The 115,343-nt window shown below is 40.9% G+C and carries 107 protein-coding genes, 2 tRNA genes and 4 pseudogenes (1 of these 113 running past the window's edge); 55 read left to right on the forward strand and 58 right to left on the reverse strand.

The genetic code is table 11. The features are described from left to right. Positions 1-5: 5 nt before the first annotated feature. The 3 genes from CXF95_RS02765 to nadE all read right to left on the reverse strand — a co-directional run bounded on the left by CXF95_RS02765 (position 6) and on the right by nadE (position 1,936). Complete coding sequence (locus CXF95_RS02765; RefSeq protein ID WP_101197289.1) at positions 6-539, reverse strand: hypothetical protein; 534 nt, start codon at positions 537-539, stop codon at positions 6-8. Positions 540-725: 186 nt separating this feature from the next. After that, the gene (gene glnB / locus CXF95_RS02770) at positions 726-1,064 is read right to left on the reverse strand and encodes a nitrogen regulatory protein P-II (protein ID WP_101197290.1); all 339 of its coding nucleotides are present in this window, start codon (positions 1,062-1,064) and stop codon (positions 726-728) included. Between the two features lie 38 nt (positions 1,065-1,102). Beyond that, positions 1,103-1,936, reverse strand: a complete 834-nt coding sequence (gene nadE, locus CXF95_RS02775) for an ammonia-dependent NAD(+) synthetase (protein ID WP_101197291.1) — start codon at positions 1,934-1,936, stop codon at positions 1,103-1,105. Positions 1,937-2,145: 209 nt separating this feature from the next. Here nadE and CXF95_RS02780 point away from each other — a divergent pair, with 209 nt between their 5' ends. From CXF95_RS02780 to glpQ, 3 genes are all read left to right on the forward strand, one after another. Further along, a complete protein-coding gene (locus tag CXF95_RS02780) occupies positions 2,146-2,688 on the forward strand; it encodes a GspH/FimT family pseudopilin (protein WP_101197292.1) in 543 nt (180 codons plus the stop codon). Positions 2,689-2,965: 277 nt separating this feature from the next. Continuing rightward, positions 2,966-3,349 (forward strand): lactoylglutathione lyase, encoded by a 384-nt coding sequence (gene gloA, locus CXF95_RS02785; RefSeq protein WP_232787608.1) that lies wholly within the window; start codon positions 2,966-2,968, stop codon positions 3,347-3,349. A gap of 10 nt (positions 3,350-3,359) precedes the next feature. Then, entirely contained in the window at positions 3,360-4,337 is a 978-nt protein-coding gene (gene glpQ / locus CXF95_RS02790; protein WP_101197293.1) for a glycerophosphodiester phosphodiesterase, read from the forward strand. Between the two features lie 279 nt (positions 4,338-4,616). Here the strand turns inward: glpQ and CXF95_RS02795 are convergent, their stop codons facing one another. Both CXF95_RS02795 and CXF95_RS02800 read right to left on the reverse strand, forming a co-directional pair. Further along, positions 4,617-4,988 carry a hypothetical protein gene (locus CXF95_RS02795; RefSeq protein WP_101197294.1) on the reverse strand — a complete coding sequence of 124 codons (372 nt, stop codon included), beginning with the start codon at positions 4,986-4,988 and terminating at the stop codon, positions 4,617-4,619. Positions 4,989-5,100: 112 nt separating this feature from the next. Continuing rightward, positions 5,101-6,717, reverse strand: coding sequence for a GMC family oxidoreductase (locus CXF95_RS02800; RefSeq protein WP_101197295.1), 1,617 nt, complete (start codon positions 6,715-6,717; stop codon positions 5,101-5,103). A 351-nt stretch (positions 6,718-7,068) separates the two neighbouring features. On the opposite strand from CXF95_RS02800, the gene CXF95_RS02805 reads away from it, so the two are divergent. After that, positions 7,069-7,695, forward strand: a complete 627-nt coding sequence (locus tag CXF95_RS02805) for a hypothetical protein (protein ID WP_232787609.1) — start codon at positions 7,069-7,071, stop codon at positions 7,693-7,695. Between the two features lie 309 nt (positions 7,696-8,004). Here CXF95_RS02805 and CXF95_RS02810 read toward each other — a convergent pair whose 3' ends face one another. Next, on the reverse strand, positions 8,005-9,423 hold the full coding sequence (locus CXF95_RS02810) for a wax ester/triacylglycerol synthase domain-containing protein (RefSeq protein WP_101197297.1): 1,419 nt from the start codon (positions 9,421-9,423) through the stop codon (positions 8,005-8,007). Between the two features lie 42 nt (positions 9,424-9,465). Continuing rightward, on the reverse strand, positions 9,466-10,116 hold the full coding sequence (locus CXF95_RS02815) for a TetR/AcrR family transcriptional regulator (RefSeq protein WP_101197298.1): 651 nt from the start codon (positions 10,114-10,116) through the stop codon (positions 9,466-9,468). A gap of 144 nt (positions 10,117-10,260) precedes the next feature. Between CXF95_RS02815 and CXF95_RS02820 the strand changes: the two genes are divergently transcribed. Continuing rightward, positions 10,261-11,028, forward strand: coding sequence for a ParA family protein (locus CXF95_RS02820; protein ID WP_101197299.1), 768 nt, complete (start codon positions 10,261-10,263; stop codon positions 11,026-11,028). Between the two features lie 27 nt (positions 11,029-11,055). Here the strand turns inward: CXF95_RS02820 and CXF95_RS02825 are convergent, their stop codons facing one another. Together CXF95_RS02825 and CXF95_RS02830 are read right to left on the reverse strand one after the other, a co-directional pair. Beyond that, complete coding sequence (locus CXF95_RS02825; protein ID WP_232787610.1) at positions 11,056-11,592, reverse strand: CIA30 family protein; 537 nt, start codon at positions 11,590-11,592, stop codon at positions 11,056-11,058. Positions 11,593-11,663: 71 nt separating this feature from the next. Next, entirely contained in the window at positions 11,664-12,881 is a 1,218-nt protein-coding gene (locus tag CXF95_RS02830; protein ID WP_101197300.1) for a DUF445 domain-containing protein, read from the reverse strand. A 270-nt stretch (positions 12,882-13,151) separates the two neighbouring features. Here CXF95_RS02830 and CXF95_RS02835 point away from each other — a divergent pair, with 270 nt between their 5' ends. Next, the gene (locus CXF95_RS02835; protein ID WP_101197301.1) at positions 13,152-14,624 is read left to right on the forward strand and encodes a DUF3336 domain-containing protein; all 1,473 of its coding nucleotides are present in this window, start codon (positions 13,152-13,154) and stop codon (positions 14,622-14,624) included. Between the two features lie 217 nt (positions 14,625-14,841). Here CXF95_RS02835 and ilvD read toward each other — a convergent pair whose 3' ends face one another. Next, positions 14,842-16,521 (reverse strand): dihydroxy-acid dehydratase, encoded by a 1,680-nt coding sequence (gene ilvD / locus CXF95_RS02840; protein ID WP_101197449.1) that lies wholly within the window; start codon positions 16,519-16,521, stop codon positions 14,842-14,844. A 475-nt stretch (positions 16,522-16,996) separates the two neighbouring features. Here ilvD and CXF95_RS02845 point away from each other — a divergent pair. The 4 genes and pseudogenes from CXF95_RS02845 to CXF95_RS02860 all read left to right on the forward strand — a co-directional run. Then, positions 16,997-17,220, forward strand: a pseudogene (locus CXF95_RS02845) (IS5/IS1182 family transposase); the annotation flags it as partial. 361 nt (positions 17,221-17,581) lie between these two features. After that, positions 17,582-18,079 carry a hypothetical protein gene (locus tag CXF95_RS02850; protein ID WP_101197302.1) on the forward strand — a complete coding sequence of 166 codons (498 nt, stop codon included), beginning with the start codon at positions 17,582-17,584 and terminating at the stop codon, positions 18,077-18,079. A 1-nt stretch (position 18,080) separates the two neighbouring features. Beyond that, the gene (locus tag CXF95_RS02855) at positions 18,081-18,278 is read left to right on the forward strand and encodes a helix-turn-helix transcriptional regulator (RefSeq protein WP_101197303.1); all 198 of its coding nucleotides are present in this window, start codon (positions 18,081-18,083) and stop codon (positions 18,276-18,278) included. Between the two features lie 41 nt (positions 18,279-18,319). Further along, complete coding sequence (locus CXF95_RS02860) at positions 18,320-18,616, forward strand: hypothetical protein (RefSeq protein ID WP_101197304.1); 297 nt, start codon at positions 18,320-18,322, stop codon at positions 18,614-18,616. Positions 18,617-19,183: 567 nt separating this feature from the next. On the opposite strand, the gene CXF95_RS02865 is transcribed toward CXF95_RS02860, so the two are convergent. The 7 genes from CXF95_RS02865 to fadR all read right to left on the reverse strand — a co-directional run bounded on the left by CXF95_RS02865 (position 19,184) and on the right by fadR (position 24,161). Continuing rightward, positions 19,184-19,699, reverse strand: a complete 516-nt coding sequence (locus CXF95_RS02865; RefSeq protein WP_232787611.1) for a YceI family protein — start codon at positions 19,697-19,699, stop codon at positions 19,184-19,186. Between the two features lie 53 nt (positions 19,700-19,752). Further along, positions 19,753-20,313: a cytochrome b gene (locus CXF95_RS02870; protein WP_101197306.1), complete on the reverse strand. Its 561-nt coding sequence runs from the start codon at positions 20,311-20,313 to the stop codon at positions 19,753-19,755. A 20-nt stretch (positions 20,314-20,333) separates the two neighbouring features. Then, positions 20,334-20,966 (reverse strand): YceI family protein, encoded by a 633-nt coding sequence (locus tag CXF95_RS02875; RefSeq protein ID WP_101197307.1) that lies wholly within the window; start codon positions 20,964-20,966, stop codon positions 20,334-20,336. A gap of 49 nt (positions 20,967-21,015) precedes the next feature. Continuing rightward, positions 21,016-21,456, reverse strand: coding sequence for a SirB2 family protein (locus CXF95_RS02880; RefSeq protein ID WP_101197308.1), 441 nt, complete (start codon positions 21,454-21,456; stop codon positions 21,016-21,018). 761 nt (positions 21,457-22,217) lie between these two features. After that, the gene (locus CXF95_RS30305) at positions 22,218-22,793 is read right to left on the reverse strand and encodes a hypothetical protein (protein WP_232787612.1); all 576 of its coding nucleotides are present in this window, start codon (positions 22,791-22,793) and stop codon (positions 22,218-22,220) included. A gap of 107 nt (positions 22,794-22,900) precedes the next feature. Then, a complete protein-coding gene (locus CXF95_RS02890) occupies positions 22,901-23,254 on the reverse strand; it encodes a phasin family protein (protein ID WP_101197309.1) in 354 nt (117 codons plus the stop codon). A gap of 196 nt (positions 23,255-23,450) precedes the next feature. After that, the gene (fadR, locus tag CXF95_RS02895) at positions 23,451-24,161 is read right to left on the reverse strand and encodes a fatty acid metabolism transcriptional regulator FadR (protein WP_101197310.1); all 711 of its coding nucleotides are present in this window, start codon (positions 24,159-24,161) and stop codon (positions 23,451-23,453) included. 225 nt (positions 24,162-24,386) lie between these two features. Here fadR and nhaB point away from each other — a divergent pair, with 225 nt between their 5' ends. Then, on the forward strand, positions 24,387-25,970 hold the full coding sequence (gene nhaB / locus CXF95_RS02900) for a sodium/proton antiporter NhaB (protein WP_101197311.1): 1,584 nt from the start codon (positions 24,387-24,389) through the stop codon (positions 25,968-25,970). A 13-nt stretch (positions 25,971-25,983) separates the two neighbouring features. Further along, on the forward strand, positions 25,984-26,502 hold the full coding sequence (gene dsbB / locus CXF95_RS02905) for a disulfide bond formation protein DsbB (protein ID WP_198556480.1): 519 nt from the start codon (positions 25,984-25,986) through the stop codon (positions 26,500-26,502). A gap of 33 nt (positions 26,503-26,535) precedes the next feature. Here dsbB and CXF95_RS02910 read toward each other — a convergent pair whose 3' ends face one another. Both CXF95_RS02910 and CXF95_RS02915 read right to left on the reverse strand, forming a co-directional pair. Then, the gene (locus CXF95_RS02910; RefSeq protein ID WP_232787614.1) at positions 26,536-27,459 is read right to left on the reverse strand and encodes a formate dehydrogenase accessory sulfurtransferase FdhD; all 924 of its coding nucleotides are present in this window, start codon (positions 27,457-27,459) and stop codon (positions 26,536-26,538) included. A 49-nt stretch (positions 27,460-27,508) separates the two neighbouring features. Beyond that, the gene (locus CXF95_RS02915; protein ID WP_101197451.1) at positions 27,509-28,405 is read right to left on the reverse strand and encodes a sulfite exporter TauE/SafE family protein; all 897 of its coding nucleotides are present in this window, start codon (positions 28,403-28,405) and stop codon (positions 27,509-27,511) included. 81 nt (positions 28,406-28,486) lie between these two features. Here CXF95_RS02915 and CXF95_RS02920 point away from each other — a divergent pair, with 81 nt between their 5' ends. Beyond that, positions 28,487-28,987, forward strand: a complete 501-nt coding sequence (locus tag CXF95_RS02920) for a DUF2244 domain-containing protein (protein ID WP_101197313.1) — start codon at positions 28,487-28,489, stop codon at positions 28,985-28,987. A gap of 57 nt (positions 28,988-29,044) precedes the next feature. Here the strand turns inward: CXF95_RS02920 and CXF95_RS02925 are convergent, their stop codons facing one another. Then, positions 29,045-29,674: a hypothetical protein gene (locus CXF95_RS02925; RefSeq protein ID WP_101197314.1), complete on the reverse strand. Its 630-nt coding sequence runs from the start codon at positions 29,672-29,674 to the stop codon at positions 29,045-29,047. A 438-nt stretch (positions 29,675-30,112) separates the two neighbouring features. After that, a complete protein-coding gene (locus CXF95_RS02935) occupies positions 30,113-31,225 on the reverse strand; it encodes a DUF2855 family protein (RefSeq protein WP_101197315.1) in 1,113 nt (370 codons plus the stop codon). Positions 31,226-31,351: 126 nt separating this feature from the next. On the opposite strand from CXF95_RS02935, the gene CXF95_RS02940 reads away from it, so the two are divergent. Next, positions 31,352-32,590, forward strand: coding sequence for a trans-acting enoyl reductase family protein (locus CXF95_RS02940; protein WP_101197316.1), 1,239 nt, complete (start codon positions 31,352-31,354; stop codon positions 32,588-32,590). Between the two features lie 374 nt (positions 32,591-32,964). Here the strand turns inward: CXF95_RS02940 and CXF95_RS02950 are convergent, their stop codons facing one another. After that, positions 32,965-33,384: a hypothetical protein gene (locus CXF95_RS02950; RefSeq protein WP_101197317.1), complete on the reverse strand. Its 420-nt coding sequence runs from the start codon at positions 33,382-33,384 to the stop codon at positions 32,965-32,967. Between the two features lie 896 nt (positions 33,385-34,280). Here CXF95_RS02950 and CXF95_RS02960 point away from each other — a divergent pair. From CXF95_RS02960 to CXF95_RS02970, 3 genes are all read left to right on the forward strand, one after another. Beyond that, positions 34,281-35,612: an MFS transporter gene (locus CXF95_RS02960; protein WP_101197452.1), complete on the forward strand. Its 1,332-nt coding sequence runs from the start codon at positions 34,281-34,283 to the stop codon at positions 35,610-35,612. 249 nt (positions 35,613-35,861) lie between these two features. Further along, positions 35,862-37,640 carry a DUF5666 domain-containing protein gene (locus CXF95_RS02965; protein WP_101197318.1) on the forward strand — a complete coding sequence of 593 codons (1,779 nt, stop codon included), beginning with the start codon at positions 35,862-35,864 and terminating at the stop codon, positions 37,638-37,640. 57 nt (positions 37,641-37,697) lie between these two features. Continuing rightward, entirely contained in the window at positions 37,698-38,204 is a 507-nt protein-coding gene (locus CXF95_RS02970; RefSeq protein ID WP_101197319.1) for a LuxR C-terminal-related transcriptional regulator, read from the forward strand. A gap of 462 nt (positions 38,205-38,666) precedes the next feature. Here the strand turns inward: CXF95_RS02970 and CXF95_RS02980 are convergent, their stop codons facing one another. Both CXF95_RS02980 and CXF95_RS02985 read right to left on the reverse strand, forming a co-directional pair. Then, on the reverse strand, positions 38,667-40,784 hold the full coding sequence (locus CXF95_RS02980; protein ID WP_101197453.1) for a GGDEF and EAL domain-containing protein: 2,118 nt from the start codon (positions 40,782-40,784) through the stop codon (positions 38,667-38,669). A 236-nt stretch (positions 40,785-41,020) separates the two neighbouring features. Further along, positions 41,021-42,061: a mechanosensitive ion channel domain-containing protein gene (locus CXF95_RS02985; RefSeq protein WP_101197321.1), complete on the reverse strand. Its 1,041-nt coding sequence runs from the start codon at positions 42,059-42,061 to the stop codon at positions 41,021-41,023. 273 nt (positions 42,062-42,334) lie between these two features. Here CXF95_RS02985 and CXF95_RS02990 point away from each other — a divergent pair, with 273 nt between their 5' ends. Next, positions 42,335-43,768 carry a hypothetical protein gene (locus CXF95_RS02990; RefSeq protein ID WP_101197322.1) on the forward strand — a complete coding sequence of 478 codons (1,434 nt, stop codon included), beginning with the start codon at positions 42,335-42,337 and terminating at the stop codon, positions 43,766-43,768. A gap of 78 nt (positions 43,769-43,846) precedes the next feature. Here the strand turns inward: CXF95_RS02990 and CXF95_RS31075 are convergent, their stop codons facing one another. From CXF95_RS31075 to CXF95_RS03005, 3 genes are all read right to left on the reverse strand, one after another. Continuing rightward, on the reverse strand, positions 43,847-44,563 hold the full coding sequence (locus tag CXF95_RS31075; protein WP_101197323.1) for a PepSY domain-containing protein: 717 nt from the start codon (positions 44,561-44,563) through the stop codon (positions 43,847-43,849). Further along, complete coding sequence (locus CXF95_RS31080; RefSeq protein ID WP_255418879.1) at positions 44,563-45,345, reverse strand: PepSY domain-containing protein; 783 nt, start codon at positions 45,343-45,345, stop codon at positions 44,563-44,565. The genes CXF95_RS31075 and CXF95_RS31080 overlap by 1 nt, the downstream gene beginning before the upstream one ends. Positions 45,346-45,456: 111 nt before the next feature. Beyond that, on the reverse strand, positions 45,457-45,870 hold the full coding sequence (locus CXF95_RS03005; protein WP_101197324.1) for a LuxR C-terminal-related transcriptional regulator: 414 nt from the start codon (positions 45,868-45,870) through the stop codon (positions 45,457-45,459). Positions 45,871-46,439: 569 nt separating this feature from the next. Between CXF95_RS03005 and CXF95_RS03010 the strand changes: the two genes are divergently transcribed. Next, a complete protein-coding gene (locus CXF95_RS03010) occupies positions 46,440-46,685 on the forward strand; it encodes a hypothetical protein (RefSeq protein ID WP_157828052.1) in 246 nt (81 codons plus the stop codon). A gap of 125 nt (positions 46,686-46,810) precedes the next feature. Here the strand turns inward: CXF95_RS03010 and CXF95_RS03015 are convergent, their stop codons facing one another. The 5 genes from CXF95_RS03015 to CXF95_RS03040 all read right to left on the reverse strand — a co-directional run bounded on the left by CXF95_RS03015 (position 46,811) and on the right by CXF95_RS03040 (position 52,825). Next, entirely contained in the window at positions 46,811-47,008 is a 198-nt protein-coding gene (locus CXF95_RS03015) for a BON domain-containing protein (RefSeq protein ID WP_232787618.1), read from the reverse strand. 1,301 nt (positions 47,009-48,309) lie between these two features. Then, positions 48,310-49,341: a glycosyl hydrolase family 17 protein gene (locus CXF95_RS03020; RefSeq protein ID WP_101197326.1), complete on the reverse strand. Its 1,032-nt coding sequence runs from the start codon at positions 49,339-49,341 to the stop codon at positions 48,310-48,312. A 171-nt stretch (positions 49,342-49,512) separates the two neighbouring features. After that, positions 49,513-49,896 carry a diacylglycerol kinase gene (locus CXF95_RS03025; RefSeq protein ID WP_101197327.1) on the reverse strand — a complete coding sequence of 128 codons (384 nt, stop codon included), beginning with the start codon at positions 49,894-49,896 and terminating at the stop codon, positions 49,513-49,515. Between the two features lie 24 nt (positions 49,897-49,920). Next, entirely contained in the window at positions 49,921-51,612 is a 1,692-nt protein-coding gene (locus CXF95_RS03030) for an outer membrane protein assembly factor (RefSeq protein WP_232787620.1), read from the reverse strand. Between the two features lie 463 nt (positions 51,613-52,075). Then, positions 52,076-52,825, reverse strand: coding sequence for a GntR family transcriptional regulator (locus CXF95_RS03040; RefSeq protein WP_101197457.1), 750 nt, complete (start codon positions 52,823-52,825; stop codon positions 52,076-52,078). A gap of 333 nt (positions 52,826-53,158) precedes the next feature. Here CXF95_RS03040 and CXF95_RS03045 point away from each other — a divergent pair, with 333 nt between their 5' ends. From CXF95_RS03045 to CXF95_RS03065, 5 genes are all read left to right on the forward strand, one after another. Continuing rightward, positions 53,159-55,291: an alpha-xylosidase gene (locus CXF95_RS03045; RefSeq protein ID WP_369809272.1), complete on the forward strand. Its 2,133-nt coding sequence runs from the start codon at positions 53,159-53,161 to the stop codon at positions 55,289-55,291. Then, positions 55,288-55,830 carry a TRAP transporter small permease gene (locus CXF95_RS03050; protein ID WP_101197329.1) on the forward strand — a complete coding sequence of 181 codons (543 nt, stop codon included), beginning with the start codon at positions 55,288-55,290 and terminating at the stop codon, positions 55,828-55,830. The genes CXF95_RS03045 and CXF95_RS03050 overlap by 4 nt, the downstream gene beginning before the upstream one ends. A 1-nt stretch (position 55,831) precedes the next feature. Continuing rightward, positions 55,832-57,118: a TRAP transporter large permease gene (locus tag CXF95_RS03055; RefSeq protein WP_101197330.1), complete on the forward strand. Its 1,287-nt coding sequence runs from the start codon at positions 55,832-55,834 to the stop codon at positions 57,116-57,118. A 252-nt stretch (positions 57,119-57,370) separates the two neighbouring features. After that, the gene (gene dctP, locus CXF95_RS03060; RefSeq protein ID WP_101197331.1) at positions 57,371-58,426 is read left to right on the forward strand and encodes a TRAP transporter substrate-binding protein DctP; all 1,056 of its coding nucleotides are present in this window, start codon (positions 57,371-57,373) and stop codon (positions 58,424-58,426) included. Between the two features lie 244 nt (positions 58,427-58,670). Continuing rightward, on the forward strand, positions 58,671-61,085 hold the full coding sequence (locus CXF95_RS03065) for a TonB-dependent receptor (protein ID WP_101197332.1): 2,415 nt from the start codon (positions 58,671-58,673) through the stop codon (positions 61,083-61,085). 233 nt (positions 61,086-61,318) lie between these two features. Here CXF95_RS03065 and CXF95_RS03070 read toward each other — a convergent pair whose 3' ends face one another. The 11 genes from CXF95_RS03070 to CXF95_RS03120 all read right to left on the reverse strand — a co-directional run bounded on the left by CXF95_RS03070 (position 61,319) and on the right by CXF95_RS03120 (position 74,207). Then, complete coding sequence (locus CXF95_RS03070) at positions 61,319-62,557, reverse strand: cation:proton antiporter (RefSeq protein ID WP_101197333.1); 1,239 nt, start codon at positions 62,555-62,557, stop codon at positions 61,319-61,321. A 153-nt stretch (positions 62,558-62,710) separates the two neighbouring features. Then, positions 62,711-63,946 (reverse strand): NAD-binding protein, encoded by a 1,236-nt coding sequence (locus CXF95_RS03075; protein ID WP_101197334.1) that lies wholly within the window; start codon positions 63,944-63,946, stop codon positions 62,711-62,713. Positions 63,947-64,229: 283 nt separating this feature from the next. Further along, a complete protein-coding gene (locus CXF95_RS03080; protein WP_232787622.1) occupies positions 64,230-64,637 on the reverse strand; it encodes a hypothetical protein in 408 nt (135 codons plus the stop codon). Further along, positions 64,603-65,820: a sulfite oxidase gene (locus CXF95_RS03085; RefSeq protein WP_232787633.1), complete on the reverse strand. Its 1,218-nt coding sequence runs from the start codon at positions 65,818-65,820 to the stop codon at positions 64,603-64,605. Before CXF95_RS03085 ends, CXF95_RS03080 begins: the two co-directional genes overlap by 35 nt. 84 nt (positions 65,821-65,904) lie before the next feature. Then, a complete protein-coding gene (locus CXF95_RS03090; RefSeq protein ID WP_101197337.1) occupies positions 65,905-66,882 on the reverse strand; it encodes a YeiH family protein in 978 nt (325 codons plus the stop codon). A gap of 54 nt (positions 66,883-66,936) precedes the next feature. Next, a complete protein-coding gene (locus CXF95_RS03095) occupies positions 66,937-67,920 on the reverse strand; it encodes a TauD/TfdA family dioxygenase (protein ID WP_101197338.1) in 984 nt (327 codons plus the stop codon). Between the two features lie 14 nt (positions 67,921-67,934). Further along, positions 67,935-68,894 (reverse strand): aldo/keto reductase, encoded by a 960-nt coding sequence (locus CXF95_RS03100; RefSeq protein WP_101197339.1) that lies wholly within the window; start codon positions 68,892-68,894, stop codon positions 67,935-67,937. A 482-nt stretch (positions 68,895-69,376) separates the two neighbouring features. Further along, positions 69,377-69,868 carry a DUF1456 family protein gene (locus CXF95_RS03105; RefSeq protein WP_101197340.1) on the reverse strand — a complete coding sequence of 164 codons (492 nt, stop codon included), beginning with the start codon at positions 69,866-69,868 and terminating at the stop codon, positions 69,377-69,379. A 95-nt stretch (positions 69,869-69,963) separates the two neighbouring features. Continuing rightward, complete coding sequence (locus CXF95_RS03110) at positions 69,964-70,221, reverse strand: hypothetical protein (protein ID WP_101197341.1); 258 nt, start codon at positions 70,219-70,221, stop codon at positions 69,964-69,966. 93 nt (positions 70,222-70,314) lie between these two features. Then, positions 70,315-72,108, reverse strand: a complete 1,794-nt coding sequence (locus CXF95_RS03115; protein ID WP_101197459.1) for a carboxyl transferase domain-containing protein — start codon at positions 72,106-72,108, stop codon at positions 70,315-70,317. Positions 72,109-72,233: 125 nt separating this feature from the next. Further along, entirely contained in the window at positions 72,234-74,207 is a 1,974-nt protein-coding gene (locus CXF95_RS03120; protein ID WP_101197342.1) for a monovalent cation:proton antiporter family protein, read from the reverse strand. 109 nt (positions 74,208-74,316) lie between these two features. On the opposite strand from CXF95_RS03120, the gene CXF95_RS03125 reads away from it, so the two are divergent. After that, complete coding sequence (locus CXF95_RS03125; protein ID WP_101197343.1) at positions 74,317-75,243, forward strand: GGDEF domain-containing protein; 927 nt, start codon at positions 74,317-74,319, stop codon at positions 75,241-75,243. A 130-nt stretch (positions 75,244-75,373) separates the two neighbouring features. Here CXF95_RS03125 and CXF95_RS03130 read toward each other — a convergent pair whose 3' ends face one another. Beyond that, positions 75,374-76,567 (reverse strand): ABC transporter permease, encoded by a 1,194-nt coding sequence (locus CXF95_RS03130; RefSeq protein WP_101197344.1) that lies wholly within the window; start codon positions 76,565-76,567, stop codon positions 75,374-75,376. Positions 76,568-76,605: 38 nt separating this feature from the next. Next, positions 76,606-77,391 (reverse strand): ATP-binding cassette domain-containing protein, encoded by a 786-nt coding sequence (locus tag CXF95_RS03135; RefSeq protein ID WP_101197345.1) that lies wholly within the window; start codon positions 77,389-77,391, stop codon positions 76,606-76,608. Positions 77,392-77,556: 165 nt separating this feature from the next. Between CXF95_RS03135 and CXF95_RS03140 the strand changes: the two genes are divergently transcribed. Then, on the forward strand, positions 77,557-78,264 hold the full coding sequence (locus CXF95_RS03140) for a YIP1 family protein (RefSeq protein WP_101197346.1): 708 nt from the start codon (positions 77,557-77,559) through the stop codon (positions 78,262-78,264). Here CXF95_RS03140 and CXF95_RS03145 read toward each other — a convergent pair. Beyond that, positions 78,247-79,077 carry a DUF3025 domain-containing protein gene (locus CXF95_RS03145; RefSeq protein ID WP_198556481.1) on the reverse strand — a complete coding sequence of 277 codons (831 nt, stop codon included), beginning with the start codon at positions 79,075-79,077 and terminating at the stop codon, positions 78,247-78,249. The two genes, CXF95_RS03140 and CXF95_RS03145, sit on opposite strands and share 18 nt — an antisense overlap. Before the next feature lie 76 nt (positions 79,078-79,153). Here CXF95_RS03145 and CXF95_RS03150 point away from each other — a divergent pair, with 76 nt between their 5' ends. The 3 genes from CXF95_RS03150 (at position 79,154) to CXF95_RS03160 (ending at position 81,860) form a co-directional block, all read left to right on the forward strand. Beyond that, the gene (locus CXF95_RS03150; protein WP_198556482.1) at positions 79,154-80,800 is read left to right on the forward strand and encodes a M28 family metallopeptidase; all 1,647 of its coding nucleotides are present in this window, start codon (positions 79,154-79,156) and stop codon (positions 80,798-80,800) included. A 534-nt stretch (positions 80,801-81,334) separates the two neighbouring features. Then, positions 81,335-81,583, forward strand: coding sequence for a type II toxin-antitoxin system Phd/YefM family antitoxin (locus CXF95_RS03155; protein ID WP_101197348.1), 249 nt, complete (start codon positions 81,335-81,337; stop codon positions 81,581-81,583). Beyond that, a complete protein-coding gene (locus CXF95_RS03160; protein ID WP_101197349.1) occupies positions 81,573-81,860 on the forward strand; it encodes a type II toxin-antitoxin system RelE/ParE family toxin in 288 nt (95 codons plus the stop codon). Before CXF95_RS03155 ends, CXF95_RS03160 begins: the two co-directional genes overlap by 11 nt. Positions 81,861-82,379: 519 nt before the next feature. On the opposite strand, the pseudogene CXF95_RS03165 reads toward CXF95_RS03160, so the two are convergent. The 3 genes and pseudogenes from CXF95_RS03165 to CXF95_RS03175 all read right to left on the reverse strand — a co-directional run. Further along, positions 82,380-82,484 (reverse strand): annotated as a pseudogene (locus CXF95_RS03165) (excalibur calcium-binding domain-containing protein); the annotation flags it as partial. Positions 82,485-82,749: 265 nt separating this feature from the next. Next, positions 82,750-83,046, reverse strand: coding sequence for a HigA family addiction module antitoxin (locus CXF95_RS03170; protein WP_101197351.1), 297 nt, complete (start codon positions 83,044-83,046; stop codon positions 82,750-82,752). After that, positions 83,046-83,323: pseudogene (locus CXF95_RS03175) on the reverse strand (type II toxin-antitoxin system RelE/ParE family toxin). The gene CXF95_RS03170 and the pseudogene CXF95_RS03175 overlap by 1 nt, the downstream one beginning before the upstream one ends. Positions 83,324-84,214: 891 nt before the next feature. Between CXF95_RS03175 and CXF95_RS03180 the strand changes: the two are divergent. Further along, entirely contained in the window at positions 84,215-84,490 is a 276-nt protein-coding gene (locus tag CXF95_RS03180; protein ID WP_101197352.1) for a hypothetical protein, read from the forward strand. A gap of 68 nt (positions 84,491-84,558) precedes the next feature. Here CXF95_RS03180 and CXF95_RS03185 read toward each other — a convergent pair whose 3' ends face one another. Both CXF95_RS03185 and CXF95_RS03190 read right to left on the reverse strand, forming a co-directional pair. Further along, complete coding sequence (locus CXF95_RS03185; protein ID WP_101197353.1) at positions 84,559-84,849, reverse strand: type II toxin-antitoxin system RelE/ParE family toxin; 291 nt, start codon at positions 84,847-84,849, stop codon at positions 84,559-84,561. Further along, positions 84,842-85,084: a type II toxin-antitoxin system ParD family antitoxin gene (locus CXF95_RS03190; protein ID WP_101197354.1), complete on the reverse strand. Its 243-nt coding sequence runs from the start codon at positions 85,082-85,084 to the stop codon at positions 84,842-84,844. Before CXF95_RS03190 ends, CXF95_RS03185 begins: the two co-directional genes overlap by 8 nt. 382 nt (positions 85,085-85,466) lie before the next feature. On the opposite strand from CXF95_RS03190, the gene asnB reads away from it, so the two are divergent. Beyond that, positions 85,467-87,134: an asparagine synthase B gene (gene asnB, locus CXF95_RS03195; protein WP_101197355.1), complete on the forward strand. Its 1,668-nt coding sequence runs from the start codon at positions 85,467-85,469 to the stop codon at positions 87,132-87,134. A 62-nt stretch (positions 87,135-87,196) separates the two neighbouring features. On the opposite strand, the gene CXF95_RS03200 is transcribed toward asnB, so the two are convergent. From CXF95_RS03200 to queE, 3 genes are read right to left on the reverse strand one after another with little or no spacing between them, the layout of a single operon-like run. Then, positions 87,197-88,066 (reverse strand): amino acid ABC transporter substrate-binding protein, encoded by an 870-nt coding sequence (locus CXF95_RS03200; RefSeq protein WP_198556483.1) that lies wholly within the window; start codon positions 88,064-88,066, stop codon positions 87,197-87,199. 3 nt (positions 88,067-88,069) lie between these two features. After that, complete coding sequence (locus CXF95_RS03205) at positions 88,070-88,486, reverse strand: hypothetical protein (protein WP_101197356.1); 417 nt, start codon at positions 88,484-88,486, stop codon at positions 88,070-88,072. A gap of 44 nt (positions 88,487-88,530) precedes the next feature. After that, the gene (queE, locus tag CXF95_RS03210; RefSeq protein ID WP_101197357.1) at positions 88,531-89,205 is read right to left on the reverse strand and encodes a 7-carboxy-7-deazaguanine synthase QueE; all 675 of its coding nucleotides are present in this window, start codon (positions 89,203-89,205) and stop codon (positions 88,531-88,533) included. A gap of 98 nt (positions 89,206-89,303) precedes the next feature. Here queE and queC point away from each other — a divergent pair, with 98 nt between their 5' ends. Continuing rightward, a complete protein-coding gene (gene queC / locus CXF95_RS03215) occupies positions 89,304-89,963 on the forward strand; it encodes a 7-cyano-7-deazaguanine synthase QueC (protein WP_101197358.1) in 660 nt (219 codons plus the stop codon). Between the two features lie 235 nt (positions 89,964-90,198). Here queC and CXF95_RS03220 read toward each other — a convergent pair whose 3' ends face one another. Beyond that, complete coding sequence (locus tag CXF95_RS03220) at positions 90,199-90,927, reverse strand: TetR/AcrR family transcriptional regulator (protein WP_101197359.1); 729 nt, start codon at positions 90,925-90,927, stop codon at positions 90,199-90,201. A 279-nt stretch (positions 90,928-91,206) separates the two neighbouring features. Here CXF95_RS03220 and CXF95_RS03225 point away from each other — a divergent pair, with 279 nt between their 5' ends. Then, positions 91,207-92,718 carry an NAD(P)/FAD-dependent oxidoreductase gene (locus CXF95_RS03225; RefSeq protein WP_101197360.1) on the forward strand — a complete coding sequence of 504 codons (1,512 nt, stop codon included), beginning with the start codon at positions 91,207-91,209 and terminating at the stop codon, positions 92,716-92,718. Positions 92,719-92,897: 179 nt separating this feature from the next. Here CXF95_RS03225 and CXF95_RS03230 read toward each other — a convergent pair whose 3' ends face one another. The 3 genes from CXF95_RS03230 to CXF95_RS03240 all read right to left on the reverse strand — a co-directional run bounded on the left by CXF95_RS03230 (position 92,898) and on the right by CXF95_RS03240 (position 97,585). Continuing rightward, positions 92,898-93,818: a LysR family transcriptional regulator gene (locus CXF95_RS03230; RefSeq protein ID WP_101197361.1), complete on the reverse strand. Its 921-nt coding sequence runs from the start codon at positions 93,816-93,818 to the stop codon at positions 92,898-92,900. 375 nt (positions 93,819-94,193) lie between these two features. Further along, positions 94,194-96,203, reverse strand: a complete 2,010-nt coding sequence (uvrB, locus tag CXF95_RS03235) for an excinuclease ABC subunit UvrB (RefSeq protein WP_101197362.1) — start codon at positions 96,201-96,203, stop codon at positions 94,194-94,196. Between the two features lie 5 nt (positions 96,204-96,208). Continuing rightward, positions 96,209-97,585 carry an MATE family efflux transporter gene (locus CXF95_RS03240; RefSeq protein ID WP_198556484.1) on the reverse strand — a complete coding sequence of 459 codons (1,377 nt, stop codon included), beginning with the start codon at positions 97,583-97,585 and terminating at the stop codon, positions 96,209-96,211. A gap of 979 nt (positions 97,586-98,564) precedes the next feature. Between CXF95_RS03240 and CXF95_RS03245 the strand changes: the two genes are divergently transcribed. From CXF95_RS03245 to CXF95_RS03345, 22 genes and pseudogenes are all read left to right on the forward strand, one after another. Next, positions 98,565-98,641, forward strand: a tRNA-Asn gene (locus CXF95_RS03245). Positions 98,642-98,697: 56 nt separating this feature from the next. Beyond that, positions 98,698-98,774 (forward strand) — tRNA-Asn (locus CXF95_RS03250). 164 nt (positions 98,775-98,938) lie between these two features. Then, positions 98,939-99,520: an electron transport complex subunit RsxA gene (rsxA, locus tag CXF95_RS03255; RefSeq protein ID WP_101197363.1), complete on the forward strand. Its 582-nt coding sequence runs from the start codon at positions 98,939-98,941 to the stop codon at positions 99,518-99,520. Continuing rightward, entirely contained in the window at positions 99,520-100,086 is a 567-nt protein-coding gene (gene rsxB / locus CXF95_RS03260) for an electron transport complex subunit RsxB (RefSeq protein WP_101197364.1), read from the forward strand. Before rsxA ends, rsxB begins: the two co-directional genes overlap by 1 nt. Positions 100,087-100,095: 9 nt before the next feature. Next, positions 100,096-102,294 carry an electron transport complex subunit RsxC gene (gene rsxC, locus CXF95_RS03265; RefSeq protein ID WP_101197365.1) on the forward strand — a complete coding sequence of 733 codons (2,199 nt, stop codon included), beginning with the start codon at positions 100,096-100,098 and terminating at the stop codon, positions 102,292-102,294. Then, the gene (rsxD, locus tag CXF95_RS03270; RefSeq protein WP_101197366.1) at positions 102,291-103,385 is read left to right on the forward strand and encodes an electron transport complex subunit RsxD; all 1,095 of its coding nucleotides are present in this window, start codon (positions 102,291-102,293) and stop codon (positions 103,383-103,385) included. The genes rsxC and rsxD overlap by 4 nt, the downstream gene beginning before the upstream one ends. Then, positions 103,382-104,122 carry an electron transport complex subunit RsxG gene (rsxG, locus tag CXF95_RS03275; protein WP_101197367.1) on the forward strand — a complete coding sequence of 247 codons (741 nt, stop codon included), beginning with the start codon at positions 103,382-103,384 and terminating at the stop codon, positions 104,120-104,122. The genes rsxD and rsxG overlap by 4 nt, the downstream gene beginning before the upstream one ends. Next, the gene (locus tag CXF95_RS03280; protein ID WP_101197368.1) at positions 104,115-104,813 is read left to right on the forward strand and encodes an electron transport complex subunit E; all 699 of its coding nucleotides are present in this window, start codon (positions 104,115-104,117) and stop codon (positions 104,811-104,813) included. The genes rsxG and CXF95_RS03280 overlap by 8 nt, the downstream gene beginning before the upstream one ends. Before the next feature lie 65 nt (positions 104,814-104,878). Continuing rightward, positions 104,879-105,538 (forward strand): endonuclease III, encoded by a 660-nt coding sequence (gene nth, locus CXF95_RS03285; RefSeq protein WP_101197369.1) that lies wholly within the window; start codon positions 104,879-104,881, stop codon positions 105,536-105,538. An 817-nt stretch (positions 105,539-106,355) separates the two neighbouring features. Beyond that, a complete protein-coding gene (locus tag CXF95_RS30315) occupies positions 106,356-106,679 on the forward strand; it encodes a hypothetical protein (protein WP_232787551.1) in 324 nt (107 codons plus the stop codon). Next, the gene (gene tnpB / locus CXF95_RS03295; RefSeq protein WP_101197177.1) at positions 106,676-107,041 is read left to right on the forward strand and encodes an IS66 family insertion sequence element accessory protein TnpB; all 366 of its coding nucleotides are present in this window, start codon (positions 106,676-106,678) and stop codon (positions 107,039-107,041) included. The genes CXF95_RS30315 and tnpB overlap by 4 nt, the downstream gene beginning before the upstream one ends. Positions 107,042-107,076: 35 nt before the next feature. Next, positions 107,077-108,669, forward strand: a complete 1,593-nt coding sequence (locus CXF95_RS03300; protein ID WP_198556450.1) for an IS66 family transposase — start codon at positions 107,077-107,079, stop codon at positions 108,667-108,669. Continuing rightward, positions 108,593-109,063: a hypothetical protein gene (locus CXF95_RS31330; protein ID WP_369809273.1), complete on the forward strand. Its 471-nt coding sequence runs from the start codon at positions 108,593-108,595 to the stop codon at positions 109,061-109,063. The genes CXF95_RS03300 and CXF95_RS31330 overlap by 77 nt, the downstream gene beginning before the upstream one ends. Continuing rightward, the gene (locus CXF95_RS03305) at positions 109,054-110,109 is read left to right on the forward strand and encodes an IS4 family transposase (protein ID WP_369809274.1); all 1,056 of its coding nucleotides are present in this window, start codon (positions 109,054-109,056) and stop codon (positions 110,107-110,109) included. The genes CXF95_RS31330 and CXF95_RS03305 overlap by 10 nt, the downstream gene beginning before the upstream one ends. Before the next feature lie 252 nt (positions 110,110-110,361). Continuing rightward, complete coding sequence (locus CXF95_RS03310; protein WP_101197370.1) at positions 110,362-110,820, forward strand: hypothetical protein; 459 nt, start codon at positions 110,362-110,364, stop codon at positions 110,818-110,820. A gap of 192 nt (positions 110,821-111,012) precedes the next feature. Continuing rightward, positions 111,013-111,881, forward strand: a pseudogene (locus CXF95_RS03315) (MmgE/PrpD family protein); the annotation flags it as partial. Between the two features lie 398 nt (positions 111,882-112,279). Continuing rightward, positions 112,280-112,594: a hypothetical protein gene (locus CXF95_RS03320; protein WP_101197371.1), complete on the forward strand. Its 315-nt coding sequence runs from the start codon at positions 112,280-112,282 to the stop codon at positions 112,592-112,594. Between the two features lie 377 nt (positions 112,595-112,971). After that, the gene (gene xerC / locus CXF95_RS03325) at positions 112,972-113,682 is read left to right on the forward strand and encodes a tyrosine recombinase XerC (RefSeq protein ID WP_157828053.1); all 711 of its coding nucleotides are present in this window, start codon (positions 112,972-112,974) and stop codon (positions 113,680-113,682) included. Positions 113,683-113,699: 17 nt separating this feature from the next. Continuing rightward, positions 113,700-113,954 carry a tyrosine-type recombinase/integrase gene (locus tag CXF95_RS31090; protein WP_255418881.1) on the forward strand — a complete coding sequence of 85 codons (255 nt, stop codon included), beginning with the start codon at positions 113,700-113,702 and terminating at the stop codon, positions 113,952-113,954. A gap of 304 nt (positions 113,955-114,258) precedes the next feature. After that, a complete protein-coding gene (locus CXF95_RS03335) occupies positions 114,259-114,588 on the forward strand; it encodes a hypothetical protein (protein WP_101197374.1) in 330 nt (109 codons plus the stop codon). Beyond that, entirely contained in the window at positions 114,581-114,934 is a 354-nt protein-coding gene (locus CXF95_RS03340) for a HipA N-terminal domain-containing protein (RefSeq protein ID WP_101197375.1), read from the forward strand. Before CXF95_RS03335 ends, CXF95_RS03340 begins: the two co-directional genes overlap by 8 nt. Continuing rightward, positions 114,934-115,343, forward strand: the beginning of a protein-coding gene (locus CXF95_RS03345) for a HipA domain-containing protein (protein ID WP_101197376.1). The gene runs 604 nt beyond the window's last position; only the first 410 of its 1,014 coding nucleotides appear in the window; the start codon lies at positions 114,934-114,936; the stop codon falls past the right edge of the window. Before CXF95_RS03340 ends, CXF95_RS03345 begins: the two co-directional genes overlap by 1 nt.

Genomic DNA, 115,343 nt, shown 5'->3' on the forward strand with positions numbered 1-115,343 from the left:
AGTTATTAAGCTTGGCCACCGCATTTGCCTTCTTTCATGGTTTTGGCTGCTTTTTCGGCTTTATCACCGCCGCATTTGCCTTCACCACATTTGCCTTCTTTCATGGTTTTGGTTGCTTTTTCGGCTTTATCACCGCCGCATTTGCCTTCACCACATTTGCCTTCTTTCATGGTTTTGGCTGCTTTTTCGGCTTTATCACCGCCGCATTTGCCTTCACCACATTTGCCTTCTTTCATGGTTTTGGCTGCTTTTTCGGCTTTATCACCGCCGCATTTGCCTTCACCACATTTGCCTTCTTTCATGGTTTTGGCTGCTTTTTCGGCTTTATCACCGCCACATTTGCCTTCTTCCATGGTTTTAGCCGCTTTTCCGGCTTTATCACCGCCGCATTTGCCTTCTTCGGCACTGAGCATATAGCCAGATTCTAAAGAATGAACGCTAAACGGGTTAGTGTTAGCTTGAACACTAATAGAAGTAAGTGAGCCGATAACAACTGCACCAAGTGCAGTGGCGATTGCTGTTTTTTTAATTTGTTGCATATTAGATTTCCTTTAAAATTATTAGTCTATCAAAAAACGATTATTAAACATTGTAGTCAGGTTTCAGTACATTAGACCTAAGAGCATTAATTATTATTTCAGTTTTTTCCCAAACAAATATCTTTTCGATGAACCACTGTTTTTTCAGATGAATGACCTATTTAAAGTAAAGGGCGCTTTTTTGTATCAAACCGCCTCTTCATTTTCTTCACCGGTACGTATGCGAATAACCCGCTCTACATCAGATACAAATATTTTCCCATCACCTATTTTTCCAGTTTGTGCGGTGTTCATAATAACTTCAATGCAACGCTCCAGTTGTTCATTTGCAACTATCAATTCGATTTTAACTTTAGGTAAAAAATCAACGTTATACTCAGCACCACGATATAATTCTGTATGACCTTTTTGCCGACCAAAACCTTTTACCTCGGTGACAGTCATGCCACTTATACCCACTTCTGACAATGCCTCGCGAACATCATCTAATTTAAACGGTTTAATTATCGCTTCAATTTTTTTCATTTTATGTCTCAATTAGTCTGGCTTATTAATTTAAAAAATCACTGGTCATATATGGTTGGAATGGGGACGCGTTTATGTTGCGTTTTTTCAAAGATAGCGACCAGTTTTTCAGCAATATTGTCTGCTACTACTTTACCCTCTAAAAAATCATCAATTTGGTCATAACTCATTCCGAGAGCCTGTTCATCAGATTTTTGTGGGGCTAACGTTTCTAAATCGGCTGTTGGCGCTTTATAGATAATATTTTGCGGCGCACCTAAAAATTCAGCAACCTGTCTTACTTGGCGTTTATTTAGACCAAATAGAGGAGCAAGATCGCATGCGCCATCCCCATACTTGGTATAAAAACCTGTAATATTTTCTGCTGAATGGTCTGTCCCCAAAACTAACCCGTCTAGTAAACCGGCGACTTGATATTGCGTCACCATGCGGGTACGTGCTTTAACATTACCTTTGACAAAATCGCACTTACTTTCACTACCAGTAAGCAACCCAACAGCATCAAGCGCTAAACGTGTTTGTTGATCAATCGCATCTGCACCTGGTTGGACATTCACTGCAATATGTTGACTTGGCTGAATAAAATCTATTGAGGCTTGGGCGTCAGCCTCATCTGCTTGCACATTGTATGGCAATCTGACAGCAATAAACTGATAGTGTTTTTGATATTCTTGGTTTAGTTGGTTTACGGCAAGTTGAGATAATTTTCCCAAAGTACAAGAATCGACTCCCCCACTTATACCTAAAACTAAAACTGTCATCCCGCTACTAATAAGCTGAGATTTAATAAAATTGACGCGACGCTCAACTTCATAATGAACATCGATTTTAGGTAAAACCCGCATTTGTTCTATCACAGTACTCGTTTGCATTTTTCACCTCAATAATGTCATGCCAATCAAAAAACTCAGCTAGGCTGGTGTTTCCGCCATTATGACTCTCTAGCGTTTATAACTGGAAAGGTAACTTCAGTTTAATATTATCAACATGTGTATGTTAATCCTAACCTTTGATAACTATTTCATACCCTAACATCTCAAAAATAGTTTATCTTGGTACAACAAACATTGGAGTGAATAACATGAAACAGCAAAAAGGTGTCACACTGGTTGAGTTAATGATCACTGTTTCCATTATTGCAATAATCCTGACATTTGTCGGCCCAAGTATTCAAAGCATATTAATAAAAAATCGGGTTGTCGCAGAAATTAACGAAACAAGTTCGTTGATCCAGTATGCCAGACACCATGCAATAGATGAACAAGCACAAGTCGTGGTATGCCCGTCTGCAGATTACTCTATCTGCTCAACAGACTGGAATGATCCCAAAATAGTTTTTATTGATGAAGACGATAACGCTATTCGAGGTGACTCAGAAGAATTACTAGTCACTATAGGTGCCACCTCTTCGACTAGTTTGATGACCAACACAACCGATATCATTAAGTTTACCGGAACAGGTGAAGCCAATGAAACCACTGAAATTTTACTTTGTCATAAAGATGGAGAAGCAGAATATGCTCGCTCTTTGTCTGTTACCTTGCAAGGAAGGGTTAAAATGAGTAACGACAGTGACAGAAATGGCATAAACGAAAATGCTTCAGGTACCGAACTGTCTTGTTAAGCGTCATAGCTAACTTAATTGATAATCCTAGATTCAGATTATGTGTAGCTAATGACTCATGACAACTTAATCCCTCTTCTAGTCCACATCAAGTCCACTCAGCGACATCAATAACCTAGAATGCTCTGCATCAAAGCAAATAAGCTAAATCGAAACTAAAGAACCTATAAAAAACTGCCTTCTTGTCATATTCTGTTCCTATTATTGGCCTACTATGGTCAGATCCTTCACTAATAGACATCAACAACTATTACTCAAAACTAAAAAAGGGATGAATATGCGGTTACTACACACCATGCTGCGGGTCAGCAACCTTCAAAACTCAATTGATTTTTACACCAAGCTTATGGGTATGAAACTGCTAAAACAAAGTGAAAACAAAGAGTACCAATATACTTTGGTCTTTATTGGATATGGTGAAGAGTCCGATACAACTGTGTTGGAGCTAACCTATAACTGGGGCAAAGAACACTACAATATGGGTGATGCCTTTGGTCATATCGCTATCGGAGTCGATGATATCTATGCCATATGTGAATTTATTGAGCAACAAGGTGCAGATGTATACCGTAAGCCGGGTCCAGTAAAAGGCGGCAAATCAGTGATCGCTTTTGTGCGTGATCCCGATGGTTATGCTATCGAATTAATTGAACGTAAATAAAGTGAATATTATGAAATTATATCTATTAGGGCTACTCATGCTCGCCTTTACCGGCCAAGTGATTGCCGCTCAATCTTTAGTCATTGCACACCGAGGAGCCCCAGGTTACTTACCGGAACATACCCTTGAGTCTGTGACTTTAGCCTACGCATTAGGCGCTGACTTTATTGAACAAGATTTGGTAGTAACCAAAGATTCAAAATTAATAGTGTTACATGATATTCACCTTGAAACAGTGACGAATGTAGAGCAAACATTTCCCAGCAGAAAGCGTGAAGATGGACGTTATTATGCTTTGGACTTTACTTTGGCAGAATTGAAAACACTTAACGTCCATGAGCGTCAAGATGCAAACGGCAAACAAGTGTTTCCTAATCGCTATCAGGGCAAGGGCACGTTTCACATTGTCACTTTTGAAGAACAAATTGAATTGATCCAACAACTTAATCGGCAGTTCAATAAAACTACCGGCTTCTATCCAGAAGTAAAATCCCCTGCTTGGCATAAGCAGCAAGGTGTGGATATAAGCCAACTGGTAATGGCCGTTTTACGAAAGCATGAGCTAGACGATGAGGATAAAGCAATTTATGTGCAGTGTTTTGACTTTGCTGAAACTCAGCGGTTACGCAATGATTTAGGCGCGAAAGTAAAACTAATACAACTCATTGGCGAAAATGATTGGCAAGAGTCACCTACCGATTATGACTTTTTAAAGACACCAGCGGGATTAAAAGCAATAGCTAAAGTCGCTCAAGGGATCGGCCCATGGATACCTCAACTCGTCGATCTAAAAACCATGCAGCCTACAGGATTTGTTGAACAGGCACATATTGCTGGCTTAAAAGTGCATCCTTATACTTTTCGCAAAGACGCATTACCAGAAAATATCAATACACAACAAACACTACAACTATTGTTTAAGGATTTAAAAGTGGATGGTTTGTTCACCGATTTTACCGATACTGTGGTGACTTATCTTGCGGAATAATTGACCTTTGCTGGAGGCTGTTGTTGAAAATAGCAACACGCCTAGGTGATCTGAATTTTCTTGGGTAATAATAAGCGTCTCTTTAATTTCTTTACGCTGAAATCTCCGTGACTTTTGAAAAAAAATTGAAATTTATCTTCGCTAACTTTAGCAAGTGTGTGGACATGAGTTTGAACACGGAAAGAAACAGTATAATAAAATCATGACGTAAGTAATCAGGTCTTAAATTAACTTTATGATACTCAAATTTAAGGCCGACTAAAGATGCATATGCCTTACTTAAAATGGCCAGTGATAGACAGTTTTCTGCTTGTTTAGTAGAAGCCAAATCAGCATTATAAATGTTGCCCTTATCAGAGAACCCACTAAGAAAATCATCAATATATTGAGCCAATCGTTTGTAACCACCAACACTTTTATTTGCTGGGGCATTATAAAACCATAAAAATATTGTTTGTTGTCTTTGTTCAGATAAAAAACATCATTAATTTGAGGAACTTCTATTAGCATATAAGCATCACTTTGCCAATTAATATGCAGAGCACTGGGAGTAGAGTTAATATCTGCAGATGAAGATACACCATGGTGAGTTGCACACCTCGTGATCGATAACAATAACAACAAAGTTGCCAGCTTTATCATCCAAGTCATTTCGTAATCCCTTGACTTGCGTTAAACAATGTCTAATAAAAAGATATCGGATTTAACGCAAACTATCTATACAAATAAATTACCTTGTTTATTTCTGTTCAACCGTCGCCCCTTATTGGTGTTCTTGCTTAATCAAATCAGCACAACGTTCTGCAATCATGATAGTGGGGGCGTTAGTATTTCCGCCAACAAGAGTGGGCATTACAGAGGCATCTACCACTCTTAAGCCTTTTATACCTTTTACTTTTAGTTCTGAGTCTACGACAGCCATAACATCGCTTATATCCCCCATTTTACAGGTACCTACTGGGTGATAAATGGTTTCGGCTTTCTTGCGGATAAAAGCTAATATTTGTTCATCCGTTTGCGCTTCAGGGCCAGGACCAATTTCCCAAGACTGATATTTTTCAAAGGATGGTGCTGCCAGAATTTTTCTCGCACGGCGCACACCGTCAATCATCACTTTTTGATCATCAGGGTGTTCAAGATAATGCGGGTCAATCATGGCCGGATCGTTTGGTTTATTTGAACGTAAGGTGATTTCACCTCGACTTTTAGGATACAAACCACATACATGCACCCCATATCCATAACCAAAGGCAGTTTTACGTCCGTGCTCAAGTAAAATAGCGGGCAGAAAGTGATATTGAATATCAGGAATATCTGCAGAACTTTGGGTCTTATCAAAGCCTCCCGCCTCAGCAACATTACTGGTAAAAATACCTTGTCGATCAAACATATAATTAAAGGCATTTTTGACATAACGTGGAATAAGAGCAAGTGAAATCGAATAACTGTCACGGTTTCTGCAGCGATGTTGCACTATGGCGTCAAGGTGATCTTGTAAGTTTTGCCCTACCCCAGGTAAGTCTGCTTTTACTTCAATACCTTTTTCAGCTAGATGTTCTTTTGGCCCTAAACCTGACAACATTAATACTTGAGGAGAGTTGATCGCACCAGCGGATAACAAGACCTCTTTGTTGGCTGTGAGTTCATAAGATTGACCATCTAATTGCAGTTTTACGCCTGTCGCTACGCCATCGTCAATTTGAATTTGTTCAACCAACGCCTTGGTTAACACGGTTAAATTTGGCCGAGTTAACGCGGGTGTTAAATAACCTTTTGCTGTAGAACAACGTTGCCCATTTTCCTGGGTAACCTGATAAAAGCCCAACCCTTCCCGGTTAGCACTATTAAAATCAGTGACTTTAGTCAAACCAATATCTTCAGCGGCTTCAACAAAAGAATCAGACAGGGGATTAGTGTGACATAAGTCGCTGACGCTAAGATAACCGTCTGCACCGTGCAGTTCGCTCTCACCATGCTGTTGTTTTTCCGACTTTTTAAAATAAGGTAACACTGTTTTCCAATCCCACCCTTTGGCCCCCAAATCACTCCATCGGTCATAATCCTCAGGCACACCGCGTATATAACACATAGCGTTGAGTGAGCTTGAGCCACCTAAGACTTTACCTCTAGGCCAAAAAAGCTTGCGATTATTCAATTGAGATTGTGGCTCAGTATCGTATTCCCAACCTAAATTAGTCATACGGGAAAGAAAGGCCAGACCGAATGGGATATGAATAAAAGGACTTTTATCTTTACCACCCGCTTCAATTAAGCATACACTGAATTGGTTATTTTCAGTTAAGCGCGCCGCTAAAGTAGCACCTGCTGAACCGGCGCCGATAATAATAAAGTCGAACTGTGTTTGATAAAGTTTTTGCATGAAATCGGTTACTTATTTGAACTGAATATTAACACTTGTTGCTGTGTAGTATACCGTTGAAACAAGATTATCAGCGGTAACAATATTAACAACACTCATCTGATGTCATACCAGTAGTGTATCAAAAAAGCTATCTGAGTGTTACTTTCTTGTAAACTCGAGCCTTGTCCAGCAAAATAACTTTATACAATAAAATTCAATTAGTTATAAAATGAATGTTGCATAACGCGTTATCACAAATATCTATGGAGCAGCATTAGTTTGGGTTCACAATCGTTCAAAACCTCAATTCGGATGTTTCTTGCTAAGTGTCTTATCCGCTTTAAAAAACTTAAGCACGTGGATTATTCAGTGAATGATATTAGTCAATTAATTGAGCCTCACTTACCGCTTTCATTTCCTATTTCTGTCCCAAGAGGTGACGGACGCTTTACCCTCTCGAAAGTCAATATTTCCATGCCTAGCGACTCAAATTTCATTCAAGGGGAAGTATTAGGCGGTATTGAAGTTACCTATCTCGCCAATCCCATTTACCGTGCCCATGTTATGTTGGTGGTGCAAGCCAAGCCCCAATATGAACACACCACAAATAACGTGCTTTTAACGGATATTCGTATTACTGATATTCATATGTTGAACGACGAATATTCCATTTTAAAAGATACCTCTAACCTTATTAATCAATTCGTCCCTAGCCCGGTGCTGTCGATGGTTACGGGAACCATGAAAACCGCCTTTAATATTATGACAGGCACTACAGCTTCCGAAGCCAATAGTTATTTACAAATGTATCTAAGTGGCAGCAAAAAGAAGGTACTGGATTACCACAAACCACAAATAGAAAATATCATTGTTGAATTGGCAGCCAGTGAAGATATGCAATACACCTTGGACATAAACGACTTTGAAGAAAGTTTATTTATTCAATATGGCAAAGAAGTGAATATTGAAGATGGTCATTTGAGATTTAAATTCTAGGGGGAACGTTTAAGCCCTGCGACGCCATAAATTCTGATTTCCCTGATCAAAAGAGTACTCCTGAGGTTCCCAAAAATAAGGAATAAGTGGTTTACTCTCTTCAACCCGATAATTATGTGACAACTTTTCCGTTACATCAGCCAATCGTTTGGGACCAATTTTGATTATCTTTTTTTCTTGCAGCGTTTAACTACTCTAGTTGTTGTTCTAAGACCCGTGTACTTTTACCAAGCTGTGTTTGTAGTACTAACTTAATGTCATGTATTTCAACTTTTAGTTGAGCCAGTTTTTGTTTATTTGCAGGCTCATTTATGTAGACACTTCATTACGTTTCTCGCCAATATCCTCAATATTAAGATTGGGATCATCGATACATTTTTCCAACATATCAAACGCCTCGATGCAGTAACGTGCCAATGGCTCTAAACTATCAATATTATTATTACAGCAAACAAGTCCAATATTGGCATCACCATTATAAGTCACCATAGTAATGTTCACTCCACCACCAGGGGTAATCGTTGAAATAGGGTAAGCAGCTAGCATTTGGCTATCTTTAAAATACATAACGTCAGGAGGCCCTGGCATATTTGACACCAAAATATTGGCAATAGGTTTGACCCAATTCGACAAACCTAACATTTCAAAGATTAATGCATAGGTCTGAATTAACAAGGTGTAATAACTAAATGAGGCCGGATGAGAAGTCATTGCTGCTCTTTTAACTTTTCGGTGATTTTCAATTATTTGTCTGAGTCTAAGATAAGGATCAGTGTGTCCATGAGCCAGCTCAACTGGCACTATAGCTATTTTATTGCCATAGGTTGTCTCACCAGGTTTACGAAGATTAATAGGCATATTGGTAAACAGCGCCTTTTCAAATACCTGCCCATAGTCAGCGAGTTGCCTATGCACGGCAATATCAAACACACATAACATCACTTCATTGGCGGAGGCTCTTAAACGTTTGCTCAGCACTTTAACACGGGCAAAGTCGATATCTAAGGTAGCCACTGCACGGCCTTTTTTCACTTGCCCCGTTAGCACTGTTTTAGTGCCTGTAAAAGGCAACGGCATATAATCTTTATTTATCCTAAGTAGCTTTATTAATAACCTAAACCAGATCCAAATAGAATCCTTAATGGCAATAAATAAACCACATAGGCCACCAAATACCGCTTTAAACCATGGTATTTTATGCCGTGTTTTTTGGGTTCTGTCCATTGCCCAAACGGGTACAAACCCCTTACTAATCGGGCTCTGGTTATAACCTGCCTGAAACCAACGGATTAAGGTGCTGCCATCTCCGCACATATGATGAATTTTGATATATAAAGCGAACTGCTCGGTATTGATGTCTTTAATTAAATGGAATTGCCAAAGTGGCTTATCCCTGTCTAGCCAAGTTTCATGCAAACTAGCGACAAATATATTTAAGGCAGGCTTATCGTTCAAATCATCGATATGATGCAATTGAACATGGTATTGCATATCTAACTGCTCAACAGGTACGAACTTAATCGGGTAACCCATTACCGTCTTGACGCGACAATTAAAGGGCGCGGTAGCTTGATCAAAAGTGTGCATTTCTGCCAACAATTTATCGACATAATCCCTTGCCGCATCAGCGGGTATTTTCAGCAGTTGCAAAATGGCGACATGTTTAGGGTTAGCCTCCGTCTCAGTGATCCAAAAGGTCTTATCGAGAAATGTTAGTTTTTTACTCAAAACGTTATCCTTGTATACTGATACCCAACAGGCTCTAGTTCTTTATGCTTCATTGGAGAATTCGCGATTGACTATCGCTTTTTGCAAACGATGTAATTCACTCGGCTCGATGATGATGTAAGGCAATAACGCGAACAAAATTGCTGACAAACTTTTATATAAATACTCATCACCATTGATATCATGACCTTTTAAAGCGTAATAATTTCCCGCTTGACTAAAGACTAATCCGATAATTTCGACCATTTGATTACACTGACCAACAGAAGCAGTAATGGTGCCTTGTGTCACAAACTGCGCCAAAAGCTTAGTAATGCAACGTTCTTGGGCGGCCATCAACTTGATAAATCCTTTGGCCACACTAGGGTATTTATCGGTTAAATCGGTAGGGTTTCGATATAAAAAACGAAACAAATGATTTTTTTCAATAATCAGGTATAGATAATAAAAAAAATCTTCAATACTAAGAGAAGTATCTCTTTGATTGTTCGGAGCATCAATAATGCCGCGCAACTGTTGTTGATAAAGATCAAACAATGCACCAACTATGACTTCTTTACCTTTAAAATGATAATACAAATTGCCAGGACTGATATCTAATTCCATTGCAATCTCGACACTGCTAACGTTGTTTTCCCCTTGATGATTAAAAATATCAAGGGCAGTTATTAATATACGTTCGGCCGTTTTCATTTTATTATTACCAATAAGTGTGATGGGACATGTCAATCTGATTGATAGATTGACATACTGTTTACATCCAGTGCAAGTATTTGAAAATAAAGCTTTTGCTTCTTTAATAATATGACAAGACTAAAATATTAACCGGGGTAGAAAATGATAAGAGTGTTGTTCAACAAAAAAGGCGGTGTGGGCAAGTCAAGTTTAGCAGTAAACCTTGCAGCGATTTCTGCCAGTCAGGGATACCGAACCTTACTCATTGACTTGGATACACAATGTAATAGTACAGCTTATCTGAATGTGACAGATCTGCCCAATGACTGCAGCATAGCGGATTTATTTGAACAAACCATTACCTTTCATCTGCATCGTCGCCCTGCCAGTGACTTCTGTCATCCAACACAAGTTGAAAACCTGGATATTATTGCAGGCTCAGAACGTCTTTCAGAGATGGAGAGCGAGTTAGACAGCAGGCACAAAATTTATAAACTGCGAGAAGCCTTAGATTCATTAAAAGATACCTATCAGCACATTTTTATCGATACCGCACCGGCTCTGAACTTTTACAGCATGTCAGCGTTAATTGCTGCACAACGATGTTTAATACCTATTGATTGCGACGACTTCGCTCGGCAAGGTTTATATAGCCTGCAAAAAAAGATTGCTGAGATAAAAGAAGATCATAATGAAAGTTTGGAAATAGAAGGGATCATTGCCAATCAATATATGACTAACGCGAACTTACCGAAACAAATCGTTAATGAATTAATAGCAGAAGGTTTTCCGGTGTTGTCAGAGTATATCGGTCAGTCAGTTAAGATGCGCGAGTCACACCAAGCTAAAAAACCGCTCATTTTGCTTGCCCCTAAACATAAACTCACTCAGTCTCTGATAGGTATTTTTAATTTGTTAGATAAAAGTTAGTTGATATGTAAAGGTTTTAAAGTGGTGTCATTGACCGATGTTTTTTATCGCCAATTGAAATGGACCAGATTGTTTATCCGCAAGCATGAAGCCTATTTGTCTGACATCAGAAAATGACAAAGCCGGTGCTCGACTAACAATACGTCCACGGAATTGAGGGACAAAATCCGCTTCATTAAAGGTCAAAGTTTGCCAACTGCTGCTGCTAGAAAATGTGGCGACATATGCCACACCATCGAACCCTTTATTGGTTCTAAGACGCAATTGATAACTGCGCCCATCACCATTAATTTCAATGAAAATTGGCGTGATGCCGCTTTTGAGTGTAACTGGCCCGACACGCCTTACAGAGGCAAACCCGCCATTATTTTTTAAAGAAATTTCACCTTCGAAATAAGCAACCTTATCAACCACACGTAAGTTCGACTGTGATAATCCTCCCATCACACTGTCGTTAACTCGATACCAGTAATTGCGTTCTTCGGCACTTGAAAAATCGACTTTCCACTGGGCTGATACATGGGTGCATTTCATGATAAATAGGACAATTAAGATAGTTTTCATAACGACTAATACGTCAAAAGTAAGGAATTAGATTAATGTCTCAACTTTGACTTTGGAATAATAAGGTTTTGCTACATAAAGACTAAATACAACTGCATAAACCCAGCCCCCATGCCTAATAAGGCCCCCGTTAAAATCAACTTCCATTCATCAGCCTCGTAAGCGGGACGCAATACACCTTCAAACTCTTCAGGTGACAATGCCTGCATACGCTCGCACAGATCATCAGCAATTCTCAGGGCTTTATTGGTGTATTCGTAGGCATAAGCCAAGTATTTTTCTGAGTCTTTAAAAATGCGCTGGGTAGCGAGTTCTTTCATTTTATAATAAGAGTCTGAGCCTACTCCTAAGGCAAAATAGGGTTGTGCAATAGCGACATAACGTTCAATGGCATCATTCACATGCAATTCAATCAATTCCAACAATTGCCCAGAGCCTGAACCATGTACCGCAATTTCCATGATGTTTTTTGACGTCATAAGTTTAGACTCAATGATGTCTGAATACACACGCGACACTTCTTTCTGGCGCTTTAAAAACATGCCTTGAATGGTAAACCCCATAAACTTGATAGGATGTTTAGGTTCAAAAATGATCTTCAACGCTATCCAATTTGTGGCATACCCGACTATCAAGCCTCCCACTGGCAATACCCACCAAGTAGGATAAAACATCCAAACAGCCATAGTCGGCAAACCAAATAAAAAGCCAAAATAAAAGCCTGATTTTTCTATAAAAGGAAATTCCTTCTCACCAGACTTTAAGAAAATTTCGTTGATAAGTTCGGGAGCGTTAACCAATTGCCCAACCACTAGCTCTTTTATATCGACTATTTCTTCAATGTTGTACTTGAAGTCATTCACCATATTGGTCACAACATTCGGAATATCAGCTTCTACCCTCGCATACACAAGGTTTTTACCGTGCACAGGCAAGGATGCCCACAACTGTGGAGCAGACTCCCTCATCACTTCGTTGATAATAGTCCGAATAGTTTGCTTAAGACGTCTTTCAATTGCTTTAGTCAGTTCAATGGGGTCAATGCGGTCCGCTAATTCTTTCACACTGAGCAATTTGCCCAATACCAATTCAACTTCAATCTCTGCCATTTCTCGGCGCTTAGCAGGTATTAAACCTTGCCAACCTAAAAAAGGTTTGAGTCCGATAAATTCAATAGGGTAAAACATCATTTTGACAGCTAAAAAATTAGTCGACCATCCCACTATTGCACTAATGATAGGAATAGAAAACAAAGGAAGATAAGTGATGAGTTGATCAATTAATTGCATAAAAAGCAGCTGCGCCTAGTCAATATTATTATTTGGTATGTATGAACCCCCATACTAACTCATCCTAGGCTAACTATTGGAATTAGAATGGTCAAACTAAAAATACCATAGGTTGAAAATTATCCATACAAAACTCTTTGTAAATACAACTAGTTATCTCAGATGCTAAATACATGCAAATGGCTATTACCCACTATCTTTAAATTTTGGGTAGCATTTTCTAATTAATTACGGTTATATCTGGTCAGACTAGTAAATTGAGAAACTTGTATGTCAAATAAACCTCTTTCTGAATTACAAGACATCATGACACAAGCCGCTTCATATGAAGAGTACCTTGAAGCAGCAAAAGCTCATGACGAATTGTCTGGCGCCCAAGAATGGAAAGCCAAAGATCCATGCAAGGACTATGACTACCGGCTCATTCGTAAACGAGTACAGCGTATTAAACAAGCCAGACTTAGTGGTGACGCTGCAGGCTTAATGTATATTTTACATGAAGGCTTACATGGCAACTTAGGTAATATTGCTTCGTCGGCAATAAATCAACACGCTAAACTTGGCACTAAACATCTGATTGAAGAGTTTATTCTAGAAGTCTGCGGGGCTTTAGATTACATCTATCAAGCCGACGAAAATGAAATCGACTTTTACGAAAAACTATCCTTTTTTGAAGAAACGGCACAGGCATTTGGTCGTAGCTGCTTGATGTTAAGTGGTGGTGCGGGTCTTGGATTTTTTCATTGTGGTGTTATCAAATCATTAGTAGAGCATGATTTACTTCCTAAAGTCATCTCAGGTGCCAGCGCAGGAGCAATCATTGCGGCATTAGTGGGTACACGCACTAATGAAGAACTATTAGAAGTTATGCAACCCCGGAGCATTCAACAAAAATTTAAGCAATGGCGTTTATGGCAAGGCTTTGGCAAAGACAGCTTGCTGGATAGTAGTAACCTAGAAAATGCGTTAATTGAGCTGTTTGATTTAACCACTTTTGAAGAAGCCTTCAAAAAGACCGGTCGTCATATGACAATCACCGTATCTCCGGCTGATTTGCATCAACATTCACGCTTGTTAAATGCTAAAACCTCGCCTAACGCTATTATTACTCAGGCCGTCAGAGCTTCAACGGCTATTCCAATACTATTTAAGCCGGTGCAACTAAAAGCCAAAAACAGAGCGGGTGAGATAGTCCCTTATATTCCCAACCGTCGTTTTGCCGACGGCTCGATTATGGCAGACTTACCTTTTGAGCGTTTAGCCCGTCTATATGGTGTGAATCATAGTATTGTGAGTCAAACAAACTTGATTGCCGTTCCCTTCTTAGCCCGTGACAAAAGAGATACCACTGGCTTGATAGGATTAACATGGCGTTATGCTGCAAAAATTGCCAAAGTAAACAGTATTTTTGCTTTTGATATACTTGAAAATCTTATTAGCCACCGTGCTGCTAGATTAGGTATTCACAAAGTGCGTTCTGTTATTGATCAACAGTATGTTGGTGATATCAATATATTGCCTAGCGCAACGTTTGCAAATCTTAAACATATCGCTTCAAACCCTAGTTTAGAAAGTATCCAAGAGATTATCCACAATGGCGAACGAGCTACTTGGCCGCAGCTCGATTTAATTAAGAGAAATACCATGATAAGTAAAACGCTAAGGGGTTACCTAACCCAATTAAAGCAAAGAGAAGCGAGATTACTTAGTGAGCACAATGGATTACGAGTAGTTAATAGTTAAGCGTAATGACGGGTGACTACGCTGATTCAATTTGGTTAGCTTATTAAAGTCATTCGTCATGTTTGTAAATGCTTTAAATCACTATTTCACTACCATAAACAGTCCTGGCAGCGAACTTCCCCACACTGCTAAAGGCAGTTATAAAGCTTAGTGCAATGCTCTACCGAGTTAAGTCTGGTGAGAAAATTAACTCAGTAGCGCCGCACTAGTTCATTGTTTAATAAGGTTTGTCGGTCACCGCACCAGTAGAAGCAGAGCTCACTGTTCTGGCATATTTCGCTAGCAGTCCTCGGATGTATTTAGGTTCAGGCTGCTGCCAGTTTTGCTTCCTTCTAGCCATTTCTTGAGCTTCAATATTCAACGTCATCAGGCGACTTTGTGCGTCAATGGTAATGCTATCACCATTTTCTACCAGCGCGATGGCCCCACCCTCGTAGGCTTCAGGTGTGATATGCCCGACAACAAAACCTCTGCTGCCACCTGAAAAGCGACCATCAGTGATAAGCGCCACGTCATTGCCTAAACCTTTGCCCATGATAGCAGAAGTAGGACTTAACATCTCGCGCATACCAGGCCCGCCTTTAGGGCCTTCGTAACGAATGACAACCACATCACCAGCTACAACTTGACCATCTATAATAGCGGCAAAACCTTGCTCTTCTGAATCATACACTTTAGCCGTGCCCGTAAAACGTAATCCTTCTTTACCAGTGATTTTTGAAACTGCACCTTCTGGGGCTAAATTACCGTTCAAAATAACCAAATGGCTGTCTTTTTTAATAGGCTTATCAAAAGGTAAAATAATGCTCTGACCTTCAGGGTAATCCGCTACACCCGCTAAATTTTCAGCCATGGTTTTACCGGTGACGGTCATGCAATCTCCGTGCAACATGCCCGCATCTAATAAACGTTTCATCAGTGGTTGAATGCCACCAATTTCAATTAATTCAGACATCAAGTATTGGCCGCTTGGACGTAAGTCAGCAATCACCGGTGTTTTCTCACCAATGCGCACAAAATCATCCAAAGTCACTTCAACGCCAATGGCATCGGCCATCGCAATTAAGTGCAGCACTGCATTGGTAGAGCCACCTAAGGTAATGGTCAGCGTAATCGCATTCTCGAAGGCTTTTTTAGTCATGATGTCGGACGGCTTAATATCATGTTCAAGCAAGTACACAACAGCTTTTCCGGCATCAATACAGTCTTGCTTTTTGTTATCTGAAACCGCATTTTGCGCAGAGCTATTTGGCATGCTCATGCCCAAAGCTTCAATCGCAGAGGCTAAGGTATTTGCTGTGTACATACCACCGCAAGAGCCCGCGCCTGGGATCGCCGTTTTTTCAATATGTTCCAATTGAGTGATGGGGATATCGCCCGCAGCATAACTGCCGACTGCTTCAAATACCGACACGATATCAGTGTGGTTTTCGCCTGGTAAGATCGTACCACCATAGACAAAAATAGAAGGACGGTTCAAGCGTGCTAAACCCATCAAACAACCCGGCATGTTTTTATCACAGCCACCAATGGCAATAATACCATCGTGCCCCATACCGGCTGATACTGCTTCTATAGAATCGCAAATAACTTCCCGAGAGACCAAAGAATACTTCATACCTTCAGTGCCCATAGAAATACCGTCAGATACAGTAATAGTGTTATAAATAACGCTTTTAGCACCTGCGCTATCTACACCTTTACCTACCTCTTCTGCCAAGGTATTAATATGCATGTTACATGGCGTCACCATTGACCACGTTGAGGCAATGCCCACCTGAGATTTTTTGAAATCCTCGTCGCTAAACCCTACAGCCCTTAACATTGAGCGACTGGGTGCCTGAGCGGCACCGTCTACGATTTTTTGTGAATATTTGCGCGGTTTATCTGTATTCATATCTTTTTCTGCATTTTCAACATCGATAAGCGCACTATAGAATTGTATAAACAAATTGACAATCTAAGCGCATGAATTAATTAGTCTTATTTAGATTGTTTTTGTACAAGGATCGCCATCTGAGCATCTTGAAAATGTAAAGCCTGATGGATCAGCAAACCTGAGGGGCCAAGAGCCGATGAAGCATGGAATGGGTGTTTGTTGCTTTTTTTGAATTTACCATCCTACAAAAGTGAATGAGTGTGATCCCCAAGGGAAACTGTTGGTCTCATTAACAAGCGGCGTTGTTGTAAATAGCATATCAGCCAGTTACGAAATATGACAGTCAGCTTTGTGCCCAGACTGTGTAAAAACTATTGATCAACTTTTGGCCTAAGTACAAGATACTTATGATCAATGAATCTTAGTTAGCGATCCAACTTCGAGACCGAGTTTAGTATAATAAGCGGGTAAGCCAAACAAGAGAAAAGCTGATATGTCTCATCATATTAAAGTCCATTCAAGACACCAATCGACACTCTTCCCAGAAGCAATAGATGACTTTGTTACCGAAGACAATCCAATACGAGTTATCGATATGTTTGTCGGCCCACTTGATTGACTAAGCCTAGGTTTTGAAAGTGTTAATGCAAAGCTCGCCCAAGCTATCATCCAGCAACAATGCTAAAACTCTACATTTATGGTGACTTAAATCGCATTTAATCATCTCGTCGGTTAGAAAAAGAGAGTCACCGCAACGTTGAATTGACCCACCTTAACGCTACAAAACTATCATTCTGTGATAACGCTAATATTCGGTGACTAAGACATTTGATAGGTTGGGTATGACTCGGGACTAAGTTTAGTGATCGTATTCTGAATTTTTACACAGCCTGTGCCAATAGCCGCCATTGAGCTTTTGAAAAATCAACTTCACTGACCCCATCGATTTCATTCAGCTTCAATAATTATATCAACTGCTCTATCTAAAATCTTTTAGAGTGAAACCTTAAGGTTTCATTTGACACTTTAAGGTATCATCTGATACCTTAAGGTTACATTGTAATTTAGAGGAATTAATATGCAAACTAAAACGGAATTAACGCCTGCGATCGAACAACACTTCTTAACACTCATTGCTAAGTTATCTACGATATTCGGGCTTCTTTTCATCACTGACAGTATCTATACCCTAATAGAAAGTGTATTCCCAGACTCTACATGGTTAAAAATTATCGTCGGAACGTTTGGGCTAATTCTATTCATCGCTATGGGAGTGAGTTTATTTAAAGATCTGAAATTTCAAGGTAAATTAAATCGCAAGACACTTTGGTATGGTAAATTTACCGATGAATATATTAGCTATGCCAGTATGAAGGGCTACCAATACAGCTGGAATGTAATGAGTATCCTACTGCCTATACTACTGATACTCGCAAGCTTGAATGAACGAATTGAATACTTACCTGAATTTCTCAGCAGCATCTCAATTCTTGAATTTATTAAACTGAACTTTGCGATATTAATGCTTAGTTATGGTTTGCCCATACTATATATGCTGCGTAGAGAGCAGGATTAGCATGCTTGACAATAATATTGCAAAGCTTCGGGGGAAACTTAAAATATCTCAACAAGACCTAGCGGATGGTATTGGGGTATCTAGGAAAACCATAAGTACAGTGGAAACGGGACGTTTTACGCCATCGGTAGTGATTGCATTAAAACTGGCGGCTTATTTTCAAGTTACAGTAGAGAGTATTTTTAGCTTCGAAGAGTAAAAAATAAGCTGTTATATGTTGTTCACAAAATGGAGTTTCAAATGAGAAAAGAATTCGAATTCAATGTTAAAGATCATAAAATTAAAGTTACTAATTCATGGCTTCATGGGGCCAAGCTCTATGTAGATGGTGATTTTCGCGATTTTGATAAGAGCCTATCTGCAAATGGAAAAGTTGCACTTTTATCTGCTAACCTAGGTGACTTTGGTATTTTAGAAATATTTCCTGTGGCATTTTTTACTGTAGAGATAGATGCTTATTTAGTATTTGATAATACAAAGCAGCATATTTTTAGTTCTCATAAACGCTTGAGTTTAACTGAACAAAGAACAGCGTAATAAACTTATAACAATAACTTCAAACAGAAAAAATACAGTTGACTATTTACACTCTGTTCAAAATTTATCCAACTATATTTTTATGCTTAAGTAAGCATAATGATAATTTACTCAGAATAAACAAGTTAAGTATGGAGATTTAGAATGTAGGGTCAGATATTTATTTTTATTATTGGAGTTTTTGGTTTAATCGTAGGGCTTCAGACAGGTGATTATTTTTGGGCCTTTTGTGGTTTAGTAACTTTACCCTCTGGTATTCACCTTATTTACAAGTTAAAAACAGATAAAAACATCTGGGATAAATCAAACATATAACAAGTAGTTTAACGAATTCGCCAGTAAACAACGCTCGTCCGCTAACTCGGCGTTAATGTGCGCTTTAGAGCTATAGCTCAATCATAAACCGAATATCCCCTATGTCTATAATTCGCTCAAAAAAGCCTATCGTATTTGAGCATATTTTCGTGTTTGAACGCTTAAATCAGATGTGTGGTGTTGCCCAAAAAGCGATAATAATTATCATTCTGTGAGGCTTTCACTAATTACTCGAAACTCACGGTTGCCTTTTCACTTATTTATCACCATCGATATAAATATTGTTTTACTCACCCATTCAGCATCAGGATCTGATTCCCATCCTATTTTATAGTCTAAACGGTTGATACCAAAGCTTGTGCTTAACTGGTCTTGACTATCTATCAACATAAAATTCACTGGTTGGGTTATATTCTTGATCGTTAAATCCCCTAAGACTTGATATCCCTCTTCAGTCATTTCAATCTTAGTACTCACAAATTTTCCGAGAGCGTGGTTTTCGACATCGAACCAGTCAAATTCAGGTAACGTGCTGTCGTAAATACTATCTCCTGTTTTTGCAGAGCTCATGTAAAAGGTGGCAATGATACTAGGATTGCTTTGAGGTGGCAGTGTGAGTGTGGCCTCCCAGCGCTCAAACTTACCTTCGAAATTCATACCTGCATGCTGGCCAGAAAAAGCCACAGAGCCTGATTGATGACTGCTTTTAAGTTCTGCTTGGACAACTGTTGTAGCTAAACTTAAATACAGTGCAATGAAAAATGACATCAGCATTCCCATCGAAAACGTTCTGTTTAAAAACGAGCTATTTACAGGAGTCTTCATTTTTTATTCCACCACATTCGGCTAATTAAATTTATATTATGTTTTTTCTTGTGCCACAAGAACGCACCAACATGGCCAACAATAGAAGTAGCAAGAATAGCGGCGGTTATCCAGTGCACATTGTTAGCCAATACCTGTAGCGTTTTATTTCTCGCCACTCCTGGAATATGTGGCCACTTAATCCAGTCCACAAACACAAACGTGGGTAAACCAAACGGACTAGCCGACACCATTAACCATCCGGACAAAGGCATAGTAACCAGTGCTACATAAAGAAATATATGCCCCAACTTGGCTTTGAACACCTGTTGGGGGTTAAGACTATCAGGTAAGGCCGGAGCCTGAGTAAACACCCTTGTTCCTATCCTCAGGATCAAAGCCCAAAGGATTACCACACCCGAGGCCTTATGTATTTGAAAAACCCGGTATTGGTCAGCCTTGCTAATATCGGCATTGACCATGTAAAGACCGCTGGCAAACATAAATAATAAAGCGAGTGCAATAGACCAGTGCAGCACAATACTAAGGCTGTGGTATCGTTGTAATGAGGGTGTCATTTTTTTGATTCTTCGCTTAGCTACTTATCAGAATGTATGAATTCACCTTCTATCAAAACCTCTACACTGTCACCTATACTTGGTATATATTTACCCATCCCGAATTCTGAACGCACTATATTAGTCGTCGCAGAAAAACCCAGAGTCGGTTTACCCGTAAATGGCTGTTTTGTCATAGCACCATTTAACACTACGTCTAAAGAAATAACCTTGGTGACACCTAAAAAGGTTAGATTGCCTTTCATCACAGCCGTTTTTTCAGTAGTCATATCGATAGAGGTTGACGCAAATTTAATGTTTGCAAATGTTTTAGCATTAAACCAATCTTTTTCAGTCGCTAAAATATTATTGAAGTCTTTTTCAGCAGCATTGGGGTAAGCAGTTTGTATGGACATAGGGTTAATACTGGCTGTGACTTGGCTTTTTGTTATATCACTTGCGTCGTAATTAATAGCAGCATCAAATTCTGCAAACCGAGCAACATAGTTTGACAGACCTAAATGAGACACCTTCCAGACAATCGATGCATGGCTTAAATCTACCTTATATTCACCTGTTGGCATGTCATTGAAGGTACTTTTTGCAAACGCCCATGAAATACAGCTCGATAAACCTAAAACAAAAACGATGGCACTAATTTTGACTAATTTCATACTAATAGCTCCTTAAAATTCATTGGATATTCATTAGTTACGAAATGTTCTAGCAAATTGCAGCCAACATAGACTGTCCTATTTCAATATAGGCATTGGCATCTTCACTGCCTTTGACTTTAAGGTGATCGGCAAAACCAAGTCGAGCACTCATGGCAAACCAAAATACAGCACTGATGAAGCTAACGATACGCCATAGCGTCGACTTTGCCCATTTAAGCGCAAAAGTGATGGAGACTACGTAGAGTACGAACCCGGCTAATTTAGATGATGCCCAACCATTCACAAAAGGATACAAGTTAAGGGGATTAACAGAAACCAAATAAATAAACGTTAGAATAAACAGGGTATACAAAATATGTGGTCCAATTTTCAGGAGCTTATTATTGACCTTGTCAGAGCCTTTCATTGTTAACACAAAGTTAATAATGAAGAAGATAAAAGTAAGTGTAATTATCGTCAGGTGGGCGTGCTTAACTATCATGTACATGTTGTTGTTCCCTAGAGTTTTATTATTTATAACTATTACTTAAATCATCAGTAAATAGTTTGCTCGAGCCAGCCAGAATCATATCAAATTTGAAACCTGTGGGATCAGAGCCGTTGATATTATATAGCATCAGTAGCTTACACGTGAATAGTTACTTTTGAGTTAACACCGTAAGGAGTTTCTTAACTTAAGAAGTACATATTTAATTTATTTGGAATCGGGCGGGGATATATTACATCCGCACCCTGTGGTAGTTGTCGAGTCCATGACTAATAACAAAGTGTTTTTTAATCTGCAAACACCAAAAAATATTAACACTATTATCCTAGGTCTAATCGATATTATAAATATTGCACATTACATTAGCATTATTCTCATACAGACTAATCCGAATTTTTAACACATTAGAAATTTATTATTTCTTGGAGTGACGCTTGCGTGTTGTTTGGCGTGTTGTTTGGCGTTTTTTCTGTTGCTTAATTTTATCCAGCCAAACAGAAATAATTACTGCCCCTATCAAACCAACAAAAAAAACAACAATTGCGACGCCTGTCCAAAAACAGAGTTGTTCATAAACACAAGGTAAGCCTATCTGAATTCCGCTTTTGTTCACAACAAACTTCTACTCACCTAACAATAAAAAAAGGTTATATTGCATGGAAAAGTAACAAGGTTGCAATAAAAAATGAATAAAATAAAGCCGCTAAATTTAGCGGCTTTATTAACAATAGTAAAATTGAAGGGGTCTAAAATCTCACTTGTTAATCTTTACTCTCTGCTTCAGGTTTAGCTGCTGCTGGCTTAGCTACTGCTGGCTTAGCTACTGCTGGCTTAGCTACTGCTGGCTTAGCTACTGCTGGCTTAGCTACTGCTGGCTTAGCTGCTGCTGGCTTAGCTGCTGCTGGCTTAGCTGTTGCTTTTGTAGAAGAGGCTTTGGACGATGTTTTAGTCGCAGTTTTGGCGGGAGTTTTTTTTGCAGTTGTCGTTGTTTTTTTCTCAGCTGCTTTTTGTTGAGCTAATTTAGCGACGACTTCAATAAGAGTATCAACACGTTGCGATAACATATCAACTTGCTGATCACGACTTTCGTTACCAAAACCAAGCTTAGCTCTTAGTGCTGAAATTTTGTCCTTTAACATATTTTTGGCCTCTATTTTTGCTTGTAATTGCGTTTCTACCGACTCACCTTTTACTAGTAAGTCATTTACAAATGCGGATCCATCAACAAATAGTTGGTCAAACTTATTAGCCGCTTTTTCACGTCCAATGTCATAAGTACCAACTCCAGCTAACCAAGTTTTATGTACTAAATCTATAGTTTTTTTAGCCGTATTCAAATTGATTCTCCTAATATCTTAGCTCACGCCAATACAAGATAAAAAATTAAATACCCAACTTTAAACCAGAACTTATGGCTCTATGATTACGCTGGGTATCAAAACAATTATTTTGCAGCTAGTTTTGCAACAGCGTCAGTTAGCGCATCAATCTTTGCTGATAACTCTTCAACTTTCTGATCATCAGTTGTGTTGTCTAGACCGAGTTTTTTACGTACTTCTGCAACACGCGTTTCAACTTTGTCTTTTACTTGAAACTTGTCTTTGGCTTCAGTTTCAATTTTAGAACCTTTTACGACTAGTTCATCGAACATTTTGCTCGCTTCGACACTGATTTTTTCGTAACGACCTTGTGCTTCATCAAAACTTTTACCATATGCACCCAATCCTGCAAGCCATATTTTACGTGCAAATTCTTCTGCTTCGTTCACTTTACCTTTGATAGAATCTAATTTAGTCATGGGTCTTTCCTCGTTTAAATAATCGGATTGTCTGGATTGAGGATAATGTTAAAGAAACGAATTAGAAACTGCATACTAATTGAACAGATAATTTGATTTTTTTGAAAAGAATCACATGTCGTTGAAATACATATGATTTTATTATGAATAGATGCGGCTGATAAAATAACCAGCCGAATTATAGTTTTATAACAGACTAGTCTACTAATCCTTTTGGCATATCTGCGCGTAATTCTTGCCAGATTTTACCACTTTCGATGCCATAGTCTCTGATCACCAAAGGAACACTTTCGTAATCGCCTTTCACAGCAAGTTCGAGTAATTGCTTGTAATAACTGCGTGTTAAATCCCTAGATTTTTGATTCGAAAAATAATAACCGCCAATACGTGAGTATAACCCTCTAAAGCCATTCATCATTAATACATACACAGGATTACCAGAAGCAAATGCTAAATCATGATTTAGTTGATAATCGCATTGAGCAAAGGTTTTACCATCATCAGGAACATCACTATACCACTTCAATATTTCGATGGTTTTGTCCTGTTGATGACGGATAGCGCCGCGGATAAACACCGCGCTTAAATTAGTTCTAGCGGCTAGCAGGTGGTCAACAAGTTCAGGGATACCATCTTCATCGAGTCGAGCTAAGGTTTCTAATATATTAAGACCCGAGGTTTCCCAGAAATTATTAACCTTGGTGGGCTTTCCATGTTTGATAGTTAACCAGCCGTCACGTGCTAAGCGTTGCAATACTTCACGCAAAGTCGTTCGAGTGACACCAATCAGTTCAGATAATTCACGCTCTGCGGGGAGAATTGTACCTGGAGGAAAGCGACCACTCCAGATAGATTCCACTATATATTCTTCAGCGAACCCTGCCGGACTTTGTGCCTTGTATATCATCAACCACTCACTTCCATATTGTTTGTTTTTTTATTTATTATAGACTGATTGTACCAGATGAATTTTACTGGTAACAACGAAACTTTGAATTGTTAACAAAATATTGCAGAAAGCAGAAAAATTTCACTTAAATGTGTGCTAACTATGGGATTTTGAGTTTATTATTGGGTACACTCTGCAAATCGTTGATTCAATAATTATAATATTCAGCAAGGAGTTTTGCTTATGCAAATGTCGGTACCTCAAGCGGTAGCAGCCAATTTTTTGGGAAAAGCCCCAAGTTGGTATAAACAGGCTATTGTCGCCTTTCTTATCATCAATCCCATTTTATTTATATTTAATCCTTATATAGCAGGCTGGGCGTTAGTACTAGAATTTATTTTCACTCTAGCGATGGCATTAAAATGTTATCCGTTACAACCGGGTGGTCTCTTGCTGATGCAAGCGATGTTTATTGGTATGACAACACCAGAACATATGAAACATGAAATGGTGGTGAATATTGAGGTCATCCTACTCTTAGTGTTTATGGTGGCCGGTATCTACTTTATGAAGGGGTTATTACTTTATCTGTTCACTAAATTACTGATAAAACTTAAAAACAAGATTGCACTATCTATAGCATTTGCTGCTGCTTGTGCGATTTTATCGGCATTCTTAGATGCGCTAACAGTTGTGGCAGTTATTATTACGGTAGGTTTAGGTTTTTACTCTATTTACCACAAAGTTGCATCAGGTAAAGACTTTCATTCTGAACACGATTACTCACACGACGATGAAGTGCCTCACCTTAGTCGTAATAATTTAGAAGACTTCAGAGCATTTTTACGTAATCTGATGATGCATGCCGGAATAGGTACTGCATTGGGTGGGGTAATGACTATGGTAGGTGAGCCACAAAACCTAATCATCGCAGATAAAGCTGGGTGGGACTTTGTGGAGTTCTTTATTCGCATGTCTCCTATCACTATTCCAGTATTTTTTGCCGGATTAGCCACTACTTTTATTGTTGAAAAATTTAAACTGTTCAGTTACGGCGCAGAATTACCACCAGTAGTTAGGCAAATATTGACTGATTATGACAAAGACGTCGAAGCTAACTTAACCACTCAAGATAAAGTTAAATTAGCGGTACAAGGTTTGATTGCCGTTTGGTTAGTTGTAGGTTTAGCAGGGCATTTAGCCGCAGTTGGATTAATTGGGTTGTCTATTATTGTTTTGACTACTTCTATGGGCGGTGTAATTGACGAGCACTCTATAGGCAAAGCCTTTGAAGAAGCTTTACCCTTTACTGCTTTGTTATGTGTGTTTTTTGGTATCGTGGCGGTAATCATCGACCAAGGCCTGTTTAGTCCTGTGATTAACTGGGTATTAACCTTTGAAGGTAAAACACAGTTAGTCATGTTTTACTTAGCCAATGGTTTGTTATCCATGGTCAGTGACAACGTGTTTGTTGGTTCGGTATATATCACTGAAGTGACAGCAGCACTTAATAGTGGAGCCATAACCCGTGACCAATTTGATTTATTGGCGGTTGCCATTAATACCGGAACTAACCTTCCTAGTGTTGCCACACCTAACGGTCAGGCCGCTTTTTTGTTCTTACTAACGTCAGCTATAGCACCACTTCTCAGATTGTCTTATGGCACTATGGTGTATATGGCATTGCCTTATACTGTGGTATTAACACTCGTTGGCTTGGCTGCGACTTACTTCGGATTATACGACTTAACACAGTGGTTGTATGACATGCACTTTATTGAGCATCACTCTGGGATGGCACCCGGCAGTGAAGCTATACCTCACTAAACGAGGATGCACTTTGCTAAATAAACTATCATCATTATCTACTGATAAAAGGGCGTGGGGACTACTATTTGTCTCTGCGCTGTGCTTAGAAGTTGCCGCATTGTATTTCCAACATGTTACAGATTTACGCCCTTGCATCATGTGTATTTACCAACGAACTGCCGTGTTTGGGGTAATGTTTGCTGCGATACCAGCGATGCTAGTTAATAATCTATTCACCCGATTAATTGGTTATATCGGTTGGGGAGTATCCGCTATTTGGGGTTTACTTATAGCCATTGAACATGTGAATATTCAAACTGCAGTCAACCCATTTTTTGCTAGCTGCGAGTTTGTGCCTAATTTCCCTAGCTGGGGGCCCTTACATGAATGGTTGCCGAATATTTTCGGTGCAACAGGTGATTGCGGTGATATAAACTGGTCATTTATGGATATGTCTATGCCGCAATGGATGATTGTGATCTTTGCAATTTATTCAATAATTTGGGCTGTCATCTTGGCTAGCCGAGTATTGGTTAAACGTAGTCTGTGATGCTAAGCACAGATTAACAGGTTCGCTATTGGCTCAAACCAATAGTTGTGGGCTTGAATAAATATTAAATGCAATTGCTGATCCAGTCGAAGATTGTGACGATTTTACAAAGCCAAGCAGGCAGATATCACAATCTTTGGCTAAATCGATGGCTAAACTAGATGGAGCCCCCATAGCAACAATATAACGAATATTTACCATGGCCGCTTTTTGTACCAGTTCAAAACTGGCTCTTGAGCTTAACACCACACCTAGGACTGACTCATCTGAATGACTATCAACTGCCAACATGTCCAAGTTGGCGCCTATTAGTTTATCAAAAGCATTGTGTCTGCCCACATCTTCACGCACATCCAAAACTTGTAAACGTTGTTCAGTTTGGTCTGCTCGAACAGCCAAATCAAATAGCCCCACACCATGATTACCACCCGTTTGACCGAATATCACTTGTTTGTCTCTTAATTGTTGTGTCAGTGAGTGAATAGCGGTAATCGCAAGCAAGGGGGATTGGGCATCTCTGGTGAAGCCTTGAGGTAATTGCTCTAAAATATTTTCGATGCTTTGCTGGCCACATACTCCACAAGCTGAATTCATCACTTCAACTCGTTGATATGCAACAAGATCAAAATTTGCCCCTGCAGCCAAATTGACTTGTACTCGATTGGTGGACTGGTTTTTCAAGCGCCCCGTGCCTGTATGTTTAATTGAAGAAATTTTTGTGATGTCCTCAATGGCTCCACTTGAATATAACCAGCCTCTAACCAAATTCAGATCGTCACCAGGGGTGCGCATAGTGGTAAATAATAATTTTGGAGGCAAGTTCGGAGCAGCAGATAACCATATTTCTAAGGGTTCTTCCGTCACAACCACATCGTTACAGGCAATACACTCTGGAATTGCGTCAAACTCGCCAGAGTGAGAGATTTTAACTACCGAATACTGTTTAATAGATTTCAAGACAGAAGGCTACAACAAATAAGAATGACGCCTACGCTACCTTAGGCGATTAAAAGGGTAAAGATGTAATACCTAAAATAAATATCCAGCCTGCAAAAAACAACTTTAGATTTTTGGCTGAGAAATACAATACCAATTGTTTGGCTAAAATACCGCCTACTATTGCACCAGCCCCAGCAAAGAGTACCACTGGCCAATAAATCGCTTGTGTAATCAGTAAGTGAAAAATTATTCCTCCCCATACCGTCAACGCACTCAAAATGACGGCAGCAGCAATCGCAAAAGTGACATTAAAGCGACGTATGATTAAATACACCGCCACCAACTCGCCGACCCCGATGGATAACCAAGCAGTAATTCCCCCCCCTACTAAAGCAATGGTTGGCAAAAAGATATAGTCAAACAAAGTCAGTTCGGTATTAAAGTTTTGATTACTCAACAAAAATACTGTTGCAAAAATAGCTAATGCTAAGCCTATTGAAAAAACCCCAAAACCGGTATGCAAACTGTTGGGATCGCTAAAATGAGCAAAAAATTGAGGGTTAATTTGCACCATCCACAGACCTAAAACAGAAGGTGGAACAGTTAACAATAGGGCCTTACCTAAAGGTTGCCAATATGCAGACTCTGGCAGGTTACTGGCTTTAAGCTGTTTGTAAAACGCCCACCATGTCAGGGCTCCAGCGGTCATACCGCAACACTGGATTGCAAAACTGGTAGCAACAGAAGTGGCAACAGAAAAATCCATTTGATTGAAAAAAGGCACAAAAACAACACCGCCACCTGCACCAGTAGCATTAGCAAAAATAGCACCCAACAGACCCAAAAAGACAAAACCTCCGTATTCTTGTATTAGGGTGAGTGTCTGGGTTTGCCAAAACAATATGACTAACCATACAAACAGCAAAAATACACGAATATGCTTGGCAGACATTTTTAAAAACATAAAAATCACATGACCTATACTAGGAAATAAAAAGCGGACTCTGCCAGAATATAACAACTGAAACAAAGAAAAGATCAACAAATGGTTAAACTAAAACACAAACATGACTCGGTTACTTTAACCCTGCAACCCAATCGCTCAGCTAATTGGCGACAAAATAAAATTATCATTATGGTTATGGCAGCATTTGTAATGGTTATTGCGATTGCGTGGAGTGTAGTAGGTGTTTGGATAATTTTGCCCTTTGCGGGTTTTGAAGTGGGATTATTAGCGTTTTTAATGTATCGCGTGTCCTATTCTACTTATCAAAAACAAATAATTACCATTCATTCAGACAAAGTCATATTTCAGGCTGGCGTGTATTACCCCAAACGTTTTCATTCATTTTGTAAAGACAAACTGTCAGTAAAAACCATTGATGCACAAAGCGAGTTCGAACAAACCCATATCACCTTAGATGATGGGCATCAGACAATAGTCATAGGCCAATTCTTAAATCAGCCAGACCGAATCGCCACATTAGAGCACCTTAAAAAAGCCAATCTGCATATACATATTGATAAGTGGTGGAAAACCAGATGAAAACAATCAAGACATTAAATAGTTGAGGTAAACCTGCAAGTAAACGATTTAACAGACTTATTCTGTCCCTTTCGAATTATTATCAATCACCCGCTGTGTGTGGCCCAGAGAGTAAAAAGTTGAGCCTATCTCGGACATGATAAATTGATTGCTCTGGGTCATTACCAATCTGGCATCTTTTAAAAAATCAACCAATTGTTCTTCCGGCATATCTTCAGCCTGGTATGCAGCGGCCTGCTCTTTTGCCTGCCCCCACTCCACAAACTGAGACAATTTAGCCGTTTGTTGCACTAGCGCGCTAAGCCGAGTGTCTTTATCAAGATATTGCTGCAAGGCTTTAGCATTATCGGGGTCCCCTGCAACCACCAGCGCACCATTTTGCAGTGTTACTGCTACCTCAGACTCAAGATCAAAGTTTTTCGCCAAATGTGCGACTTCTCGGTTAAGTTTTTGTTGATTAAACTGGTAGTAGTTTTCAACAAGGTTAAGATCAATATCGATTTCACCGCTTTCCATTAGTGCCAACGTTTCTTCAAACTTTCCATTATTCAATCCACTTTCAAGCACATCGAGACCAGCACCAACATTTTTATTTTGATTTTTTGCAAGTGCTTGAAGCACTTCATTGGACTTTTCACTGTCACCCATGTAATTAAACAGAGATAGAGAGTTGCTAATAATTTCCATGATGATCACTGCCTACGTTATTTAGCCATAACCAAGCAACTAACACGCCAGTATGATTCATATTTGTAAAGGTACTGTGTGCACCTAGGTAAGGGGTTTAGTGGTATATATTCCAGCACAAAACCCAAAATATCAATTTTAGTCAGGCAACAATTTGCCAATTATTGGATATATGGTATTAAAATGTCACTATTGAGTAAAAAGCAATGAGTTATTCAATATAAAAAGAGCTCAGTCCAGAGCAGGCGGCCCATTTTAAGGCTGACTTAAAAAGCGATACAGAAATGCTGAAACCCGGTTTAGTGTATGAAATTGTGGCTGATAGCGTAAGAATTCCGCGCAGTGAATAAAACTGCCTGCTACTTTTGCCGATTGTAGAATGGGTATTAGCGGTCACTGCCGTCTGTGGCAATGACCGCTTTACAAGTGCTACTTAACTTAAAACTTCAGTACATTAATTTCCAAGTTATTTAACTTATTCTCAAGACCAGTATGATACAGCGCTTCAATCGCTTTGGCGCCAGAGTATTCAGCCACAGTGACTTTGTTATTCATGTGCACCGCAAAACTTTGCCAAGCTTTTGCATAGCGCTGCGCAAAACCAGCATGACCCCATTCGCCGGTACGTTTTTTCACTTGGCTAGGAGCAAAGAAAAACTCACTGTCTAAGTACCCATCAGGTTTATCTTGCTGCGCATCCACATCAGTCGAACCAATTAGGACTAACTTGCCGAGATGATTAGCAAACTGTTTTTGTAAATTCAGCAATAAACTCTTGTTGCCTGCAAAATCCAACACCCAACTAGTCTTATCTTGACCAAGTTGGACAATTTCATCATAACTGAGTACTTGATCGTAACAGTCTAAGTCTTGGGTAAAAGTTTTGTTGCTAGCTGAAGTTAAGCCAATCACTTGATAGTCTAATCCCCGTTCGGCTTTATGTTTCATCAACAAATGCGCCGCACCATAAGCCGTTTTACTAGACGCACTGGTTAATATCACTTGTTTAACAGGTTGCGCAGCAGCGACTAAGCCTTCGCCAACATAATCATCTAGTACAAAAGACGTCATAAACAATGGGCGGTAATTTAGTTGCCATGCTTCTCTCTCAACTTGATAACCGGGATCAGTTGCACAACGTACATAGTTATCATATACAGGTGAGATACTTTTACGTTTTTCACTGATATCAAAAAAGTGAGTAGGCGATATTTTACCTGCTTTGATCACTAAATGGCTTGCCATAGGCAAGTACCCAAATACTTTTTCGCCTACTTTTACATCAGCATGATTTGACTCAAGCACAGTGGCAAACCCCCACATAGGTACTATGCCCCAAGCGTCATCAGCAGGGAAAAAGCCCCAATAGCCCATTTTGTCGCCGAAAACAGAGTAGGTTACATTATTGGCTGAAAAACCAAAGGTATCGATTTTCAGCAACACCTCATCGGCGTTTAATTGTGTGCTATCTAAGGTTTTTTCAACCATCTTGGTATTGGCCACATTGGACTTTTCAATCCAAATTTCGGTGACATTATGTACTTCGCTCATTTTGTTTCGCCCTAAAGTGAATTTATTCTGATAGATTAAGTATAAATACTTAAGCTCTTGATACGGCATCACGATTTTGAATGCTGTGAAATAACCCTAGATGATTAGCTCAAAGGTAAAACAACCATGCAAAACACTCCCCCTAAATTTGATATGATAATATTTGGTGCCACCAGCTTTGTTGGGCAAATATTAACGCGATACATGCTTGCTCAGTTTGCCGTTGAAGGTAAACTTAAATGGGCGATTGCCGGGCGCTCACAAAGTAAATTAAACGAATTAAAATTATCGTTAGGTGCAGCAGGAGAGACACTTGATATCGTAGTCGCCGATGCAGCAGATGAAGACAGCTTACACTCATTGTGTGTGTCAACCCGAGTGGTTATATCAACAGTTGGACCTTATGCACTTTATGGTGAACCTTTAGTGAAAACTTGTGTGGCTTTGGGCACAGATTATTGCGATCTAACGGGTGAAGTGCAATGGATAGCCAAAATGTTAGAGCGTTATGAAGACCAAGCTAAAGTAAGCGGTGCACGTATTGTTAATAGTTGTGGTTTTGACTCTATCCCGTCTGATTTAGGGGTGTATTTTTTACAGCAACATGCCAAACAAAAATTTGGTCAGACTTGTAGCAGTATCAAAATGCGGGTCAAAAAAATGAAAGGTGCAGCATCAGGTGGCACTGTTGCCAGCATGACCAATATATTTAAAGAGGTGGCGAGTAACCCTGCCCTGCGCAAACTGTTAGCTAATCCCTATGCGATTTGCCCGCCAGATCATGGCAATACTGTGCGCCAAAACAATATGAATAGCCCACAGTTTGACAACGACTTTAACAGTTGGGTAGCGCCTTTTGTCATGGCGGTCATTAACACCCGAATTGTACATAGAAGTAATGCGTTAGTTGAAGATGGCTACAGTCAAAATTTTGAATACAATGAAGCCATGTTAACCGGCAAAGGATTAATGGGCAGTGGTATCGCAGCAGGCGTGGGATTGGGACTAGGCGGCTTTGCCATGGCGGCGGTGATCCCGCCGACTCGCTGGGCAATGGAAAAATTCATGTTACCCAAACCCGGTGAAGGCCCAAGCCAAGACGCCCAAGAAAAGGGTTTTTACGACTTACGTTTTTATGGAAAAACCGATAGTGGCCAAGAAATTCGCTGCAAAGTAACGGGCGATCAAGATCCAGGTTATGGCTCTACCGCTAAAATGTTAGGGCAATCTGCAGCATGTTTAGCTCAAGACATCAGCAAAGATAATGTACCTGGTGGGTTCTGGACACCAGCCAGTATTTTCGGCTCTAAACTAATCACACGCTTAGAAAGTCATGCGGGTTTAACCTTTGAACTTATCGATTAAGCATTAAAAAATCGATTGAGTATCATTACCTTGATGACATCTCAATCGATTACTCCAATATTTAGTCTAACAAAACGACCCAGCAAGTCTTCAACAACTTGGGGCAATACCCATCAGTGGCAATGGTATTGTTGGCCTCAAAACCACTCATGACTTACTTAGCCGCGATGGTGTTGTGCCTCTTGCTTTATCATTCGATACTGTAGAGCTATGGCTCGCAGTCTTACAGACATGGCTATTGCGTTAGTTGTTATGACAGGGGTGGCTTGGGTCGTTGAATCTGCACTGTAGTCAATGCTCAATATCGCTGCTGCCCCTGTTTAAGTGAATGAAACTACTAGCGACTAAATGAGTAGTGGCTATACATCATTTTTCTATAGCATCATAATATTTGAGTTTTCTATAACAAACCCGCAACTGGCTAGCCATGCAACTGCCATTTCAGCATGAGTAAATATTTGCCGTTCATAATACTCATCAGTAGGAGGCAAAAGTCTCTCTAAATGCATCTCTTTAGTCCCATTAGTAGTATAAACATGACAATCCTTGATACAGCCATTAGCTAAAAACCAAGTACAATGTTCTTCAACATGTTTGGCTATTTCTGGCACGCCTAATTCCCAGTCTTCAAATATAGAAAGGATAGCCCACTCTTTACCTATGAGGGGAGTTGCTTTAGCTTGAAAGTCTTCAATATAAGCTATAATGGCTTCTTCGTTCCATCCATCAGAAAAGCGCTGCACAATAACGTTACCACACACTTCAATCTTCCAATCGCCGTGAATTTCAAACATTATGTTCGCTCTTGAGACTGAGAATTTGAGGCTTATAGTTATTTATTTCTGATTCAATCATTATCGAATACCTATTATCATAGTTTGTGAGGGCTACTTTTTGCCCAAAGTATGGGCTGACGCATCAAATTTTCCATGACTCGTTAGTACCATTTTTAGTCGTTAAAAACAGTTTGTATAACTAAAAATCCAATAAGTCATCCAACCATAATTATCAATACTTAGCTTATCAATACATAGATAGTTTAGATGCGTTGCGGGTAACATACCATAACCAGTCCCCCCTTAAACAATCCTGTATAACTTTGCCTTTCTTATGTTTGTACATCGCAGCATCAGCATCTTGAATCATTTGTTCTGAAGTTTTTTGGTATTATATTGAAAATGTTCTAACCTCACACTGTATTCAATTTTGTATGGTTTATTTATTGTTGCATTTGCGTCTGCAACAGCGGCGGCAAATCGCATTAAAGCTCCGGAGATATTCATTTTAGTCATTCATATGCATTTGAAATCATCAAATAATGGTTGGATCCTATGTGTATATTAAGTACAAAATAATAAACCGTTACAATTGGTAAAAATACCTAACTTGATCATGGTAAAACAACAGTAACGTTAAAGAGTCATTCTGTAAGGCAACCCAGTCAATACTTATCAGCATTGCATCTGCAATTAGTCAGTTTGGGATCCTCACTATTTTGTGATGGGTTAATAATATTGTTGTGAATGTCGGTATCCGTTTCGCCAAGTCAACACCTCTTCTATCCAGGACTATTGAATAGATCAGGGATAGCGTTTAATCTTCTTCTGCACCTCAAAGGCGCAGTCAAGCTTCAAAAAAAATAATGATAATTCGAAATAAAAGCTAAGGATATTGTATGAGCCAACCTAAGATGGCCGAGACAAGTAACTACCGCACGTTTGTATTATGGCTACTCACATTAGCCTATATATTTAGTTTTATAGATCGCCAAATCATGGGCGCCTTATCTCCAAGCATCAAGGCCGACCTTGGTTTTGAAGACTGGCAACTAGGCCTCCTCAAAGGCTTTGGGTTCGCTTTACTCTACACCACGGTTGGCATACCAATAGCTTGGTTAGCTGACCGTTATAGCCGTACTAAAATCATCAGCATTTCAGTCTTTTTCTGGAGTTTATTTACGGCACTTACAGGCATGGCTAATAGCTTTACCAGCATGCTGATTGCCAGAACGGGGGTTGGCATTGGCGAAGCAGGCGGCTCGCCTCCATCGCACTCTATAATTTCAGACCTATACCCAAAAGAGAAACGTGCAAGTGCCCTTGGTGTCTATTCCTTAGGCATTCCAATTGGTATCGCCTTTTCCTACATCCTTGCCGGTATCTTGGTTGAGACCCTTGGTTGGCGAGGCACTCTCATCTCACTGGGCGTCGCTGGGATCGTTTTAGCGTTGATTATTGCGCTGGTAGTACGTGAACCCAAACGTGGGCAAATGGAGGGTGATAACATTGTCTTAGAGCCTGTTAGCATTGGAGAATCGATTAAAACCTTAGCCAAAATCCCGAGCTGGTGGGCAATGTGTATGGGTATCGCTTGGGTCAGCTTTGGAGGCTATGCCGTGGCTAACTGGGGAGTCGATTATATTGTGCGCTTTCTTCCTGAATACGCCCCCGGCGTCGGTAATGGTAAGTTTCGCTGGTTGATGTTAATGCTTGGCCTAGTTCACCTTGTTGGCTATGGCGCGGGCACTTACTATGGGGCTGTCATCACCGAAAAGTTAGCTAAAAAAAATATCAGTGCCTATGGTTGGCTACCGGGCGCGGTGCTAATAGTAGGCGTCCCAGCTCTGATTGGCGCATTTTGGGTACAAAATATATATCTTCATTTAGCACTGATAACTGTATATCTAATTTCGGCAGGTGTTTATTTAGGTCCTAGTTTTGCTGCAGCGCAAACGCTGGCACCGATTAACATGCGAGCCATGTCCACAGCATTATTCTTTTTAATATTGAATCTGATAGCCCTTGGCGGAGGCCCAACCTATATTGGTCTAGCAAGCTCTGCGTTAACAGAACAGTATGGAGAAGTGCATGCGTTACGCTTATCGATTACGTCATTAATAGTTCCCTATATCATCTCCATCATTGCCTTCTTTTGGGCCGCCAAAACGCTACCTAAAGATTGGGCTGAGGCTGAAGCGCGTAATGAGAAAATGGTGAATAGTAGCAAATCAGCATCTACTTGAGTCAAATATCGCTTTAGCGCCGCTCAAGTTAGTCAAACAAAAAAGACTGCAACTTTAAGAAGGTAGCGGTCTTTTACTTTTAATGCGCCAAGGTAATATAATTTGCTATCTAAATGGCTCCTCCTGACTACTAAGTAAAGAATAATAGACATACGCTTATATACATATGGGTCATTTGACCTATGTGAATTCACACTAACATTTGGTATTTTCGCGCCCATTATAATAAACCAATAGGTAGCAGTACTAATGTCTCAAAGCAAAAAAGCGATTTACTCATTGAATATAATAACCGCAACTCTTCTTTTAGGTTGCGGAGGTAGTTCTGAAGAATCTGTAGTTACTTTGCCCCAACAAGAGTTGGTTGCAAATCCATCATCCAGCAAAGTCTCATCTGCAGGTGTCATCACTGGCTTTGGCAGTGTTTATGTTGATGGAGTTAAGTATAAGACAGATGCCGCTGACATCAATATCAACGGAAAAAGTGGCTCTGACATATCATCATTGAAAGTGGGAATGCATGTGACCGTCACCTCTAGTGATGATGGCAGTGAATCCCCCGAAGCCTCAACAGTTAGTTACGAGTCTGAAGTGGAAGGAGTAGTTACTGCAATAGATCGCGGTAATCAGACGATTATCATAGCAGGTACATTAGTTTTCTATAACAACCTGACTCATTTCATTGATACTACTGAAGCTAACCTGACTCTGGGTCAGCGAGTAGAAGTAAATGGATATCTAGGACAGGACAATTCTTACCTAGCGACCATGATTAAACTGGACTCCGATACAAGCAATGACGACTCACAATACACCAGAGGATTAATTGAACAGTTAGATACAACGAATAGAACCTTTCGTCTGGATCAATTGACCATTAACTACAATTCTGCATCAGTTGAAGGAGAACTGAGTAATGGTGCTTTAGTTAAAGTAGCGGGTGTACTGACCAACCAAACGATGACTGCATCTAGCATTGAATTAGAGATGTTTGGCGGAAATAGCGACTCATCTTCTGATGACATCTCTCATTATGAATTAGAAGGTATGATATCTGCTTTTGATGCTACCAGCAGAATAATTACCGTAAATGGGTTTTCGTTTACACTGACAGATGCAGTTCAATATGAAGGTGGTACGGAAGATATTTTAGCAGCGGGTATATTTGTAGAGCTGAAATTATCCGACACCAAAGAGGTAGTGCGTATAGAGTTTGATTCTGAAAAATATCGTTTTGATGGTAAAATTAAGGGTGTTATTGAGCAGATTGATTTAGATAATCAATTAATTACCGTGCACGGCGTAGAGTATCAGATTGGCACGACAACACGATTTGAAGATGATGATGAGCAATATTTCAGTTTACTGAACCTACAAGTTGATGATTTTGTTGAATTAGTATTTGCTAAGATTGATGAAGTTAATGTCATACAGCGAATTGAGCGAGAAGACAGAGACGAATTTAACGATGAGTGGGAAATTGAAGGGCCTATCAGTGCATACGATGTTGATACTTCGTCAATCACTGTGAATGGTGTAAGTATTCTTTTGAATAGTAACAGTCTATATCTAAATCAAGGTATTGTTATCGAGGTGGATGATTTCTTTACTGGGTTAGCATTAGGTACATTTGTTGAGATAGAAGGCTATTATGATAGTAATGCTCAACTCGTTATTGAAAAGCTTAAACTGGGAAAAGCTGATGAAGCTGATGATTCATCAGATGACCAGAATGACTCATCAGACGATCAAGATGATTCGTCTAATGATGATACTGCTCAGGGTTATGTAGAAATTGAAGGTCGTGTATCTGAGTTGTTATCAGCCACTAGCTTCACTCTTAATAACTATGAAATACGCTTAGATGAAAGCGCTAAATTAGAATTAAATGGTCAAAACGTCACTCTAGTTGACTTTATGAATGCGATCTCAGTTAATATCGCAGTAGAAGTCGAAGGTGTATGGGTCGAAAATACTTACATTCGAGTGACAGAAGCTGAAATCGAATCAAATAAAAATGACGATTAGACGCAAACGGGCATAACAGTCAAGCGAGGGTTTACTCTCGCTTTTTTTGAGTATTAAATGAATAAAGATAAAATAATATCGTTTAGCCTTATACTCATCATCGCCTTTAAGGTGGTGGATATTTATATCGATTTTAAAAGTGAAGTTAGCTACATCCATTTAGCACAAGAACTAACACTGGTTATTATTTCGTTAGGGCTTTTTATCTATCTAATGAAAGATATTTTTACACGAAGCGAACAAACTAAATATTTACTGCGACAATTACACTCGAGCCAAGTCCAACAAAAAATGCTCAGTGAGCAGTTACAAAGCAGTAAACACAGCTTTTTTGATGCAATTAACGCTCAGTTCGCTACTTGGAAGCTCACAGATGCAGAAAATGATATCGCTCTTTTTTTACTAAAAGGATTAACGACTTCTGAAATCGCTTTGCTAATGAAAAAATCCGAAAAAACGGTACGTAACCAGGCTTCATCTGTGTATAAAAAAGTCCAAGTAAGTGGGCGGCATGAGCTAGCTGCAATTTTCTTTGAATTTTTGGATGATGATTACCAACAATAATTTTATTACCGTTCACCTTGTTCTTACCAATATCCGATAAGTGCATAAGAAATTAAACGCCATACTGGAACAACTATTTGGTTTGGCAAATGAATAATATGCTTTTAAATATACAATTTAACGCTCACATTTACTTAAACATACTCGAAGGTACCTTTAATCGGGCTACAACAACTTGAACTAATTTTTTTGGCTCGCTCGGAGTTACCAAGGTTTGTTCTGGTTAAATGAAAGCGGAACACAAGTGAATGTTAAATGATGCAGCTCTCAAAGAGAGTAAGACGTTGTTCAACAATGCTAACTTAAAATCAAGGGTTTTTAAGCAGTCTTTGAGCATGACTCAATACATCCTCTTACTATTAAATTTTGTTCTGCACCAAATAGACTTTTATTCTTACCCGACTGCTGTAAATGGGCAACCGGTGTGTCTGACGGCTCAAGTCGCTTAGCTTCAATAATATTTCATATCTGCCAAGCATCATCAGCTTTCCAGTGAGATATCCATTCTGGAATATCACTAGCAGGCATGGGCTTTGCGATACCATAGCCTTGTGCCAAATCGCAGCCTAGTTGCAACAGGGCCGTGCCATGTGCAATGGTTTCCACTCCTTCAGCAATCACGTCACGTTTGAATGACTTAGCTAAAGCAATCACACCTTCAACAATGGCCAAATCATCAGCATCAATCAACATGTCGCGCACAAAACTCTGGTCTATCTTAATTAAGTTTGCGGGTAATCGTCTAAGGTAAGTCAGCGATGAATAACCTGTACCAAAATCATCTAATGCAAAATTTACGCCCAGCGTCATACAATCATTCATGATTGTTGAGACATGATTAACATCATTTAAAGCACTGGTTTCCAAAACCTCAAGCTCTAAATAATGTGGTTCAACATCGGGGTGAGCTGCTAGCAATGCCCTTAGCCTCTGTGTAAAGTCCGGTTGCTGTAATTGTACGGCTGCAATGTTTACGCTGATGCTTATAGGGAGGTTAATCCCTGTCTTTTGCCATTGGCTGATTTGTGTCAGTGCTGTATCAATAACCCACTCACCCATTTCAATACTCATGGGGTTATTCTCAATCACAGGCAAAAACTCGATTGGATTTAGCACCCCTCTTTGTGGATGTTGCCAGCGAATAAGCGCCTCAACCCCTGACACCGTGCCTGTGCGCATATTAACCTTAGGCTGATAATAAAGCACAAATTGGTGATTATCTAATGCGCTACGAATAGCTTCTAAGCTTTCCCGCTGCACTTTGACAGCGTCATCTTGAGCCGTATCAAATAAGTGATATCGGTTTTTACCCGATTCTTTAGCCAAATACATGGCTTGGTCGGCATGTCGCATAAGCTGGTCTGCATCTACATTATCTTGAGGGTAAAGGGTGACACCAATACTAGCGGATACATTTAATACCACATCACCGACTGTAACAGGTGTTGAGGTAGCCTGTAATAATCGCTCTAATACTGGTTCACAATCTTCAACTGAGGTTAACTCAGCTAATACAGCAACAAATTCATCACCGCCGATACGGGCTAAGCTATCTTCTTTACGTAACGCCTTTTTCATAAGAACTGAGAGAGCAATCAGCAATTCATCACCGACATCATGCCCATAAGTATCATTCACCTGTTTAAACCCATCTAAATCTAGAAAGACCACAGCAAGTGACTGTTCGTGGCGGCTACACTGCAACATGGCTTGAGATAGTCGGTCTGCCAGTAATACACGATTTGGCAGATTGGTGAGTAAGTCGAAATGAGCAATACGTTCCAATTGCCCCTGATGTTCTTTCAAGGAGGTAATGTCAGTGCATAATGAAACGTAGTGTTGCAGGAGACCAGCAGCATTCTTCACGGCGCTAATGGTAAGCATTTCGGGGTAGATTTCACCATTTTTACGACGATTCCATATCTCTCCTCGCCAATGGCCTTGTGTTAGTAGCGCGTCCCACATGTCTGCATAAAACGCTGGCGATTGACGCCCAGATTTAAGAATTTTTGGATTTTTGCCTAACACTTCCTCAGCAGAGTAACCAGTAATGCGGCTGAAAGTCTCGTTTACATCAACAAGGATCCCCGCGGCATCGGTGATCATGATCCCTTCTCCAGCGTGGGTAAAGACGCTGGCAGCGAGTTCTAGCTTTTCTTCAGTCCGCTTGCGTTGGGTAATATCATGAATGACCCCTACCAGGAAATACTTACCTTTGGGATCTATAAATCGATTTTTCTTTGTCACAATGATCTTAGTTTGTACATCACCAATGGTAAGTGTCTCTTCGCATAAAACCTCTTTTCCGTCTTCTAATACTTTCCTATCTATAGATAAAAAATATTCCCTCTCGCTCGGCGGCACTTTTTCGGCAAGGGTTTTGCCGATTATTTGGCTCCTAGGTAACCCAAAGAGGCTACAAAATGCGTCATTGACAAGCAGCAACCTACATTCCTCGTCCTTTACGAATATTGGGTCTTGGGTATTATTGAAAATCACATTGAGATACATCTCAATATGCTGGGAATTTTCTTCAAATGGACTTAACACAGTTATATCGGTGTTCTTATTTGGCTTCATAATAAACACTTCCCTGTTAGGTAATTCACTTAAGTGATATACAAGAATGCGGCTTAACATTTTAAAGATTTAATGTTCGTAGGATACCTATGATATACCTTCGATTTAATCCCCAAAAGGTTGAATAAGAACTCTACAGCCAATCTTGAGTTTTTACAATTTGAAGTCTTCTTTAATCATGTGCCATTAAGTGACTCTTGGGTTAAGCTACACCAACCTTTGCCTAGTAGTTCCTATTAATCCTCATTTGGCTTTTGCACCTTCATGTTTGAAAGTTGTTGGTTCAATTTTTCGATATCTTTCTTGATAACCATTTCCTTTTCATCTGAAGCGTCGGTAAGTTTTTGTTGAAGTGTTGCGACCTGCTCTTTTATTTGTTCTTTTTCAGTCTCTATCTTTTCAGCTTCCTCCGCTTTATCGAAAACAATGGCTTCAACAGCGTGTGTATTCTGTTCTTTTTTAACCTTTTGTTTTGTTGGGATAACTTTACTGCCGTCTGGCATGGGACGTTGATTCATATAACTGGGAGACATAATTTCAATTTGATTATCGTGCAATACATCCAATACTTCTCTGTTTAGACGAGTTCTGGAGCTGATCAAACTTTTTACGTCTTCTAATTTTCCACTGACCTTGTAAACAACCGAAAAATCTCCTAATTCAACGATATGTATAAATGCGTCAGTCAAACCACAGTTAGTAGCAGCTTGTGTAAGTAAATCATCGACTTTGGAATGATGAATATCGTATCCAAGTGACAGGGTAGTGAAAATAATAGTCCCGGAGGATCGGGTCACCGAGATAGGCCGTGTGATCATGAAAGTATTGGGTAATGCAACCAGATCGCGTACCTCGGTTTGAATTTCTGTATCTAACAAACCTCGTTCCACCACTCGACCAAAAAAATCATCGACTTGGATAAAATCTCCTGCACGAAACGGTTTGGTAACGCGCAGCATTATGCCTGCTAATAAATTAGCAAAAATGGTACTAGAGGAGAAGGCAAAAATACCAGAAATAACAAGCCCAACTAATCCGATGATCTGATTGCGTGAACTTTCACTGACCGGCAAAGCTAATATCACCGTTAGTACGCCAGCAATGGTCAAACCAAGCATGCTAAGCTGTCTAGAAAATAACTTTTCGTTACCTAAGTCATCTTGTCTCTTAATTAATACAATATGTGCCAACCACAAAATGAAAACAACTATAATTAGGGTTAATAATAAAGGCAAAAAAACGTCAACAACGTTAATGATTTTTTCAGTGATAGGCATGCTTTTCTCTGTTATTTGTGTGGGCTAATTAACTACATCTATTAGCGAGTAATAGTTCCAATATTATTGGAAATTATCTTATGAAGATAAAGTAAAAACAAACCACCAAGGATACAATAAAATTGAGGTGGGCTTTGTAGACACTGAACCACTATATAACTCTGAGTTACCCATAAGGTAAAGTGAGTATTGTCTGATTCTAAGTCTGTTGTATAGGGCATAAATAGCGTTTATCCTCACTATACTAAATCAAATTAAAATTGGAATACCTGCATGTTTGAGATTGACACTGATTATTTGATCGTTGGCGCGGGCGCACTTAGCTTATCCTTTGCGGATTCGTTGCTCGAATATGGCGATGGACATATCACCTTTGTCGATCAGCATGCAAAGCCCGGTGGGCACTGGAATGTTGCTTACCCATTTGTGACGCTACATCAACCTAGCGCAACTTATGGGCTCAATTCCATGAGCCTTGGGGATGATCTTATCGATACAGATGGTCCCAATAAAGGTTTTTACCAACTTGCCACGGGAACACAAGTACTGGGTTATTTTGAGCGTGCAATGCAAGAGCGTTTCATCCCAAGCGGGCGCGTTAGTTACTATCCTATGTCTAAGTATCAAGCAGGCTCTAACGGCGAGCACACCATTGTATCCAGTATTTCTGGTAAAAAAACCCGCGTAAATATTCGCCGTAAACTGGTCGATGGCAGTGCCTGGACTGCCTCTGTGCCTGCCACTCACAAACGCAAATTTGAAATTGCTGATGGCGTGCGTTTAACCACACCGGGCAAACTGCCCGAAGCATGGATCACTGATGCGAAGGCCCCTGGGCATTACGTCATAATGGGTGGTGGAAAAACCGCCATGGATGTTGGCGTTTGGCTTATGAACATGGGTGTTGAAGCCTCAAAAATAAGTTGGGTGCGTCCTCGTGAAACTTGGTTGATCAACCGTGCTTCTACTCAGCCCGGCTCAAAGTTCGCTAAGAACAGTGTGGGTTGGCAGTTAGAACAAATGCGCATTGGCGCAACAGCCTCTAACGGCGATGAAATATTCCTGCATTTAGAAAAACATGGGCATATGTTCCGACTTGACCAGAGTAGCCTGCCAAGCAAATTTCATTATCCGACGATATCCCAGGGCGAAGTCGATTTACTACGACAAATCGAACATGTGATTAAAATCGGACGGGTAAACTTAATTGAGCCCGGCGTTTTGCATGGGGTGGATGGTGATGCAGAAGTGCCAGCTGATTCGTTATTTATTGATTGCACCGCAACTGCCGCAACACGCTCAGCAGTGTCGCCAATCTGGGAAGGTGACCGTATAACACCTGCAATTCTGCAAGTCCCCTTGGTCTCTCTTAGCGCATCAGTCGCAGGATTTATAGAGGCAACGTTCAACACCAATGAGGAAAAAAACGCCCTCGCCATTCCAATACAAATGACAGATACCCCTGCAGATTATCCCCAGGCCATGCTGGGCAATGTGATGAACCGAATGCTTTGGTCGCAGAACCCTGCAATCATGAATTTCCTCAACACCGCGCGCCTTGATCCTGCACAGCGAATGAGGAATGCTCTGGGCGATGTCAGCGAAAATGTCCGGCATGACGCTGGTCAAATCCGTTCAGCGACAATGGCCGCATTGCCAAACTTAAAGACGTTAGTGGCAAAAAATCATACGCCAAGAGTCTGCTAGGTCTTGTCTAGTCTCGGCCATTGGTATTGGCTTAATGCGTATCCTGTGACAAATATGTGAGTGAATAGTCTGCATTCGTTAGCGTCTAATCTTGTATTTTCCTTTTAATCCTAAGTGGATCGTCCACATAAATCCACTGAGGGTTAACCACAATGCGGCAATTGCCAAGAACATATTCTGAATATTATTGAAGCTGCCATTGTTACCATAATCCATAAAATGCAGCATAAAGAAAATATCAGCCAAGCGTTTATGCTCATCACTATGCCCGACAATCCTTCCTGAGTTCGTCTCAATAAAGACATTGGTATCAATAACATCATCAAAGTATATTTGCCAAACGGGATTTTGTTGCTTAGGAAAGTCTGGAATAGTTGGTTCTAGCAGTTTAATTTCGGCGATTTCCCCCGGCCCATTATAAGAACGTTTGGCTATTTCAGCGGCTACTTTTTCATCAATTAAGAACTGTTGACTAGTATAAGCATCCACTAATGTATATGTATTTTTAAAATGCGAATAAAGCCCCTTCTCATGTGTCAGTTGATAAAAAGGTTTATCCAAGATGTGTATTAACTCTATAGCCACACTCGATTGATGTTTTAACAACACCATTGAAGGTTCAACCAGACGCTCAGTATCAAGTGGATTTTGGTAGTTGACGTGGGCCTGATAAGTACGGCCTGCAGCTTTAGTAGCATCCATTAAATTGAAATAAATACCACTAAGTAACCACACTAAAAATTGTATACCAACCACAATAGATGCCCATTTATGAAATTTTCTTACCCACTTCATTATAAGACACCTCGCGGCTTATTCTTGTTGGATACGGCTTTATTTTTAAATGGTTTTACAACTAAAAACCAGGTCATTATCAGCCCTAACAAACACCCCAAAATGGCAAAAAACGCCACAACGAACAGCAACCAATTACCGACATCCTCTGCATCTCCATAGTCCATAACATGAAACCGAAACATCCAGTCAAACAAACGCCAAAATGTGTGACGTTTGCCAACAAGTTCTCCGGTTGCTTGAGAAATATAAATAGAGGGTGCGCCGAAGTCATCAAAATTAATACGCCAAGCAGGCAATACTCGAAGGCTTAGTTCAAAAGGAGGATTGTCAGTAATTAATACCACACTTTTCACCTTGCCCAATCTTGAATAATAATGAGCCGCTGCAATGGCTTTTGACTCTGATATCGGTGAAAGTGTTTTCCCAGAACGAGCATCCAGCAAAAACTGTGCAGGTCCCTTTTCAGTGTTGACCACGAAACGATAAACGGTTTGCTGTAAAAATGTCGATAGGCGAATATTTTCTGCACTGGGGTATTCGCTAAACAAGGTACTTAAGGAATACTGAATATCATGTGGATTGATCTTATCTTGGTGATTAACCACAAGGGTATCGCCATGAATATAATCGATGTCAAAAAAGACCATATACGCACCGGTCATCGACCAAATAACGAATTGAATACCGATAAAAAGCATGAGCCATTTATGGATCTTACGGCTCGTTTTTAGTAATTTTTTTACGTTAGTATATTGTTTTAATTTTCTTTTTATAGTCACAAGTATTGATTCTTATATTAAATTTACTTTTTCATTATTTTCAACATTCGACATCATAATAAATACCATAGTGATATGGACAATGACTACATACTCATTCATGGCCCCCCCTTATATGCAGGATTTCTTGTAAACGCTTGATAATTGATTACGCACCGTTTTATCGGATAAATTTCTGTATCGGGCAATTTCTTTGCTATTAAATCCTTTTAAAATATACCATGCTACCTCGGACTCACTTTCAGACAGATACCAGACAACAAATTGTTTGGCGATCACTTCCCCAAATTCCTTTTTCGCTTTAGCTAAATTTTCAACTGCTTTAGCTGAAAGCATGCTCATTTGAGCCATATCAACTTGTAATTGTTTATTATGACGTCGATGTTTTAATACTTGGCAATTCAAACGAATCAGAATAATTAGAGCAAACACTAAAATGACCGCTTCCTGCGCGAGATGAAATATTTTCGAGTCTTGGCTAATATCGGCTAAAACATCTAAAATTCTCGCTAATACTACAACCAAAAAAAGGCCCTTGTTAACTACAAATGCAACGTATCTTTACCCCAAGATACCATGGTACACCGGTCCTAATAGCTAGAAAATCATCTCCAGAAAGCAGTTGGGACAAATGGCCCATTTATCCGAAAGTATGATCAAATTAGATTGTATCACTCTAATTTTTAATTATTTTTTGTTTGGAGATTAAAACATGACTAGTACATCGATTAAAGTATAGGACCTGTTTATCCGATTTTTTCACTGGACAATGGTCGTCACATTTCTCACCCGTTATCTGACTGAAGGAGAAACTAATGTACACTTCTATTCAGGCTGGTACATTTTATTACTACTGAGTCTTCGCGTGATTAGGGGATTTATCGGCACCAAATATGCGCGATTTAGATATTTTGTAAAAACTCCTTCGGTGGTTTTGAAATATGTTCGGATATTGGTTTCAAACACCAATGTTTTGATAAAAAGATATCGGTCACAACCCATTGGGTGGATTGATGGTTATCGCCTTGATCCTGTCGTTAACATTAACCTGCATCAGCGTTGTCATGGTATGCACTTCTGAAGGCAAGCGTTTTATGACTTTGTTACAAGATATTGACGAACACAAACAACATCTTATTGAAAATTTCGCCGGTGATGTATATGAAGAAAGCGATGAAAAATTCTGGGAAGAAACTCATCAATTATTATCTAATTTAACGTTATTCTTGATCTTGCTGCTTATCGCTGGTGTTATTTTGAGTAGCCTTTTACAGCGGCAACACCTCATTAAATCGATGGTTTACAACAGTAAAAAAATTCGACAAAGAATGACATACTAAAAAATAAGCACTCATTATCAATGAAAACTAGCGGACTAAGTACCTTATACCGAACACTCTTGGCCCGTCAGTTTCATATGAAAGTTAAACAGTCAGCGATACTTATCGTACCTTTAACAGTTAGCTTACTGCTTGACGGTAAGTTGATTATTAATAGTGTGAGCACCGTCAATCTCTCGGGCAAGTTTAAGCGCCGCATCGATTTGGCTCTGGGAATCGACAACACCCGATATGCGAACATCACCTTTGCGTGAAACGACATCGATATCAAACGCCTCAAAGCCAGGGATCGACAGAAACGCTATCTGAACCTTTTGGCTCACTTCACTATCAGGAACGCTTGAGCTCTTCGACGAAGTCGGTATCAAAACGTTCAGAGCTTCTGAGGGCTTATTGCAACCCATTAACAGTAAAAGGACGACTGCCGAGAGACTCAATCGCACCTTTAGATAATTTTTGTTCATATGTTTGCCTTTAGTATTAAGTAAGCGTGACCAGTAATGATTTTAACTTTACTACAATCAAGAGTTGAGGGTTATTTGTTGTTAAATTTTTGCACATTCCTGATAGCCAGAATTCCTATGAGTACACCGCTCGTTGAGAACCTGTCTCGTATTGTTATTGACTCTAGTGGGAATAGGATTAATTGTCTCTGGTGGCCATTCCTCACAGACGTGCCATGGGGAAAATGAGTACATTGACCTTGTCAACACTCTTCTTTTTTGACAAAAACTTAACGCTGAACGCTTTATAATGAGCATAATTATTGTGTCTTCTTGTTCGACGCAATAGAAGATAAACACTCTCTTACATAAATATAGTCTGCACGTAATAAGCGTTACGTACTCAAGGTCACTTTTGGTTCTTTAATTAAGAGCAATGAATGTAAATGGTAAGGTTTTAGTAACACCAACAATGAAAAGCCTATAAAAAATTATTATGAACCTGCAATACTTCTGAAACCTAGCGCCTTCTATTTATTCTTTGCAGCGCGGTTATTGTCCAAAAATCGGATTTAAGTTCATTCAAGCCCTGAGTCGCTTCATAGAAGTGCCTGCACGTTATAAATTATAAAGTGCCCAAGGTTTGATATAGATGCAAAATCACAAAGGCGCTCAATAATGAGTCGGATAACGTCCATTAAAAACGACACTTATAAATCTAACTTTTCTGGGCTGCATTTTTAAACTGTGTTGTAAATGCAGGGCAATTTTCTAAAGAAAATTTTATATTTTTCGAGAATATCCATCAGATACTCGAATTAAATGAATCAAACTCGGAATAAACATACCAGTAAAATCTCACTGTGGCATGGTCCCCGCAATACAACCAATTCAGTTAAGTTGCTTTTTGTTATTCTTTATTCTCACAATCACTAGCGCTTTGGTGATCCATATATAACCTAATCTATGGTCGCAAGAATGCATACGCTGGAGAATAAAGCAGCTAGCTGAGTAAACTCAACGTCAGTGGCTGAAGATAGTGTCGGCTGCCCTGTCGCAACACAGAACGGTAAAGCACATTGAAACGAAGGGCTGTGGTTATGAAAAACAAATGCCTAAGATGATAGGCATTCAACTCTTATTAACTTTTTATTGGGCTCATAGCTACGCCTAACCTTGTCCTAGTTGTCGTTACTGTACTGTTCTTCTACTGCCATTTTAGGTGTGCGGTCTGAGCGAAACACTCCCCAGTTTTTCTCAGCAATACCCTCAGGCTGGTCTTCGCCGCCTTTCCACTTTTCGTCGAAGGCTTCAAAATAGTAAGACACAATATGATTGGCTATTAGCCACTGTCGGTATGCGTCATAAAAGACTTTTTGGGCGCTTTCGCTAGCTTCACCGATGATCAAACTTTCGTCACCATTACTTGTAATAGCGCTGGTTGCCCAACCTGATTCACCTAACACAATCTGCTTGCTGGGGTGCAGTGTTTGAATATCATGGAAGGTCTTCTCAGTCCAAGGCAAAGCATTTTCGAGGGTTTGTGAATTCCACATTGCGTAGGCATGCAACACAATATAATCCAGTGCTTGTGCTATTTCTTGGCTCCATGGCTTATTCCAAAAATTATAGTCATCGGCTAGTGTTACTGGCACTTGCGTCTCTGTTTGCACTTTTTTAACCCATCCTAAATACTTTGGGTAGTCAGATATTGCCAGTTTATGTGCTGACCAGTCGACAAAAATTTCATTGCCAAGATTGACTGTCACCACAATGTCTGGGTATTCATTGGCGAAACGAATGACCTCTGAAATTTGTTGCTCGTTTTCTTCGTCAGTCTGAGTAGAAGATAACCAAGCGCCTTGCATGACCTTGACGGGTAAGTTGTGTTTTTTAATTGTCTTTAATACTTGTTCACTAGCCGCATCAGCCGCATACATGCGGATGAGATTCCAGGATATATCCTTGTCAGCAGTCAATAACATCATGTCTTGCAGAATGTCTTTCTCAGAGGAAACACTGTCTTTGCTTGGGCTCTCACCGTCACGATAAGAGCCATAAGATATACCTATACCAATCCATTTATCATTTATTCTGGGTTCAAATACTGTCTTGATGTTCGAAGAGTCATGGATTTTTGTTGTCATACTAATCGCCTGAAAATGAAAGCCCGTCAATATTAATATCATAGTGATAAAAGATAATAATTTCATATTGTAATTCCCACAATCCGAATGCTGTATTGATATCTCACTCTAGTTAATCGAAATTGAGGCATAGTTATCAAGTTATTTACGCTGTAACGGACTTTTATCCAGTTTATTAGGGTGAGTAATGGCTACTAGCAATTAATTTAGTGAAAAATAAAATGACAGTTAGGTTATTTAATCAAAATACCGAATGATAGCTTCGCCCCAAACAATCAACAAAAAGCTAAGTGCGATAAATACCGCCGATGACCCCAAGTCTTTAGCCCGACCAATTAAAGCATGGCGCTCTAGCGTGATGCTATCGGCTAAAGCCTCCAGTGCCGAGTTGACGACTTCAGCAAAAAGAACAAACAAGATTGAACCGAATAACAGAAGCCAATGATTGGAGGAGTCTGCCAATAGAAAAGTCATAGGCATAAGTACAATCGCCATAATCAGTTCTTGGCGAAAAGCCGACTCATGTGTCCAAGCAGCTCTAAATCCATAATAAGAACAAATGGTAGCCTTGAAGATCCGCTTTATTCCAATACCGTTTTGTTTGTTAGTTAAAGTGGGCACTGCATCTCCTATGGCTTATGACAATTAAAAGGATTGTTTGATTTGTAATCGCCATTCCCAAGCATCGACATTTTCTGATGTTGCGAAGGGCTTAGCAATATCCATATGGATAACACTCTTATGGCTTGAGCGAGAGGAATAGAGCCTTACCCCAATACCAACACTGCTGAGTATTGAGTCGGTTTCATTGAACTTAACCTGCTCCCCTGACCATGCTTTACCCGCATCAGCAAAAGCAACAAAACCCACATCGAGAATTTTTAAAATATTATAGTCACTATAAAATCGTGCCTCGATTGAACCTGTTAAGAGGTGATTGCCATGTTGATATTGCAAAGGGTACCCTCTTACCCCGTTTTCATCGCCGATGGAAATTGGCCTATCTAACAAGATGTTTTTGGAAACTATGCCAGAAGCTCGGGTATAAAAACCTATCAGGTCGGTATAACGTTTAAAATACTCAATGTTACCGGCTAACAGCAAATTGTCGGGATTAAGCGTATTCAAATCACCTTCACCTTCAAGTGAAAGAAGCATCAAACCGTCATTGATTTCAAATCCTTTACTAGACTGTAGAGTAAAGTGATAACCCACATCGCTACCTTGTGATAGATCGTTTAGTTCCAACCCCAATTTAAATTCATGATGCCAGCCCAGATTGATGTCTTCAGTTTGGTTGATTAAATAGATGTCGTACATGGTTTTGAATTTGCGCTCTAGGTATTCAATACCAACCCAAGGATATTGATAGTCTCGATTGTCAGGTAAAAACAAGGAGTCTGCATCTGTCAGTATATTGTTAGGCTCAAACAGCATAGATTCGTCGACATAACCGATTTTTATTCGAGTGGTATTATTATCCTCAGCTCCCAATTGCCACCCAGTTGCTAACGCATAGCGATGGCTTTGCACATTAAAGCTGTTTCTAGTCAGTCCATTTTGGTAAATATCCATGGTTTTTTCATCCGACAAATAAGACACATTAAACATGCTCTGTGAGCGAAGGTGATAAAAAGGTTTGTCAAAACCTAGGTAGGTACGTTGCCCATCGTCATTGTCTAAAAAGTCTACCATAACAGTGGAAAATGGAATCAAAGGAAAAGCAGATTTGAGGGTGAACTGATAACCACTGCGCTGTTCGTCACTGTTGTACTTTGCTCTGGCACGAATACCTGAACCCAAAATATTATCTTCTTTTACCCCAAGGGAGAGTTTGTTTTCACCTCCTTTACGTCCAAAACTGACAGTAGGGATAAGTGACCAATTGTCCCATGTTTGTATTTCCACCTCGGTAGGCTCATTGATGTTGCAAGATTCTTTAAAGGTGATTTTTGCATCGCGGATATAAGCTTGACTACGGATTATTCTCTCTGCTTCAAGCAAGTCATCCCCATCCAAAGTGTCCCCTTCTTTAAAAGGCAGACGTTCTTTAATCACATCCTCTTTGGTATTGACATGCATCCAATTAGCTAAGGTATGAATGGCCATTGAATCTTGATCTGACTCATCAAAAATAGCGCGGGTGGTAATATGTATTTTGCCTATTTGGCGTTTTATATCAGAATTTTTTTCGGTTGTTGTTGAGGGGGCATCAGGCTTTTGACACCCAAGTTGATTATTCAAAATACGATTTTCATCAGCCTGAGAAAGGCCTGCAAGTAACGTTAAGAAAACCACACTGACAACAGAGATCATTTGTTTGTGATTAATGAACATCATATAACCTATATGTTATGTTTCTGTAAGCTTGAAAAGGCCATATTGGGTGTGCTATGGCTTTATATGCAAAGTCTCTAACGAGCTCACGGGGGATGAGTCGCATCAGAATCACAACTAACGGCGCCAATAACGCCCACAAAAATCCATCAACTGCTATAACCCAATCAAGCTGCCATAGAGTAAACGCTAAACGCGCGCGAGTTAACAACACTAAGCCACAGGTAACAAAACCTAGAATAAGATAAATCCAACGAAGATGACCACAAGCCAAAACCACTGCCTTACTATTGCTGAATGAACAACAGTATGTCATATCAAACTTAAATTAATCTTAAGCATGTTATGACTTGGATGATAGGGAGTTCTTGGGCGCAATAAGCTTTTTTATAAGAATAAGCGATTGAATATTAGGGTTATGAATGAAGCGCAAGCTTGATAACAATTCTTCAGCGAGGCCAACTTACCCCAGCTCCACCAAGTAATGATAATGATCACTTCGACAGCGACTCAGTCTAAATTCAATTGCTTTGTTGTCTAGAGAATGAGTGACTCTTGTGACTTCGAGTAGGGGCTCCCCCTCTTGTATGCCTAACATCTCTGCGTCTTTTTTTGTGGCAAGTACAGCTTTGATACTGTCTCTGGTGACACGTACTGTTAGGTTAAATTGAGTTTGATAAAAATGGTAAAGGGTGTGAGGAACTTCGGGTTGTTTTTCCAATATAGCAAAATACTTGTGTGGCAAAAAAATGGTTTCAGCCATACAAAACTCATCATTCAAAATTCGCCTTCTACTTAGCACTATAACCTTTGCTGTAGCGTCTAATTCTAACGCTTGTGCAACTTGTTGTGTTGCCACTTGCGTTTCTACTGACAACAATTCCGCTTTGGGTAACTCAGGGGTTTTTCCATCTGCGATTAATGGGAAAAACCGATACAAACTGTGATGCCCAGTATACTCAGATACAAAGGTGCCAATACCTTGCTTACGGTTCAGAATTTTCGCATCAGTTAAGCTGTTTAGGGCCTTACGCACCGTGCCTTGGCTTACATTCAGCTCGCTCGCTAACTGAAACTCGTTTGGTAACATTTCACCGGGCTTCCAACGTTGTTCGACAATCAGTTGAGTCACATGTTCTTCAACTTGTTTGTATAAAGGTTGGAAAGCTAGCCCTGGATGGCTGAGTTTATTATCAAAACGATTTTTATTCATTAATGTAAACAGCAATTTAACATTTGTCTAGAGTAGTATTAACTATCACTCTTATACAAGATATTAAATGAATATTATCTCTAAAAAGTATAGACATAAGTCATTGACCCCAAGCAGAAACACCTAAAAAAACTGACACATTACATTCATACCCATTGATTTTTCTCATCGATTGACAAAAATTTAACACTACTATAACTTGTGTCTTATATAAGATTAATAATGCATTCTTTATTTATGTTTGATTGGCTCACTTAGCAGAAATGTTTAGGGATCAGTTTCTGATAAATAAAATGTAGCGTTAAAAAAAACAATCCGAGGTTACTTTTGTCCGTGCTTACACCACCACTTGCTCCCGATCTTAACCTATCAGCCCCCGATTGGAACACTGTGTCCCAAGTGACAGTGATAGGTGAGGCTTATCTTGCTTATAATGCTGATGATGCTTCAATTATCATGCCGACTTCGGTTGGCTCGTTACATGTGAGTTTTCACTCATGTGGATTACGCCTTAGAATAGCAGGTAAGTCTAATGCCAATTATGAAATGCTACTACAAGAGCCTGAAACACGGCCTTGCGTTCTCAGTCATTCAGAACAAAGTACCACCATCACCTGCGATAATTATGAACTGAACATTCAACATACTCCTTTTTCATTTAACCTCAGTTGCGATGGAAGAAGTGTTCAAAAAACGCCTAATGACGGGCATTTTGTTCGACAATACCGGATGCCACCTTTAGCAAAAACGGCTCAGGGTTGGTTGTTTAGCCTAGACTTAGGCGCAGAAGAAGCGGTATATGGGTTAGGCGAAAAATGGTCGAGTTTGAATAAACGCGGCCAATTTATTCGCTCATATAATCATGATGCCCTTGGGGTGAATGCCGAAGTCTCTTATAAAAACACCCCTTTTGCTTGGAGCCCATCTGGGTGGGGAGTATTTGTGCATACACCCGCTCCGGTAACTCACGCTGTCGGTTATGCTCCTTGGTCGCAAAGAGCTTACGGCTTGTTGGTTGAAGATGACGCGTTAGATATATTTATACTTAAAGGTAAAAATGGTGCTGAGATAATCCATCAATATACCGAATTAACCGGCAAAGCACCGGTTCCGCCAGTGTGGAGTTTGGGGGTTATCTTATCTAAAGCCTATTACAAAGATGTACCCGAACTTATGGCAACCGCAAAAGCGGTGCGTGAACATAATATGCCTTGCGATGTGATCACTTTAGATGGACGCGCATGGCAAGATACCGACACACGCTTCGCTTTTGAATGGGATCCCAAACGATTTGCCGACTTTCCGCCAAGTAAAGTCATTAATGACTTAAAGGCTATGGATTTTAAAGTCTGCATTTGGGAATACCCTCTAGTATCAGTTCAAAACCCCTTGTTTCAAGAGATGGCCAAAAAAGGCTGGTTACTCACCGACAAACGCACCGGCGAAGCGTACCGATATCAATGGGATATGAATGCCTTTGCCGAAGTGCTGACGCCATTACCCGAGTCTGGCATAGTCGATTTCACCCATCCCGACGCTTTTGACTTTTGGCTTGAATCACACAAGCCTTTATTCGACTTAGGCATAGATATGATCAAGGCCGATTTTGGCGAGCAAGTAGAAGATGACAATATGCTTGCCCATAACGGTGATTGTGGCCATCGATTACACAATGTGTATAGCCTGTTGTATAACCGTTGTGTGTATCAAGCAGCTGAAAAATATAGCAAAACAGGCCCATTCTTATTTAGCCGCAGCGCTTGGACCGGGTCGCAACGCTACCCAAGTCAATGGGGCGGAGATCCTCAGGCAGATTGGGGTGGTTTGATTGGTAGTATTCGTGGTGCTTTGTCTTGGGGAATGTCTGGTGCCCCTTATTTTGCCACTGATGTGGGCGGTTTTTACAAAGACACCCGCGACTCAGAGTTATTTGTGCGCTGGTCGCAAACGGCTGTTTTTTCAGCCCATATGCGTCTTCACGGGATAGGGCAAAGAGAACCTTGGAGTTATAGTCCAGAGGCAGAAAATGCGGTTAATCAGGCGTTAAAACTCCGTTATCAGCTTATCCCTTATATTCAAACTGCCATGGAACAAGCGAGTCAAACTGGTTTGCCCGTAATGCGGGCTATGGCCTTAGCCTTTCCTGATGACAGATTAGCCAGGGGTTTTGAAATACAATTTATGTTTGGTGACAATTTATTGGTGGTACCTTGCACCCAAGTCGGTGGCGAGGTGGAATTTTATCTACCTCAAGGCCAATGGTTGAGATTTCCCGAACAACAGGAGTTTACTGGCGGCAGTGTTCACAAGTTGACATTAGCACTAGATGAAATAGCCGTGTTTGTTCCCGCTGGTCAGCAAATACCTATAGGTCCAAATGTGTTGCATACCGAACAATTAGAACATCCTAAAATAGGTCAACAAATCAGTCATTACTGGCCAATCAAAGCTGCAAAGTCACTATGATTAAGTTACAGCAAACATTGTTCGCGATTAATACGCCATTGGGCAAGTTCAACTATGCCGTGGCGAGTGTAGCCAAGAACTTAGCCGGTGGATTACTTGCGCTGATGTTAGGCATGATACTGGCGCAGGTATTTTTTCGTTATGTACTTAACGATTCATTAGCTTGGACCGAAGAACTGGCAAAGTTTGCCATGGTTTGGGTAGCCTGTTTAGTGGCACCTTGGGCGTATCGTGCGCACTTAAATGTGTCTATCCAAATGTTTGCCGATGCACTACCGGCAGTTTTACGCAGGATCACTGAACTGCTGATCACCTTATTAGTGATGGTAATTTGCGGTATATTTTTTCTGCAAAGTTTAGAGTTTTGGCAAACAGGCCTGAGTATCAACGCGTCGTCTGTGCCCGTCAAATTAGCTTATTTTTATAGCTGTGCGCCTTTTGCTTTTGGCTCCATTTGTCTGGTTGGCTTAGAAAAACTTATCGAGCAATTATGCTTGCCCTTAGATCATTGCTTCGTACCACAACAGGACGCCACCTAATATGTCATTAAGTTACTTTTGGGTATTTATTTTATTGCTAACCGCCGGTGCACCGGTCATTTTTGCATTGTTAATTGGCCCTGGGGTCAGCCTAATTTTAGACGGTAAGGAAGTGTTCTTCTCTGCCCTATTAAATAGACTTTACTCAGGCATGAACTCTTTTCCTTTGATGGCAGTGCCATTTTTTATACTCGCTGGCGAACTGATGAATCAAGGGGGGATCACCCAGTCAATTGTGCGTTTTAGCCAAACCTTAATAGGCCACTATCGAGGCGGATTAGCACAAGTGAATATTTTATCTTCAGTGTTATTTGCAGGTTTGTCTGGCTCAGCGGTAGCAGATACTTCGGCCCTAGGTAAAATGCTTATTCCAGCCATGGAGCAAAACGGTTACAGCAGACGTTTTGCTGCAGCGGTGACTGCTGCATCATCAGTCATTGGCCCTATTATTCCCCCCTCTGGCATTATGATTTTATACGCATTTATTATGAACGTATCAGTCGCAGGCATGTTTTTGGCCGGTATAGTGCCGGGCATATTGATTTGCGCAGGTTTGATGTTAATGACCAGCTATATTGCCAAAAAGCGAAATTACCCCATTGCGAATGCCAAAGCCACTTGGCATGAGCGCGGCAGTGCATTCAAAAGCTCATTTTTACCGCTGTTAACACCCGTCATTTTGTTAGGTGGCATAGTGTTAGGGGTATTTACCCCCACTGAAGCCGCCGCAGTAGCAGCAGGTTACGCCCTGATTATCACTTTATTTGTGACCCACACTCTCAAATTTAATAAGTTGCCTACTATATTAGTGAATGCCGCTGTGCAGTCTGGGACTATCCTGCTGTTAGTTGGCTCAGCGGTAACTTTTGCTTGGATCATTACCGTATCGGGAATGGCCGATACGCTCGCCTCTGAAATAATGGGGATCACCGATAATGTATTGTTACTGCTGCTGATCATCAACTTATTTTTATTTGCCATAGGCATGTTCTTAGATGCAGGGCCCGCTATCTTAATTTTAGGCCCAGTACTCGCTCCTATATTTATCTCTCTAGGCATAGACCCGTTGCACTTTGCGGTGATCATGTGCGTGAATTTAACCGTGGGGCTTGCCACACCACCTATGGGTTTAGTGTTGTTTGTTGCTGCTGCGGTGTCAGGTGAAAAAACTGAAAATATTGCCTTAGAAATGCTGCCCTTTTTAGCAGTAGAAGCGACCGTCATCTTTCTGATCACCTACTTCCCAGCCCTAACGATGACCTTACCTACATTTTTTGGATTCGCTTAAAATGCAAGGGGCTGTTTATCTTTCATATGTCGCCGAGATTTTCCTCAAAAGGTGTTCAATCAAGGCAAAATCTGTGAAGTTTGGCCATCCAAATAAACAGGTTTTAACGCCGAGTGAATGCGTTTTGAGGAAAACCCTAAAGGGCTGGGCCATTTATTCGCCTATCTTCGTTGTTTACCTTTCGTTTAGAATAACTAAACTTCAAGGCAAACGCCTCGCTATCCAAAAAAATGACCTCAGTCTCGGTGATATATGAAAAATCAACAGCCCCTATTAAAACGCTTAATTTTACTGGTTATTTATGGACTGATTGCCATTGGCTGCTTAGTGGGAATTTTTCGAGCGAGTGTGACTCAAGCAGAATTTACGATTAAAGCCTCGATTCAAGCCTCCACTCAAGATGAAGATTATATTGGCCTGTTGGCATTCAAAGAGTATGTGGAGAAGACCAGCAACGGCCGGGTGCAAGTCCAGTTGTATGCCTCAGGACAATTTTGCGGCAGCGTACCCGAATGTATTGGCAGTTTGCAATCAGGTGTCTTGGAAATGTTCCCCAGCACAGCAGGTGGTACCGGTAACTTTTTCGCACCCGCCCAAGTCTTGGATTTACCCTATGTGTTTACCAGTGACGCACAGGCTGAGTGTGTATTAGATGGGCCTATTCTGCAAAAAATGCGAGAAACCGTGCTGGACAAAGGCTTAAATATTCGTTTGATTGGTGTATCGAATACCGGTGGTTGGCGTAACTTTGCCACTACCAATAAACCTATTCACAGTCCAGCAGACCTAAAAGGTCAGAAAATTCGCACTACTCCAGCGGATATTCAGCAAGAGTTGGTCAGACAATTAGGTGCAAACCCTACCCCAATTTCTTGGGCTGAACTCTATACTGCTTTAGCAACAGGTGTAGTTGAAGGCAGTAAAAACGGCATTCAAGATATAATCGGCGCTAAGTTACAAGAACACTTAAAATATATCATTCTTGATGGGCACTCATACATGGCGACGCTATGGTGGTTTTCTGAACCCGTGTGGAAAACGTTACCAGAAGATATTCAGCAAATTGTACTAGAGGGATTCGCTAAACAAAAAGCGGCAGCCAGTGAATTAGTTGCCACTGAGGAAAGTAATTCTTATAAAATTTTTGAGGAAGCAGGTGGCACTATTTACCGCCCTTCTATTGCAGAGAAACAAGCTTTTAAAGATGCGTCGGTCAACATGCGTCAATGGTTTATCACTAATTTTGGACAAGAATGGTTAAATTTATTGGAAACCTCAGTTGAGCAATGTAACGCAAGTATTAATTAATACAGGTCATCACACACAGACAATTAACTTCCAGGCAACAAAATGATTGCATATTGTTAACTTAGAGGTTAAATTTTCCTACGTCTTCTGTCTTATATAAGACAGTTAAAATAAAAACAAATAAAATAACAATAATAATTGGTGCAGCCATCCAATAACACATAAGTCGTTACTCCAGTAGTTGAAACACTTTCACTGGAGCGCGGTTACAAACTAGATAAAGAACAAATCTTGGGAAAACACTATGCAACTTAAACCCAGTAACTTACACACCGGCATTACCAAAGCTCTCGCACTATCTGCTTGTATGACGATTGGTTTAGCCGCCAACGCTCAAGAAGCTGAAAATGCAGAAAATGCTAAAAATGCAGAAAAACAAGGTTTTGAAACCATTACTGTTACCGCGCAAAAGCGTGTTGAAAACCTAAATGAAGTGCCCATTGCAGTATCTGTACTCAGAGAAGATCAAATCAATTCAGCATTTTCTGCTAATATTGAAGGCCTTCAAGCTTTAGTCCCTTCCGTTAGTTTTCGAAAAGGTAACACCACCCGTAGCTCAGCGATTACGATTCGAGGTGTAGGCACAATTTCATTTAGTGTGGCTGCTGAGCCCAGTGTCTCGACTGTTGTTGATGGTGTGGTACTAGGGCGTTCTGGACAAGCCTTCGTAGACTTGTACGACCTTGATCGCATTGAAGTATTACGGGGTCCCCAAGGTACACTTTTTGGTAAAAACGCATCAGCTGGTGTAGTTAACATCACCACTAAACGCCCATCAGATATGTTTGAAGGCAGCTTTGAAGCGACTTTATTCCAAGATAACGAATACCGTTTAAAAACCAGTGTAACAGGCCCGCTCAACGATAACGTCAGTGGTAGTTTAACGGTGCTAAAATCGCAGTTTGATGGTTACATTAATAACGTTTACAACAACCAAACAGTCAGTGGCTACGACAAAGAAGGCGTGCGTGCCATGCTTGATATCGAAGCGGCTGGTGACACAGATATCTTATTTATCTTTGAAAATGTCAATTCAAATGACAGTTGCTGCGCAGATTTAGAACTGAGTCCAAGTAATCGTCATAACTCAGAAGCTTCGCCCAATAGCACTGGCACCGGGGATTTGGATCTTGAGCAAAGACAAATTGACCATGATTTTGAAACCCGCACTTTAGATGAAACTACCGCCTTCTCTATTCAAGTGGATAAAGAGTTAGGCGACCATCAACTGACTTCAATTACCGCTTATCGCAGTTGGAACAATACTGAATTTAGAGAAGGTGATTTCACTTCAACGACTGGCTCCATCCCTTTCCCTGTTAATTTTGGTAACGTAAATAATGGTGGCGTAGGATTTCAGTTACACGATATAGGCCCACAAGAATGGGATCAAGTGTCTCAGGAATTACGTATAGCCTCACCCACTGGTGGAGCATTAGATTACCAAGCAGGATTTTTCTGGTGGAATCAAAAATCAGAACGTAACTTCACCCGTGACGCGAGTTGTCAGAATAACGGCGGTCAATTCCAATCGGCTATTGGCAATTATCTAACTGACGTATTGGGCGTTGCCAGTCCATCTGATGCCGACATAGAACAATTTATCAGCGATGAAAGCCTATCTTGTAATGCTAATGATATAGTCGGTGCTACAGCGTACATGGAAACCGAATTTGATAACTGGGCATTATTTGCCGATGGTAAATACCATATCAGTGATGATTTTAGATTGTTATTTGGTTTACGTTACACCGATGATGAAGTGAGCTTTTCCCACAATCGCAGCAGTAACGATCAATACAGCCGCACCGGTGTAGGTGTACGTGGATTCGACACTGATTACCAAGGCTCTACCGATGAGTCTAATGTGTCAGGTAAATTTGGTGCGCAATTTGATATTAACGACGACAGCATGGTTTACGCCACATATTCACAAGGTTATAAAGGCCCAGCCTTTAACGTGTTTTATAACATGTCTGATAACGACACTTTACCTATTGGTGCAGAAACGTCAGATGCCTATGAGCTAGGTTATAAATATGCGAGTCGTGATTTAATTTTTAATGCCGCTATATTTCGCACCGAAATTGACGGTTTTCAAGCCAATAATCCAGAATTACTAGATGGTGTGTTTATCACTCGTTTAACTAACGCTGGGTCGATTATCACTCAAGGTGCAGAATTCGACTTTATGTGGCAAGCCACAGACCAGTTAACAGTAACAGGTGGCCTTTCAACAGTGGATGCGGAAGTAGACCAGTTCCTATGCCCAGTTGGTTTGGATAATTGTGACGGTAGCTCTGGCGACGATTTACCCTTTTCACCTGATTTAAAATACTCAGTTACCGGCGAATATGTGTGGGAACTAGATGATATGGAAATTTATCTGAATGGGTCCTATGTTTACACAGATGAAATTTTTGCAGGTGCCCCAGGCGCTACACCAGAAACGAATCCAGAAGCTCTATTGCCAGACTATGGCATTTTTAACGCAAGCTTAGCTTTCTCTTTCGATAATGATAACTACAGAATATCTATTATTGGGAAGAATCTAACAGACGAAAGTTATGTCACCACCTATAGTGGAGATGGTTTCCGTTATCAGATCCCACGGGATGCTGATCGTTACTTTGGTGTGCAGTTAAGAGCGAAATTCTAAGCTAACTTTAGTGTGTGTTGGCGCTCTGCTTCTGATGAAGTTAGAGCGCTTTTTTTATGGGTTTTAAATGTCTGCGTGTCTGTCCCCTCTATGTCAGATGAGTATTAAGACATGGTGTTGAGACAATCAATGAATGTTTCAGACATGCACACAAAGCACTATATCAAGCCAAAGAACAAGGTCGAAATCAGTTAGTCCTCTAAACGCTATAACCTCTACTAAATATATGTATACTAAACCGTCTTAAAATGCCGTTTGTGCCAACGGATAGTCAATGGTACTGAGAGATTCAGCATAAAAGCGACCAACATTAAGGTGTAAAAAGCCTCTACTGACATAATGTGATGCTGGACATAAGCAATATCCATGACCACAAATGCTAGCTCTGCCCTACCCAACATGCCAAAACCAATCATCCAACTGGCGGGCCAATCAAAGTTACCCGTGTAACGAGCCGCAAGAGCAGCAGAGAGCACTTGACCTATGAAAAGTCCTACAAACAGCATCAATGCCTCAGGCAATACAGATAGAAAAGTATCTAGGTCAAACAAAAGCTTGCTGCCTAAAGCGACAAAAAATACTGGGCCAATCCACGAAAAGGCAACATTGTCGATAATTTCCCTAGCTTGTTGATAATAATCTTTGTCTTCATCTTTATGAAAATCAAAATACTCTCGATGAATGATCAGTCCAGCCATATACGCACCGACTGCTGGGTGGAAGCCAAATTCATGTGCCAACAGCCCCACTAATACGGCAATCAGTAACAAAGACAGGACAGTGTATTCCCCTTTCGCCATAGCCAAGACTTTGCGTAAATTGAGTTTGCCCAACAGAGGGATTTTCCGAGTAATGCCCTGACTGGCAGGAAATAACCACCCACCCATCACTGTCACAAGGGCAAAAAACGCCACCGCTTTACCTAAAACTAACAAGATACCTTGAATAGAAACGGTCGCTTCGCCAGTAGCAATAGGCACTAGGATCGCGACTAATGCCAGTGAAGCAATGTCGTCAAGTACTGCAGAGGTCATTATCCCTGTTGCCGCAAGTGTATTATTTAGCCCTTCACTCTTCAGTGAAACCATGGTTAAGGACACGGCTGTAGCCATCATTGCCAAGCCACAAAAAAGTGATGTGTTAGCGTCCCCCCAATAAATATTGGCCGCGCAGTAACCTATTGCAAAAGGCGTGATAGCACCAAAAAATGCAATCCCCCAACTACGTTTAATACCTTGCAAAAAATTAGCCGTGTTCTCCTCGAAGCCCAAAGCAAACATGATAATAATGATCCCCAGTTCAGCGAAATCAACAATGAATACTGGCAACACTTCAGGTAAAAATCCTATATTTACAAAAAGGGCACCACAAAACAGATACCACAGAACAGGGGTCAAGCGTGTTTTATGTGCAAGGTATGACGCAAAAAAGACGGTTGTCCAGACAAGAGCCAGAACTGCAATGTCATGCATAATAATCTCCAGTGACTATATGCCAATATACCCCAGTCAATTTTTATAATATTGATGTTGATCAGCACTATAGTCATTCACACGAGTATCTATAATCGTTGCAGGTTATTTATTGGATTTGAATAGGGTAAAACTATCCTGAGCTCTGGATATCTAGGGAGTCATCCAGTCGATGGGGAAATTATCTTTGACTAACTGGTTAATACTCACATTTAAAATGTTGTATTGCTCACCGACATTTTCAGCAAACCTTGATGGTAAATAACTGCGAGCGATTATCATTGAATCTGGGTATTTGTTTTTTAGCCACAAAGAAGTTCTAAAGTTTTCTTCAACAGAATCGGTACATAAAATGATAATGGGTTGAGTGTTAGTCAAGTCCACTTTGGAACGCAATTGCTGCCACACTTCTGGATGAGAAATATTACCCTCGAATATTTCTCTGTTACAAAAATTGGCTAATTGGTGTTGTTCGTCCACAACCTGAATTCGTCGTTTGGCATCAATACCAATAATCGCAATAGTAGCAATTTCTTTTTGTGCATAGTGTTGCAGTTCTTCAAGTATCGTTTGACCAAACAAACCAAAACCGGCAATCACTACGACATCCTTGGGTACCGTTTGCACGAAGTGCGAAATCAAATGTTGTTGCACTAAAGCCGATGCGGCCAACTGGTAGGCATTAAAATTGATACATTGTTTGGCTACCGCAGAGTCAGCCATGGAACGCATAAAACGAATACTATTGCAGTGAATAATAATTTTGCCCTTTAATGAGGGTTGTAACTGCAAAATTTTATAGGCGGCTTCATAATTTTGAAAATTATCTTTGCCAAGTAATACTACTTTTTTAGCTCTATGCAGAAATAATTTAGATAAAAAATAACTACGGGTAATATCGCCAGTGATCACCATAGCGTGATAGCGGCGTTTTAATTCTTCTTCGCGTATAGGTGAAATTTCATCACATATGATCAGCAATGGGATCTTAGGTTGTAACAACCTAAGTTGTTTTAAATAGGTAATAGTCAATTCGTCTGAGCCGGAAACCACTATATGATTACTGATCCGCCGAAAATGCCATTTGTAAGGAGAAATGGTTTTAATTACCGCTTCAATGATGGTGGATGCGGCCAACATTGGTGACGCAAAATAACTTAGCCACAACATCAAGCGGGCATATAAGGGGCCGTCAACAGGCGTGCCTATATCCAGTCCACCCATCACAAATAAACCCAAACTGTAATAGGCTTTAGTTAGCATATCTGCAGTTTGAACATCTGGCCGCTCTGATAACGACACTCCCATCATCAAAGCCAAGAAAGCACAAAGAAAAAGTACCGCGGCAGCAGACCATCTCCAACTATAATTCATTGTTAGTAAAGACATACGGCCCACCTTTGAGTGTAAAATAAAAATAGTAAACTAATTCCACTAAGTTCACAGCCCATATAAACGACATATAAAAACCACTGTGAACATCACTTAATTTTCTTCACTCTTAGGAATAGCAATTCACTCTAATCATACCTGACAACATAGGTGTGATGCTAAAGTGAATAGTATTAATAGGACCGCCTTGTCCTTTCTCATTAAAATAGAGTTATATTGAGATACCAATACCAGAGTTCAGATGCGACCCTAAGCAAAAAGGCTATAGGTAAAGATTTGGCTACTTTAGCACAGGCAACAAGTGGCTTGGTATAGGAGAGCGGCGACTGACAGCTATGGGGCTGTAATGGGTTTCGAGGTAATCGAGAATTTGTTGCTCTTGAGCACCAAGTGGCCACAACCCTTGAGATTTTTGCATCCAGCGGATCGTTTCTAACCAATTATCTCGCGTCATACGATTTTGCGTCACCAGTTTTGCAGAATGGCAAGCGGTGCAATGAGCGCGCACAATTTCATAGTTTTCACCTATGACAAAACCTGTGATGGGGTCGTAAGTTGTTTTCTCTTCTGCCTGTATCGATAATACGCTTGTACTCAGCCCAAGCACGAACAGCACAAACATCGGCATACGCCGAATGTTAATTGAGTACACCCTAAACAACCTGCACAGCGATGCGATGGCAGGCATTATTTAAGTAACCCTTTGGATTCCATCCAGGTAACACCATCGGCTGACTCTTTCCGTCGCTGTCAGTGGCTTTGGCCCACACTTCGTAATACCCTTTCTGTGGGAACAACAAAGTACTGTGCCAATGTTGCCAAGCATTGCGGTTTACTGCTTTCGTTAATTTAGCCGGCTGCCAAGTTTGACCAAAATCTATTGATACCTCGACTTTAGCAACCTGTTTATCACCTGCCCAGGCGTGGCCATTAACATCTAGTTTGTTAGTCAATGGGTGTAATTCACCTGATTTGGGATAAGTGACTAAGGACTTCACTGGCATAGCATGAATGATACACATATCTTCATCTGCTACTTTGGCGCCTGGAGCCACTGTTTTACAAGGCACACGATAGGCGGTTCCGACCATTTTGGCGCCATCATGCACTTGATTGCGGATCACAATTTTGTCTAACCATTTGCCTGAGGTAGACGCTGGCCAACCACCGAACACTAATCGCAACGGATAACCATTCATAGCAGGTAAATCTTGGTCATTCATCGCCCATGCGATCAGCGATTCATTTTCTAACGCTTTATTTATCGGTACCCCACGTGAAATGGGATCTTTGTTCGGGTCGCCACTTAAATGAGTGTCTTTCCCATAATAACCAATGTAAACGGCATCCTCTTTTAAACCGACATCTTTTAATACATCAGCTAAACGTATACCGGTCCATTTAGGGCAACCCACTGCGCCGTTAGTCCACTGATTACCTTTAGCAGACGGGCTGAATTCAGAACGTCCATTGCCACCGCATTCTAGAGTTAACTGATAAGTGTAATGGGTAAAACGCTGCTTAAGTTCTGCCAAGGTATATGTTTTACTTTGCTCAACTGACTCCCCAGCAATAGTCAGTGTCCAATTTTCAATATCAATTTTTTGTGGCGGTATACCATTATTACGTACAAACAGTTTGTCCGCAGGTGTCACTTCATCGTTAAGTAAATGAGCAGGGGTTTCGGCATTGATAGGTCGGTCATTTAACACCACCAATCCTGAGTCTTTACCGGGGATCACAAAAGGTGTCAATGTCTGGGCAAAAGCGACGGGGATAAATCCAGCTGGCATAAAGCGAGCAAACACTATTTCACTACCAATTACTGTGGTTATGGTGGCTAGACTAGATAAAAAACCACGCCTGTTCATGGGTTGTTTGCGATTTAGCTGATGTTTAACAGTGGATACTTTTGTTTGCTTGCCATTGATATCGCTCATATAAGACCTTGAGGGTTAAATGTAAGGTAAACTTAGGAGGATCAAAATAGCGATCCACAACGTTTCTAAAACGATGAGTAAAATGGGTTTTAGTCCCACTTCGAGCATTTGCCCCAGATTCGATTTCATGCCAATAGCGGCAATGGCAATCACTAAAGCAAAACGTGAAATGTCGGTGGCACCTTTAGTCACCATCTCTGGTAAATCTACAAAGCTGTTAATTGTCATTAACACTACAAAGGCGATTAAAAAGGCAGGAATACCTGGCGCTTTTGCATCTGAGGTTTTATCTAGGTTCATCCTCAACACCAGTAATATACACACCACTACAGGCATTAAAAACGCCACTCGGACTAACTTAGTGACGGTAGCCAAATCACCCGTTTGCTCTGATACTGAATATCCCGCTCCTACTACCTGCGCTACATCATGGATAGTACCGCCTAAAAAGATACTGGTATGAGTTGGACTCAGATTCAGTATCTGGGCCACTATTGGGTACATCACCATTGCCACTGTAGACAATGCGGTAACCACAACAATAGTCAAAAGGGTGTCGCGGTCTTTATCTTTACTATCGGGTAACACAGCGGCAATGGCCATGGCCGCGGAAGCCCCACATATACCTACCGCGCCCCCAGTTAATACACCAAAACGTTTTTGTAAACCTAGGGCTTTGGCTGCAACAATACCAAGACCAATAGTGCTGGTAATAGCCACTACCAGCAACAATGCCGTTTGCCAACCTAGCGCCGCCAAATCACCAAAGGCAATACGTAAGCCTAATAACCCAACACCTATCCGCAAAATATGACAGGCGGTAAATTCAATACCCTCTTTGCATGTTGTGCCTTCATACAAAAACGACATAGCAATACCTAAGAGCAAGGCAAATAACATTGCAGGTGCGCCATAATGTTCACTTAAGAACAGTGCGGCTAGACCAACAATGACAGAAATTAAAACACCCGGCAGCTTTGTTTTTATATTCAATTTATTGGCTCATGTGGTCTGTAAAGGTTGTCGAAAATAACCGTTAATACTCGTTTAGTCTATGGCTAAAGCCACCAGCACTTGGCGCTTGCGCTCACCGGAAAATGGGCGTCTGCCATGCATAGCCATATAATTATCGACTAAAGCTACATCGCCGTCCTGCCAAGGCAAATCAAAAGTGTACTTTTCAGACAATTTCACTGCCAGATGTAAACCTTCGATTGGGATAGCAGTACCATCACCAAACGTAATGGCACTGGAAGGATTTTCACGTACCCCTTTCCAGCCCATAAATGCTGCAATCAATTGATTATAAAATACTTTTTTCTCATTACCCATATCGATCACAGCAGGTAATACTGGCGTAGTAGCCCGTAAACTGCCATCCGCAAGCCATTCCCAGCTATAGCCTAACTCAGCCAATTTTTGTTCGGCTTGGGCAGCATTTTGTACACTTAACGTGCTCTTCCAACTGCGTCCTTGTCCTGAGTTAGGATCATCTTCTGCTGGCATCTGAGTGGTATATTTAAGACCTTTACTCATAAAATCAGCAGCTAACTCTGGCATTTGTTTCGCTAAGTCTGCGAACAACATATCGGAGCGACATAGAGGTGTTTCGCCACCTTCCTCGGCAGCACTTTTACAAAAGAAAAACAATTTGCTTGGCGAGATAGGCGTTTGTGCCATTTCATGATGTAGGAATATTTCCACATCTTTTGGCGCTTCATTGGCGGTGAATACACGTTCGGTGAAGTTTATCCTAACGGCATTCGACAAAGATTCTTTGTAAGTAAAATTCGGATAACCAAAAGAATTTGAGAATTCATCAAAAGTTTCAGCCGAATTGACAGGAAACCCTCTGAATAAAATCGCACCTGTTTCACGTAACTTAGCCTCAAGTTCACTCAGATTTGATTTAATCCAGTGGGCACATTCTTGTTGTGTTGTCAGCGAACCATCGTTAACCACAACACTAGGAAAAACTGAATCTCCACAGTCTAATTGATGTGGCACTTCTACATAATTAATCGGTTGCATAAGCTGAACTCTCCCTAATCGTAAATGGGATAAAAAGTATTAAAGGCAGCTTCACAGAAATTTCCCGGATCATTAAATCGCCTATTACTGTTGAGCGCTGAAATTCCTTCCATCTCTTGTGAAGTCAGTTCGAAATCAAATATATCTAAATTTTCTTTTAAACGCTCGGGACGAGATGTTTTTGGAATAATAGCGTTACCCCGTTGAATCCCCCAACGTAATACGACTTGTGCTGCCGTTTTGCCTAATCTTTGTGCTGCTTGTTTAACCACAGTCTGTTCTAACACAGACTCTGCCGCACCAGCCATATCCAGCTCTAAATATGATAATGCGCCAAGTGGCGAGAAAGCGGTAACCTGAAGATCATATTGAGTGGCTAAACGCATCAAACGTTCTTGGGTTAAATAAGGGTGGGATTCCACTTGTAATACCGAAGGTTTAACACGGGCATAAGACATCAAATCATGCAACAAACCGGTGTTGTAGTTACATACACCGATTTGTTTGACTAGGCCTTGTTCGTATAAGGCTTCCATAGCTTGCCATGTTTCAAACAAGGGCACCGGTGCTAATTCCATTTTGCCAACAGCAGTATCGGTGATCCACTCAGGTGGATAACGATCTTCAAAATCCACAAAGGGTTGTGCGATAGGGAAATGTATCAAATATAAATCGAGATAATCTAACTGCAGATCAGCCAAGGTTTTTTCTAAAGCAGGCTTTACATGGGCTTTAGCATGATAAGTATTCCACAGCTTAGAGGTCACCCATAAATCTTCGCGAGTACACAGGCCATCATCAATAGCACGTTTAATACCCTCACCTACTTGCACCTCGTTACCGTAATCGCAAGCACTGTCTAAATGACGATACCCAGCCTTAATGGCGTTATACACTGCATTTGCACAGATATCTTGAGGTATTTTCCAAAGACCAAAGCCAACCTTTGGCATCTTTTTATGACTATTTGGCATCTATTGTTTCCAATTAATAAAATGTGAATTTTGATTTTGTATCTTATATAAGACTTAAGTTAAGTGAATGCTTAAACTTTGTCAAACTTGCTTTAGCAATAAGAGTCTTTCTTGGGGTGAAACTGGCATCTTTAGAAGCATAGCTTCGCCCACTTGAACAGCTCGACATGGGAGCAATGGATGGATGAAGGAAGGATAACCTAGGTGGACTGGGCTGGCGACCCCGTTATCGAGAAGTCGAGATTGTTACGGGGTAACCGAATGCAGATCATATGGACGTCTGAGTAACTAATTTTAAGTTATTGCAACTTGAATAAAAGATAGTGTGCAGCTCGGCCTTTCTACCTACTTCTTTTGATTTTGTACAGATTTTAGAAAGAAGTAGCTCAGACAGCAAGACTTAGGTGGATGCGGTTAGAAAAACATCATGGGGGGTCGAGTGAAAATACATCAATTCAGCCCATGTATTTATCTAAAAAGTATCAAACCGCCTCATCGTCCTCTTCAGTTGCCCCTTCTCCACGTACCTTCATCTGTAACCCTTTCAAAAAGTTACGCAAAATCTGATCATTACATGCTCGGTACTGGCGGTTTTCTGGTTTTCTAAATAAGGCACTTAATTCATGTTTACTGATTTTAAAACCACTTAAATCCATTGCTTCTAATACCGCTTCGGCTTGCATATTGAGGGCTATTTTTAACTTCATAAAAATGAGGTTGTTGGTGAGTTTGCGCTCAACTGGGGCTTCGACGCCTTCACGCTTGCCACGATTCATATTAATCAAACCGTTTAAGAACAGAGAAAACTGAAGGTCGGTAAGTTCAACAAAAGCAGGATCATCGTCTTTGCGTAACCAAGTGTGAAGATGCGCGACGGTGGCGGGATAATCAGCTTGGGCAAAAATCTCAATCATTTTTACGTCGTTGAAATCGAAGATATAGCGCACACGGCGCATGACATCATTGTTAATCATAATATTCCTAAAAACTAAGTTGGTGTATCCAACCTTAAACATCTCGCTAGTTTAAAGCTTTTTATAGCGAATGCTTTACTTTATTGGAAAAGTATTTAGAAACAAAAACTGATTTGTTGCCTTTGTGACTTCAATCGTTTGGCTTGTTGCTCTCTTGCAAAGGCTCTGAGTTTGTCCATTCGATTAAGAATATTATCCGCATTTTCAGACATTTGAGCCTGACTACACAAGTCCATACGAGAGTAATGCTCAGCGTGTAGGCTATGGTTGTAGTTGTCGCTATTTGTATCACTCTTAGCATAATTCTTAGCATCAAAAGTAGCACCACTATTTAAATTTGAATAACGGTTCATGTTGCCTCCAACAAATAACTGTTTATACGTACAGTATAATATTGATTATTAATTGTGCAACTTTTTTTTGAGCTTAAGGTTTGTTAGCCTTAATTATTTGGTTATGTGTAAAGCTAAAAGCAAAGTTTGCCTAGTATTAGCAGGTTCAATAACAGCATCAATTTCCAGCACACTGGCCACTTCTTGGGCTTGGCCTTTTTGATATTGCGCGGCTAAGAGTTGTTCATAAAGTGCTTTTCTAGCAGTAGGATCCTGCACTGCTGCCAGTTCTTTTTTAAAACCGAGTTTAACTGCGCCTTCAAGCCCCATTGCGCCAAATTCACCTGTGGGCCAAGCAATAGTGTAACTCGGCTGACTGGTATTTCCGCCCAACAATGCCTGTGCACCTAAGCCATAACATTTTCTTAAAACCACTGCCACTAATGGTACGGTGAGTTGGCTACCTGCAACAAATAATTGAGATAACCTGCGAACGGCCCCTCTTTCTTCATGTTCTGGCCCCACCATAAATCCGGGCGTATCACACAGTACAACTAAAGGAATAGAAAACTGCTGGCAAAGATGCATAAATTGGCTCGCTTTTTCGCCAGCTTCAACATCAATGGCACCACCTAACACTTTGCAATTACTGGCCAACACTCCCACGGGATGACCTTGTAAATGCATAAAACCAGTAATAATTGCAGCGCCGAATTCGGCCTTTATTTCAGTAAAAGAATCGGTGTCTGCGAGAATATTAATGATTTCTTTTACGTCATACACAAAACGCCTATCTTCAGGTAAAACCCGATTAAGGGCTTGTTGGTCTGCATATGTACTTTGGTCTCCGCCTACTAAGGGTCCTTGAAAATACAACAAACATTTTTTTGCCATGTCGGCTGCTTGCTGCTCATTTTCTACCAAAATATCTATCACGCCATTTTTAACTTGTTTAGCACTGGGGCCAATATCAGTTGGCTTAACCACCCCCAAACCACCGCCCTCTATCATCGCTGGACCTGCCATACCTATCCATGAAGACTGGGTAGCAATAGTAATGTCTGCAGCTCCAAACAAAGCGGCGTTACCAGCAAAACAATAACCATTTGCCACTGATATGCGCGGCACTTTTCCTTGTAAACTCGCCCAAGTAGCAAAAGACTGGCATTGCAGGCCTGAATTCACTGTGGTGATATCCGTATCGCCAGGGCGACCTCCACCTCCTTCGGTGAACATAACCACTGGATATTTTTTATCTGCCGCGACGGCCAATATACGGTCTAATTTTAAATGATGGAAATATCCCTGAGTACCAGCTAATACACTGTAATCATTGATCACTATGGCAGTCTGGGTATTTTGCTCTGGGACTAAACCTTGATTCATTTGTCCTAAACCAGTGATAACTCCGTCAGCGGCAGTAGCAGACTTCAAATCATCATAGTCTCGACGCAATCGCTGTGCAGCCACCGCCATTTGTCCATATTCCATAAAACTGTCGCTAGGACATAGGTTTTGTAAGTTTTCTCGCGCGGTTAAATAGCCTTTTTGCTGACGTTTTTGTTGTTGCTCGATTCTTTGCTCATCGAGTGTCAGCGCTTCTCTGGTTCGCAGTTCCTCTAGTAATCTTTGATTTGTACTATTTGAAGTGACCATTTTTTCGGTTTTAGTCTTACTAGCACCGTCTGGGTGTATATCCACCAGTGGCATGCCCACAAAACATTCATCCCCAATATTGACAAAAATTTGGCCCATTTTCCCTGAAACATCTGCGCACAAGGTGGTTTGCATTTTCATGGCTTCGATAATAACCAAAGGTTGATCTATATGTACTCGCTCATGTTGACTAACTAACACAGCAACTACAGATCCTATATTGGGCGCGCGCAATGTATGGATAGGGGACATAACTGACATCTCAAAGTGATCAACTTCCTTCATCTTAACACCAACCACCAGATTTAGCGTCGCTCAAGGTCACGGGTTTTAAAAATCAGAAAATGCCACTAATCGACAATAAAAAATAACGATGTTTAGTCACCTTCCAGCAAGAATCGTTCTGCCCGCTCAACTTTACGAGGTTTCGCTGCAATCACTATCACATCACCCACGAGTAACACCATGTTCTCATCTGGCTCCGCTAATTCATGATTATCCCTTCTCAGGCCTTTGACATTAATTCGCCATTGTTGCAAGTTGAGCTGGTGTAATGATTTCCCCACGGCGTAGGCATCTTCTGTAAGAATAACCGCATGCATAAACTCCAATTTGTTTTGTTTAGCGTAATCAAGTTCGGTGGTTTCACCGGGGAAAAACCCATGCATATTGGCATAGTGTCCCTTGCGCTCTTTACGCACCCGCTTGAGTATTCGAGACATTGGCACACCAGACAACTGTAAAACCTGAGTCACTAACATCAGACTACCTTCGAGAATTTCTGGCACTACCTGGGATGCGCCTGCCCCAAGCAATTCTTCCATGCGATTATCTTTTCTAGTTCTTACCACGACTGGCAAGTCTGGATACAAGCTTTTAACTAAATGAATCACACTCATGGCTTTTTCATGTTGGTCAAAGGTAATCAGCACCAGCTTGGCTTTATCAATTCCCACCGAATATAAGATATCTTTTTGTTTAACATCGCCAAAATACACTGGCTCACCTGCACTTTGACTCTCTTGCACACGAATAGGATCCGCATCCACCACCATATAAGGAATAGCTTCAATCTTTAATAAACGGCTAACCGATTGACCCACTCGGCCAAAACCAAAAATAAGTACGTGGTCAGTCAGTTGTTGGTCTTGAGCTGAAAGTTGTTCTAACCTTTTGACATCGGGCAACGCTTCAGGACTGATTGTTTTAGCAATTTGGGGACTTTTATCCACTAACCAAGGTGTGATGGCCATACTCATCACACCGATAGTTAACAGTAACGAACCTTGCTCTGAGTTTAAAATAGCATGATCTACAGCCAGTGCTGCCAACACAAAACTAAACTCACCCATTTGACAAAGTTTAAGTCCGGCTGCCCAAGCGTCTTGTTTACCTAGTTTATAAATCTCAGCGGAAATCCTAATAAGCACCACTTTGAGCAACACAATAATCACCAAACCTAATAGTGCCCAGTGGATCTGACTTGGCAAATTGTGTAGCTCTAGGCGCATACCTATAGTAATAAAAAATAGCCCCATCAGGATATCTCTAAAAGGTCGTATATCAGCTTCTAGTTGGTATTTATACTGACTCTCACCTAACATCATGCCAGCCAAAAAGGCGCCTAATGCCATGGATAGGCCAAAGGAAAAAGCTAAACCTGCGGCCATTAAAGCCACCATAATAGTAGTCAATACAAAGAGTTCATCGGTGCGAGTGCGGGCCACTTCACTAAACACTTTAGGTAACACCCATTTGCCGATAGATAACAAAATACCCACCACCAACAATCCCTTAAGAAACGCCATTGATATAGCTATACCTAAGCTTTGTTGGGAATCTGCGGCCAACAAAGGCACCAATATTAGTAAAGGGACAACAGCGAGATCTTGTAGCAATAAAATGCTCACGGCAATTTGCGCGCGAGGCGTATTCAAAATCCCTAAATCTCTGGTTTGTTTAATCACAATGGCAGTTGAAGACAGTGCTATAATTCCACCTATCACAAAGGATGCTTTGCCATCAAAACCCAGTAACCAGGCGAGCCCCATAAACACCAATGTGGTGAGCACCATCTGAGCTAACCCGACACCAAATACTAGGTGCCGCATGGCTAACATTTTGGGGAGTGAAAACTCCAACCCCAATGAAAACAACAAAAAAACAATACCTAGTTCGGCAAAAGTTTCCATGTCTTCTGGGTGTTCAAATAATGCAAGTAAATCGGGACCAGCTAAAATCCCACAAAAAAGATAGGCCAGAATGGGAGGTAAATTAATCCGTTTAAATAACCAAACAGTTATCACTGCTACGGCCATTAAAATAACAATACTGCCTAAATTTCCATGCATAACCTTGTGTTTGCCCTTCTAATTTGATTGCTAGGCACAATACTTGCTGAGTGTTAGCTAAGAATCATTTTTGTATAGCAATTCGCCATATTATTGGCAGGAGAAAACGTTGGAACAACTTAACCAGTATTACGACGCAAATGTCGGTGAGCCTTATTTCAGCCTTGAAGAGTCTACTCAAGGACTTGGTCAAGACCTTGAGAATGGTCAGAAACAAGGTTTGACTCAAGGTCAGCTTAATAAATTCATCCTTAAATTGCTAACAACAATAGACTTACCTAAACTGAGTGAATTATATTTTCAGCAGTTAGAAAGAACCCTACCGTTGTCTGAACTAAAAATCCAGTTTGAAGATAATAGCGTTAAATTTGGTCAAACGGTAAAAAACACACACTTAAAAACCCTTAACTGTATGCAGATGGGTAGTGCAATTGCCGTTATGGATTATTCATTTACTCAACCTTTGTCTTTAAGGGATTGGCAAATACTGCAACAAATGCATGTTAATTTTTGTTATCCCTTTAAAAATGCCTTAGAGCATCACAATATTAAGCAGTTTGCCATGAAGGACTTCTTAACGTCCTTAGGTAATAGAGCCAGCTACGACGAAACCATGGTAAGACTGGCCAGCCAATCTCAAAGACGTCACCAACCCTTTGGTTTATTAGTGTTAGATATGGATAACTTTAAACAAGTTAATGATATTCATGGCCATCAAGAAGGCGACAAAGTATTGATGGCTTGTGCAGATACTATTTTGCATTGCCTTCGAGAATCAGATTTTGCCTTTAGATTTGGTGGTGATGAATTTTGCTGTTTGTTACCAGAAGCAAACAACCTGACCAACAATTTAATCGCAGAGCGTATTCGCACTGCCATTGAATCCGAATCATTACTGCAACAACATAAAATATCTTGCAGCATTGGTAGCGCGAATTATCAAGAAGTTGATTCTCAAATCGGTATTTTTTCACGAGCTGACGAAGCACTTTATGCCGCAAAGCAAGCTGGCAAAAACTGCATTAGAGCCGCTTAGGAAGGCAATTGCAGGCAAAGCTGACAAACGGCAATGGTTTGCCGAATAATTGAAAAGCCAGCGACTGTCCTAGAAACTAAAAAGCCATGCCCTAGAGCATGGCTTTTTTGCTTAACGTTAATTGTATTAATTATCTAAACAACACTTTTTCTTGATTAAACCAATACACACAGAAAGCAAACAATGCCCCGGCAATCAGTACAGTGGAACCGAAGATAGCGAACAACTGGTAGTAGTCCATTGTACCTTTAACTAATTCCTTCATAGCAAGTGAAACGTTAGTGATCGGCACCCAAGCCCAGCCTCCCTTTAATTCGACACCAGGTAAAAGAGCTAACATAATAGGCACGATAACCAAAATAGTCATAGGCCCCATATAACTTTGTGCCTCCTTAAAACTTTTGGCATAGATGGAGATACTCAACAAAACCGCCGCAAAAATGGCCACCACAGGTACCAACATCAAAAAGATAAGTAGAAAATCAAGCATCGCAATCTGCGCCATAAAATCTGCTACAAACTTAATTGCCATGCCTTGACTCAAAACCAAGCCCCAAATCACCATGCTCATCACGGTAATTAGCGCGGTCATTGTTCCAGCAAAAGCAATTGTTAAGAATTTTCCCATCACAATTTTGTTTCGATCAATGGGTGAAATCAATAAGGTCTCAAGTGTACCTCGCTCTTTTTCACCCGCGCCAATGTCGGTCGCAGGAGCCATTGCACCCGTTAAACAAATTATGAATAACAAATAAGGCAACATCCCACCTATTTTTTCGCCCCAGTTTTCTCGATCATCTGCGGTATTCACTTTCTGCAATACTATCGGCTCAATAAGAGCGTTTTGTTCAGCGTCATCTAAACCCAGAGTAGAAAAAGCACTTTGTTGAAACAACTCAGACTGACTTTTAACGATTTCATTTACCCGTCTGTAGACCAGATTTAGCCCAGCATCGTTGAAATGTAACTTAACGTTAGCCTGACCATTCTGTAGCACATCGCTAGAGTAATTTTCAGGGATCTCCAACACAAAATCGACTGTATCGTTGCGAATAATCGCGGTGTAATCTGCGTTTTCTTCAATTTCCACAAGATTAAATTTGTCTGGTTGTTGCAGCTCCTTAACAATATCAGGTGCATATTGTCCACCTACCAAAGCATAATTGAGTATTTGGGTTTCAGCTTTGTCTATAGCTTGTTTACTCACAAAACCAACAATGCCAAAAATCAAAGGGAAAATTAATAACGGCAGGGCAATCATAAAAAATAATGTTTTACGGTCGCGAAGTAATTCTTTTATCTCTTTTTTAAATACTAACCACATATTGTATATCTCTTTATTTATAAGCCGCTAAAGGCTCTCTATTCGCTAGTAGTTGATTGTATGGCAGCCATAAACGACTGGTGCAATGAGCCTTCAGCAAGGGCTTTAAAGCTGGCGATATCCCCATCAAACAGAGTACGGCCTTGATCGATAACGGTGACCTTGTCACATAACTCCTGCACTTCATCCAAATGATGAGTAGAGAAAATCACGGGAGTACCCTGCTCTTTTAAGCCACGAATAAATTCAAGTACCGTTTGTGTGGCCATAATATCGAGGCCTGTTGTGGGTTCATCTAAAATAACCAGCTCTGGTGAATGTACTACGGCACGTGCAATAGCGGTCTTTTGTTTCATACCTGTAGAGAAATTCTCTGAACGTCGGTCTAAAAAGTTGTGCATATCTAGTAAATCAGCCAACTCTTTTATACGCACAGTGATAGATTCCTCACTCATGCCATGTAGTTGACCAAAATAATGGATATTTTCACGACCGGTTAAACGACCATACAAACCAGTTGAACCTGATAAAAAGCCGATCTTCTTACGAGCAATAACAGGATTAGCTAACACATTATCCCCGCTTATTTCTACGCTGCCACTATCAGGCTTCAGTGCAGTAGACAACATACGTAACGTGGTCGTTTTACCCGCACCATTGGGGCCAAGTAATCCTAACACTTCACCTTTGTGACATGTAAAAGACACATCTTGGACCGAATGAAAAAAGCGTCCTTTTAACCTTGGGTCTTTTTTCTCTTGCTCACTGAGTTTTTTAGGATTTTCCACGGCGAATTTCTTAGCCAGTTGTTTTATTTCTATCATTCCATTTTCCTAGTTTGTGACCGGTTCATTTCTATAGTCCTTCACTTTAGTGATTTATTACATGCGATTAAGAAAAAAAATATGTAACAATATTAAATTCGCCCAGAGTAATGCAAGTAACCCTGGGTGTATATCGCAGTAAAATAATTTAATAGGGAGAGTTGTATGCAACTGGTCAGTAACCCATTTCAGGCCATGAAGGATATTTTTGTTAAACCTAATCAGGTCTTTGCCACCATAAGTGAAGCACATAATTGGTCTTGGATACCTTTTATCTGTATCGCAGTTATCGGTGCATTACCCATTTACATGTATTTTAATTTTGTCGACTTTTCTTGGTATACCGAATTAATGGTGCAAGCCATGGCGGGCGATTTAAGCCCCGCTGAGCAAAATGTATTTCGTAACGTGATGGCAGATCAATCACAATCCTTGTGGACAGGTGTGTTTGGGTCTGTATTTATGCTATTGGTCAGTAATGCAATAATGGCGCTGTATCTCAATATTGTGACCAAAGCAGATGAAGAGTGTGTGCAAGGTTATACCGACTGGTATGGCTTTAGTTGGTGGGTAAGCATCCCAGTCATTGTCTCTAGCGTAATGGGCGTATTAGTGGTTTTAGTGGCGCAGGATACTCAATTATCACCCGTGAGCATGGCTCCTACTTCATTTGCTTTTATTTTTTCTGTAGAAATGAATTCGTCATGGGCGTCTTTGATGCAGGCTATCCGCTTAGAATCTCTCTGGGTCATGTACTTGACTGCAGTAGGATTAACTCAATGGACACGGCTTCCGGTTAAGAAAACCTACATAATTGCCATCGCTCCCTACCTATTAATTTGGGCAAGTTGGGCTTTATTTATCGTTCTTTGATGCTGATTTTGGCGAAGGCTTAGGTCTGAAATAATCAGTGTTATCATAAAATTCAGGATCATTATTGGCATCCCATACATCAGGGATGCCCAATAATGGCATGGGGCTAAGTGGCTTTTGTGTCGAAAACAAATCGGTTTTCTGAATATGGCTGACTAAGCGTATATCAAGTTCAGCAACCTGTTTTTTATAGGACAAGCTTGAAAATAGACTGTCGACTTCTACTGCCAAAAACTTTCCGGTCAGACCAATAAAGGGGTGTAGCAACATTTCCAGATTGGCATGACCAAAGATAAAACTATTTATCTCATTACCCCAGTATTGCCTATTGTCAACAAACACAGCATGCCATTGGTGCTGCTTCACATTTTCTATCAACTGGGAAAAAACCTCTGAACGCTCATAAGTGACAATCACCCCACACTCATCAAAATGGGTTAAGTTATTTCTTCTCAAGGTACGAGGTGATAACCCATATTGCTCAATATCTTCAACATGTTGTTGATTTAACAACCGCTTTGTTTGTGGAAATTGCAGCCAAATCAAACCATTAAATAAATCGTGCCAGCTGTTGGGGCGGGTTGGAATTATATGCTGTTGATGGATGATTTGTTCATAATAATCATCAGACTCTGCCAGCTCGCTTTGGCAAATAAAATTTGGGACATGCAAACTCCCCTTGAGCTTCATTAAGGCATTCAGTCCTTGGGCATTAGGCCAGTCAGTAAAACGGGATAAGCCAAAATATGTTTCAAGTTGCTGCATAGGCAACATCGGAAGTTGCTGAGTAAAATCGTGGTGCCAAACGGTCACAATTGCCCTTAAGGTTGATCTAATGTAAAAATAGCCCCTTATAATCTTTAACCTTACTAACTACAAGAGCAACTATATGAAAACTTGCCATAAGCTCCTCATGCTTTGCCTGCCCATTACCTTGGCTCTAACAGCCTGCCAAGACACTCAAACCGATGCTCCTTTGCCGGTTGTAGATAACTTTATCGATGTTTATCAAGGCATTAATACTAATGATTTGAAAAAACATATCAAAACATTAGCGTCGGATGAATTTGAAGGTCGCTTACCCACCACAGTGGGTGAGCAAAAAACATTGGATTATTTGGTTAACGAATTTAAACAATTAGGCTACCAACCCGGTAATGGTGACAGCTATTTACAGCCGGTTGAACTCATTGAGATGACCGCTGATCCTGATATGACCATGACTATCGGCGAAAATAGTTTTGCTTATAAAGAAGGCATGATGGCTTCTACAAGCCGAGAACAAGCCAAAGTAGAACTAAAAAATTCAGAATTAGTATTTGTTGGTTATGGGATCAACGCACCTGAGTATGATTGGAATGACTACCAAGGCCTAGATGTAAAAGGTAAAACAGTCGTAATTTTGGTAAACGACCCAGGTTTTGAAAACCCACAAGGTGATAAGTTTCAAGGTAAAACCATGACCTACTATGGCCGCTGGACTTACAAATACGAAGAAGCCAGTCGCCAAGGTGCAGAGGCTGCGATTATCGTGCATGAAACCAAACCAGCCTCATACGGATGGACAGTGGTAGCTAACAGTTGGAGTGGCCCGCAGTATGGTCTTGTAAGCAAAAATGGTAATGCTGATAGGGTGGCTGTCGAAGGTTGGCTAACCACTGAGGCTGCGCAAAAGGTGTTTGCTGATGCAGGACTCAATTTCGCCACAGAAAAAGCTAAAGCGGTTGCCGGTCCTTATAATAAAAACTTGGGATTAGACACCTCAGTCACTATTAATAATAGCTTTAAAAAATCTATCAGTAATAACGTTATCGCTACGTTACCCGGTTCTGAAAAACCTGACGAACACCTAATATTTACCGCACATTGGGATCACCTAGGTAAAGATGAAACCAAAGACGGTGACCAAATTTATAACGGTGCTCATGATAATGCGACAGGCACAGCAGTTGCCTTAGTGATGGCCCAAGCATATTCTGAGTTAAATATTAAACCCAAGCGTTCGACCACATTTTTAATAGTGACTGCAGAAGAACAAGGCTTGTTAGGTTCGAAGTATTATTCAGAACATCCGATTATCCCTTTAGATAAAACAGTGGCCAATATCAATATGGATGCCATGAGTGTCTTGGGCAAAACCAAAGATGTCGCTGTTATCGGCATGGGGAAGTCTGAATTAGAAACGTATTTAGAAAAAGCAGCTAAACGTCAAGGTCGTTATCTGGTTCAAGAAGGTCGTCCTGAAGCCGGTTATTATTACCGTTCTGATCATTTCAGTTTTGCGAAACAAGGTGTGCCAGCGCTTTATGCTAAAGGTGGTGATGAACCTATCGATGAAGCGACAGCTGTGTATCGTAAGCGAACTAATGTGATTGTCACAGGTTGTTATCATCAGGTTTGTGATAAATTCCGCGAAAACTGGGACTTATCAGGTATCCAGCAAGATGCACAATTGTTGTTTGAAGTGGGTTATGACCTCGTATCATCTGATGATTGGCCAAAGTGGAAAGCGACGAGTGAGTTTCAGAGGAAGTAGGGTTTTCTATAGGCTTACGCTTTTAATAGCGTAAGCCATTTTCAACCTCAAACCATGCCCTGTCGGGCACCCGCGTCCTTGCGGGTTTTGACTCGAATCCCTTCGAGCCAGTTACTTTTTTATAAAGTACGTCCCGCGCGGCGTCCGCTGCACTTTACCTTTCAGGCCAGCTGAAGCTGTTCCATATTTATCCCGTAAATATGGTCAACAGCAAAAAATAAGTAACCAAAAAATGCCGCCGCTGCTAAAGTTTTTAACCGCAAAACTTTAAAGGCGGAAAAGCAGTGGCCGAGGCACCCAAGATGGGTATCAGCGAAGCCGATGTTTGTGCACACTAGATTAAAAACGTGAATCATTCTCACAAGGTATGCCGTCATTATGACCGTCCATTTTGATATTAGGGCAGCTTTTAATAAAAGACTTGGCGAAAACGAGCAAAGAACTAACTGTTTATTGTACGTTTCATTGCCTTGTTACGTTTCGAAGACTATAATAAGACCTAATTAAAGACCTGATTAAAGTACGGATAAAAATATGACTACTAGAATACTAACTGAAGCTGCTGCAAGTATTAGTGAATTAAAAGCTAACCCTATGAAGGTTGCTATGAGTGCGGGCGGAGAAGCAATTGCAGTTTTAAATAGAAACGAACCAGCATTTTATTGCATACCAGCAGATACTTATGAATTTATGATGGATCACATGGAAGATCTTGAATTATTGAGCATTGCTGAGGCTAGAAGGAATGAAGAAAGTATAAAGGTAAATTTAAGTGACCTATGAGCTTGAGTTTAAAAAGACGGCACTAAAAGAGTGGAAAAAACTTGGCTCAACAATACGAGAACAATTTAAGAAAAAATTAGAAGAGGTAATGGAAAATCCTCATATTCCAAGTGCAAAGTTATCCGGTGCTAATGAGCTATATAAGATCAAATTAAGACAAGTGGGCTATCGCTTGGCATATGAAGTCAATGACTCGATTGTTACCGTCACTGTGATTTCAGTTGGAAAACGTGACAAAGGAAAAGTTTACAAAGCTGCAATGACACGCACAGACTAAAGAAGCCGACTCAATGCCACACATATCCTGTAAATTACCACTAGGTCCTGCAGCGTATCAAAAGCACGCTGCGCGCCATCGTCCTTGATGGTTTTGACTCGAATCCCTTCAAGCCAGTTACTTTTTTTATAAAGTACGTCCCGCGCGGCGTCCGCTGTACTTTACCTTTCAGGCCAGCTGAAGCTGTTCCATATTTATCCCGTAAATATGGTCAACAGCAAAAAATAAGTAACCAAAAAATGCCGCCGCTGCTAAAGTTTTTAACCGCAAAAAATGGCTTATTCTTGGGGTTCAACTGGATTTTTTAGAAGCAAGGCTTCGCCCAGTTGAACAACCTGACAAGCGGACGCCGCGCGGGACGTCAGGTTTGGGTGCCGATCATCATGGACGTGTGATTGACTAGCTTAAAGTCTATCCCAATAACTAGCCATTTTTTGCTGAAACTTTAAAGGCGGGTAAAAGCAGTGGCGGAGCCACCAAAGAAATGTATCGGCGAAGCCTACGCTTTTGACAGCCAGACTAAAAGCGTGAATCATTCTCACAAGGTATGCCGTCACGATCACCATCCATTTTGGTGTTAGGACAGTTTCTAATAAAATACACTGCTTCTGGTCTAGAGGTCATTTAACTAGAATATTCACGACCATCTCAACTAAAATCATGAGACTTCACTATGTTGGAGTAGTGATAGTTTTAGGTACAGAAAGCTCTACTTCATTAACTTTCGTAGTTTCAGCGTTCTTTGAAAAATGATCCCATAAACCAAAAAAAACGAGAGCAAAAATCAGTAACTTCCTCATCAGATAACATCCTTATTCAATAAACTTTAACGCCTCAAAGCACGGCGCGCGTTGTTTGCGCGTCGGTGTGACTTTGTTTGTAAACCGCATTACGCCGCTTGAATATTATATGGTGACACATTTAAAGAGCCTTTCTCTTTTCTCGTTTGCCATAAATCATGTGCATTCTGTAAACGAAGCCAATGATCTGCGGATGGTTTTCCAAAAGCTAACTCAAGGCGTACAGCCATTTCAGGTGTTACTGAACCCTTTGCATTTAGCACTTTAGATAAAGTTTTACGGCTTACATCTAAGTGTTTTGCAACATCGGTGATCGTTAACTCTAAAGAGTCGATCACGAACTCTTTTAATATTTCTCCCGGGTGTGCGGGATTAAACATAGCCATTAGTGGTAATCCTCATAATTTACTATTTCAACATCACGCTCAGTAAACCTATATGTTAAACGCCAATTTCCGCTGACTCGGACAGACCAAATATCTTTCTATTACCTTTAAGTTGGTGCATAAATAATCCTGGCAGATCCATATCGTCTGGCTCTTGTGCTTGATCTAAGTTAGTCAGAATAAGGCGCAACTTCCTTTCGTGCCTTTTCTGAATCCCCGCCGTACTGCCTGAGGCATAAAACTTTCGAAGACCTTTATGAATGAAACTTTTAATCATAGGTTAATTGTAACCCCAAAGGTGTCAACTAGATAGCAGAGTTTTGATAAGCGGTTTAGCGCTTTTTATAAATGGATCGCGTTTTTTTTGCGCGTCCAGTGAAGGCTGTTTTTTGGCCGTAACGAAGTTTGATAAACTTGTTATACCTATACTCGCAGCAAGTTGGTAACACTTGTAACTTCATTGGCGTTCCCATTTGAAGACAATAACCAATTATCAATATATAAATTAAAGTCTACGTCCTTAAAGCAGTCCCAAATATTAAGAGAGGTTACTGCAGACCAAGCATTTGGTGAGTTACTTAAGAGTGAGTTAAACATGAAAACGGCAACTACTTTGTTAAGCACCCTTTGAGTTGAAGATGTTTCTTAGTGAGGGATCATGTTAGATAACCAACTAGAAAACCACCTGTGACCAATGAGTACCTGAGGCACATGACAGGGTAATCTCCCAACAATCATTATTTTTTTCAAAATGTGCTAACGGGTAACCTTTAGAAAGATCGTTATAAACTAAAATGTCATTCTCTAACTCTTTACCCACGAATATTGAGAATATTTCATAAACAGCATCTGCAAGATTTTGTCAGCCTGGTGACATTTTAGAGTATCAATCGGACCAAGATAATTAAGAGAGCAACCATGACCGAATATAGATTTTCTTACAAGGAAAGTGACATTAAGTTCACCTACGATATGTTAGGCCGCGAGAAAGTGCGAAGATGAGCAACTAGTAGCACAATCGAGACATTGGCTTAAATCAGTCAACACAATAGAATTTAGCCTCAATGATGAACCGCTAACCATAACTTGCTTTATCACCTCCTATGATGATGGTGAATGCCAAGTAACATTATCCAGTAAGACCAACATTATCGACAAGCAAACCAAAATGCTGATTGAACTGAGTAGTGATGGCTCTGAAACCATATATGAAGAAAACGAATACGAATGGCTAGCCGAAGTTAACTTACCTAAAAGCACATTTCGGCTCGCTTGGGCACTCTATTTACTCGTTATACTGCAATATTTTTCACAAGATATTTTTGAAACAAATACAGTTCCGGACATATTTGGATGGACGTTAGTTGCAGTGATCACCTTTTCTGTTGGTACCTTTTTAACATTAGGTTTCAAGGAGATTTTTAGAAGTACGCAGGCGGCATAACGTCAGAAGCACAAAAAGGGCTCTGAATGAAGAGTGACAAGGATGTCTGTACCCAATAAGATAAAAAATCAAAGATGACGCCCAGGATCCTGATGGGAATGGAGTAACCTCAATATCAATATCCCGTCGCTGCTTTGTTTATAATAAATATTATGGTCGTGGTACGGATGCCTTCTCCAACCCGGACCAAGTTGACTAAAGTCTCTTCCTATTTCAGGATGACGAGACAACAGTTCAAAAGTACTAGTGAGTGACTCCCGATATTTTCTGGCTTGGACAAGACCAAATTTTCTAATGGTGTAGTCGGCTATCTGAACGATATCGGTGACTGCAGCAGTACTTAAAGTATAATTAGCCATCAGATGAGTTTTTTTCTGCAACTTCCCAGATATCTGTAACTGATTTTTGACTTACGCCACTTTTTTCAGCAGCTTGCAACAATGTTGTCAGTTGCTGTTTTGCCATTTCTTTTTCCTTGTCACCACGTACTAAATCTCTAAAGTACTCACTGTCGTTATTAAATTGTCCTGATTTAATACGAGATTTCACCCAACGTTCCATTTCGTCTGGCATTGAAATTGTTTTACGGACCATATGATATGACCTTTTCTACATGACTAACCATTTGTCTAATTGTAGCAATGGGTATGAATAATTCATAACAATATTGATAATTTATGTCCAATGTCAGACTGACCCAACAAAGAATATCCGTGGGGCACAGCCAACTATCGAATACAAATAACCACACCTAAACCTCCTAAAACAAGCATTGTTCTTAGTAATTCCTTTCTAATGTAAGAAAATCACAGTTTATCCTTGCTTTTTTCGCTCAGGCTGGCAAATTCAAGGGCGCGAAAATCTCTCTAATAATAACAACAGGTTTCGCTTTTTTTGGCTTGTCACGATAGAAATATCAAGCCCTTTATTAACATTAGGGGCTGTTGCCCCTTAGTAACTCAAGAGAAATATTTTTATGTGTGGTATTTTCGGTATTCTGGGCATCAAAAGTGATGCGGCAGAACTTAGAACGCAAGCGTTAGAGCTTTCCAAATTACTCCGCCATCGCGGTCCTGACTGGTCAGGAATTTGGAATAATGATAATGCTATTTTATGTCACGAACGTTTGGCGATAGTCGACGTTGACACAGGCGCTCAACCGCTAATAAGCCGCGATAATAATCAAGTGTTAGCCGTGAATGGCGAAATTTACAATCATAAAGCCTTGGAAACGGCGCTAGACACTCCTTATGACTTCAGAACCAAATCTGACTGCGAAATCATTTTGCCACTGTATCAGCAAAAAGGTGTTGAGTTTATCGACGAGTTGGAAGGCATGTTTGCCTTTATTCTATACGATGCAGAGCAAGACACCTATCTGATTGCCCGTGACCATATGGGCATTATCCCTTTGTATACTGGTTATGATGAACACGGCAATTTATACGTTGCTTCAGAAATGAAAGCGTTAGCGCCTGTGTGTAAAACCATTCAAGAATTCCCTCCTGGCCATTACATGTGGAGTAAAACGGGTCAATTAGTCAATTACTACAAACGTGATTGGATGGACTATGAAAATGTCAAAGACAACGAAACCAACCTTGACGATCTAAAGGTAGCATTCGAAAAAGCGGTTAAGTCACATTTAATGTCTGACGTACCTTATGGTGTATTGTTATCTGGTGGCCTCGACTCTTCTTTGGTATCTGCGGTAGCGGCCAAATACGTGGCTAAACGTGTAGAAGATGGTGACCAAACTGATGCTTGGTGGCCACGCTTACACTCTTTTGCTGTTGGTTTAGAAGGCGCCCCCGACCTGATTGCTGCACAAAAAGTCGCTAAGATGATAGGTACGGTGCATCACGAAGTGCACTTTACGGTGCAAGAAGGCATCGATGCCTTACGTGAGGTGATTTATCATATAGAAACCTATGACACCACCACCATTCGCGCTTCGACTCCTATGTACTTGCTGAGTCGTAAGATCAAGGCTATGGGCATTAAAATGGTGTTGTCGGGTGAAGGCGCAGATGAAATATTTGGTGGCTATCTGTATTTCCATAAAGCACCGAACGCTAAAGAATTTCATGAAGAAACCCTGCGTAAACTTAACCGTTTGCACATGTTCGATTGCGCCCGTGCCAATAAATCCACCTCGGCTTGGGGTGTTGAAGGTCGCGTGCCTTTCTTAGACAAAGAGTTTATGGACGTAGCCATGCGCTTAAACCCACAAGACAAAATGTGTATTGATGGAAAAATGGAAAAATGGGTATTACGTAAGGCCTTCGATAATAACGAATATTTACCTGCTGAAATATTGTGGCGTCAAAAAGAGCAGTTCAGTGATGGTGTCGGTTATTCGTGGATTGATTCACTTAAAGAATATATTGAAACCCAAGTCACTGATCCGCAAATGGCTTCAGCAGAATTTCGTTTCCCAGTGAACACTCCAGATACTAAAGAGGGTTACTTTTATCGCAGCATTTTCGAAGGTTACTTTCCACAAGAAACCGCAGCCAAATGTGTGCCTAGCGGAAAATCTATCGCTTGTAGTACAGTAGAAGCCTTAGAGTGGGATGCGAGCTTTAAAGCCAATGCGGATCCATCGGGCCGTGCAATGAGCACTGTTCACGGCAAGAGTTAGGTCGTAATCAACTTATACCCATACGAAGAAGATAAAAGCCAAAGTCAATCACTCTGGCTTTTTTATGGTTCCACAGGAGCGTTAACTTTACCGTCAAACCATAATTCCTTGCGGTCTAAAGGGGTTTCTTCTGGTAGAAAGGCATTTTCTAATGGGTAAAAAGTTCTGCTTTCAATCTGTGTTTTATCAATATACGTTTTATAATGTTCTACAAATAACGCTTCATAGGTTCCGTTTTCAATGGCTTTCTCGAGTCCTTTTTTAATCAGGTTCGCCAAAGGCACACTTTTCTGATTCACAAAAAAGTAAATGGCCGCGGGATAACGTATCCCAAGAGAGGGTTGAACCTGTATATTATTTTCCACATCAGTGTTTTCCAACTCATCCCATATTTCTATGATGGAGCGTGGGAAAAAGTCTCCTTGTGCTCTGCCGAGCATTTTTATAAGAGAAGTTTGCGTACGCTCAGTGATTACATCGAAACCATTGGATTGTAATATTTTGGTATCTGGCCAATCTCGGCCCTGTAATGGTGAAAGTTTAACTAAATGCTCGAATTGCTGAATATAGGTAAAACGTTCAGCCATATCTTCTCGAATTAACAAGAGACGCCATCCAATCAGTCCTTTAAATATTGGAATGCGTATTGGCAGTAAATCTTTTTCACGCTGAACATTGGTCATACCCCAAACAACGTTTATTTCTCTGTTATCTTGCAGCCTATCTAGAGCCTTGCTTTTGGACAGAGAATTATCTGAGGGTTTGAGTTGATAATTAACCCCGGTTTGATCCAACGCCAATGCCAACAGCTGTATTGGATACTCATCAATGGTTGATGGAGTTTCAATCGAACGAGGAAAGGTTATTTGCCATGATGCACTCTGGGCATTAACACTAAAGAGTAAGATAAACACAACAAGTGTCTTATTCATAAATCACTCAGCAAGGGGGGAAATAGTTTCAAGTTTATTTTCATCATCATCAATAACCGCCACAATTATCTTAAGTTGTTTATCTGGCATTTTTTGCAAGGTATATGACGTTGCACAGCCAAAACATAGTTGATCTTGTTCGTTGAAAAACTGCCAGCGCATTTTTGAGAAAAATAACGAGTCTGATAAACGCATAGTTTGCTGTAATTTAGGCGTAAACGTTTTAATGCCGGATTGCTTAAAGTTTGCGAACATCTGACTAATAGCATGTTCTAATTCTAACTCGCTAGTGATGACTTTTTTACTTTTATCACTCATGATAATAGTAGGTGTTAAACAAAAACTGGCGACTTTTTTAGGGTCAAAGGTATTTAATGCTTTAGCATAAATATCCAAAAAGTATTCTAAATCAATGGGCATAAATGATGTATTCCTTAATGAGACATATTACGTTCATAAGACCGCTATTCGATCCCAATAAATTTATGAGTTTGCAATGACAGACGCCAATTACGCGCTATACAAGTTTTAATTGCAAGGTCAGTTGCACGTTTTTGTTGGCTAATGGGCTGTAAATAAATATTGGGAACCGCTTGGTCACCTAACAGGGTCAACACTTCGTCTAACTCTTCGATATGTTTCTCCATGGCTATGGGATGTTTTATTTCATTTGCGCGGCGCATGGCGCTGCTTAATACAGCTCTGCCTCCCGGCATATTCACTTTGGGCGAAACAGTCACCCAAGTGTCTGGATGCACAATAATTTCATATGTACCGCTGGTTTCAATTTGCACCGAATAACCTTTTGCTATTAAGCTGCTAGTGATTTCAGTCAAATCATACAAACAGGGCTCCCCCCCCGTGATCACAATATGTTTGGCCACATAACCATGAAGGTTAAAAAGGGCTAATAGCTGTTCAGTTGTGTGTTCAAACCAACTATCTGACTCCGCCTTTTCAGACATCACCTTATCCCTTGTAGTTTGTAATTCTGGCGACACTACCCAAGTATGTTTAGTATCACACCATGGACAACCAACAGGACAACCTTGCAAACGCACAAAAATCGATGGCAAGCCCGTATAACTGCCCTCTCCTTGCAAAGACTCAAACACTTCATTAATTTTATATGAACTCAATCACTTTCCTTTTTGTTTAACGCATTCCTGTTGTGGGAATTTACCGTCAAATCGCTTAAAATCGTTATCAATTAATTGATTATAAAGAAGCAAAGCCCATGTCACAAAAGGTAGTGGTAATTTTTTCCGGAGGGATGGACTCGTTTACCGTCCTAAACCTAGCAGTTAAGCAGGGCTTAGAGGTATTTGCCTTATCTTTTGACTATGGACAAAGACACAAAAAAGAACTGGATTATGCAGCACGAGCCTGCAAAGCTTTACATGTTCACCACAAAATAGTCGACATTTCAGCCATCAACCAGCTAATTGGTGGTTCATCGCTCACATCAGATATTGACGTGGCAGAAGGTCACTACGCAGAAAACAGCATGAAAAGCACAGTGGTACCTAACCGCAATATGATTTTATTATCTATGGCAGTAGGTTATGCCGTTTCAATGCATGCCAACAAAGTTTACTTCGGCGCCCACTCAGGCGACCACGCAATATACCCAGACTGTCGCCCAGAATTCGTCCACAAAATGAATGACGTATGCGCCATAGCTAACTATGAAGCAGTCGAAATTGTCACCCCTTATCTAGCAGTCAGTAAAACCGCCATTTTAACAGCAGGCTTAAAAATGGAATTGGATTACAACTTAACCTGGACTTGTTATAACGGCCGTGAAAAATCCTGTGGTAAATGTGGGGCTTGTCAGGAAAGGTTGGAAGCGTTTACTGAAAATGGGGTGAGTGATCCTTTGGAGTATGAAGGGTAGCTTCGAGATTCAATTCGGTTACTGATTAACTTGGATGTTTTAGAAGACACTTTTTGCAGATATTTCAGCCAGTTCTCACTGAATTAGAATAATCTTGATTGAAAAAAGTCTGGCGATTTCTAAATTATAGAGTGCCCTAACGTTGGCATTCAAAGTGTGCTTGTTTTTAATCGTGTAAAGAATATGGGTAAAACATTTTATTATTTCACTGGCTCTGCTTGCAAAAAGGTTGTACTTACCCAAACAAAACAGCATGTTTTGAGAAATAGTTTGCCCAAAACCCTAAATCTATTTGCCCCTGACTTGCCTGGGTATTACAGATCCCACCGCTAGCAAAATCAATAAAAGCAAAAAGCATTTCTTGATTGTCCTCAATTCGAGCATTTTTAATGTCGATTAATATTTTAGAATCTAAAATTGCAGTACCAGCAATAAATCCAAACACGCTATGAATTAATTGGAAACGCAGATGCTCTTTGTTTTTTTCAGGTAATTGTTGTGCAACCCTTTCATATACCGCAAGCAGATGCGATTGAAATAAGTCATTTGCGAATTTTGTTTCTTCATTAGAATCGAGTAATAATTTGCTCAATAGTTTAAATATGTCGTTGCCACGCAGGGGTATTTGTTGGACAAGGATCAGCGGGGCATAAAGCACCAGCATTAACTCTTGGACACTCATTTCATTCTTGTCTCCACGTTGTTCAATTTGAACCCAGAGATCTTGAACTGCAAGTTCAACTTGTTTGCCAACCCACTCAAAGATAGCTTTCAAAATACCGGCTTTATTACCAAAGTGATAATGCACTGCCGATTTGTTTTTTGTACCAGCGGCGGTGTTAATTGCTCGCATAGAAACCGCTTCTACCCCTTTTTCTGAAAATAACTTTATGGCTACCAAAAGAAGGCGTTCTCTTATATCAGCTTTTACATTCACCATAAGGTGCTTTTCAGATATTTGCATGCTGTTTATTTAGCCTTTGGTGTCGCTATAGCTCTAATGAAGTAAGGGCTATGTAATTTTAGAAATAGCGTTTATCAGCGCTCTTCAGCCTCCAAACACATGGTTATTATATATTTTACAAAAGTAATAATCTTGCCGAAACATCATAATTAAGTCAATCGACTTTATTTAAGTCACTTGACTTAAATAAATGTGAGCATTATCATTTTCACCACTGAAGGATACCAAAGGTATGCTTTTCTGTATTTGCTGAGTTGTATTACATTTGAAAGGTAACTTATGTCTATTCAAGAGTTTGATGTTGTAATTGTTGGTGCGGGCTTGTCGGGTATTTCTGCTGCATACTATTTAAAGAAAAACTGCCCCAATAAAACGTTCACTATTCTTGAGCGCCGTGAACAGATAGGTGGCACATGGGATCTATTTCGTTACCCAGGTGTGCGCTCAGATTCTGATATGTTTACCTTAGGTTATTCCTTTAAACCATGGCAAAGCGATAAGTCGATTGCTCCCGGTGATTCTATTCGAAACTATGTTAAAGATACCGCTAAAGAGAATGACATTGAGAAACACATTCAATTTCAACAAAAGCTAATCAGTTCTAGTTGGTCTAGTAAAGAGGCACGCTGGACATTAGATGTTGAACAAAACGATGGCAGTATTCAGCAGGTGCGCACTAACTTTGTAATGGGTTGTTCGGGTTATTACAACTACGATAAAGCTTATACTCCTGATTTTAATGGTATTGAACACTTCAAAGGTCAGGTGGTTCATCCACAGTTTTGGCCAACGAATTTTGATTATTCGGATAAAAAAGTGGTGGTGATTGGAAGTGGAGCAACGGCAGTTACACTTGTACCGGCAATGACAGACAAAGCGGCACACGTCACGATGCTCCAGCGGTCGCCAACCTACATGGCGAATTTACCCAGTGAAGATAAACTCGCAAATACGTTAAAAAGGGCACTGCCACCAAAACTGGCTTATGCCTTAACGCGTTCCAAAAAAATTATTTTTGGTGCAGGTTTTTTTAAACTAAGCCGGACCCGCCCAGCCATGGTAAAAAAACTATTACTTAAAGGAGTGGCGTCACAACTCAAAGATAAATCATTGGTCAAAAAACATTTTACGCCAAGCTATAACCCTTGGGATGAAAGATTATGTGCAGTCACCGACGGAGATATGTTCAAAGGTATTAATAAAGGCAATATCTCTGTGGTTACCGATCATATTGAACAATTTACTGAAAACGGCATTCAATTAAAGTCGGGAGTTATACTTGAAGCGGATATTGTTATTACTGCAACCGGTTTAGTTTTAAAAAACCCAAATGACACACCTGTTTTTGTTGATGGTAAGCAGGTCGATTTCCCAAGCGCTTTTAGTTACAAGGGAATGATGGTTAGTGAAGTGCCTAATATGTCAAATACTGTGGGTTATACCAATGCATCTTGGACCTTAAAAGCAGATTTAATACACGCTTATGTATGTCGTTTAATTAATTATATGGGCAAGTCAAATCAAGATTACTGTGTGGCAAAAGTAGAAAATCCTAATATGGATCCAGAACTTGCAATGGACTTTTCTTCTGGCTATGTAAAACGTTCAATTCATTTATTACCTAAGCAAGGTGATCGTAAACCTTGGAAACTTTTTAATAATTATTTTTTGGATTTTTTATCCTTAAAGATGGGGTCTTTGCAAGACGGTGCAATAGAGTTTCATCGAGCGGGCGAATTTTTTAATTCGCAAGAAGATATACAACTTAGTCCAAAATCAACGGCTAGTTAAGATAATGACTTGAAACAAGGGGAATATTAATTAAAAAGCCGCATAAATGCGGCATAGGTAGAGATAAATTAGATGGCAGTTAGCTAATTACTGCCCGTTACATCAGTTGCGTAAATGTCACCTCAAAATAGCAAGTCGCTTTGCTGTATATTTTGTTTCGATGAATAAACTCGTGGGCCCTACTTATCAACTTGCTGAATAAAGTAGCTGATTTCTTTAATCAAATGTCTCAACACAGGATTTAATCGGGTGTTTTTGCCATTCATCACAAATAATTCGTGACTGAATTCAAATAAACTATTGCCTACTGGCACCAGCCCTAACCCTGCTCCTTGGTTTGTGAGTATGTAATCAGGTAATAGCCCCACATATTCGCCAGTCATGATCGCAGCTAGGCAAGCATCGTAGGAGTCAGAAAAAGTTTGAATAGCCATACGTGCATCGTCAGAAATGTAATTGGCAGAGGACAAGCCGGATATACCAATTGCTGGGTAGTCTCCAATCTTAACGTTATCAGGTAAACCATCACGATATTTTGCTAGAGCGTGGGAAGGTGCACAATAGAGTCTTCCTTTACACGAAACGTCAATTGGGTGAAAAGTGACAGACTCAGGTTTAACCATATCATAAGTCGATAACACCAAATGACATTCGCCAGATAAGGCAACATGCTCAACCTCGTTATACAATCGAGTTTGAATATTCACGTGAATATCATTGAATTTTTTCATGGTACTTTTAACGGATTTACTGACCGCCAAATGATATGAAAGAGGTAAACCCGCCATCATCACTAGTGTGATGTGGCCTGAATAATCATCGTGCAAACTCTTTAGGTTGAACACAAAGTTATCGAAAGAGTTGAAGATTCGTTTGGTTTCCTGAAATACCACCTCGCCCTCTTTGGTCATTTGAAAACCACCTCGACCACGATGGCATAATACTAAATCTAAGCGTTCTTCGAGCTTTTTAATGGCCGCGCTAATATTCGGTCGTTGCATCCTGAGCACTGGCTCAGCTGCAGTAAAGCCATTGCATGAGGCTACAGCATAAAATACACGCAATAATTTGATATCGGATTCTTGGAGACGATTTAACATTACAGCACCACTTATAGGTATAGTTCTTGATACTAAAGTACATAGTAGGAAAGGCTTAGCCGGATTACAATGGAAATTTAGCCTAACGGCTAAAACAGCTGCTTTAGCTTTAAAAAGATAACATCAAAAGATTAAAGATATTGAACCACAGAGGGCACAAAGAAAAGGAGAAGATGAGTATTGCGGCTTCGCCGAAAAGACAGCCTAATATTTAACCTTAACATTCTTCCCTCTGTGTAGCGCAGAGGTCGGCGCCCAACGCTCTGTGATCTCTGTGGTAAATAATCCTTTGCTTTTGTATGTATTCGCCAACCGATGTTGCGCCAACCGATGTAGCGGTATCCAAGATTGAACTTAGCTGCCCATAGCCTATAGCTAAGAGTTTTTCACAATTTGAGCCCGATAGGCTTCAATGTCATCACGTAAATTCGCCGCTTTTTCAAACTCCAAATCCTTCGCGGCTTTGAACATCACTTTTTCCAGTTCGGTAATTTTTTGCAAAAGTTGCGGTGTGCTAAGTAAATTATATTTCTTGCTCGACTCAGCCACTAATCTGAGTTTCACTTTACTATCAGAACTGCCATCACCCACGTCCATGATGTCGGTAATGGGTTTATTCATCTGCGTAGGAGTAATGCCATGTTTAAGATTGTAAGCCCGTTGTATTTCTCGACGTCTATCGGTTTCTTCAATAGCCCGTTGCATCGACCCCGTGATCCTATCAGCATATAAAATTGCTCGGCCATTTATGTGCCGGGCTGCCCGGCCCATAGTTTGAATCAGTGATTTATCAGAACGTAAAAAGCCTTCTTTATCTGCATCAAGAATAGCCACTAATGACACTTCTGGCATATCAAGACCCTCTCGAAGCAAGTTGATCCCAACTAACACGTCAAATTTACCAATACGTAAATCGCGTATAATTTCGATGCGCTCTACAGTGTCAATATCTGAATGTAAATAGCGGGCTTTTACACCGTGCTCATCCATATAATCACTTAAGTCCTCAGACATACGTTTGGTTAAGGTCGTAACTAGCACTCTTTCGTTAACTGCCACACACTTATGGATTTCAGAAAGTAAATCATCAACTTGTGTGCCTACTGGGCGTATTTCTATTTCTGGATCAAGTAAACCTGTAGGACGCACCAGTTGCTCAACTATGTCGTCTGGTGCAATAGCCAGTTCAAATTTACCAGGCGTGGCAGATACATAAATAGTTTGCGGACTGATTTGTTCAAACTCCTCAAACTTTAGAGGCCTATTATCTAAAGCAGAAGGTAACCTGAACCCATATTCCACTAAGGTTTCTTTACGCGACCTATCACCTTTATACATGGCACCGATTTGTGAAACAGTCACGTGGGACTCATCAATAAACATTAGGCCATCTGCTGGAAAATAATCAATAAGAGTAGGCGGCGGGTCGCCCGGTGCTCGGCCTGACAAGTAGCGAGAATAGTTTTCTATGCCTGAGCAATAACCTAACTCTTGCATCATTTCCATATCAAATTGACAGCGCTGTGAAACGCGCTGCTCTTCCACTAATTTATTAACGGACTTAAGTTGCTCGCGCCTTTCTTTAAGTTCGACTTTAATATGTTCAATGGCATCAATGATTTTTTCCCTGGGTGTGACGTAATGGGTTTTAGGAAAAACCGTGGCCCGTGTCACGGTTTTCTCAACGGCGCCAGTAAGCGGATCGAAGATACTGATGCGCTCAACTTCTTCGTCGAACAATTCCACTCTTATTCCATGACGTTCTGAGTCAGCAGGGAATATGTCAATCACATCACCGCGCACTCTAAACGTGCCGCGATCGAATGCAACATCATTACGGGAATATTGAATTTCAACCAAACGACGCAAAATATCGCGCTGATTCATGATATCCCCTTGACGAAAATGCACCAACATTTTCATGTAAGACTCAGGATCGCCCAAACCATAAATAGCCGATACACTAGAAACAATAATAACGTCGCGTCTTTCCATCAAGGATTTAGTGGCTGATAAACGCATTTGTTCGATGTGTGCGTTTATCGATGCATCTTTCTCAATAAAAGTGTCACTCGAGGGCACATAAGCTTCGGGCTGATAATAATCGTAATACGAAACAAAATATTCCACCGCATTATTTGGGAAAAACTCTTTCATTTCACCGTAAAGCTGTGCAGCTAAGGTTTTATTATGTGCCAATATCAACGTGGGTCGCTGCACTTTTTCAATCACATTGGCCATAGTGAACGTTTTACCAGAACCTGTGACACCTAATAATATTTGTCGTGCTAGGCCATCATCTAGACCTTCTACTAACGCTTTAATCGCTCTGGGCTGATCGCCGGCAGGCGAATAACTGGAGGATAATTCAAATGCTCTACTCATAAATCTTATTTACTCAATACACTTTGTTCAAATCGAGAGGCGAGGATGGTTTTACACCAAATAAAAGCAATACAGCCAACGGTAATGTTCGCTAATGCTCCCGCCCAAAAAAGTCCGGATAAATCAAACCAATAACTGCCTAAAAAAGAAAAAGGCACAAAAAACACAAATAAACGCATAAAATTTAATGATAAAGCTGACATAGGCATATGCATTGCGTTAAAGGATGAGTTGGTCAGAATAGTCACCCCCTGCAATCCATACCCTAAGGGCATAATCATTAGAAACATTATTATGGTCGAGGCAACTTTTAACTCATCGGTAAATATATTGGCAATTAAACCTGAAAACAGCGCCAAAACAGCAAAAATAAACAGTTGCCATACAATCACAAACTTGACGCATAAACTATAGGCCTGCCCTACTCGCTCAAGATTATTTGCCCCAAAATTTTGACTAATAAAGGGCGGCAATGACATGGATAAAGACAACACCACTATGCTAGCAATAGATTCTAATCGACCACCGACTCCCCAAGCAGCAACCGCTTCAGGTCCATAATCTGCAACAATTGCGGTGACTATACCCGCAGAAATGGGGGTTAACATGTTTGCTCCAGCAGCAGGTAATCCAATCTTTAAAATCCCCCCTGTACTGCGCTTTAACTGTTGCCAATTAAGTAATTTAGGCTCAATCAATTTTCGCTTTACAGCCAATATATACAAAATATAAAACAACCCCGCTGCCCAAGCTATAAGGGTGGCGATAGCCGCTCCTTGTATTCCAAGGGCAGGCACTGGGCCCCAACCAAAGATAAGTATGGGATCGAGTATCACATTGATAAGGCCACCAAAAGCCATCACATAGCTAGGTGTTTTAGTATCACCAGAAGCACGCAACACACTGTTACCCACCATAGGCATTGCCAGAAACACCCCTGCTGCGTACCACACCAACATATACTCTTTAATAAAGACTAATTGCTGTTGATCAGCACCCATCAGGCGGAAGATCGGTTCCATTGTCATAACGCCGATAATTGCTAAAACAATAGCTAGCACCATGGTTAACATCAATGCGCCTGTGGCGGTCTCCTTTGCTTGGTCGCGTTGTCCTGCACCTAGCAACTTAGCAATAATAGCCGAGGTACCAATGCCCAACCCAATGTTAAGACTGATAACCGTAAAAGTAACCGGAAAAGTAAAACTGATGGCGGCAAGTTGTTGCGTACCTAACATGCCAATAAAAAAGGTATCTACCAGACCAAACGTCATAAGTACTAACATACCTACTATCATAGGCAGAGTCATTTTACGCAGTGTTAGAGCAATATCATTATTCAGCAAATCTGGGGGGGACGAGGTTTTAGTGCTTGAGGTCAATATTACTCTCTCTTAATTGCAGATATTGATGGGTAAGTAGGTCAACTAGCTCATAATCACATGTCACAGATTTTAACCTTAAAATTTCGGTAATGCGTAATGGTGTCATAGTACGGAATTAGAGATGGGTATAATACGCGATTTCTCCTTGATTTTTATTATATTTATCATCATTAATGTTATGAAATTGTTATAAGATTCAACATCTACTAGTTGTATCTTTTTGAATACACTTGAGTGTCTGTTTTTTGACGTTTTAACTTTTATGCCACTGGATCACCCTCAGATCATTTCATTGTTTTAAAAACAATCAATTCAAAATGAAAAAATAATCCCTGTGTTTTAATATATTTTTATATTTCTGTTTAAAAACAACACACAACAGAAATTCAACACAAGTTACGCCGAAGTTTTTCTTTGTCTGCGAAACTCAACAAAACCATAAACATTTGATTTAAATGTATTTTTTAAATTACCTTGATAATTTCAACTTCCACTATTGACATTTAATTGATCAGTATTCACATACTTTAAACAATTTAATCCACAAGGTTATCCACAGGTTTCGTGGATAACTACCCTCGCCCTTTATTTGGCGTACATTGACACCACGGTGTGGTTTTATTTTAGTTGGTGACCACTAACCTATCCATGGCTGACAAAGGTTACACTTTCATGAAATACTGGCAATACATACAGTAATCAATAAATCATTAATAACAATTAGCTATAACGGACTGGAAAAATAGTCTTTGATGTATCATCAAATAGACAAACTAAAATCGAACAATTTTAACGCAATAAAAATGCGTTTTTTCATATCTGTTGGTAATACGCACAGATTGAGTGAAGGTTTATAAAAATATAGTAAAAACCTCACTTTGAGTGTTGACAGCGAGCGGTATGCTCATTATTATTCCGCCCCGTTGAAAAGCCACCTAGTTTTTAACTAAGTAGCGTTTTAACGGTAGTATAATGTTCCCCCTTAGCTCAGCTGGTTAGAGCGACGGACTGTTAATCCGCAGGTCCCCTGTTCGAGTCGGGGAGGGGGAGCCAACTTATACTGATAGTTAAATATTTTTCGTAGAATAATATTTAATCAGAAATTGAATTCCCCCTTAGCTCAGCTGGTTAGAGCGACGGACTGTTAATCCGCAGGTCCCCTGTTCGAGTCGGGGAGGGGGAGCCAATTCAATGTGTAGGTATTTCTCCACTTATTACCGCTAGTTATCGACTCTTATTTCAATAATAAACACCTTATAGTAATAAACTTTCGAATATCGAGTTGTTAATGGTCACTTAAATAAAGATAATAACGGCGCATTAATAACTCCTGGCTAATATCCACTTTACATGACCGAATTCTTACTATTATTAATTGGTACCGTCCTGGTGAACAACTTCGTGTTGGTTCAATTTTTAGGCTTGTGCCCATTTATGGGAGTATCAGGGAAGTTAGAAACGGCTATTGGCATGTCTATGGCCACGACCTTTGTGTTAACGCTTGCCTCTCTTTCCAGTTATCTAGTTGAACATTATATATTGTTACCACTTGGCATCGGCTATTTACGTACGCTGAGTTTTATTCTTGTAATAGCCGTGGTTGTGCAGTTCACAGAAATGGTCGTGCACAAAACGAGTCCAACCTTATACCGCCTGTTAGGTATCTTCTTACCGCTCATCACTACCAACTGTGCCGTCTTAGGCGTAGCACTGCTGAATATTAACCAAGAACATAATTTTGTTGAATCTGTTATTTATGGCTTCGGTGCTGCTGTAGGTTTTTCTTTAGTACTCATTTTATTTTCCGCCATGCGTGAACGTTTAGCCGTCGCAGACGTACCTAAACCCTTTAAAGGGGCCTCTATAGGTATGATTACTGCAGGGTTGATGTCTTTAGCCTTTATGGGCTTTACTGGCTTGGTTAAGTTTTAATGACACTAAGTTTTGCTATTTTAACTGCCTTATTAGCCATAGGCCTGATGGCACTCGTTTTTGGCGTTGTGCTTGGCTTTGCTGCGGTAAAGTTTAAAGTTGAAAGCGATCCTTTAGTCGAACAAATTGATCAAATTCTGCCGCAAACCCAATGTGGTCAATGCGGATACCCTGGCTGCAAACCCTATGCTGAAGCAATTGCCAATGGCGACGAAATAAATAAATGCCCGCCAGGTGGCGATGTCACCATAAAAAAACTTGCTGACCTTATGGGTGTAGAGCCTAAATCTTTAGATGCGGCACATGGTCAAGAAGATATAAAAAAGGTGGCCTACATTCGTGAAGACGAATGTATAGGTTGTACAAAATGTATTCAGGCCTGCCCTGTTGATGCCATATTAGGCGCTGCAAAACAAATGCACACTGTTATTGTAGACGAATGTACTGGGTGTGATCTATGTGTTGATCCCTGCCCTGTTGATTGCATTGATATGATACCGGTGGCAAATAGTACCTCATCCTGGCGCTGGGATATCGATGCCATTCCTATAAAGCAAATAGGCTAGACAGGAATTATGCAAAATAGTTTTGACGACATTATTGAGAAACTAGACAACCACGAATTGTGGGACTTCCCCGGAGGCGTATTTCCTGCTGAACGTAAAACACTGTCTAATCAAACCCCAATAGAGAAATCACCCATCCCTGAACGCCTATATGTGACAGTTAAACAACATATAGGGGTGGAAGGTCAAATAATTGTTGATGTAGGTCAAAAGGTGCTTAAAGGGCAAGCATTGACCAAAAGCATGAACCCATTTGCCGTACCCATTCATGCTCCCACATCAGGAGAAATAGCAGCAATCCATAAACATGTGTCAGCTCACCCATCTGGTTTGCCAGAGCTGACGGTTGAAATAACCAGTGATCAACAAGACAAATGGACTAAGCTGTGCCCCTTGATTGATTATCAAAACAAACCAAAAATGCAAGTGTTAGCAGCCATTTGTGATGCCGGTATCAGTGGCATGGGTGGTGCTGGTTTTCCAACTCATATTAAGTCGTCACCTAAAAAAGATGTCGAGTTTTTGATTATCAACGGTATTGAATGTGAGCCTTATATTACCTCTGACGACCGTTTAATGCGCGAACATGCTTGGCAAATCCGTCAAGGAATCGATGTTTTGTGCCATTTACTCAAGCCCAAACATGTATTGATTGGTATAGAAAACAACAAACCTGAAGCCATCGAAGCCTTGCAAGTAGCATGTCGAGAAAACCCCAATTATCGTATTTGTAGTGTACCGACTAAGTATCCTGCTGGCGGCGAAAAGCAACTTATCCAAGTGTTAACCAACAGAGAAGTACCTGCACAGGGATTACCCGTGGATGTCGGCGTAATTATGCATAATGTGGGCACTTGTTTTGCCATAGCAGATGCGATTTTTGCTGGCAAACCACTTATCGAACGCGTGGTAACTGTCACCGGTGAGGCAGTAGAAAGCCCCGGCAATATCTGGGCGCTGATTGGCAGCCCTGTTGCCCACCTATTGGCGCATTGTAAATATAAGCAAGCAGGACAGAAACAGCCCAATATTATTATGGGAGGTCCAATGATGGGCTTTAGTGTGACAAGCGACTTGGTGCCTGTGGTAAAAACCACCAACTGTATTTTGGCACCTACTGACAATGAAATCGCGGGTAATAACGAACAGCCCTGCATTCGCTGTAGTGCATGCGCAGATGTCTGCCCCGCTAGTTTGTTGCCACAACAATTGTTTTGGCATTCAAAAGCCAAAGAATTAGATAAAGCTCAAGATTACAATTTATTTGATTGTATTGAATGTGGTGCTTGTGCGTACGTTTGCCCCAGTGAAATACCTTTAGTTCACTATTACCGCATCGCAAAATCAGAAATAAGAGTAGAACAAGAAGATAAACAAAAGTCAGATAAGGCGAGAGAGCGCTTTGAAAAGCGCGAGGCTAGGTTAATAGCCGAACAACAGACAAGAGACGAAAAACATCGTTTGGCTGCTGAGGCCAGAAAACAAGCCATGGCAAGCAATGGCAATAACGCCAAAGACAAGATTGCAGCCGCATTAGCTAGAGCTAAAGCAAAAAAACAAAACGCCAGCATAGTGGATGAACAGCCAATAGCGCCAACTAAAGTAGCCCCTGCTAATCAATCAGAGCAAGAAGCGAAAACTGAAGCATCAGATGTTTCCACAAAAGCAGCCAGTTCAAATCAAAGAGTGCAAGCTGCTATCGCTAGAGCAAAAGCCAAAAAGGCAGCGGCTGAAGAAGCAGTCACCGAAACTGAGCTAAAAGAGAAAGTCGACGCTGGTGACCTAATAGAAAATAAGCCTGACGTAAAACAACAAGATAATGATGTGAAATTAGTTTCAGAGCAATCTCCACAAGCCAAGGTGAATACTCAAGCTGACGTCACTGATAGTCGCCCCACAGCTGATGTTTCCCAGCAACATCAAGAGCCGAACAAAGCTGACAGTAAACAAGCCAAAATAGCCGCTGCGGTAGCGAAAGCGAAGGCTAAACGTGAAGCACAAAAAATCTCAAACAGTGATACCGCGTCAAATCCAGCGCCAGCAGCGAAGGTGAATAGCCCTCAAACTAAGATTTCAGTTGAGCTAGCCAAAACAGAAGAACAACAGATAGACATGAAAAAACGCAGAATTGCTGCGGCAGTGGCTAAAGCCAAGGCCAAAAAAGCAGCTGAAATAGCAGCGACCAGCAAAGAAGATAAACCCTCATGAGATTTAGATTAGCCAGCTCTCCGCATCAGCATATTCGCCGTGATACCGGTCAGGTGATGCGCTTAGTCATTCTCGCATTGGTTCCGGGGATCTTAATGCAAACCTGGTTTTTTGGTTGGGGTACTATCATCCAGATTGTTCTTGCAATCATAACTGCAATTGTCACCGAAGCCGTCATTTTAGAGTTGCGGAAACGAGATTTTGAGCGTGCATTAAAAGATTATAGTGCGGTTTTAGCTGCGATGTTATTGGCAGTGAGCATTCCACCTTTCGCCCCTTGGTGGGTGATTGTGATTGGTACATTTTTCGCCATTGGCATAGTTAAACAATTGTATGGAGGTTTGGGGTTTAATGTATTTAATCCGGCGATGGCGGGTTATGTCATGCTGTTGGTTTCTTTTCCTGTACAAATGACCCAATGGCTACCACCGGTCAACCTTGCCCAATATAGTCATAACTTCATGGATGCACTGTACGCAGTCTTTACGGGTTTCAGTGTTGAGGGTTTTAGCCTTGCGCAACTCAAAACAGGCATCGATGGCGTGACTATGGCCACGGGGCTAGACACAGTCAAAACGGGAATGGCTCAAGGACTTACCTTCTCAGAAACCATTGAATTTCCCATTTTTGATAGTGTCATTTCTGGATTGGGTGTGGCATCAAGTTGGATAAGCCTTAGTTATCTACTTGGCGGCCTATATTTACTTAAACAAAAAGTCATTAATTGGCATATACCCGTTAGCATGATGACAGGGTTGTTCGTCTGCGCGTTAATAATGTCGTTAGTAGACAGTGATTTATACCCATCCAGCCTATTCCATCTGTTCAACGGAAGTATCATTATCGGAGCCTTTTTTATTGCTACCGATCCCGTATCTGCATCGACCACCAATAAAGGTAGAATAATTTTTGGCGCGGCAATTGGTGTCTGGGTTTATCTCATCAGAGAATGGGGGGGCTATCCTGACGCCGTCGCTTTTGCCGTTTTGATAATGAATATGGCGGTGCCTTTAATCGATTATTATACCCGTCCACGGACATATGGTCATACGTCAAACAAACAAAAACCCATAGACAAGGCTAAGTCATGACAAAAAGTATGCCGCATACTATGACTAAAAATGGCCTGATATTGGCGATTTTTGCCATAATCACAACGGGACTGATTGCGCTGACCTACTTTGGTACTAAAGATCAGATTGCTTTGCAGCAACAACAAAAATTATTATCCATTCTTAATGCGGTCATTGATGAAAATAGTTATGACAATACTATCCAGTTAGACTGCGCCTTGGTCACTTCAGCTGAATTGTTAGGCTCGCATCAGCCACAGCATATCTATCGTGCCACTAAACAAGGGCAAGCTGTTGCGGTGGCAATCGAAACGACTGCGCCTGACGGTTATAGCGGGAAAATCCAATTAGTGGTGGGCATAACCAGTTCACAAGCAGGTTCGGCCACAGTAACAGGTGCTAGAGTTCTGGCTCACAAAGAGACACCTGGCTTAGGTGACAAAATTGATTTGCGTATTAGTAATTGGGTGTTGGACTTCGATAATCAAATTTATAGTGCTGATATCGCCACAAATTGGGCAGTCAAAAAAGACGGTGGCCAGTTTGATCAGTTTACTGGTGCCACAATTACCCCTAGGGCAGTCGTCAGCGCGGTTAAGTTAAGTGTTGAATATTACTTAGGGAATCAAGATGCCATTTTTAAGGCTGCTAATGGCTGTGCTCCACAAAATCCCATGGATAATATCGATGAAATCGCCGTTGCTGACGTTGCTAAAAACGCCGTAGTTAAAAAAGTGAGCCAAATTCATGAATGAGTTTAAAGAGTTAAGCTGGCAAGGGTTGTGGAAAAACAACCCTGCATTGGTACAGCTATTAGGTTTGTGCCCTTTACTTGCCGTAACCGCCACCGTTACCAATGGATTGGGTTTAGGCCTTGCCACCACCCTAGTATTGATTGGTTCGAATACCACAGTGTCAATAATCCGCAATTGGGTGCCAAGTGAAATTCGGATCCCAATCTTTGTGATGATCATCGCTGCATTTGTCACCATAGTGCAGCTATTGATGAATGCCTATACGTTTACACTGTATCAAGCCTTAGGTATTTTTATTCCACTGATAGTCACGAATTGCGCCATTATCGGACGGGCTGAAGCCTATGCTTCTAAAAATACGGTTGGTAAGTCAGCTTTCGACGGTTTAATGATGGGGCTAGGGTTTACTGTCGTATTAGTGTTATTAGGCGCCATGCGAGAGTTATTAGGGTATGGCACCTTGTTTGACGGTGCCAATTTATTATTAGGTGATTGGGCAACCGTCTTAAAAATCACGGTGTTTGAAACCGACACCCCGTTTTTATTAGCGATTTTACCCCCAGGTGCTTTTTTATGTATGGGCCTGTTAATCGCCCTTAAAAACATATTAGATAGCCATATGGAACGCTTGTTTGCCGCAAAGTCTGAAGAAAAAGTGGTGCAACGAGCACGAGTCACGACTGAAAGCTGAAAGCCGGTCGCCGCGCGATACGAGCTACGAGCTACGAGCTTTTTTAGAGTATAAATCGATAATCAATGAATAAACACAAACGTTTGGAAATGTTAACTCGCTTGCGTGATGCTAACCCTCAACCCACTACAGAGCTTAATTACTCGAGTCCTTTTGAGCTATTAATTGCGGTAATCTTATCGGCACAATCTACCGATGTGGGAGTCAACAAAGCCACAGACAAACTTTATCCTGTTGCTAACACACCACAAGCTATTTATGCCTTAGGTGTGGATGGATTAAAAACCTATATCAAGACCATCGGTTTGTTTAATGCAAAAGCTGAAAATGTGATTAAAACCTGTGGCATGTTAATTAATCTACATGAGTCAATGGTACCCCAAAATAGAGAGGCACTAGAAGCCTTACCAGGTGTGGGTCGAAAAACAGCTAATGTGGTATTAAATACGGCTTTTGGCTGGCTAAAAGATAATGAAGGTAGATACTTTATTGCGGTCGACACACACATTCAAAGAGTCGCTAATCGTTCAGGCTACGCCAAAGGTAAAACGGTCGAAGAAACCGAACAAGCCATCATTAAAAACACCCCCAACAAAACTGAATTTATGTATGACCTGCATCATTGGTTGATATTACATGGCAGGTATACATGTATTGCCAGAAAGCCTAGATGTGGTTCGTGCATTATTGAAGACTTGTGTGATTACAAAGATAAAACCGAATAAAAAGCGTTCAAAGTAGTTGTCTCAACACCACTCTGAGTTCTTAAGTCCTGATTGTCAGTAAGAAGCGAGTTGCAGTCATACGATTAAGGTCTGCCGACCGTATCAACAACTGATAAAGCGGACAGTTACTGCTATTTAGGCAATTGGCGCTTTGTTCCCAGACTGTGTAATAACTAATTTTCCGCCGTTGACAATGCGTTGCTGTGTCAATGAAACAAAGGATTAACCGCAAATCACCATCAATATTCATTGTAGAGAAGGTTTTAAGTCAAAGTTAAAGACGAAAATCCATAAATTGGAGTTTTTACACAGCCTGTGCCATTTGCAGTCGTTCAACAACATTCATCTGCACTGGTGCTTTTAGTAGTTAGCCGTCGTAGCAGTTTAGATAAATTTAGTCCCCTTAGAGCGTGATGCAGACATACGGTTGAATCAATCGCGACCGTTAGTTCATCACCTATAAGGGCCGTTGAGTAATCTTGGTTAAAGTCAAAAATCGCCTAATAACTGAGGTAACCGATATCAATTTATATCTTCTTTGAAAATCCCACAGATTGGCGGGACAACCACTATTTAAATTGATTACGACCCGAATGGCACTAACTTAAGGAAATAATTCTTTAATAACAGAAAGTTAAAGTGAAAGGCAATGCCCAAAAAGGCATAAACCGTTGTAAAATATTTTCACCACAAAAACAACTACAAAAGTACTCTGCCTTCATGTCCATTATCGTAAGCGCTTAATAAACCTACGTCCTTATTCCGACGGGCAATCTGCTGCATAATTTCCTCATTACAAACGTATGAGGAAAACAAAGTGACCGCAACATCAAATTTAAAGCAGGAAGCTCCGCTGTGGCGTGAGCATGTGACTCAGTGGCGTGACTCAGGTTTAACCCAAGCTGCCTATTGTCGAGATCACGACCTGTGTCCACACAACTTCAGCTACCACAAACGCAAATACTCAACCGCACTGGTACCCATTAACCACAAACCCTCCGGTTTTGTCAGTGTGCAGCGATTACCTGAGCCGCAACATCATGATCCACTCTCATTGCACTTTACCAATGGTGTTCGTCTGATAGGTATCACGGCAAGTAACGTGTCAGTGGTTAAACAATTAGCCGAGTTGTTGTCGTGAGCAAAGTGATGCGTCCAGGTGTGGAGCTCACTCAGGTTTTTCTTTACCAACAGCCGATTGATTTTCGCAAGGCACACTTGGGATTATCTGCCATCATTGAATGTGAGTTGGGGCACGACCCCTTTGCCGGTCACCTTTATGCATTCACCAATAAACGGCGTAATAAAATCAAGTGTCTGTTCTGGGAAGATAATGGTTTTGTGTTGTATTACAAAAGCCTGTCAGAGGAAAAGTTCAAGTGGCCAAAGCGTGATGATAAGGTGATAACACTGACCGGGCAGCAAATTAATTGGCTGCTTGATGGCTATGATATCAGTGCCATGAAAGGTCATAAAAAGTTGCATTATGAGGCCGTTTTTTAAGGTAATCAATGCGCTAATTTGGTATACTTTACGGCATGAAATTAGCGCCGCAAGACACTGAAAATAAAGCAAAATTACATCTGGATGCGATGAGCCAGATGACCGCATTGCTGTCTGAAAAAGACGATGTCATCGAACAGAAAACGGATGTCATTGCCGAGCAAAAGAAACGAATAGCGATGCTTGAAGAGTACTTGCGGTTGGCCAACTCAAAACGTTTTGGCGCCAGCTCTGAGCAAACACCACCACAGCAAGGTCACCTGTTTAATGAAGTAGAAGCGGTGGCTGAGCCTGAGCCTGTCGACTCACCTTTACCTACAGGCAACGAGCCAAAGGCCAAAACCGGTCGCAAGCCACTGTCCGACAAATTGCCCCGCCTTCAGGTGTTCGCTTATTTGAGTGATGAAGAAAAAGTGGGTGCCATTGACACCTTCTTTGTCAAAGTCAGGGAAGAGCTGGATATCATTCCCGCTCAGGTACGTGTATTGGAATACATGCAGGAAAAAGCGACCTTCAAAACACAAGATGATGGCCGCACGGTGAAAGCCGCCCAGCTTATCAAACATCCTGTCCCCAAGGCCATGGGGAGCGTCAACCTGATGACCTATATCATTATTTCAAAATACGCCGATGGCATGCCGCTTTATCGACTTGAAAACATCATCAAACGTTATGGCGGTGAAATATCAAGGGCCACACTGGCCAACTGGGTGATTGCCCTGTCGAAACAAGCCCAACCTTTAATTAACCTACTCAGGGAGCATCAACATTCGGGCCCACTGATTTGTGCGGATGAAACCCGCATTCAAGTATTGAAAGAGCCAGATCGTTCGCCCACTTCACATAAATGGATGTGGGTAACCCTGGGCGGGTTACCGCAGCAACGAAGTGTCTTGTTTGAATACGATCCCTCCCGTGGCAGGGAGGTACCCTTGCGCCTGCTTGATGGGTTTACCCATGGCTACCTGCAAACCGATGGCTGTGCCAGTTATAACGAGGTATGCAGACAAAATCAGTTAATCTCGGTGGGTTGCTGGGATCATGCACGACGAAAATTCCGTGAAGCCAAAGATGGGCAACCCAGGGCAATGAAAGGCAAGGTAACCAAAGCGGATATGGCACTGAGCCTTATCAATAAGTTGTACGTGGTAGAGCGTCAAATCAAATTGCTAAGCGCGGATGAAATTTATCAGGCCAGGCAACAAAGAAGTGTGCCCATACTCAGCGAGCTGAAAACATGGCTGGAGCTCAATCGCCCCAGAGTCGACAAAGGAGGATTGACGGGCAAGGCGATGACCTATTTACATAATCAGTGGGAAAAGCTAATGGTTTACAGTACGGATGGTCGGCTGAGGCTCAGCAATATTCTGGCTGAAAATGCCATTCGTCCCTTTGCTGTTGGTAGGCGCGCCTGGTTATTTGCCGATACCCCAGCAGGCGCTAATGCCAGTGCAATCCATTATAGCCTGATTGAGTCAGCCAAAATTCATGAGCTTGAACCTTACGCTTATCTCAATGCCGTGTTCAAGGCGTTACCCTATGCTGACACGGTTGAAAAGATCGAAGACCTCCTGCCATGGAATTTCAAAAATTCAAAACCCAGTTGGCTACCCCCGCACGTTCAATAGCGCTTACTGTGAACTGTTAGATTATGACAAGGATATTTATACTTGGAAAGTACGTCGGTTTATTAAGCGCTTACCCATTATCTCCCATATTCACCATTCCCAACAGAAGAAGATCCATCATTTAGCCAATAATACTCATGCAGCCAATTTTTTAGCCTTACTCTCTCACGATGAGCTAGCCTTAACGATTGAAAACAACCTACCCAATAACCATCGAGAGCGAATTTATACACCGACTAAAACACTGTCTATGTTTCTCGCACAAACCTTAAATGAAGATAGATCGTGCAGTAAAGCCGTTAACGACATGCTCATTCAAACACAATCCGTGAACAGTACCAGTGCAAACACAGCGGCCTACTGTAAAGCTCAAAAAGGTTATCTTTGCCTCTGATAACCCAACTGGTTAACAAAACAGGAGAGTTGATTCATAGAGCAGTACCCCAGCAGTGGCGATGGTTTGGGCGTAGCGTTAGCCTTATTGATGGTACATCGCTGACGATGGCCGACACGAAAAGTAGTCAAATAGCCTTCCCTCAACAAGGCGCACAAAAAGCTGGGTTAGGCTTTCCCATTTGCAGGCTGCTTGCCGTCAGTTGTCTACATACTGGCGTTATTCTTAATGCTGCAGTCGGGCCATTTAAAGGAAAAGGCTCTGATGAGCAGAGTTTATTGCGTCAGGTGTTAGATACCTTTCAAACAGGCAGCATAGTGGTTGGTGATGCTTTTTTTGGTACCTACTTTTTATTGGTTGAAATGATAAAAAGAGGCGTTGATGTACTCTTTGAACAACATGGCTCGCGTAAACGCATAACTGACTTTGGTAAAGGCATCGCTTTAGGTAAAAAAGACCACTTAATTGATATTCCTAAATCGAAAATAAAGCCGGATTGGATGACACAAAAAGCATATAAAAACGCCCCAGACAACATCACCATCCGAGAGCTCAAAGTAGGACAAAAGACCATCATTACCACGATGTTGTCAGCGACGGATTACCCTAAAAAAGCGCTTGCAGCCCTTTATCAGAAAAGCTGGCACGTTGAAGTTAATTTTAGAAATATTAAAACCACCTTGGGTATGAATATTCTGAGCTGCAAGACACCTGAAATGTGTCGAAAAGAAATATGGACGTATTTCCTGGCTAATAATTTAATCCGGCTATTGATGTCACAAGCTGCATGCAATTATGGCTTATTACCACGCCAACTCAGCTTTAAACATGCGGTGCAGGTTTGGAATACATATGCTCTGCTAGACAAAGTCATAGACGAGGAGATGTTGGCGTTGCTCGCCAGTCGACAAGTAGGTAATAGGGCTGGAAGGATCGAACCCCGAGCAGTCAAACGTAGGCCAAAGGCCTATCCATTATTGATGATACCCAGAGCAGAAGCGAGACAAACAGTCATGAATAATGGTCATCCAAAAAAGATGAAATAAGCTATATTTATCAATGCTTAATGGCTTAAGTTAGTGCCATTCGGATCAGATCCCCATTTATTTCAATGATGTGTTACCAAGTCTGTACCATGCTCTTTACCAGATGAAGATTTATTGACTGGCGGCCCCACCAAAATACGCAACTGATTATCACTTCTTAATTTAACTATGTTTTAACTAAGCACAGATATTTTATGGGATGTATATACCAATTACATTTGACAAGTCGACAATACCGCGCACATATATATCTTGATAATTCAAAATAAAAACTATTTCATAGAAAACATTATTTCAGATCATCCTGAAATTTTAGTGGTTATGGCTGGAATTTTGGGTAGTTTTGTTAGTGCCTTAAACAGAATATATGCATCAAAAGACGTTTTCCCACGGGGTAAATACACTCATTTGTTGAAGAAGGCTAACATTTACCTCATTGCTTACTCTTTAATACCGCCACTAATTGGGGCTATCGGTGCAGCAATTCTATTTACTATGTTTGCGGGGGAAATTATTTCAGGGGGACTTTTCCCTGAATTCGCATGCACTGATGTTGGTGGGTGCCAATCTTACACGGACTATCTGGATAAATGGAAACCAAAGCTACCAGTGGACTTTGCAAAGCTAATCGTGTGGGGATTTATTGCTGGTTTTAGTGAACGATTTGTTCCCAACATTCTTAATCAGATTGCTACAGATAACAATAAATAGAGACTGCAAACGATTCTGTGTAAGCGCCTAGTTTATATTTAACGAAAATAACAAACATTACGAGAGCGCCCACATCATCCGCTACGATAATTAACAACTGAAACTAACGGTTTTATCTGCTTTAACGCGGTTGTCCTGTAAATTATTGTGGCTGCGCCGCCAGAAGGCCTAGGCTAAGGATGTATGAAAGCTGAAACCACACAACACCTTGGCCCTATAGTACAGGGTACGGTTGTACCGAATGGCGCCCGAGTGCCAGGAACATCGCTGACGCTAGACCCAGTAAAAGCCGAGTGGGACATTGGTTGTATTATTCGTTGGTTAGATTATCAAGAGGCGAACAACCTCTTATTATGCGAGAAGTACTTGAGACCATGGTCATGGCACATGAAATTCAAGGCGTGATCGCTATAGAAAACTCATTCAATCGAGTGGGTTTGTGCCACGTATTATTAGTACGCGTTGCATCAACGGCGGTTATCACCAAAATGATGGGCGGCGATAGAGAGCAAATAATGGCGGCAGTATCTCAAGCATGGGTCGATGGCTCTGCTCTGCGTACTTATCGTCACGCACCCAACGCGGGCTCTCGTAAATCTTGGGCAGCCAGCGACGCGACCTCAAGAGCAGTACGTTTGGCTGACATGTCAATGCGCGGTGAAATGGGCATACCAAGCGCATTAACCGCAGAGCAATGGGGGTTTTATGATGTATCTTTCTCTAAAACAAACAAGGACCAAACCCTTAAACCAGAGATTCAACGTCAGTTTTCGTTTTCTCAAGACTAAGGCTCTTATGTGATGGAAAACATCTTGTTTAAGATTTCTTTTCCAGCCGAGTTTCATGCACAAACTGCTGCAGAGGCATCGGTTATTTTGTATCCTCAGGTCAAAACTCGTTTAGAAAATATCGAGAAGATAGTGGTCCGTACTCACGAGTCTGCAATTCGTATTATTTCAAAAACGGGTACGCTGGCTAATCCTGCGGACCGCGACCATTGTTTGCAATACATGATTGCTGTTGCGTTGGCGTTCGGGGATCAAAAATGTGAACACTATAAGTTTGGGTAATTTTAGTTTATTGACTGATTATGAGACCACAATTTGAGGTAAAACAGAGTAGATAAGCAGTCACTGAAGTCGTTTTTGGCTGAAAATATGTTAAATCCAAGTGTTTATTAGTAATTTAGTTACGAGATAGGCAAAATATTAAGCATTAACTTAGCTTTTTTAGTAATTTAATTACACTATTTGCATTATTTTGGTTATATATAGATTTAAAATCCCTATATCTTTCAATGGTATAAACCAGTCACAAATCTGTAACTGACTGTTTTACATCTTTTTTACCAAGTTAAAACAATAAAACCACAGACATGAAGTGCTATTCAGTCTTAAATTAACTGCGGGAATTAGCCCGCAATGCTCAAAGTGAGCAATATTAATTTTGGAGAATAGCAATGAAAAAAGTACTTCTAGTAACACTCGCATTATCGGCTTTTACAGCCAGTGCGCATATGAAATCTAAGGACGCCTATCGTTTTGCCGGAGACCAGGAATATTCCAGTTTCTGTAAAGCAGTAGTGACCGACGACGTGAAAATGCTTAAGCGCAGTGTCACCAACAAAGTAGGTCTGGTTGCAAGCAGCCGCAAAGACGTGTTGCAAAAACTTTTATCAATAGATGGCATGAAGTGTAATGGCATAGACTTGGTTGAGTTTTCTAAGCAACGTAAGGCGTCCGAGGTTCATGCATACCTTACACATAAAGCCTAAAAGTCATAATCCTATACGTAAAAATAGGAGAATAGCCTGCCCCGCAGGCTATTTTATTCTTATCTCAATCTGATATTGGCATCCATACTCCGTCATCATCTATCTAAGCCGTGAACGCTTCTTAAATTTGGCGCCACCTGTAAAGCTATCCTGAATTATATGGAGGTCAAAAAATTGTATCCTTCCTGCCATGCTCACAATTATAGTTAACGTAAATTCACATTTACAGTTATGATCCTATCCCGTAGGCTAAATTCACCCGACTAAAAAACCACAACGTGTCTACCCATCCTGCCTTATCCCGTGGATCGGTCTCTACCCTCATCCCCACAGCACCAAACGACCGTCTTACGCGCCGTGAGCAAAATCGGGTTCGGGTGTTTGATAAACGCAATCCGGCCCATTTATACCTTAACCTCCTCAGCGCCAATTCCGCCAACACCATGGAGCGTGCCCTGGACGCCATTGTCAAACTACTGGGGTATGACTACATGGACGAGCTTGACTGGACGGAGCTTCAGCGCCACCACGTTCAGGGCCTGCTGCGCTTGCTGGAAAGTAATAACACATCACCGGCGACGCGCTCGCTGTATTTATCGGCCATCAAGGGTGTGATGGAAGAAGCCTGGTTGGCCAAGCTGGTGTCAGAAGACCAAGACTTACGAATTAAAGTCATTAAAAAACCTCATGGCACACGCTTACCGGCGGGTGAAGCGCTACCCATCGCGGATGTGGGCAAAGCCATTGTGGCATGCGGCGATAACAGTAAGGCCGGCGTGCGAGATAAAGCCATATTGGCCTTGTTACTCGGGGCGGGACTGCGCCGATTGGAATGTGCTGAGCTGGGGTTACGGGATGTTGATTTTGGGCAAGACGTCATCAATGTCATCGGTAAAGGCGATAAACAGCGCTCAATACCCGTAAGCCCGAAGTCGTCGACTGCTTACTTGATTGGGTTCACATATGGGGCGAATGGCTGGGCCCGCTTTTTTGTGCCATCCGCCGGGGCAAACCCCCTGCCACGGGTCAACTCTTTGGCGGCAATATCAATCAGGGCAGTGGCCTGTCTGACTCGTCCATTTACATGATCTGCAAAAAGCGCGGGATGTCCGTCGATGTCGACACCCTTAAACCCCACAATCTGCGGCGCAACTATGGCACCGAGCATGACAAAGCAGGCAATGAGTTAAAAGTGATCTGTGAGCTGCTTGGCCATAGCAGTATGGATACCACGCGCACCTATATTTACGATGACACGGATGTGAAGAAAAAGCGCGCGATGTTAAAGACTCAATTGGTGCACAATACTTTTATGGGGCGGGATCAAGGGATCGGTGGTGATGTGCCCGGTTCGAATTAGGCAATACAATGGGAAAAAGGGAAGCCACACCCATCGGCCTTGAGATCGTTAGCTTACCCGTGGGCTAACGATCGTATTGAGGTGCTGGAAGACCAAACCGCCATATGATGAATCGACCTATCGGCTTGATGATCCAATACAGCCAGTCTTAGGACGCATTGAGGCGTTCTTTAGCCAACTACATGTTGTTTTATGAGCTTCCATATATCTTTTAACAAGTCCACTTGTTATTTCGTATTGATTATCACGCTATACTTTGTTATTATTGTTTTTAATGAATGTTTACCCAAATATAGAGTGTAATATGTCTACAGATGACACTATTGAAATGTTGATAGCGAGTTATGAAAAAAATGCCTATGCGGCTATTTCAGATCTCCAGCGTAAACTTTTTGCCGCTATGGGGCCGCGTGAAACATTGGGTGATATTCGTCAACTTGGTAACATCGCCAAAGAGTACAAACAGACTAATAAATCCAATAATGAGACGCTCGCCTTACTCAGTGGGGTAACCTCCAATACTATATCCACTATGATGAAGGATCCGATTAACTCCAAAGTGTCGACTGTACTTGCTCTATTGGACGCCATGGGTATGACGCTCAACATTTCACGCAAGCCTGCTGATGAATGAGATCCTCCGACAAGGTCACGTATTTGCCAATGGCGAACTGGCGGGCATGCTAACGCAATACAAAGATGCGAATGGCACTGACTCGTATTCTTTCGAATATAATGCGGAGTACATCAGTCAAGGCAGATGTCCCATTGGCTATCACTTTGCGCTAAGCAGCACACCTTACAAGCATGATGTACTGCATCCGTTTTTCACCAACCTAGTCTCTGAAGGCTGGGTAAGGGTGTTTCAGGCCAACAGATCCCGTTTAGATAAGCGCGATGATTTTGGTTTACTACTCGCCAATGGCGGCGATCTGATTGGTGCAATATCCGTTAAGCCTGCCACTAAGGACTCCGCGTAATGACTCGCCGACTGGGTACGATATCGTTAAACCCTAAAGGTAATGAGTCGCCTTATAGCAGTTATTTTCTTAAAACCATGTTCGGTATTGGCCAATTTCCTAAGAATGGCTTGCACGTAGTAGGTGACGCACAAACCTTCAATGATTTAGCGCCAGAGTACACCGAAGGCAACTCGGTGTCCGGCGCTCAAAAAAAGCTTTTTATGTCGCTGGTATACGGCGTACTGGTCCCTGTGAAAAAAGACGGGCAATACATCGTAAAACCCGCACCTGATGAGTTCCCTCACCTGCCTGAAAACGAACATTGCATTATGCAGCTTGCCAAGGCAGTTGGCTTTGATGTTGCTCTCAATGCCCTGGTCCCTTTTGAAAATGGTGAGTTGGCCTATGTGACCAAACGCTTCGATAT

Source organism: Paraglaciecola sp. MB-3u-78 (assembly GCF_002835935.1).
In the GTDB taxonomy this organism is placed as follows: Bacteria; Pseudomonadota; Gammaproteobacteria; order Enterobacterales; family Alteromonadaceae; genus Paraglaciecola.

Bases quoted from the DNA above. Each gene is read 5' to 3' on its own strand.
- CXF95_RS02765 (WP_101197289.1), bottom strand. From the start codon at position 539: ATGCAACAAATTAAAAAAACAGCAATCGCCACTGCACTTGGTGCAGTT.
- glnB (WP_101197290.1), bottom strand. From the start codon at position 1,064: ATGAAAAAAATTGAAGCGATAATTAAACCGTTTAAATTAGATGATGTT.
- nadE (WP_101197291.1), bottom strand. From the start codon at position 1,936: ATGCAAACGAGTACTGTGATAGAACAAATGCGGGTTTTACCTAAAATC.
- CXF95_RS02780 (WP_101197292.1), top strand. From the start codon at position 2,146: ATGAAACAGCAAAAAGGTGTCACACTGGTTGAGTTAATGATCACTGTT.
- gloA (WP_232787608.1), top strand. From the start codon at position 2,966: ATGCGGTTACTACACACCATGCTGCGGGTCAGCAACCTTCAAAACTCA.
- glpQ (WP_101197293.1), top strand. From the start codon at position 3,360: ATGAAATTATATCTATTAGGGCTACTCATGCTCGCCTTTACCGGCCAA.
- CXF95_RS02795 (WP_101197294.1), bottom strand. From the start codon at position 4,988: ATGACTTGGATGATAAAGCTGGCAACTTTGTTGTTATTGTTATCGATC.
- CXF95_RS02800 (WP_101197295.1), bottom strand. From the start codon at position 6,717: ATGCAAAAACTTTATCAAACACAGTTCGACTTTATTATTATCGGCGCC.
- CXF95_RS02815 (WP_101197298.1), bottom strand. From the start codon at position 10,116: ATGAAAACGGCCGAACGTATATTAATAACTGCCCTTGATATTTTTAAT.
- CXF95_RS02820 (WP_101197299.1), top strand. From the start codon at position 10,261: ATGATAAGAGTGTTGTTCAACAAAAAAGGCGGTGTGGGCAAGTCAAGT.
- CXF95_RS02825 (WP_232787610.1), bottom strand. From the start codon at position 11,592: ATGAAAACTATCTTAATTGTCCTATTTATCATGAAATGCACCCATGTA.
- CXF95_RS02830 (WP_101197300.1), bottom strand. From the start codon at position 12,881: ATGCAATTAATTGATCAACTCATCACTTATCTTCCTTTGTTTTCTATT.
- CXF95_RS02835 (WP_101197301.1), top strand. From the start codon at position 13,152: ATGTCAAATAAACCTCTTTCTGAATTACAAGACATCATGACACAAGCC.
- ilvD (WP_101197449.1), bottom strand. From the start codon at position 16,521: ATGAATACAGATAAACCGCGCAAATATTCACAAAAAATCGTAGACGGT.
- CXF95_RS02850 (WP_101197302.1), top strand. From the start codon at position 17,582: ATGCAAACTAAAACGGAATTAACGCCTGCGATCGAACAACACTTCTTA.
- CXF95_RS02855 (WP_101197303.1), top strand. From the start codon at position 18,081: ATGCTTGACAATAATATTGCAAAGCTTCGGGGGAAACTTAAAATATCT.
- CXF95_RS02860 (WP_101197304.1), top strand. From the start codon at position 18,320: ATGAGAAAAGAATTCGAATTCAATGTTAAAGATCATAAAATTAAAGTT.
- CXF95_RS02865 (WP_232787611.1), bottom strand. From the start codon at position 19,699: ATGTCATTTTTCATTGCACTGTATTTAAGTTTAGCTACAACAGTTGTC.
- CXF95_RS02870 (WP_101197306.1), bottom strand. From the start codon at position 20,313: ATGACACCCTCATTACAACGATACCACAGCCTTAGTATTGTGCTGCAC.
- CXF95_RS02875 (WP_101197307.1), bottom strand. From the start codon at position 20,966: ATGAAATTAGTCAAAATTAGTGCCATCGTTTTTGTTTTAGGTTTATCG.
- CXF95_RS02880 (WP_101197308.1), bottom strand. From the start codon at position 21,456: ATGTACATGATAGTTAAGCACGCCCACCTGACGATAATTACACTTACT.
- CXF95_RS02890 (WP_101197309.1), bottom strand. From the start codon at position 23,254: ATGACTAAATTAGATTCTATCAAAGGTAAAGTGAACGAAGCAGAAGAA.
- fadR (WP_101197310.1), bottom strand. From the start codon at position 24,161: ATGATATACAAGGCACAAAGTCCGGCAGGGTTCGCTGAAGAATATATA.
- nhaB (WP_101197311.1), top strand. From the start codon at position 24,387: ATGCAAATGTCGGTACCTCAAGCGGTAGCAGCCAATTTTTTGGGAAAA.
- CXF95_RS02915 (WP_101197451.1), bottom strand. From the start codon at position 28,405: ATGTTTTTAAAAATGTCTGCCAAGCATATTCGTGTATTTTTGCTGTTT.
- CXF95_RS02920 (WP_101197313.1), top strand. From the start codon at position 28,487: ATGGTTAAACTAAAACACAAACATGACTCGGTTACTTTAACCCTGCAA.
- CXF95_RS02925 (WP_101197314.1), bottom strand. From the start codon at position 29,674: ATGGAAATTATTAGCAACTCTCTATCTCTGTTTAATTACATGGGTGAC.
- CXF95_RS02935 (WP_101197315.1), bottom strand. From the start codon at position 31,225: ATGAGCGAAGTACATAATGTCACCGAAATTTGGATTGAAAAGTCCAAT.
- CXF95_RS02940 (WP_101197316.1), top strand. From the start codon at position 31,352: ATGCAAAACACTCCCCCTAAATTTGATATGATAATATTTGGTGCCACC.
- CXF95_RS02950 (WP_101197317.1), bottom strand. From the start codon at position 33,384: ATGTTTGAAATTCACGGCGATTGGAAGATTGAAGTGTGTGGTAACGTT.
- CXF95_RS02960 (WP_101197452.1), top strand. From the start codon at position 34,281: ATGGCCGAGACAAGTAACTACCGCACGTTTGTATTATGGCTACTCACA.
- CXF95_RS02965 (WP_101197318.1), top strand. From the start codon at position 35,862: ATGTCTCAAAGCAAAAAAGCGATTTACTCATTGAATATAATAACCGCA.
- CXF95_RS02970 (WP_101197319.1), top strand. From the start codon at position 37,698: ATGAATAAAGATAAAATAATATCGTTTAGCCTTATACTCATCATCGCC.
- CXF95_RS02980 (WP_101197453.1), bottom strand. From the start codon at position 40,784: ATGAAGCCAAATAAGAACACCGATATAACTGTGTTAAGTCCATTTGAA.
- CXF95_RS02985 (WP_101197321.1), bottom strand. From the start codon at position 42,061: ATGCCTATCACTGAAAAAATCATTAACGTTGTTGACGTTTTTTTGCCT.
- CXF95_RS02990 (WP_101197322.1), top strand. From the start codon at position 42,335: ATGTTTGAGATTGACACTGATTATTTGATCGTTGGCGCGGGCGCACTT.
- CXF95_RS31075 (WP_101197323.1), bottom strand. From the start codon at position 44,563: ATGAAGTGGGTAAGAAAATTTCATAAATGGGCATCTATTGTGGTTGGT.
- CXF95_RS03010 (WP_157828052.1), top strand. From the start codon at position 46,440: ATGACTTTGTTACAAGATATTGACGAACACAAACAACATCTTATTGAA.
- CXF95_RS03020 (WP_101197326.1), bottom strand. From the start codon at position 49,341: ATGAAATTATTATCTTTTATCACTATGATATTAATATTGACGGGCTTT.
- CXF95_RS03030 (WP_232787620.1), bottom strand. From the start codon at position 51,612: ATGTTCATTAATCACAAACAAATGATCTCTGTTGTCAGTGTGGTTTTC.
- CXF95_RS03040 (WP_101197457.1), bottom strand. From the start codon at position 52,825: ATGAATAAAAATCGTTTTGATAATAAACTCAGCCATCCAGGGCTAGCT.
- CXF95_RS03050 (WP_101197329.1), top strand. From the start codon at position 55,288: ATGATTAAGTTACAGCAAACATTGTTCGCGATTAATACGCCATTGGGC.
- CXF95_RS03055 (WP_101197330.1), top strand. From the start codon at position 55,832: ATGTCATTAAGTTACTTTTGGGTATTTATTTTATTGCTAACCGCCGGT.
- dctP (WP_101197331.1), top strand. From the start codon at position 57,371: ATGAAAAATCAACAGCCCCTATTAAAACGCTTAATTTTACTGGTTATT.
- CXF95_RS03065 (WP_101197332.1), top strand. From the start codon at position 58,671: ATGCAACTTAAACCCAGTAACTTACACACCGGCATTACCAAAGCTCTC.
- CXF95_RS03070 (WP_101197333.1), bottom strand. From the start codon at position 62,557: ATGCATGACATTGCAGTTCTGGCTCTTGTCTGGACAACCGTCTTTTTT.
- CXF95_RS03075 (WP_101197334.1), bottom strand. From the start codon at position 63,946: ATGTCTTTACTAACAATGAATTATAGTTGGAGATGGTCTGCTGCCGCG.
- CXF95_RS03080 (WP_232787622.1), bottom strand. From the start codon at position 64,637: ATGCCTGCCATCGCATCGCTGTGCAGGTTGTTTAGGGTGTACTCAATT.
- CXF95_RS03085 (WP_232787633.1), bottom strand. From the start codon at position 65,820: ATGAACAGGCGTGGTTTTTTATCTAGTCTAGCCACCATAACCACAGTA.
- CXF95_RS03095 (WP_101197338.1), bottom strand. From the start codon at position 67,920: ATGCAACCGATTAATTATGTAGAAGTGCCACATCAATTAGACTGTGGA.
- CXF95_RS03100 (WP_101197339.1), bottom strand. From the start codon at position 68,894: ATGCCAAATAGTCATAAAAAGATGCCAAAGGTTGGCTTTGGTCTTTGG.
- CXF95_RS03105 (WP_101197340.1), bottom strand. From the start codon at position 69,868: ATGATTAACAATGATGTCATGCGCCGTGTGCGCTATATCTTCGATTTC.
- CXF95_RS03110 (WP_101197341.1), bottom strand. From the start codon at position 70,221: ATGAACCGTTATTCAAATTTAAATAGTGGTGCTACTTTTGATGCTAAG.
- CXF95_RS03115 (WP_101197459.1), bottom strand. From the start codon at position 72,108: ATGTCCCCTATCCATACATTGCGCGCGCCCAATATAGGATCTGTAGTT.
- CXF95_RS03120 (WP_101197342.1), bottom strand. From the start codon at position 74,207: ATGCATGGAAATTTAGGCAGTATTGTTATTTTAATGGCCGTAGCAGTG.
- CXF95_RS03130 (WP_101197344.1), bottom strand. From the start codon at position 76,567: ATGTGGTTAGTATTTAAAAAAGAGATAAAAGAATTACTTCGCGACCGT.
- CXF95_RS03135 (WP_101197345.1), bottom strand. From the start codon at position 77,391: ATGATAGAAATAAAACAACTGGCTAAGAAATTCGCCGTGGAAAATCCT.
- CXF95_RS03140 (WP_101197346.1), top strand. From the start codon at position 77,557: ATGCAACTGGTCAGTAACCCATTTCAGGCCATGAAGGATATTTTTGTT.
- CXF95_RS03150 (WP_198556482.1), top strand. From the start codon at position 79,154: ATGAAAACTTGCCATAAGCTCCTCATGCTTTGCCTGCCCATTACCTTG.
- CXF95_RS03155 (WP_101197348.1), top strand. From the start codon at position 81,335: ATGACTACTAGAATACTAACTGAAGCTGCTGCAAGTATTAGTGAATTA.
- CXF95_RS03170 (WP_101197351.1), bottom strand. From the start codon at position 83,046: ATGGCTATGTTTAATCCCGCACACCCGGGAGAAATATTAAAAGAGTTC.
- CXF95_RS03180 (WP_101197352.1), top strand. From the start codon at position 84,215: ATGCTGATTGAACTGAGTAGTGATGGCTCTGAAACCATATATGAAGAA.
- CXF95_RS03185 (WP_101197353.1), bottom strand. From the start codon at position 84,849: ATGGCTAATTATACTTTAAGTACTGCTGCAGTCACCGATATCGTTCAG.
- CXF95_RS03190 (WP_101197354.1), bottom strand. From the start codon at position 85,084: ATGGTCCGTAAAACAATTTCAATGCCAGACGAAATGGAACGTTGGGTG.
- asnB (WP_101197355.1), top strand. From the start codon at position 85,467: ATGTGTGGTATTTTCGGTATTCTGGGCATCAAAAGTGATGCGGCAGAA.
- CXF95_RS03200 (WP_198556483.1), bottom strand. From the start codon at position 88,066: ATGAATAAGACACTTGTTGTGTTTATCTTACTCTTTAGTGTTAATGCC.
- CXF95_RS03205 (WP_101197356.1), bottom strand. From the start codon at position 88,486: ATGCCCATTGATTTAGAATACTTTTTGGATATTTATGCTAAAGCATTA.
- queC (WP_101197358.1), top strand. From the start codon at position 89,304: ATGTCACAAAAGGTAGTGGTAATTTTTTCCGGAGGGATGGACTCGTTT.
- CXF95_RS03220 (WP_101197359.1), bottom strand. From the start codon at position 90,927: ATGCAAATATCTGAAAAGCACCTTATGGTGAATGTAAAAGCTGATATA.
- CXF95_RS03225 (WP_101197360.1), top strand. From the start codon at position 91,207: ATGTCTATTCAAGAGTTTGATGTTGTAATTGTTGGTGCGGGCTTGTCG.
- CXF95_RS03230 (WP_101197361.1), bottom strand. From the start codon at position 93,818: ATGTTAAATCGTCTCCAAGAATCCGATATCAAATTATTGCGTGTATTT.
- uvrB (WP_101197362.1), bottom strand. From the start codon at position 96,203: ATGAGTAGAGCATTTGAATTATCCTCCAGTTATTCGCCTGCCGGCGAT.
- rsxA (WP_101197363.1), top strand. From the start codon at position 98,939: ATGACCGAATTCTTACTATTATTAATTGGTACCGTCCTGGTGAACAAC.
- rsxB (WP_101197364.1), top strand. From the start codon at position 99,520: ATGACACTAAGTTTTGCTATTTTAACTGCCTTATTAGCCATAGGCCTG.
- rsxC (WP_101197365.1), top strand. From the start codon at position 100,096: ATGCAAAATAGTTTTGACGACATTATTGAGAAACTAGACAACCACGAA.
- rsxD (WP_101197366.1), top strand. From the start codon at position 102,291: ATGAGATTTAGATTAGCCAGCTCTCCGCATCAGCATATTCGCCGTGAT.
- rsxG (WP_101197367.1), top strand. From the start codon at position 103,382: ATGACAAAAAGTATGCCGCATACTATGACTAAAAATGGCCTGATATTG.
- CXF95_RS03280 (WP_101197368.1), top strand. From the start codon at position 104,115: ATGAATGAGTTTAAAGAGTTAAGCTGGCAAGGGTTGTGGAAAAACAAC.
- nth (WP_101197369.1), top strand. From the start codon at position 104,879: ATGAATAAACACAAACGTTTGGAAATGTTAACTCGCTTGCGTGATGCT.
- CXF95_RS03300 (WP_198556450.1), top strand. From the start codon at position 107,077: ATGAAATTAGCGCCGCAAGACACTGAAAATAAAGCAAAATTACATCTG.
- CXF95_RS03320 (WP_101197371.1), top strand. From the start codon at position 112,280: ATGAAAAAAGTACTTCTAGTAACACTCGCATTATCGGCTTTTACAGCC.
- CXF95_RS31090 (WP_255418881.1), top strand. From the start codon at position 113,700: ATGTCCGTCGATGTCGACACCCTTAAACCCCACAATCTGCGGCGCAAC.
- CXF95_RS03335 (WP_101197374.1), top strand. From the start codon at position 114,259: ATGTCTACAGATGACACTATTGAAATGTTGATAGCGAGTTATGAAAAA.
- CXF95_RS03340 (WP_101197375.1), top strand. From the start codon at position 114,581: ATGAATGAGATCCTCCGACAAGGTCACGTATTTGCCAATGGCGAACTG.